96 protein-coding genes and 2 pseudogenes (2 of these 98 running past the window's edge) are annotated in these 115,343 nt (G+C 60.8%); 57 read left to right on the top strand and 41 right to left on the bottom strand.

Features of this window, described 5'->3' with window-relative positions; all coding sequences use genetic code 11:
* Window positions 1-375, bottom strand: the beginning of a protein-coding gene (locus tag KQ659_RS15730) for a tellurite resistance TerB C-terminal domain-containing protein (protein WP_216688236.1). 1,131 nt of this gene lie to the left of the window's left edge; 375 of the gene's 1,506 nt are visible here — the first part of the coding sequence; its start codon is at window positions 373-375; its stop codon lies off the left edge, out of view.
* Window positions 376-619: 244 nt separating this feature from the next.
* Here KQ659_RS15730 and KQ659_RS15725 point away from each other — a divergent pair, with 244 nt between their 5' ends.
* The 9 genes and pseudogenes from KQ659_RS15725 to KQ659_RS15685 all read left to right on the top strand — a co-directional run bounded on the left by KQ659_RS15725 (window position 620) and on the right by KQ659_RS15685 (window position 6,870).
* Window positions 620-1,312 (top strand): thiamine pyrophosphate-binding protein, encoded by a 693-nt coding sequence (locus tag KQ659_RS15725; RefSeq protein ID WP_216688237.1) that lies wholly within the window; start codon window positions 620-622, stop codon window positions 1,310-1,312.
* A 95-nt stretch (window positions 1,313-1,407) separates the two neighbouring features.
* On the top strand, window positions 1,408-2,241 hold the full coding sequence (locus tag KQ659_RS15720; protein WP_168671879.1) for a transglutaminase-like domain-containing protein: 834 nt from the start codon (window positions 1,408-1,410) through the stop codon (window positions 2,239-2,241).
* A gap of 225 nt (window positions 2,242-2,466) precedes the next feature.
* Entirely contained in the window at window positions 2,467-3,402 is a 936-nt protein-coding gene (locus tag KQ659_RS15715) for an aldo/keto reductase (protein WP_216688238.1), read from the top strand.
* Window positions 3,327-3,506 (top strand): hypothetical protein, encoded by a 180-nt coding sequence (locus KQ659_RS15710; protein ID WP_226930006.1) that lies wholly within the window; start codon window positions 3,327-3,329, stop codon window positions 3,504-3,506. Before KQ659_RS15715 ends, KQ659_RS15710 begins: the two co-directional genes overlap by 76 nt.
* Before the next feature lie 99 nt (window positions 3,507-3,605).
* Window positions 3,606-4,603, top strand: a pseudogene (locus tag KQ659_RS15705) (aldo/keto reductase).
* A gap of 201 nt (window positions 4,604-4,804) precedes the next feature.
* Window positions 4,805-5,197: an alpha/beta hydrolase gene (locus tag KQ659_RS15700; protein ID WP_216688240.1), complete on the top strand. Its 393-nt coding sequence runs from the start codon at window positions 4,805-4,807 to the stop codon at window positions 5,195-5,197.
* A 41-nt stretch (window positions 5,198-5,238) separates the two neighbouring features.
* Window positions 5,239-5,963: pseudogene (locus KQ659_RS22145) on the top strand (IS5 family transposase); the annotation flags it as partial.
* Window positions 5,964-6,046: 83 nt separating this feature from the next.
* A complete protein-coding gene (locus KQ659_RS15690; RefSeq protein WP_216688241.1) occupies window positions 6,047-6,541 on the top strand; it encodes an alpha/beta hydrolase family protein in 495 nt (164 codons plus the stop codon).
* A gap of 59 nt (window positions 6,542-6,600) precedes the next feature.
* Window positions 6,601-6,870 carry a hypothetical protein gene (locus KQ659_RS15685; RefSeq protein ID WP_216688242.1) on the top strand — a complete coding sequence of 90 codons (270 nt, stop codon included), beginning with the start codon at window positions 6,601-6,603 and terminating at the stop codon, window positions 6,868-6,870.
* Window positions 6,871-6,933: 63 nt separating this feature from the next.
* Here the strand turns inward: KQ659_RS15685 and KQ659_RS15680 are convergent, their stop codons facing one another.
* Window positions 6,934-7,515, bottom strand: a complete 582-nt coding sequence (locus KQ659_RS15680) for a redoxin domain-containing protein (protein ID WP_216680198.1) — start codon at window positions 7,513-7,515, stop codon at window positions 6,934-6,936.
* 43 nt (window positions 7,516-7,558) lie between these two features.
* The gene (locus tag KQ659_RS15675) at window positions 7,559-8,239 is read right to left on the bottom strand and encodes a 4'-phosphopantetheinyl transferase superfamily protein (protein WP_216686142.1); all 681 of its coding nucleotides are present in this window, start codon (window positions 8,237-8,239) and stop codon (window positions 7,559-7,561) included.
* 189 nt (window positions 8,240-8,428) lie between these two features.
* On the opposite strand from KQ659_RS15675, the gene KQ659_RS15670 reads away from it, so the two are divergent.
* The 8 genes from KQ659_RS15670 to KQ659_RS15635 all read left to right on the top strand — a co-directional run bounded on the left by KQ659_RS15670 (window position 8,429) and on the right by KQ659_RS15635 (window position 17,013).
* Window positions 8,429-9,364 carry a WD40 repeat domain-containing protein gene (locus KQ659_RS15670; RefSeq protein ID WP_216680200.1) on the top strand — a complete coding sequence of 312 codons (936 nt, stop codon included), beginning with the start codon at window positions 8,429-8,431 and terminating at the stop codon, window positions 9,362-9,364.
* A gap of 98 nt (window positions 9,365-9,462) precedes the next feature.
* Entirely contained in the window at window positions 9,463-10,548 is a 1,086-nt protein-coding gene (locus KQ659_RS15665; protein WP_216680201.1) for a DivIVA domain-containing protein, read from the top strand.
* Window positions 10,549-10,763: 215 nt separating this feature from the next.
* Window positions 10,764-11,132 carry a dihydroneopterin aldolase gene (folB, locus tag KQ659_RS15660; RefSeq protein ID WP_216680202.1) on the top strand — a complete coding sequence of 123 codons (369 nt, stop codon included), beginning with the start codon at window positions 10,764-10,766 and terminating at the stop codon, window positions 11,130-11,132.
* A 237-nt stretch (window positions 11,133-11,369) separates the two neighbouring features.
* Window positions 11,370-11,795: a BlaI/MecI/CopY family transcriptional regulator gene (locus KQ659_RS15655; RefSeq protein WP_216688243.1), complete on the top strand. Its 426-nt coding sequence runs from the start codon at window positions 11,370-11,372 to the stop codon at window positions 11,793-11,795.
* Window positions 11,782-12,075 carry a hypothetical protein gene (locus KQ659_RS15650; protein ID WP_216688244.1) on the top strand — a complete coding sequence of 98 codons (294 nt, stop codon included), beginning with the start codon at window positions 11,782-11,784 and terminating at the stop codon, window positions 12,073-12,075. The genes KQ659_RS15655 and KQ659_RS15650 overlap by 14 nt, the downstream gene beginning before the upstream one ends.
* 47 nt (window positions 12,076-12,122) lie before the next feature.
* Window positions 12,123-13,451, top strand: coding sequence for a M56 family metallopeptidase (locus tag KQ659_RS15645; RefSeq protein ID WP_332875085.1), 1,329 nt, complete (start codon window positions 12,123-12,125; stop codon window positions 13,449-13,451).
* Window positions 13,452-13,763: 312 nt separating this feature from the next.
* Window positions 13,764-14,246 carry a hypothetical protein gene (locus tag KQ659_RS15640; RefSeq protein ID WP_216688246.1) on the top strand — a complete coding sequence of 161 codons (483 nt, stop codon included), beginning with the start codon at window positions 13,764-13,766 and terminating at the stop codon, window positions 14,244-14,246.
* Between the two features lie 211 nt (window positions 14,247-14,457).
* Window positions 14,458-17,013, top strand: a complete 2,556-nt coding sequence (locus tag KQ659_RS15635; protein WP_216686147.1) for a DUF5916 domain-containing protein — start codon at window positions 14,458-14,460, stop codon at window positions 17,011-17,013.
* Between the two features lie 332 nt (window positions 17,014-17,345).
* Here KQ659_RS15635 and KQ659_RS15630 read toward each other — a convergent pair whose 3' ends face one another.
* The 3 genes from KQ659_RS15630 to meaB form a co-directional block, all read right to left on the bottom strand.
* A complete protein-coding gene (locus KQ659_RS15630; protein WP_216680208.1) occupies window positions 17,346-17,663 on the bottom strand; it encodes a hypothetical protein in 318 nt (105 codons plus the stop codon).
* 113 nt (window positions 17,664-17,776) lie between these two features.
* Complete coding sequence (locus tag KQ659_RS15625) at window positions 17,777-18,001, bottom strand: hypothetical protein (RefSeq protein ID WP_216680209.1); 225 nt, start codon at window positions 17,999-18,001, stop codon at window positions 17,777-17,779.
* A gap of 207 nt (window positions 18,002-18,208) precedes the next feature.
* Window positions 18,209-19,189, bottom strand: a complete 981-nt coding sequence (meaB, locus tag KQ659_RS15620) for a methylmalonyl Co-A mutase-associated GTPase MeaB (RefSeq protein ID WP_216680210.1) — start codon at window positions 19,187-19,189, stop codon at window positions 18,209-18,211.
* A 103-nt stretch (window positions 19,190-19,292) separates the two neighbouring features.
* On the opposite strand from meaB, the gene KQ659_RS15615 reads away from it, so the two are divergent.
* Window positions 19,293-20,726, top strand: coding sequence for a DUF5723 family protein (locus KQ659_RS15615; protein WP_216680211.1), 1,434 nt, complete (start codon window positions 19,293-19,295; stop codon window positions 20,724-20,726).
* A 159-nt stretch (window positions 20,727-20,885) separates the two neighbouring features.
* On the opposite strand, the gene KQ659_RS15610 is transcribed toward KQ659_RS15615, so the two are convergent.
* The 3 genes from KQ659_RS15610 to KQ659_RS15600 form a co-directional block, all read right to left on the bottom strand.
* Window positions 20,886-21,986: a WD40 repeat domain-containing protein gene (locus tag KQ659_RS15610; RefSeq protein ID WP_216688247.1), complete on the bottom strand. Its 1,101-nt coding sequence runs from the start codon at window positions 21,984-21,986 to the stop codon at window positions 20,886-20,888.
* 121 nt (window positions 21,987-22,107) lie between these two features.
* Window positions 22,108-23,457: a glycosyltransferase family 87 protein gene (locus tag KQ659_RS15605; RefSeq protein WP_216688248.1), complete on the bottom strand. Its 1,350-nt coding sequence runs from the start codon at window positions 23,455-23,457 to the stop codon at window positions 22,108-22,110.
* A 28-nt stretch (window positions 23,458-23,485) separates the two neighbouring features.
* Window positions 23,486-24,247 carry a L,D-transpeptidase family protein gene (locus tag KQ659_RS15600; protein ID WP_216688249.1) on the bottom strand — a complete coding sequence of 254 codons (762 nt, stop codon included), beginning with the start codon at window positions 24,245-24,247 and terminating at the stop codon, window positions 23,486-23,488.
* Between the two features lie 226 nt (window positions 24,248-24,473).
* Here KQ659_RS15600 and KQ659_RS15595 point away from each other — a divergent pair, with 226 nt between their 5' ends.
* Window positions 24,474-26,945 (top strand): bifunctional YncE family protein/alkaline phosphatase family protein, encoded by a 2,472-nt coding sequence (locus KQ659_RS15595; protein ID WP_216686154.1) that lies wholly within the window; start codon window positions 24,474-24,476, stop codon window positions 26,943-26,945.
* A gap of 196 nt (window positions 26,946-27,141) precedes the next feature.
* Window positions 27,142-27,807: a DUF2461 domain-containing protein gene (locus KQ659_RS15590; protein WP_216688250.1), complete on the top strand. Its 666-nt coding sequence runs from the start codon at window positions 27,142-27,144 to the stop codon at window positions 27,805-27,807.
* Window positions 27,808-28,110: 303 nt separating this feature from the next.
* Here KQ659_RS15590 and KQ659_RS15585 read toward each other — a convergent pair whose 3' ends face one another.
* The 7 genes from KQ659_RS15585 to KQ659_RS15555 form a co-directional block, all read right to left on the bottom strand.
* Window positions 28,111-29,400 carry a T9SS type A sorting domain-containing protein gene (locus tag KQ659_RS15585; protein WP_216688251.1) on the bottom strand — a complete coding sequence of 430 codons (1,290 nt, stop codon included), beginning with the start codon at window positions 29,398-29,400 and terminating at the stop codon, window positions 28,111-28,113.
* A gap of 369 nt (window positions 29,401-29,769) precedes the next feature.
* On the bottom strand, window positions 29,770-30,273 hold the full coding sequence (locus tag KQ659_RS15580; protein ID WP_216680218.1) for a DUF6702 family protein: 504 nt from the start codon (window positions 30,271-30,273) through the stop codon (window positions 29,770-29,772).
* Between the two features lie 190 nt (window positions 30,274-30,463).
* Window positions 30,464-31,021, bottom strand: coding sequence for an IS630 family transposase (locus KQ659_RS15575; protein ID WP_262905480.1), 558 nt, complete (start codon window positions 31,019-31,021; stop codon window positions 30,464-30,466).
* A 2-nt stretch (window positions 31,022-31,023) separates the two neighbouring features.
* Window positions 31,024-31,413, bottom strand: coding sequence for a COG3415 family protein (locus tag KQ659_RS15570; RefSeq protein WP_216688105.1), 390 nt, complete (start codon window positions 31,411-31,413; stop codon window positions 31,024-31,026).
* A 44-nt stretch (window positions 31,414-31,457) separates the two neighbouring features.
* The gene (rseP, locus tag KQ659_RS15565) at window positions 31,458-32,804 is read right to left on the bottom strand and encodes an RIP metalloprotease RseP (RefSeq protein ID WP_216680219.1); all 1,347 of its coding nucleotides are present in this window, start codon (window positions 32,802-32,804) and stop codon (window positions 31,458-31,460) included.
* Between the two features lie 153 nt (window positions 32,805-32,957).
* On the bottom strand, window positions 32,958-34,124 hold the full coding sequence (locus KQ659_RS15560) for a 1-deoxy-D-xylulose-5-phosphate reductoisomerase (protein ID WP_216680220.1): 1,167 nt from the start codon (window positions 34,122-34,124) through the stop codon (window positions 32,958-32,960).
* Between the two features lie 53 nt (window positions 34,125-34,177).
* Window positions 34,178-34,843 carry a GAF domain-containing protein gene (locus KQ659_RS15555; protein WP_216688252.1) on the bottom strand — a complete coding sequence of 222 codons (666 nt, stop codon included), beginning with the start codon at window positions 34,841-34,843 and terminating at the stop codon, window positions 34,178-34,180.
* Window positions 34,844-34,984: 141 nt separating this feature from the next.
* Here KQ659_RS15555 and KQ659_RS15550 point away from each other — a divergent pair, with 141 nt between their 5' ends.
* Together KQ659_RS15550 and KQ659_RS15545 are read left to right on the top strand one after the other, a co-directional pair.
* Window positions 34,985-36,145 carry an NAD(P)/FAD-dependent oxidoreductase gene (locus tag KQ659_RS15550; RefSeq protein WP_216680222.1) on the top strand — a complete coding sequence of 387 codons (1,161 nt, stop codon included), beginning with the start codon at window positions 34,985-34,987 and terminating at the stop codon, window positions 36,143-36,145.
* A gap of 277 nt (window positions 36,146-36,422) precedes the next feature.
* Window positions 36,423-37,967 carry a SulP family inorganic anion transporter gene (locus tag KQ659_RS15545; RefSeq protein WP_216680223.1) on the top strand — a complete coding sequence of 515 codons (1,545 nt, stop codon included), beginning with the start codon at window positions 36,423-36,425 and terminating at the stop codon, window positions 37,965-37,967.
* A gap of 242 nt (window positions 37,968-38,209) precedes the next feature.
* Here the strand turns inward: KQ659_RS15545 and KQ659_RS15540 are convergent, their stop codons facing one another.
* From KQ659_RS15540 to gltB, 3 genes are all read right to left on the bottom strand, one after another.
* Window positions 38,210-39,679: a glutamate synthase subunit beta gene (locus KQ659_RS15540; protein WP_216688253.1), complete on the bottom strand. Its 1,470-nt coding sequence runs from the start codon at window positions 39,677-39,679 to the stop codon at window positions 38,210-38,212.
* Window positions 39,680-39,931: 252 nt separating this feature from the next.
* Window positions 39,932-40,108 carry a GIY-YIG nuclease family protein gene (locus KQ659_RS21905; protein ID WP_226915770.1) on the bottom strand — a complete coding sequence of 59 codons (177 nt, stop codon included), beginning with the start codon at window positions 40,106-40,108 and terminating at the stop codon, window positions 39,932-39,934.
* A gap of 79 nt (window positions 40,109-40,187) precedes the next feature.
* On the bottom strand, window positions 40,188-44,711 hold the full coding sequence (gltB, locus tag KQ659_RS15530) for a glutamate synthase large subunit (protein WP_216688254.1): 4,524 nt from the start codon (window positions 44,709-44,711) through the stop codon (window positions 40,188-40,190).
* A 429-nt stretch (window positions 44,712-45,140) separates the two neighbouring features.
* Here gltB and KQ659_RS15525 point away from each other — a divergent pair, with 429 nt between their 5' ends.
* The 6 genes from KQ659_RS15525 (at window position 45,141) to ureG (ending at window position 50,331) form a co-directional block, all read left to right on the top strand.
* Window positions 45,141-45,743 (top strand): HupE/UreJ family protein, encoded by a 603-nt coding sequence (locus tag KQ659_RS15525; RefSeq protein ID WP_216688255.1) that lies wholly within the window; start codon window positions 45,141-45,143, stop codon window positions 45,741-45,743.
* A gap of 100 nt (window positions 45,744-45,843) precedes the next feature.
* Window positions 45,844-46,584, top strand: a complete 741-nt coding sequence (locus tag KQ659_RS15520; RefSeq protein ID WP_216688256.1) for an urease subunit beta — start codon at window positions 45,844-45,846, stop codon at window positions 46,582-46,584.
* A 15-nt stretch (window positions 46,585-46,599) separates the two neighbouring features.
* On the top strand, window positions 46,600-47,004 hold the full coding sequence (locus KQ659_RS15515) for a hypothetical protein (RefSeq protein ID WP_216688257.1): 405 nt from the start codon (window positions 46,600-46,602) through the stop codon (window positions 47,002-47,004).
* 41 nt (window positions 47,005-47,045) lie between these two features.
* Window positions 47,046-48,764, top strand: a complete 1,719-nt coding sequence (gene ureC / locus KQ659_RS15510; RefSeq protein WP_216688258.1) for an urease subunit alpha — start codon at window positions 47,046-47,048, stop codon at window positions 48,762-48,764.
* 68 nt (window positions 48,765-48,832) lie between these two features.
* Window positions 48,833-49,504 carry an urease accessory protein UreF gene (locus tag KQ659_RS15505; protein WP_216686165.1) on the top strand — a complete coding sequence of 224 codons (672 nt, stop codon included), beginning with the start codon at window positions 48,833-48,835 and terminating at the stop codon, window positions 49,502-49,504.
* 74 nt (window positions 49,505-49,578) lie between these two features.
* On the top strand, window positions 49,579-50,331 hold the full coding sequence (gene ureG, locus KQ659_RS15500) for an urease accessory protein UreG (RefSeq protein ID WP_216688259.1): 753 nt from the start codon (window positions 49,579-49,581) through the stop codon (window positions 50,329-50,331).
* A gap of 58 nt (window positions 50,332-50,389) precedes the next feature.
* Here ureG and KQ659_RS15495 read toward each other — a convergent pair whose 3' ends face one another.
* Together KQ659_RS15495 and KQ659_RS15490 are read right to left on the bottom strand one after the other, a co-directional pair.
* Complete coding sequence (locus KQ659_RS15495; RefSeq protein WP_216686169.1) at window positions 50,390-51,133, bottom strand: LytR/AlgR family response regulator transcription factor; 744 nt, start codon at window positions 51,131-51,133, stop codon at window positions 50,390-50,392.
* 171 nt (window positions 51,134-51,304) lie between these two features.
* Window positions 51,305-52,330 carry a sensor histidine kinase gene (locus KQ659_RS15490; RefSeq protein WP_216688260.1) on the bottom strand — a complete coding sequence of 342 codons (1,026 nt, stop codon included), beginning with the start codon at window positions 52,328-52,330 and terminating at the stop codon, window positions 51,305-51,307.
* Between the two features lie 212 nt (window positions 52,331-52,542).
* Here KQ659_RS15490 and KQ659_RS15485 point away from each other — a divergent pair, with 212 nt between their 5' ends.
* On the top strand, window positions 52,543-54,960 hold the full coding sequence (locus tag KQ659_RS15485) for a TonB-dependent receptor domain-containing protein (RefSeq protein WP_216688261.1): 2,418 nt from the start codon (window positions 52,543-52,545) through the stop codon (window positions 54,958-54,960).
* Between the two features lie 28 nt (window positions 54,961-54,988).
* On the opposite strand, the gene KQ659_RS15480 is transcribed toward KQ659_RS15485, so the two are convergent.
* Window positions 54,989-55,894: an urease accessory protein UreD gene (locus tag KQ659_RS15480; protein ID WP_216688262.1), complete on the bottom strand. Its 906-nt coding sequence runs from the start codon at window positions 55,892-55,894 to the stop codon at window positions 54,989-54,991.
* A 127-nt stretch (window positions 55,895-56,021) separates the two neighbouring features.
* Here KQ659_RS15480 and KQ659_RS15475 point away from each other — a divergent pair, with 127 nt between their 5' ends.
* The 3 genes from KQ659_RS15475 (at window position 56,022) to KQ659_RS15465 (ending at window position 58,993) form a co-directional block, all read left to right on the top strand.
* On the top strand, window positions 56,022-56,771 hold the full coding sequence (locus KQ659_RS15475) for a J domain-containing protein (protein WP_216688263.1): 750 nt from the start codon (window positions 56,022-56,024) through the stop codon (window positions 56,769-56,771).
* Window positions 56,772-56,897: 126 nt separating this feature from the next.
* A complete protein-coding gene (locus KQ659_RS15470; protein WP_216688264.1) occupies window positions 56,898-57,401 on the top strand; it encodes an ankyrin repeat domain-containing protein in 504 nt (167 codons plus the stop codon).
* Between the two features lie 947 nt (window positions 57,402-58,348).
* The gene (locus tag KQ659_RS15465; RefSeq protein WP_216688265.1) at window positions 58,349-58,993 is read left to right on the top strand and encodes a TonB family protein; all 645 of its coding nucleotides are present in this window, start codon (window positions 58,349-58,351) and stop codon (window positions 58,991-58,993) included.
* A gap of 9 nt (window positions 58,994-59,002) precedes the next feature.
* Here the strand turns inward: KQ659_RS15465 and KQ659_RS15460 are convergent, their stop codons facing one another.
* The 4 genes from KQ659_RS15460 to KQ659_RS15445 all read right to left on the bottom strand — a co-directional run bounded on the left by KQ659_RS15460 (window position 59,003) and on the right by KQ659_RS15445 (window position 65,433).
* On the bottom strand, window positions 59,003-59,296 hold the full coding sequence (locus tag KQ659_RS15460) for a DUF1304 domain-containing protein (RefSeq protein ID WP_216688266.1): 294 nt from the start codon (window positions 59,294-59,296) through the stop codon (window positions 59,003-59,005).
* Window positions 59,297-59,443: 147 nt separating this feature from the next.
* Window positions 59,444-61,033: a T9SS type A sorting domain-containing protein gene (locus KQ659_RS15455; RefSeq protein WP_216688267.1), complete on the bottom strand. Its 1,590-nt coding sequence runs from the start codon at window positions 61,031-61,033 to the stop codon at window positions 59,444-59,446.
* 281 nt (window positions 61,034-61,314) lie between these two features.
* Window positions 61,315-63,525 (bottom strand): methylmalonyl-CoA mutase, encoded by a 2,211-nt coding sequence (scpA, locus tag KQ659_RS15450; RefSeq protein WP_216680240.1) that lies wholly within the window; start codon window positions 63,523-63,525, stop codon window positions 61,315-61,317.
* A gap of 123 nt (window positions 63,526-63,648) precedes the next feature.
* On the bottom strand, window positions 63,649-65,433 hold the full coding sequence (locus KQ659_RS15445; protein ID WP_216688268.1) for a methylmalonyl-CoA mutase family protein: 1,785 nt from the start codon (window positions 65,431-65,433) through the stop codon (window positions 63,649-63,651).
* Window positions 65,434-65,546: 113 nt separating this feature from the next.
* On the opposite strand from KQ659_RS15445, the gene KQ659_RS15440 reads away from it, so the two are divergent.
* The 5 genes from KQ659_RS15440 (at window position 65,547) to dnaA (ending at window position 70,656) form a co-directional block, all read left to right on the top strand.
* Entirely contained in the window at window positions 65,547-66,839 is a 1,293-nt protein-coding gene (locus tag KQ659_RS15440) for an outer membrane beta-barrel protein (RefSeq protein WP_216688269.1), read from the top strand.
* A 35-nt stretch (window positions 66,840-66,874) separates the two neighbouring features.
* Window positions 66,875-67,633: a 5'-nucleotidase C-terminal domain-containing protein gene (locus tag KQ659_RS15435; RefSeq protein ID WP_216688270.1), complete on the top strand. Its 759-nt coding sequence runs from the start codon at window positions 66,875-66,877 to the stop codon at window positions 67,631-67,633.
* Between the two features lie 2 nt (window positions 67,634-67,635).
* Window positions 67,636-67,968 carry a barstar family protein gene (locus KQ659_RS15430; protein ID WP_216688271.1) on the top strand — a complete coding sequence of 111 codons (333 nt, stop codon included), beginning with the start codon at window positions 67,636-67,638 and terminating at the stop codon, window positions 67,966-67,968.
* 34 nt (window positions 67,969-68,002) lie between these two features.
* Window positions 68,003-68,941 carry a bifunctional metallophosphatase/5'-nucleotidase gene (locus tag KQ659_RS15425; RefSeq protein WP_216686177.1) on the top strand — a complete coding sequence of 313 codons (939 nt, stop codon included), beginning with the start codon at window positions 68,003-68,005 and terminating at the stop codon, window positions 68,939-68,941.
* Window positions 68,942-69,093: 152 nt separating this feature from the next.
* Window positions 69,094-70,656, top strand: coding sequence for a chromosomal replication initiator protein DnaA (gene dnaA, locus KQ659_RS15420; protein ID WP_216688272.1), 1,563 nt, complete (start codon window positions 69,094-69,096; stop codon window positions 70,654-70,656).
* An 83-nt stretch (window positions 70,657-70,739) separates the two neighbouring features.
* On the opposite strand, the gene KQ659_RS15415 is transcribed toward dnaA, so the two are convergent.
* Together KQ659_RS15415 and KQ659_RS15410 are read right to left on the bottom strand one after the other, a co-directional pair.
* Complete coding sequence (locus KQ659_RS15415; RefSeq protein ID WP_168671823.1) at window positions 70,740-71,234, bottom strand: hypothetical protein; 495 nt, start codon at window positions 71,232-71,234, stop codon at window positions 70,740-70,742.
* Window positions 71,235-71,446: 212 nt separating this feature from the next.
* A complete protein-coding gene (locus KQ659_RS15410; RefSeq protein ID WP_216680246.1) occupies window positions 71,447-71,881 on the bottom strand; it encodes an OsmC family peroxiredoxin in 435 nt (144 codons plus the stop codon).
* Window positions 71,882-72,059: 178 nt separating this feature from the next.
* Here KQ659_RS15410 and KQ659_RS15405 point away from each other — a divergent pair, with 178 nt between their 5' ends.
* The 3 genes from KQ659_RS15405 to KQ659_RS15395 all read left to right on the top strand — a co-directional run bounded on the left by KQ659_RS15405 (window position 72,060) and on the right by KQ659_RS15395 (window position 75,311).
* On the top strand, window positions 72,060-73,556 hold the full coding sequence (locus KQ659_RS15405) for a GH3 family domain-containing protein (RefSeq protein ID WP_216680247.1): 1,497 nt from the start codon (window positions 72,060-72,062) through the stop codon (window positions 73,554-73,556).
* 18 nt (window positions 73,557-73,574) lie between these two features.
* Window positions 73,575-73,784: a hypothetical protein gene (locus KQ659_RS15400; RefSeq protein ID WP_216680248.1), complete on the top strand. Its 210-nt coding sequence runs from the start codon at window positions 73,575-73,577 to the stop codon at window positions 73,782-73,784.
* 414 nt (window positions 73,785-74,198) lie between these two features.
* On the top strand, window positions 74,199-75,311 hold the full coding sequence (locus KQ659_RS15395) for an IS4 family transposase (protein ID WP_216688119.1): 1,113 nt from the start codon (window positions 74,199-74,201) through the stop codon (window positions 75,309-75,311).
* Window positions 75,312-75,360: 49 nt separating this feature from the next.
* Here KQ659_RS15395 and KQ659_RS15390 read toward each other — a convergent pair whose 3' ends face one another.
* Window positions 75,361-76,191 carry an IS5 family transposase gene (locus tag KQ659_RS15390; protein WP_216678791.1) on the bottom strand — a complete coding sequence of 277 codons (831 nt, stop codon included), beginning with the start codon at window positions 76,189-76,191 and terminating at the stop codon, window positions 75,361-75,363.
* Between the two features lie 337 nt (window positions 76,192-76,528).
* Between KQ659_RS15390 and KQ659_RS15385 the strand changes: the two genes are divergently transcribed.
* Entirely contained in the window at window positions 76,529-76,969 is a 441-nt protein-coding gene (locus KQ659_RS15385) for a 3-oxoacyl-ACP synthase (protein ID WP_216680249.1), read from the top strand.
* Window positions 76,970-76,980: 11 nt separating this feature from the next.
* Here KQ659_RS15385 and KQ659_RS15380 read toward each other — a convergent pair whose 3' ends face one another.
* Window positions 76,981-79,125, bottom strand: a complete 2,145-nt coding sequence (locus KQ659_RS15380; RefSeq protein WP_226915771.1) for an OmpA family protein — start codon at window positions 79,123-79,125, stop codon at window positions 76,981-76,983.
* A 317-nt stretch (window positions 79,126-79,442) separates the two neighbouring features.
* Here KQ659_RS15380 and lon point away from each other — a divergent pair, with 317 nt between their 5' ends.
* From lon to hslU, 3 genes are all read left to right on the top strand, one after another.
* Complete coding sequence (lon, locus tag KQ659_RS15375; RefSeq protein ID WP_216690639.1) at window positions 79,443-81,863, top strand: endopeptidase La; 2,421 nt, start codon at window positions 79,443-79,445, stop codon at window positions 81,861-81,863.
* A gap of 138 nt (window positions 81,864-82,001) precedes the next feature.
* Window positions 82,002-83,063, top strand: coding sequence for a type IX secretion system protein PorQ (gene porQ, locus KQ659_RS15370; RefSeq protein ID WP_216688273.1), 1,062 nt, complete (start codon window positions 82,002-82,004; stop codon window positions 83,061-83,063).
* 242 nt (window positions 83,064-83,305) lie between these two features.
* A complete protein-coding gene (gene hslU / locus KQ659_RS15365; protein ID WP_216680251.1) occupies window positions 83,306-84,712 on the top strand; it encodes an ATP-dependent protease ATPase subunit HslU in 1,407 nt (468 codons plus the stop codon).
* 73 nt (window positions 84,713-84,785) lie between these two features.
* Here hslU and KQ659_RS15360 read toward each other — a convergent pair whose 3' ends face one another.
* From KQ659_RS15360 to KQ659_RS15335, 6 genes are all read right to left on the bottom strand, one after another.
* Entirely contained in the window at window positions 84,786-85,358 is a 573-nt protein-coding gene (locus KQ659_RS15360) for a hypothetical protein (protein ID WP_216688274.1), read from the bottom strand.
* A 35-nt stretch (window positions 85,359-85,393) separates the two neighbouring features.
* The gene (locus KQ659_RS15355) at window positions 85,394-86,971 is read right to left on the bottom strand and encodes a SusD/RagB family nutrient-binding outer membrane lipoprotein (protein WP_216688275.1); all 1,578 of its coding nucleotides are present in this window, start codon (window positions 86,969-86,971) and stop codon (window positions 85,394-85,396) included.
* A 19-nt stretch (window positions 86,972-86,990) separates the two neighbouring features.
* Window positions 86,991-90,137, bottom strand: coding sequence for a SusC/RagA family TonB-linked outer membrane protein (locus KQ659_RS15350; RefSeq protein WP_332875084.1), 3,147 nt, complete (start codon window positions 90,135-90,137; stop codon window positions 86,991-86,993).
* 1,083 nt (window positions 90,138-91,220) lie between these two features.
* Entirely contained in the window at window positions 91,221-91,835 is a 615-nt protein-coding gene (locus tag KQ659_RS15345) for a hypothetical protein (RefSeq protein WP_216688276.1), read from the bottom strand.
* 47 nt (window positions 91,836-91,882) lie between these two features.
* Window positions 91,883-93,526 carry a SusD/RagB family nutrient-binding outer membrane lipoprotein gene (locus KQ659_RS15340; protein ID WP_216688277.1) on the bottom strand — a complete coding sequence of 548 codons (1,644 nt, stop codon included), beginning with the start codon at window positions 93,524-93,526 and terminating at the stop codon, window positions 91,883-91,885.
* A 25-nt stretch (window positions 93,527-93,551) separates the two neighbouring features.
* Window positions 93,552-96,782: a SusC/RagA family TonB-linked outer membrane protein gene (locus KQ659_RS15335; protein ID WP_216688278.1), complete on the bottom strand. Its 3,231-nt coding sequence runs from the start codon at window positions 96,780-96,782 to the stop codon at window positions 93,552-93,554.
* A 741-nt stretch (window positions 96,783-97,523) separates the two neighbouring features.
* Between KQ659_RS15335 and KQ659_RS15330 the strand changes: the two genes are divergently transcribed.
* Both KQ659_RS15330 and KQ659_RS15325 read left to right on the top strand, forming a co-directional pair.
* The gene (locus tag KQ659_RS15330) at window positions 97,524-100,499 is read left to right on the top strand and encodes a SusC/RagA family TonB-linked outer membrane protein (protein ID WP_216688279.1); all 2,976 of its coding nucleotides are present in this window, start codon (window positions 97,524-97,526) and stop codon (window positions 100,497-100,499) included.
* Window positions 100,500-100,529: 30 nt separating this feature from the next.
* Complete coding sequence (locus tag KQ659_RS15325; protein ID WP_216688280.1) at window positions 100,530-101,984, top strand: RagB/SusD family nutrient uptake outer membrane protein; 1,455 nt, start codon at window positions 100,530-100,532, stop codon at window positions 101,982-101,984.
* Window positions 101,985-102,087: 103 nt separating this feature from the next.
* Here the strand turns inward: KQ659_RS15325 and prfB are convergent.
* Window positions 102,088-103,165, bottom strand: a protein-coding gene (prfB, locus tag KQ659_RS15320; RefSeq protein ID WP_216688281.1) for a peptide chain release factor 2 whose coding sequence is annotated in 2 segments (ribosomal slippage) — window positions 102,088-103,104 and window positions 103,106-103,165 — 1,077 coding nt in all. Because the reading frame shifts where the segments join, the coding sequence is not laid out codon by codon here.
* A 231-nt stretch (window positions 103,166-103,396) separates the two neighbouring features.
* Between prfB and KQ659_RS15315 the strand changes: the two genes are divergently transcribed.
* The 3 genes from KQ659_RS15315 to KQ659_RS15305 are packed head-to-tail and all read left to right on the top strand — an operon-like array spanning window position 103,397 to window position 105,859.
* A complete protein-coding gene (locus KQ659_RS15315) occupies window positions 103,397-103,771 on the top strand; it encodes a CZB domain-containing protein (RefSeq protein WP_216680261.1) in 375 nt (124 codons plus the stop codon).
* A gap of 29 nt (window positions 103,772-103,800) precedes the next feature.
* Window positions 103,801-105,360: a sensor histidine kinase gene (locus tag KQ659_RS15310; protein ID WP_216688282.1), complete on the top strand. Its 1,560-nt coding sequence runs from the start codon at window positions 103,801-103,803 to the stop codon at window positions 105,358-105,360.
* A 55-nt stretch (window positions 105,361-105,415) separates the two neighbouring features.
* A complete protein-coding gene (locus tag KQ659_RS15305; RefSeq protein ID WP_216680263.1) occupies window positions 105,416-105,859 on the top strand; it encodes a response regulator in 444 nt (147 codons plus the stop codon).
* 92 nt (window positions 105,860-105,951) lie between these two features.
* On the opposite strand, the gene KQ659_RS15300 is transcribed toward KQ659_RS15305, so the two are convergent.
* Together KQ659_RS15300 and KQ659_RS15295 are read right to left on the bottom strand one after the other, a co-directional pair.
* Window positions 105,952-106,527, bottom strand: a complete 576-nt coding sequence (locus KQ659_RS15300) for a ribonuclease HII (RefSeq protein WP_216688283.1) — start codon at window positions 106,525-106,527, stop codon at window positions 105,952-105,954.
* A gap of 150 nt (window positions 106,528-106,677) precedes the next feature.
* Window positions 106,678-106,941: a hypothetical protein gene (locus tag KQ659_RS15295; RefSeq protein ID WP_216680264.1), complete on the bottom strand. Its 264-nt coding sequence runs from the start codon at window positions 106,939-106,941 to the stop codon at window positions 106,678-106,680.
* Between the two features lie 439 nt (window positions 106,942-107,380).
* Here KQ659_RS15295 and KQ659_RS15290 point away from each other — a divergent pair, with 439 nt between their 5' ends.
* The 4 genes from KQ659_RS15290 to KQ659_RS15275 all read left to right on the top strand — a co-directional run bounded on the left by KQ659_RS15290 (window position 107,381) and on the right by KQ659_RS15275 (window position 111,692).
* Complete coding sequence (locus KQ659_RS15290) at window positions 107,381-107,959, top strand: NUDIX domain-containing protein (protein ID WP_216688284.1); 579 nt, start codon at window positions 107,381-107,383, stop codon at window positions 107,957-107,959.
* A 112-nt stretch (window positions 107,960-108,071) separates the two neighbouring features.
* Window positions 108,072-108,881, top strand: a complete 810-nt coding sequence (locus KQ659_RS15285) for a lysophospholipid acyltransferase family protein (protein ID WP_216680266.1) — start codon at window positions 108,072-108,074, stop codon at window positions 108,879-108,881.
* A gap of 27 nt (window positions 108,882-108,908) precedes the next feature.
* Entirely contained in the window at window positions 108,909-109,196 is a 288-nt protein-coding gene (gene gatC, locus KQ659_RS15280; RefSeq protein ID WP_168671800.1) for an Asp-tRNA(Asn)/Glu-tRNA(Gln) amidotransferase subunit GatC, read from the top strand.
* A 3-nt stretch (window positions 109,197-109,199) separates the two neighbouring features.
* On the top strand, window positions 109,200-111,692 hold the full coding sequence (locus tag KQ659_RS15275; protein ID WP_226930004.1) for a hypothetical protein: 2,493 nt from the start codon (window positions 109,200-109,202) through the stop codon (window positions 111,690-111,692).
* Here the strand turns inward: KQ659_RS15275 and KQ659_RS15270 are convergent.
* Window positions 111,661-111,876: a hypothetical protein gene (locus KQ659_RS15270; protein ID WP_226930002.1), complete on the bottom strand. Its 216-nt coding sequence runs from the start codon at window positions 111,874-111,876 to the stop codon at window positions 111,661-111,663. The two genes, KQ659_RS15275 and KQ659_RS15270, sit on opposite strands and share 32 nt — an antisense overlap.
* Window positions 111,804-112,772, bottom strand: coding sequence for a transposase (locus KQ659_RS15265; RefSeq protein WP_226929999.1), 969 nt, complete (start codon window positions 112,770-112,772; stop codon window positions 111,804-111,806). Before KQ659_RS15265 ends, KQ659_RS15270 begins: the two co-directional genes overlap by 73 nt.
* Window positions 112,773-112,951: 179 nt before the next feature.
* Between KQ659_RS15265 and KQ659_RS15260 the strand changes: the two genes are divergently transcribed.
* From KQ659_RS15260 to KQ659_RS15245, 4 genes are all read left to right on the top strand, one after another.
* Entirely contained in the window at window positions 112,952-113,305 is a 354-nt protein-coding gene (locus KQ659_RS15260; protein WP_226929996.1) for a tetratricopeptide repeat protein, read from the top strand.
* A gap of 12 nt (window positions 113,306-113,317) precedes the next feature.
* The gene (locus KQ659_RS15255) at window positions 113,318-114,037 is read left to right on the top strand and encodes an ABC transporter ATP-binding protein (protein ID WP_216680268.1); all 720 of its coding nucleotides are present in this window, start codon (window positions 113,318-113,320) and stop codon (window positions 114,035-114,037) included.
* Between the two features lie 144 nt (window positions 114,038-114,181).
* Window positions 114,182-114,730 (top strand): cob(I)yrinic acid a,c-diamide adenosyltransferase, encoded by a 549-nt coding sequence (locus KQ659_RS15250; protein ID WP_216680269.1) that lies wholly within the window; start codon window positions 114,182-114,184, stop codon window positions 114,728-114,730.
* Window positions 114,731-114,891: 161 nt separating this feature from the next.
* Window positions 114,892-115,343, top strand: partial view of a branched-chain amino acid aminotransferase gene (locus KQ659_RS15245; protein ID WP_216680270.1) — the start only. The gene runs 613 nt beyond the window's last position; only the first 452 of its 1,065 coding nucleotides appear in the window; the start codon lies at window positions 114,892-114,894; its stop codon lies off the right edge, out of view.

Raw genomic sequence — 115,343 nt, 5'->3', positions numbered from 1 at the left:
CACCGTTTGGGCCAGGGTGCTGCCCTTGGCTTTGAGCTGCTGCTCCAGCAGCGGCAGCACGGCCAGGTAGAGCCGCACCGTGGCTGCGCGGCCCGCCTCAATGTCCAGAAACGTGTTGGCCGGCAGCGGAAAGCGGTTGAGCCAGCTGATTTGCTTGGGCGTGAGGGCCAGCTTGTCTTTATAAAGCTTGCCCAGGCTGGGCGGCTCGTAATCGTAAAATTGATGAACGGTGGAGGTTCTGGGTGGGGTTGGGGCGGCCGTCCAGATGTCGGCAATCTCCTTGCGCATGGCTTCTTTCAGGTGCAGAAACAGGCCCGTTACGTCAATAATGGAGTCGTCGTCATTGTTGTTGGAAGCGGGGCGTTTAGAAGACATGGGCAGGGCAAAGCATTGAGCGACAAAGGAATAGGAACAGGTTGCAGCGAAATCGGATTGAGCTGGAAGGCTTGCCCGATGAAGAAGCCCGTCGCTGCTGCGGAAAATGCACTCAATACCCCACATGTTGCGACAGGCGAACCGCTGGATGAAGCACAGGCGCTAAATTACCAATAGAATGCCCCGCCAATACTGCCAACCCATCTTTCTTCTGCATAGCCCCCAGACCCAACCGCCGAAAGCTATGTCCAAAAAATCCGTAGCTGAAATCATCGTCGATACCCTCGTAGCCGCCGGCGTCAAGCGCGTTTTTGGCGTGGTGGGCGATTCCCTCAACGGCATCAGCGACAACATTCGGGGCCGTGCCGACATCGAATTCATCGCCGTGCGGCACGAGGAAGGCGGGGCCTTCGCGGCCGGCGCGGAGGCCCACCTCACCGGCGACCTCGCCGTGTGTGCCGGCTCCTGCGGGCCGGGCAACACCCACCTCATCAACGGCCTGTTCGACTGCCACCGCAGCCGCGTGTCGGTGCTGGCCCTCGCCGCCCAGATTCCGAGCGTGGAAATCGGGACCGGCTACTTTCAGGAAACCCATCCCGAGCGGCTGTTCCGCGAATGCAGCCACTTCTGCGAGTTGATTTCGGTGCCCGAGCAGGCCGTGCACACCATTGAAAGTGCCGTGGCGGCGGCGCTGGGGCTGCGCGGCGTGGCCGTGGTCGTCTTTCCCGGCGACGTGGCTTACCTCGAAGCCGAAGCCCCCGAAGTACGGCTGCCCACCCTGGGCCGCCGCAGCTTGTTGCGTCCTTCGGAAGCCGATATTCAGCAAGCGGCTGCATTGTTGAACGCGGGTAGCAAGGTGACCATGATGGCCGGTATTGGCTGCGCCGAAGCCCACGCCGAGCTGCTGGAAATGGCCAAAACAAACTTGTTCCGTTAGGGACGGGGCCTGCCCCTGCCCATCGTTGAAACCCAAAAGGCCCTGTTACGTGTTAAATTCGCCCCCCCAACCCTAGCGGTGGCCGTTTCGCATCCATGACCAACAAAGAAATCAAAGCCCTTATCTCGCTGCTCGACGACCCGGAAATCGCGCCGCAAATCCAGGACAAAATTCAGAACCTGGGCGAGAGCATCATTCCCTTTCTGGAGGAGTCGTGGGAAGAAACTCTGGACAGCCAGCAGCAGCAGCGACTGGAGGATTTGATTCACCACCTGCAGTTTGAGGGCCTGCAGCAGCGCCTCAAAGTGTGGCGCGAAGCCGGTGCCACCGACCTGCTCGAAGGCATGTGGCTGCTGAATACCTATCAATACCCTGATGCCGACTACCAGGCCCTGAATCGCGCCATCGAGCAGCTCCGCTTCGAAACCTGGACTGCCCTGCGCCCCGAAATGCACCCCGCCGACCAAGTGCAAACCCTGAATTTCGTGATGTTCCGGCAGCATAAGTTCGCGGCCAACACCCAGCATTTCCACTCGCCGGCCAACTCCATGCTCCAGCGTGTGATTGAAACCAAGCGCGGCAACCCGCTCACGCTCTGCGTGATTTACCTGCTGGTGGCCCAGCGGCTGGATTTGCCGGTTTTTGGGGTGAACCTGCCCAACCTGTTCGTGCTCACCTTTCGGCCCGAGCTGCCGGGGGCCGAGCCGTTCTACATCAACTGCTACAACCGGGGCCTGGTGCTTTCGCGCACCGATATCGAGCACTACGTGGCCCAGCTTAACATCACGCCCAACCCCATTTTTTTCGAGCCCTGCTCGCACCTCGACATTGTGCGCCGCGCCATGCGCAACCTGCAAATGAGCTTCGAACGCTTGCAGGAGCCGGTGAAAGCGGCTGAGGTGGCGTTGCTGCTGAGCATTCTGGAGTAGCAGGAGATTTTCGTAGGGTGCGGGGCTTGCCCCCGCCCGTCGTTGAACGGCCTCCACATGAACCATTCAACGACGGGCGGGGGCAAGCCCCGAACCCTACTTCGTTTTGTGTTGTAGAAACGGCGGTTTGTATAGCCCAGACCGCTCGGGCCAAGGTGACCTTAGCGGGATGCTGGCTGTTCCAGTAGCTGAAGCAGCTCCGCTTCGGCAGTAGGTCTATTCCTGATGAAAATCACCGATTTTCGCACCCTGCGCCGCTCCGGCCTGGTGGTAAGCCCGCTGGCGCTGGGCACCATGACGTTTGGCACCCCGCGCTGGGGCTCGGGTGACGACGTGTCCGAAGCCGTTTTCAATGCTTACGTGGATGCCGGCAGCAACTTCGTGGACACTGCCGATGTGTATTCGGGCGGGCAGAGCGAGGAAATGCTGGGCCTCTACATTGCTGGCCGCCACCTGCGCGACCAAGTGGTGCTGGCCACCAAGTTCAGCTTCGGCGGGCAGGCCGGCAACCCCAACTTGGGCGGCAACGGCCGCAAAAACATTCACCGCGCCCTGGAGGGCTCGCTGCGCCGCCTCAAAACCGACTACGCCGACCTCTACTGGCTGCACGCCTACGACGGCGTGACGCCCGTGGAGGAAACGCTGCAAACCCTCGGCGACCTGGTGCGGGCCGGCCGCATCCGCTACTTCGCCTTCAGCAACGTGCCGGCCTGGTATGCCACCAAAGCCGCTACGCTGGCCCCCGCCCACGGCGTGCCCGACCCCATTGCCCTGCAAATGGAATACTCCCTGGTGGCGCGCTCCATCGAGCGGGAGCACGTGCCCGCCGCCCTGAATTTGGGGCTGGGCATCACGCCTTGGAACCCGCTGGCGGCCGGTTTTCTGGCCAGGAAGTACGAGCGGGAAGGTGCCGGGGCCAGCGGCGAAGGCCGCCTCACCGGTCCCAATTCCTTCGGCAACATGAAATTCACCGACCACAACTGGCAGGTGCTGGAAGCCCTGCGGCCGGTGGCGGCCGACTTGGGCCGGCCGCTGGCGCAGGTGGCGCTGGCGTGGCGGCCCAGCCGGGCATCACCTCGCTCATTGTGGGGGCCAGCAAGGTGGCGCAGCTGCACGACAGCCTGGTGGCGCTCGATATTCAGCTCAGCCCCGCGCAGCTGAAGACCTTGGACGATGCCAGCATTCTCGACCCGTTTCAGGACCGGATTTGGCCCATGCTGAAGCGCGTCGTATTTGGCGGCGGCAGCGTGCAGGGCTGGCAGTAGCCGCGTTTTGTGTTGCAGAAGCGGGGTTTTGTGTAGGTCCGTCGGCGTAGGCGGGCCGGATCTTTGAGGTATCAAAACCTCATCAAAATCAACCCCCTAATGACAACTGAAATCAAACGCGTAGCCCTCGGCAGCCAGGGCCTGGAAGTGCCCGTGGAAGGCCTGGGCTGCATGGGCATGACGGCCGCTGGCAACGGCATGAGCATGTATGGCGAGGCCGACGAAGCCGAGAGCCTGGCCACCCTGCACCGCGCCCTGGAGCTGGGCATCAACCTGCTCGACACCGCCGACCTCTACGGCCCCATGCTGAACGAGCGGCTGGTGGCCAAAGTGCTGCCCGGCCGCCGGGCCGACGTTATTCTGGCCACCAAATTCGGCTTCGAGGTGAGCGACGATGAGCAGTTCACCGGCAAGCTCAACGGCCGACCCGACTACGCCCGCAAGTCCATCGAACGCTCGCTGCGCAACCTGGGCACCGACTACATCGACCTCTACTACCTGCATCGCCTCGACCCCAATACGCCTATTGAGGACAGCGTGGGCATGATGAGCCGCTTCGTGGAAGAAGGCAAAGTGCGCTTCCTGGGCCTGAGCGAGGTGTCGCCCGACATCCTGCGTCGGGCCCACGCCGTGCACCCCATCACGGCCCTGCAAACCGAGTATTCGCTCTTCGATAGGGGCGTGGAGGAAAGCGGCAGCCTGCACGCCGCCCGCACCCTGGGCATCGGTTTCGTGGGCTATTCGCCGATGGGTCGGGGCTTTTGTCGGGCGACATCAAAACCCCCGACGACTTTGAGCCCAACGACTCGCGCCGCTGGTTCCCGCGTTACCAGGGCGAAAACTTCTACAAAAACCTGGCCCTGGTGGAAAAGCTGGAAGCCCTGGCCCAAACCAAGGGCGTAACCACCGCGCAGCTGGCCTTGGCCTGGGTGCTGGCGCAGAGCGTGGTGGCCATCCCCGGCACCAAGCGCCGCAAGTATCTGGAGTTGAACGTGGCCGCCGCCGGTATAGCGCTGAGTCCGTCGGAATTAGCTGAACTGGAGGCTATGATGCCGGTGGGTAGTCCGGTGGGCGCGGCGTATCCGGCGGGCTTTTAGGCGAAGCGAAAAGGGGAATTGCCAAACATTAAGAACGTCATGCTGAGTGGAGCCGAAGCATCTCTACCGCGCAACGCAATCCAATCTGCCCAACCAAGTGGGTGAGATGCTTCGACAAGCTCAGTATGATATGCGTGGGCTGCTTGGGTTTCTGCAACCACGCTAGCCCCTAAGTTTACCCTTTCGCCAACCCCTTCAACCATGCCCAATTTCGTAGGCTGCCGTACCCTGGAAATCACGGATGAGGCGCTGGGCCTCACCTTCCCGCTGCTGGTGCTGTACCCCAGCAGTACCCCCGGCCGGCCCGAAGCCATTGGGCCCTATACCCTCGATGTGGCCTTGGATGCGCCCATCAACCCCGGCCCGTTGCCGGTGGTGCTGGTTTCGCACGGCACTGGCGGTTCGCCGCTCACGCACCGGCTGCTGGCGCACTACCTGGCCCGCCACGGCTTTGTGGTGGGCCTGCCGCGCCACCACGCCAACCATTGCGACGACAACGCCTGGCATAACACGGCCGATAACCTCGTGGCCCGGCCGCGCCACCTCAGCCTAGAGCGTGAGGACAATTACCTTTGCTTTGGCAATCGTTTATAACGAAGAAATTATTTATGAGAAGACATGAGATTAGCGATGCTCAATGGCTGGCGGTGAGTCCCCTTTTGTCGGGTAAAGCCACGGATTGCGGGGTAACGGGCAAAGACAACCGCTTGTTTTTCAACGCGGTCGTGTGGATAATGCGCACCGGTTGCCCGTGGGCCGACCTGCCCGAACGCTTCGGCAAATTCAACACCGTGTGCAAGCGCTTCCGGCGCATGGCGACCAAAGGGGTTTGGGAGCGGGCCTTCCAGGCCCTGCAAGCCCCCGAACTGGACTGGGTCATGCTCGATTCGACCGTCGTGCGGGCGCACCAGCATTCAGCGGGCCAAAAAAAAGTAACGCCGCCACCGAGTGCCTCGGACGCAGCCGCGGGGGCATCGGCACCAAAATTCACGCCTGCGTGGAGTCGCTGGGCAACGCCGTGCGGCTGATTGCGACCGAAGGCCAGGCGGGCGACAGCCCGCAGGCGCTGCCCTTGCTGGCGGACCTGCAGCCGGGCAAAGTGCTGGCCGACACGGCTTACGACAGCGACGCAACCCGCGCCTATTGCACCGAAAGGGGCATCGAAGCCGTCATTCCCAGCCATCCCAACCGGGTAGAACCCTTGGCAATGGACGAAGAAACCTACCGCGACCGCAACAAAGTCGAGCGCTTTTTTGGCCGCCTCAAGCAATACCGCCGCCTGGCCACCCGCTACGAAAAAACCGCCGTTTCCTTCCTCGCCTTTTGGTATATTGGTGCTACGCTAGATTGGCTTAGATAAATAAATAAATCTTTTATTGTCCTCACGCTCTAGCCATTGATGGGCTGCTGGCGGAATTCGGGGCGGCGCTGCGGCCCGATTGGGTGGCGCTGATTGGGCACTCGCTGGGCGGCTACACGGCGCTGGCGCTGGCTGGCGGCCTGCCGGGCTCGCTCCCCCACGAACACGCCGACGGCACGCCGCAGCCTATTCCCGTAGTGCCCGATGCGCGAGTGCGGGCGCTGGTATTGCTGGCCCCGGCCACCGTGTGGTACCGGGCGGCGGCAGCCCTGCGCAACATACGGGTGCCCATCCTGCTGCTGACGGGCGAAAAAGACGAGTGGACCCCCGATTTCCACGCCCAAATCGTGCTCAATGGTGTGGCCGACCGCCGGCGGGTGCAGCACCGCAACGTCGAAAACGCGGGCCATTATTCCTTTCTCAGTCCATTTCCGGCGGCCCGAACGGGCCCGGCCTTTCCGCCCTCACAGGACCCACCGGGGTTCGACCGGGCGCAGTTTCAAGGGGAGCTGCAGGCGGAGATTCTGAAATTTCTCGCGCAGCACCTGGCGCGGGCCGCTGCGGAGTACCGGCAGTAATAGCGTCGTGGTTTATCATCCTTCGCAAGCTTTGGATGACAAAAGTTAAAAACAAACGCATGAAACCGCCGCCTCCCGAAATCCGCGTGCTGCATACCGTGACGGACTACGCCCGCTTCTGCGGGCTGCCCGCGCTGGCCCACCCGCTGCTCACTGTCATCGACCTGGAGCAAAACCGTGGCAACGTGCTGCCCGACAAGCTGATGCCCGTGGTGCAGCACTTCTACAGCGTGTGGCTGAAGAAGAACCTCCGGGGTAAGGTGCACTACGGCCGCCTTCCGGTTTTCGGCGCAGTAGCCTTCCGTTTGAGCTATGAGGCTTGTGTGTGAATAAACAGGAACGTCATGCCGATCTGCCTCGGCGGCGCTCGGCATGACGTTCTGCTGAACCGATTACCGCTTAATCAGGCAGCCGGCGGCGCGCTTGTCGGCTACGCCACTGGGGCGGCCGGCCAGTACGTTGTCGAGCACCTGCTTCAGGTAATGCTGCTGCACGCTGCCGGCCACCTGCGGGTTGTCGTCGATGGCACCGCGGTAGCGGATGGCGAAGCCCTTGCCGGCGGGCTCCAGCACTACGGCCTCGGCGGTTTTGGTTACGCCCAGCAGGCCGGCCACCTGCTGGCTGGCATCGGTGAGGGTGGGCAGCTCGACCTCGCCGGGGGCGGCGGTACCGGGCGCATCGAGGTTGATGGGCACGTTGATGAACAGGAACTGCACGCCCCGGCCCCGGTAGGCGCTGCTGAGCAAGGCCAGCCGCTCCTGATAGAGGCGCGAAAATGCGCAGGCCGGGTTCAGAAACACCACCACCACGGCCTTGTCCTTGGCGTAGCTTTTCAGGGCGACGTCGGCATTGGCGGCAGTTTTCAGGGTGAAATCGGTGACGGTGCCGCCGGCCTGGGCGCGGGCCACGCCCACGGCGAGCGAAATGGCCAGCAGGGTTACGGCGGTGAGAATAGAGATTCGGCGAAAAGACATGGCGGTAAGGTAAGGCAAAACGGCGCGGGCTACTGCTTGGCGGCTACCCGGCCGGTTCGTGGCAGTACGTGAGCACGTAGCCGGGTGCGGGTTGGGTATAGCAAATGCGGTGCCGGGTCTGGGCCCCGTCCAGCACTAACGTAGCGGGGATTTCGCCGGATTTAGCCGCGCTAAATTCGTGAAGCAGCAGCTGTTGGCGGAAAATGATGCCGCGCCGGGCCGCCAGCTTATACAGGGCTTCTTTGGCGCTCCAGAGCAGGGTGTAATGGGCATCCGCTGCGGCCATAGGGGTGGCGCGGGCGTGGGCCCACTCGTTTTCGGCCAGAAATTTTCCGGCCAGCCGCTGGGCCTTGTCGCGAATGAACTCAATATCGACCCCGGCCCGGCCATCCTGGGCCAGCAGGGCCGCCGCCCACTCGCCGGAGTGCGACAGCGAAACCACCGTATCGGCGGGCGCGCCGGCCAGCCAGGGTCGGCCGGTGGCATCGTTGCGCACCACGGTTTCGGGCGCTACGGGCGTGGGCAATTCGTTGAATAGCGCGTGGGCCAGCCGGCGGCCGGCCAGCCACTGCGCCTGGCGTTTGGGGTCGGCGGTGGCGGGCAGCAGCGGCTGGTAGGTGGCAGCGTTGGGCAGCCCGGCCCAGAGCTCGGCAGGCGTTTCGGTGAGGTGCCAGAGGCCCAGCACGGCAGTAGGGGAGAGGCGCTGGAGGGAGTGCAGGGGCATTGTGGGGGCGGGAAGTGGGGAGCGGGAGCAACTGTCATCCTGAGCTTGCGAATGACCTTATTACGTCAGAACATTTCGCAGCAAATCAATCGGCGCAAACGTGATAAGGTCCTTCGCTGCGCTCAGGATGATAGTTAGGATGACAAAGTGGCCCTACTTCCAAACAAAGCTACCTTTGCGCCACCCGTTATGCCCGAAATCTTCCGCCCGCCCGTTACCCGAATAGCCACCCTTGCCGGCCACCGCGATGCCGTGTACGCTCTCACGGGTGGCTCCGGCAGCCACGTTTACTCCGGTAGCGCCGATGGCATGGTGGTGGGCTGGGATGCCGCCGAGCCCGCCCGCGATGGCGAGCTGCTGGCCCGCGTGCAGAACTCGGTGTACGCCCTGCGCCACCTGCCAGCGCTGGGCTTGCTGGTGCTGGGACACAACTTCCAGGGCATTCAGGCCATCGATTTAGCGAAGAAAGAGTTGGTTCACGCCACGGCCTTGCCGCCGGTGGCCATCTTCGAAATAGTGTTTTCCGAGAGCCGGCAGCGCCTGTACGCGGGGCTGGGCGACGGCACGCTGGCCGTGCTGCGCCTGCCCGATTTCCGCCTCGAAAAGCTGCTGCGCCTCGCCGATAAAAGCCTGCGCACGCTGGTGCTGCACGAGGGCCGGGGCGAGCTGGTCGTGGGCAGCTCCGACCACCTCATCCGTGTGCTCGACCTCGACTCGCTTGAAACCAAATACACCCTCGGCGAAAGCACCAACTCGGTGTTTTCGGTGGCCTTTTCGCCCGATGGCGCGCACCTGCTCACGGCCGGCCGCGATGCCCAGATTCGGCGCTGGGACGTGGCCGCCGGCTACGCCCTGCTGGACACCGTGCCGGCCCATATGTACACCATCAACCACTTGGCTTTTAGCTCCGATGGCCGTTACCTGGCCTCGTGCAGCCTCGATAAGAGCATCAAGCTCTGGGACGCGGCCACCCTCACGCTGCTGCGCGTGCTCGACCGCGCCCGCGCCGCCGGGCACGGCACCTCGGTGAACCGCTTGGTTTGGCCGGGCACCGAAAACCGGCTAGTTTCGTGTAGCGACGACCGCAGCCTGGCCGTTTGGCAATTGGAAGCTGTTAGCCAATAGCTGTCAGATTCCTCGAAATAATAGGCTCATTCTACGATTGCCGCGCACCTGCCACCACAGCTAATAGCTAGCAGCTAAAAGCTAACAGCTAAAGAAAGATGAAACTCACCGCCCTCGATATCCGTCAGAAAACGTTTGAAAAATCCTTCCGGGGGATTGACCGCGACGAGGTGCAGGCATTCCTGACCACCGTGTCGCAGCAATGGGAACGCATGGGCGACGAAAACCGCGAGCTGCGCCTCAAGCTGGAGCACGCCCAGCACGACGTGCAGAAGATGCGCGAAGTGGAAAGCAGCCTCTACCGCACCCTCAAAACAGCCGAGGACACCGGCAACAACATCACCGAGCAGGCCCAGCGCGATGCCGACCTGCGCATCCGCGAAGCCCAGTTTCAGGCCGAAGGCATCCTCAGCGAAGCCCGCCAGCGTGCCCGCGAAGTGGTGGACGGCGCCTACCAGCAGGCCGAAAAAACGGTGTCTGACATGCAGCGCGAAGTAGGCGGCCTGGGCCAGGAGTGCCAGCGGCTTGAGCAGCAGCTTGATGGCCTCGTGCGCGACCTGCACCACCTCGCCTCCGATGCACTCGACAAGGTGGAGAAAGCCCGCAACCGGCCCAAGGGCGGCGCGGCGGCCATCCTTTCGCGCGCGGTCCGCGTACAGGTAGAGCGGCCCAAGGAAGCCGCCGCCGAACCCACGCCCGAAACCCCTGCCGCCATGCAAGTCACTTCTTCATCCGCCGTTTCGCCCGCTGCCGCCGTGGCGGCGGCCACACCCGCATCGTTTGCCCCCGGCAACTTTGGCCGCGCCGAGGAAACCCTGGAGCGCGCCGCCCAAACCACCGGCTACAACCCCAAGCCCGGCCAGCAGCCCAACCCCGGCGCGCCCGCCGAAGCCCCGCGCCCCGACATCGAGCGCCCCAGCGCGCCCGCCGAAAACCCCGGCATCGCGCCTGCTCCGCACGTCGACCCGCCCGCGCCCGCGCAGGTGCCCGAGCCCAACCCGCCCTACGTGCAGCCCACCGCGCCCGACATTCAGCCCGTAACGCCCAACTACCCCGAAATCAACCAGCCTTCGCCCGTAACGCACCCCGGCCAGCCTGGCATGGTAGCTATTGCCGCCCCGGCTCAGGCCGCTGCGCCAGTGGAAGTAGCCGTAGCGGAGAAGTCGTTCTTCGATGAAATCTAGACCGCAGATTTAACGGATTTGACGGATTATTAGGATTCAGCTGCCTCATAAAACCTTATAAAAGAAGAAAGCCTGCCTTCGTGGTGGGCTTTCTTCTTTTATAAGGTTTTATGAGGCAACCTTTGTAGCGTCGCTTTCGCAGCGTAGCCGGGGCTTCGGTCGCTTGCCGCTCCGCGAATTGTGCTCACTATTTCCCCACCTCACCATTTTACCTCATGGGCCAGATTGCACTCGAAGGCATGGAGTTTTTTGCTTTCCACGGCTACTATGATGAAGAGCAGAAAATCGGCAATAAGTACGGCGTCGACCTCTACATCAAAACCGATTTGCTGGCCGCCGGCGAGTCCGATAAGCTGCAGCAGACGGTGAACTACGAAATTCTCTACCGCCTCGTGGCCGAGGAAATGCGCGCCCCCGCCCGCCTGCTGGAGCACGTAGCCCACCGCGTGCTCGACCGCATCACGGCCGAGCTGCCGCACGTGCGCAAGGTGAAAGTCAGCGTGAGCAAGTTCAATCCGCCGCTGGGCGGCATCTGCCACCGCGCCCGCGTCACGCTCACGAAGCGCCGGGAGAAGCAGCAGTAGCCATCTAAGCGTGTATAGGGGCGCAGGCAGCCCTTTGCTTCTTCCGCTGAACTGCCGTAAAAGCAGAAATATTCACCTTCTTGAATAAAATTTATTGCCCTTGAAATCAAGGGTTTATATTGGATTGCAGATTAAGTACGAAGTATTTCGTAGTCAAATCTTGTAACTACGAATGTATTCGTATAATCTTTGTGTCATACTACGAAATAATTCGTAGTAACCTCGTATCTGTTCGACATGAGCAAGGCACTGCCCCCCAAACCTACGGATTCTGAGCTGGAAATCCTGCACGTGCTCTGGCAGTACGGGCCCGCCACGGTGCGGGCCATCAACGACCACCTGAGCCTGCGCCGTCAGGTAGAGGTGGGCTACACCACCACGCTCAAGATTTTGCAGCTGATGCTGGAGAAAGCGCTGGTGCGGCGCGACGATGCCGACCGCAGCCACGTGTATCGGGCCGCCGTGCGCGAGCAGGAAACGCAGGGGCTGCTGCTCGATAAGTTCGTGGACGCCACCTTCGGCGGCTCGGCCCTGAAGCTGGTGATGCAGGCCCTGGGCAGCCGCCAGACCTCGGCCGACGAGCTGGCCCAGATTCGCCGCTTGCTGAATGACATTGAAATCCAGAATTCCACTCCTAATTCCGACGACGATGACCACGTTTGAGCAATTCGTTTCGCCCGCGCTGACGCGGGCTTTGGGCTGGACCTTGCTGCACTCGCTGTGGCAGGGTGCGCTGGTGGCGGCCGTGTTGGCCGGGGCGCTGCTGCTGCTGCGCCGGCAGCGGGCCGAGGTGCGCTACGCGGCTTCGGCCGGGGCGCTGGGGCTGGTGGTGGCGCTGGCCGGCATCACGTTCGGGCTGTATATGAATTCGAGCCCTGACAAAAGCCCAATGCAGGGTTGGGAGGCAACCACAAGCCAGGCGGACCCCCTCAAATCCGGCTGAAACGCCCGCAGCGGGTGCAGTGTCTGACGCCAAAGCGGGGGTAATGGCTGCTGCCGGGATTAGCGCCGCGCCCGGTACCGGCCGCAACTGCGGCTTCGCTGGCCCCGCCTTCCGCGATTCAGGCCGTCACGCAGTCCCTCAGCCATGCGTTGAACAACCAGTTGCCGCTGCTGGTGCTGGCCTGGCTACTGGGCCTGCTGGCCATGAGCCTGCGCATGCTGGGCGGCCTGCTGTATGTGCAGCGGCTGCGGCGCTACCGGGTGCGCCCGCTATCGGTGGCGTGGCAGGAGCGGCTGGCCGCGCTGGCCGCCCGCAGCGGCGTGAAGCGGCCGGTGGCGCTGCTGGAGTCGGCGCTGGTGCGGGTGCCGCTGGTGGTGGGCCACTTGCGGCCCGTGATTCTGCTGCCGCTGGGCACGGTGGCGGGCTTATCGCCGGCTTGTCTGGAGGCTATTCTGGCCCACGAGCTGGCCCATGTGCTGCGCCGCGATTACCTCGTGAACCTGCTGCAAACCGTGGCCGAGGTGCTATTTTTCTACCATCCGGCGGTGTGGTTCGTAGCCAATTGCGTGCGTACCGAGCGCGAAAACTGCTGCGACGATACCGCCACGACCCTCGTGGGCGGCGACCCGCTCCGGCTGGCCCGCGCCCTCACCGCCCTCACCGCCCTGGCCGAGTGGACGCAGAGCGCCGCCGTGGCCCCCACGCCGCGCCTGGCCCTGGCTGCCTTCAACCAGCCCGGGGCCCTGCTGCTGCGGGTGCGCCGCCTGGTGCGCCCGGCGCTGGCCACTGGTCTTACTCCGAATAGCCAACCGCCCCAAGCATTAACCGCCACCCCGATGGCCGCCGATACCGCCCGGGGCACCCGCCCCGCCAACCCCGGCACCGTGGTAATCACCCGTGATAAAAAAGGCCGGCTGACCAGCCTGGTGGTGAACGGCCAGCCCGTGGCCGTGCCCACCGACAAGCCCTCGAAAGCCGAGCGCCGCGCCGGCCAGCAGGTAACGGTAGTGCCCGTGCCCGAGGCTGGCCCGGCCCGCCGCTTCGAATACAGCACCCGCGAGCTGGACCAGGCCGGCCGCCAGGCTGACCGGGAAGGCCGCCGGCTGGACGACCATGCCCGCGAGATGGACCGCGCCGGGCGCGAGCTCGACAAAGCCGGCCGCAAGCTGGATAAAATGGGCCGCGAAATGGATAAAGCAGCTCAGAAACTGGACCGTAAAAGCGGTACGTACACCTACGATAGCAAACGCCGTACGGATAACATCAACAGCAACGTGCACATCGATATTGATGACGCGGCCCTGAGCCAGCTCGTAACCAATGCCCTGAAGCTGGGCAATGTGGGCCTCAATATTGGTCTGCAGGCCGCCAGCTAGGGCATCGACGAAGCCCGCCGGGCCCTCGAAACCACCCTGCGCGACCCCGGCCTCAGCGATGAGGCCCGCCGCGCCACCCGCGACGCCCTCACGGAGCTGCGCCAGGAGGAGCGTAATTCCCAGCGCCAAGGCCCCGACCGTGCCCAGGAAGCCCGCGACCGCCGCCAGGAGCTCCAGAACCGCATCCGTGAGTCGCAGCAGGAGCTGCGCGACCTGGAGCAGGACCGCGCCGACCGTGACCAGGACCAGGCCGACCGCAACCGCGACCGCGCCGACCGCGACCGCGACCGCAACGAGGCCCTGCTGGACCAGATGCAGAAGGACGGCCTCCTGAAAGACCCCAACCACTACCAAATCAAGCTCACTGCCCGCAGCCTGATGATTGATGGCAAGGAGCAGCCGCCGAAGGTGTTTCAGAAATACCTGAAGCTGTATGAAAGCAATACCGGCCGCCCACTGACCGGCAATAATGCGATGGTGATAACCCGCAGCAGCGACAGCAGCACCATCATCAACGGCGCTGGCCCCACGCCGCCCCGCACCCCGCGCATGGCCCCTATGCCGCCCCTGCCTGCGCTGCCGGCCCCGCCCCGCCTCGACACGGACGAACTGCGGAGCGAGCTGCGCAAGGACGGCATTATCGGGGCCGACGAGAAAAACCTGCAGTTCCAGCTCAACAGCTCCGGCCTGACGGTGAACGGTAAAAAGCAGCCCGGTGAGCTGGCGGCTAAGTACCGCAAGCTCACCGGCCACAACGATGGCAAGAGCTTTAACATGATGATTTCGACCCAGTAATAGGGGCGGGAGGAAAGCGAAAAAGCCGGTTTTTCTCGCGGGAAACCGGCTTTTTTATGCCCATCATTTTTTAATAATCTGGGAAATGACAGCCCACAAGCAACTATTTAGCCCTGATACCCATCTCTTGGCCCTTCCGAAGGTTATTCTGTTTCGGACAATTACTATGCGTTGTTATCTACTGTTTTGTTGGTTTAGCTTATTTATTGGAGTGGCCCAGGCCCAGAAGGGGCCAGCCGCCACGCCGGCTACCGATGCCGCCCGGCCGGCCCCCAAACGCCAGCTTCAGGCCACGCGCATCAGCACCCCGCCCAAGCTGGACGGCCTGCTCGACGAGGCCGTGTGGCAGTCGGCCCCCATCGCCACCAAATTTTACGAGTTGGAGCCCACGCCCGGCCCCATCGAAAAACACCCTACCGAAGTGCGCGTGCTCTACGACGATGCCGCGATTTACGTGGGGGCCATCATGCACGATGTGTCGCAGGATTCCATTCTGCGGGAGCTGAGCAACCGGGATAATATTGGCACTTCGGATTGGTTCGGGGTGCTGCTCGATACCTATGACGACCACCTCAACGGCTATCAATTCATCGTTACTTCGGGTGGCGTGCAGCTCGACGCCCGCCTCTCGCCCACCAACGGCGAGGATGGTAACTGGAACGCCGTATGGGAATCGCGCACCGCCCTGCACGGCACCGACTGGGTAGCCGAAATCCGCATTCCCTATTCGGCCATTCGCTTCAGCAAGGCCCTTGAGCAGGTGTGGGGGCTGAACTTCGTTCGGCAGCGGCGCAGCTCGCGGCAGAAATTTTTCTGGAACGAGGTGAAGCCGCAGGTGGATGGCTTCGTGAACCAGTGGGGCGAGCTCACCGGCCTGCGCGACCTCAAGCCCCCGCTGCGCCTCTCGCTCACGCCCTACGTGAGCACCTACCTGAACCACTACCCCTACAACGAGCAGGGCAAGCAGAACACCACCACTACCTTCAACGGCGGGGCCGACGTGAAGTGGGGCATCAACGAAAGCTTCACCCTGGATGCCACCCTGGTGCCCGATTTCGGGCAGGTGCAGAGCGACAACCAGGTGCTCAACCTCTCGCCCTTCGAGGTGCAGTACAACGAAAACCGGGGCTTTTTCACCGAAGGGACCGAGCTGTTCAACAAGGGCGGGCTGTTTTATTCGCGGCGGGTGGGGGCACAGCCGCTGGGCTTTGGCACCGTGGATGGGCAACTGCACGCCGGCACCCGGATGGCCGACGGCAAGCGCCACGCCGGCGAGTTCATCGTGCAGAACCCTGGCATCACGCGCCTGCTCAATGCCACCAAAGTATCGGGCCGCACCAGCAGGGGCCTGGGCGTGGGCATTTTCAATGCCGTGAGCAACGACATGTACGCCACCGTGCAGGACAGCACCACCGGCGCGCGGCGCGACGTGCTCACTCAGCCGTTGAGCAACTACAACATCGTGGTGCTCGACCAGAGCCTCAAAAACAACTCCTACGTGAGCCTGGTGAACACCAACGTGACCCGTGCCGGCAGCACCTACGACGCCAACGTGACGGGCGGCCTTTTCAAATTCGCCAACAAGGCCAACTCCTACGCCCTCAACGGCCGCGTGATATACTCCAACCGCCGGGGCAAAGCCTTTGGCTCCCAGGATGAAATATCGGACCAGGACGGCTACAAGTACTACCTGAACTACGGCAAAGTGTCGGGCAAATTCACCTGGAGCGTCGACCACGGCATCGAGTCGCACTCCTACAACCCCAACGACCTGGGCCTGCTCTTCGCCAACAACAACATCTCGCAGTCGGCCAGCGCCAGCTACAACATCTACACGCCGTTCTGGAAAGTCAACAAGCTGAGCACCTATGCCTCCGTGGCCTACTCGCTGCTGGAGCGCCCCATGCTCTACCAGGACGCGGGCCTGTACCTGGGCGGCAACACCACCTTCACCAAAAGCTTCCTCACCACTGGCATCAACCTCGACGCCGCGCCCCTCACCCGCGACTACTTTGACCCGCGCCGCGCGCCGCTGGGCAAATACTACGTGCGCAAGCCCGCCAACGTGGGCATCAACGGCTTTTTCTCTTCCGATTACCGCAAGAAATTCGCCTGGGACGTCAAATACGGGGCGCGCGTATTCACCGCCGACGGCGACCGCACCGGCCGCTACACCTACGCCCTCACCCTCGGCCCTCGCTACCGGGCCAGCAACCAACTCAGCTTCGTGTATTCCATCGGCTACGAGCGGCGGCTGAACCAGATTGGCTACGCCGGCGGCCTCAACGCTTCCGACTCGACCGATGCGCCCATGTTTCGCCGCTTCGGCGGCAAGGAGGGCGACGTGCTGCTCGGCCGCCGCAACGTCACCACCTTCACCAACACCGCCACGGCCACCTACACGTTTACCAACCGCATGTCGTTCAACATCCGGCTGCGGCACTACGTGAGCAATGTGCACTACCGCGACTTCTCCCGCCTGCACCCCGACGGCCTCGAAACCCCCGAACCCACTTACAACCGCAACCGCGACAACACCTTCAACGCCTTCAACATCGACGCCGTCTATTCCTGGTGGTTCGCGCCCGGCTCGCAGGTCAGCATCGTCTGGAAAAACGCCGGCGCGTCCTTCTTCGAAGCCAACGCCGCCACCCCGCTCTACTTCGACAACCTAAGCAATACCATCAACACCCCGCACAATAACTCGGTGTCGGTGAAGGTGCTGTATTATCTCGATTATCTGGCCCTGCGCCCCCGGCGCGGGTAGGAACGAGCTGGAGGAACGAGCTGGTGCGCGTCTCTGACGCGCTGCCGACTGGGTTCGAGCCTCTGGCTCAGGCATTGCCCAACGCCACCAGACGCTAGCACGACCCGAGCCACAGGCTCGAACCCAGTCGGCAGCGCGTCGCAGACGCGTGCCAGCAGTGGGCGTTTACGAAACTCATCCCTTTCGTGCATTTCGTAAACGTTGATTCGTAGACGAATTTCTTAAACTCACCCCGCGCTGTAAGGGCCATCTGACCATCAGGTGCCGGGCTAGTTCCTACCGTTCATTGAAAGGAGCGATTTGCGGAGATTTGCAGCAGCCTGAGGAAGCCGCTAGTAATGCACTGCTTGGGTAGGGGCGCCCGTATACTGATTAATAATGAAATACAAGCAAATACTCATGACCACACCCACCGCGAGTAACACAATTTTTCGTTTGAACAGGGGCTTGTCGTATACCCAATAGTGGCGCAGGATTAAAAATCCGCCGACGGCAAGGGCGCTAAAAGCCATTGCGCGGCCCCCCACTCGAACCAGGGCGCGAGTTGGAGGAAGAAGCGGAAAAAGAAAATTGAGAAACACCCCGAGCACGAGCAGGGCAGTAGCTACTGGTGGCAATTTCGGCGGGTCGGTCGTGCGCTGGTAGTTCATATAGCTTAGATTGCTGCTTGCTAATGTAAGAGGCAGATTTTCTATTTGCACCAAAAAGGGAGCGCACACGGGGCGCTAGGGCCGAGTAGGTCTACCCCCCCCCCCTTTTTTTTTCAAGACGGGGTAACGCTCATTACGTTCACTTTAACGGTCGATTGGGTGGCCGCATCTCCCACCATCACGAATCCCCCACCTACGGCTGTCATAAACTTGCCGGTTTCCAGGCGGGCAGGCGAACTCCCCAGTTTCGACCATAGCACCTGCGCCGCCACTGGCCCGGAGCCCAGCAGCCACCCGATAAGTGAAAAAACGGCAACCCAACGGTAAGTCTTTTTCATCGGTAGCTAAAAAAGGTTTTTGAAAATTGTTGGAAATCCCCACTGGTGAGCATTGCAGACGCGCACCAGCTGATAAACCCATTGGGTATTAGTGGAAAAGCGAATGTAGACGGCCGCGCCAACAATTCCGTCCGTCAGCCCGCGCTGCGCTGCATTCCACGTCAGCCCAAACCTCGCCCCGCCGCACCCCCACGCGCCCGCCCCGTCCTACAGCCCCAGCAGTTCCTCGGCCGCCGCAAACGGCGTGAGCTGTCCGGCCGCCACGGCCGCCTGCACCGCGGGCAGCCGCTCACGCACCGCCGCATCGGCATAAAACCGACTCTCCAGCGCCTGGGCGATGCTTTGGTGCAGCCATTGCAACTGCTGCTGCTGCCGGCGGCGCTCGAAATAGCCGCTGGTGCGGGTGGCGGCTGCGTAGGTTTCGATGACCTCCCACACGGCCCCGATGCCCGTGCCGTCCACTGCCGAGGTGAGCAGTACCGGCACCACCTGCCCCGAAGGCGCGGCCGGAAACAGGTGCAGCGCGCTTTGGTAGTCGAGGCGGGCGCGGCGGGCGGCTTGCTCGTTGCCGTGGTCGGATTTGGTGATGCACAGGGCATCGGCCATTTCCATGATGCCGCGTTTCACGCCCTGTAATTCGTCGCCGGCCCCGGCCAGCATCAGGAGCAGGAAAAAATCGACCATGCCGTGCACCGTGGTTTCGGACTGGCCCACGCCCACGGTTTCCACGATAATCACGTCGTGGCCCGCTGCTTCGCATAATAATAAGGCCTCGCGGGTGGCCCGCGCCACCCCGCCCAGGCTGCTGCCGGCCGGCGAGGGCCGGATAAACGCCGCCGGCTGGGCCGAGAGCCAGGGCATCCGCGTCTTGTCGCCCAGAATGCTGCCGCCGCCGCGTTGGCTGCTGGGGTCCACGGCCAGCACGGCCAGCTTCAGGCCCTTGGTTTCGACCAAATACCGGCCCAGTGCCTCAATAAAGGTGCTTTTGCCCACGCCCGGCACGCCCGTAATGCCCACTCGCAGGCTGCGCCCGGTGTGCGGCAATACCGCCTGCAACACCTCCTGCGCCAAGGCGTGGTCGGTGGGCAGGGTGCTTTCGACGAGGGTGATGGCACGGCCCAGCACCGTGCGGGAGCCGGCCCGGATGCCGGTGGCATACTCAGCGGCGGAGAGGCGTTTGGGAGGCATTTTGTGCGGTAAGCTTCCGCTTGCCGATTAACTTTGGGGCCGGCGTTGGCCCGTTTTCCAACAATTAAACGGCAAGCTAAAGCTTACCGCACATTCTCGCCCTATGAAACCATCTCTCCGCTTCTTATCGCTGGCCGCTGGGCTGGCCCTGCCCGCCACGGCTTTCGCCCAAAACGAGCTCAGCAACTTCTCGGCCACGGGCCGGGGCGGCGTCATCAACACCTTCGCCAGCGACTACCAGGCCATCGGCATCAACCCCGCCAACCTGGGCCGCAGCATCAATTTCCGGGTGGCCTTCACCATTGGCGAAGTGGGGGCGGGCATCGGCTCGCAGTCGCTGAGTAAAACCACCTTCAAGCACATCATCTACGATGCCAGCCAGAGCATCGGGCCCGCCGAAAAAGCTACGCTGGTTAATCAGCTCTCCGGCGACAACGTGCTGAACTTCAATCTCGATACCAACCTCTTCGGCCTGGCCGTAACGCTGCCCAACGGCCTGGGTGGCCTGGCGTTCAGCAGCCGGCAGCGCGTTGGCGGCCACCTGGCCCTCAACCGCAACGCCGCCGATATCATCATCAATGGCCAGAATGCCGCTGTGGTGAAGCAGTATTACCCCACGCCCAACACCAGCGGTGCGCCCACGCCCACGGCCGCCAACGCGCCGCTCATTTCCACGGTGCTCGACGGAACCAGCATTCAGGCGGCCATTACCAACGAGTTCAACGTGGCCTACGGCATTCAGGTGTACCACAATAACGGCCTGAAGCTGGCGCTGGGGGCGGGCTACCGCTACATCCAGGGCATCGGCATTGCCGATATCCGGGTGAGCGGCGGCAACCTGACGGCCTACACGGCGTTCTCGCCGGTGTTTGATATCAATTACGGCGCGCTGGCCAGCAATCCCAACTTCAACTACGAATCGGGCTCGGGCCTGAAGCCGGTGGGCCACGGCAATGGATTCGACGCGGGCTTGTCGGCCGAAATCGGCAAAATATTCCGCTTCGGCGCTTCGGTTACGGATATGGGCTCGATGACCTGGACCGCCAACGTGCTCGAAGCCTCCGACCAGAAGCTCCAGCAAACAGCCTCCACCGGCGTGCAGACCTACAACGTGTTCAAGGAAATTAGCGCGCAGTTCGATACCGACAAGCAGAACCTCTTCACCTACACCACCGCCAAGGAGCGCACGGCTGCCCTGCCCGCCAAGCTGCGCCTGGGCGGCGGCGTGCGCCTCAACAAGTTCTTCGAAGCCGGCCTCGACGTAACCGCGCCCCTCAACAAGGTGGCCGGTAACCTCACCACCACCTTCGTAGGCCTGGGCCTCGACTACAAACCCCTGAGCTGGCTGAAGCTGAGCAGCGGCGTAACCAGCGGCGCGGGCTACGGCAAGAGCCTGCCGCTGGGCCTCACGCTGGTTTCGCCGGTGTGGGAAGCCGGCATCAGCACCCGCGACGTGTTGGGCCTGCTCAGCGAAGACTCGCCGTATAGCTCGGTGGCCTTTGGGGTATTGCGCTTTAAAATTGGCAGCTCGAATTAGGGGGGGTAGAAGACTGGAGTCAAGTCTGTCATGCAGAGCGCAGCGAAGCATCTTTACCGTGTAACTAATCCAATCGAATGGAATTACTATTGCGGTAAAGATGCTTCGCTGCGTTCTGCATGACGGGCTTAATTCTGCTGTGACTCACACCCTCTTACCCTAATTCGGTACTACCACAAACGCGGGCAGGCCCAGCTTGCTGCGCCGGCCGCCCAGCTTCAATCCCTCGTCCACGTACTTGCAATCCTTGCCGGCCACGTTGGGCTGCTCGATAACGCCGAGGTTGGGGTTGTCCTCGCGGGCCACGTAGATGCGGCCATCCGGCCCGAGCTGGAGCGCCCCGATTTTGCGATTGGCCGACTTGCCCACCAGCACCGGCGGAGCGGGCTTTTTGGCTAAGTCGAACTGCCAAATCTGGGTTTCGCCGCCGCCCACGCCGTTGCAGGTGCCATACACAAACTTGCCATCGGGTGAAAACTCCACCCCGTAAGCTTCCGCGTAAGGCCCGAAGCCGCGCGGGTTGCTCACCTTGCCGGTGCTGCGGTCAAAATCATACACCTCGAATTTGTTGGTTTCTTTCCACAGCGCGGCGGCGAGGTGCTTGCCATCGGGCGAAAACTTGAGCGCGCCAATGGCATTGCGGCCGGGGCCGGCGTTCATGCTGCCCACGTTGCTCATCAGCGGCTTGGCCGATACGCCGTCGGCCGTGACGAGGTAGCTCACGAAGGCGTTGGAGTTCCAGCGGTGAGCTACTATCCAGGTATCGCGGCCGTTGGCGTGGCGCACGGCGGCCAGCTTTTCGGCCACCGGCTGGATGAGCAGCAGGTTCACGCGGGGTAGGTCGCCGAAGCCATCGGCGCGGGTCATGTCCACGATGGAGTAGCGCAGTCCGTTGGGCGTGCCCTGCGGGGCTACCGTGAAGATATAGAAGATGTTGCCCGAGCCGGGGTCGGGCACGATGAGGGCCGACTGGGTGCTGCTGCCGCTGCCCATCAGCTGGCGGCCGTTGGGCATGGGCTGGTGCTTGCGGTTCCATACGGTTTCGCCGTTGGTGTAGAAGAGCAGCTCGCCCTTGGCCGTAGTAGCCACGGCGCAGCCCTCGTAGGTGCTCATCTTGCCGTCGTTCAGGGGCTTGGGCGTGTTGCCCTCGGCAAAGGTGAGGCCAGCCTGCTGGCCGAAATACCAGATGTCGGTAGGGCGTTGGGCGCGGGCCGCCATGGTGAGCAGCAGCGGGAGCAGGGCAAGAAAAAAGTGTTTCATGGGCAATGGAGGCGTATGGTAATGCGGCGTAAACGAAAAAACCGTGCCGGATGGTGTAACCTCACCCCCGGCCCCTCTCCCGGGGAGAGGGGAGCCACGGCGGCACAGACGCCTGCAATCGTCAGGCTCCCCTCTCCGCGGGAGAGGGGCCTGGGGTGAAGTGAGGGGGCCGCGCCAGCAGCAGCCCCAGCACCCCCAGCAACCCCAGCGGCGGCAGAAAATACAGAACATGCAGCCCCACCGGGTTGCCCAGCGCCAGTGCAATTCCATTGAGCGGCAGTAGCAGCGGCAGCATAAATACCAGCAGCCACCACTGCACCCGGCGCGGCAGGTGCCGGCTGAACAGCAACAGCGGCAGCAGCAGAATGGCGTCGTAGTACAGGTGGTAAGTGGTGAGCAGCGTGAGCGTGCTCAGTACCAGAAACAGGTGCCAGTCGGCCAGCAACAGCTGCCGCCGGAGCCACAGCAGCCGCAGGCCGGCCGCCAGCCACAGCGCGCCGTGCAGCAGCAGGTGCCAGGGGCTGCTGCCGGGGCGCAGCCATTCCAGCACGTTGGCCAGCTCAAGGCGTAGCGTCAGGCCCTGGGTGAGGGGGTAGTCGGGGTCGGCGGGGTCGAAGGACTGGGTGCGCACCTGCGCTAGCAGGTGCTGGTAGGTGGGCAATAATTCCGCTGGAAAAGCGGCCCAGTAGAACGCCACCGCACTCAGCAGCCCCACTACGGCGGCGGCCACGACCAGCGTCAGCCACTGCTTTTTCCAGAGAAACCACGCGGCAAAGGGCAGGAGTAAGGTGACTTTGAACGCGGCTAGGCCCAGCAATATACCCGCTGCTATTGGCTGCCAGAGCGGCTTTTTTTGCGCAATTGCTGAATTTGTTGCGGCTTCAACATCAGCAGTAGCTTCTGGTTTCGCTGAAGTTGTATTGCCATCAGAAATACGTTTTACCCTGCTGCCCATCGCCAGCGCGCCCACGCCCAGCGCCAGCGCCGCGAACGTGGGCTGGCCGGTGAGCAGGGCCGGTACGGTGCCTTTCAGCGCCACGGCGGCCAACAAAAACTGCCACCACGGCACCGCATCCGAATTTTTAGTGTGCAGCGCCTTGGGCCACAGCCTGGCCAGCAGCACCAGGCTCAGCAGGGCCAGCCCGTACCACAGCTGCCACGCCAGCGCGTAAGGCAGCCGGCCGATGGTGCCGCCGAACAGCCCCGCCGCCCACGGTGGGTACAGAAACGGGAGGTTGGGCAGTCCCGGCTGGGTGCGGCTAACGATATTCTCTTGCTGAACAATGCGCTGCCAGCCGGCTTTCAGCGCCGCATCATCGTAGGGGTTTTCGCCCTGGCGCAGCACTTGCTGGCCCACGTAGCAGGTGCGGAAATCCATGGGCCGGTCCGCATCGGGGCGGGGTTCGCGCAGCACACGGCTGACGTTGAACAGGGCAATAAGGGCCAGGAAAAGCAGGAGGAAACGCGGCACGGCGGCAAGGTAGCAGCTAAAGCCCGCGCTACTTCACGGCCAGCTCCAGCAGTTCCGCCGGCTCATGCTGCTTTTCAAAGTAAGCGTAGCCCGGTATCAGCCCCCGCCAGAAGGCTAGGTGCGGGCTGGTAGCGTGTTTGTCCAGCTCAACTTCGGTGATTGGAAACGGGAAAATGTGCACTTGAATCACCGCCTGCCCCGCCGTCCGGGCAGTGATGGCCAGTAGGTACACTTCCTCGATGCCGGCATCGGTAATGGGCATGCAGCCGATGCTGGCCGCGCCGCCGTGGATGAAAATGTCGCCCCCGGGGTTGGGCTCGCCCAGCGCCAAATCGGCGGCGTTGGGGTAGTTGAGGCCCAGGGAGAGGTGGAAATTGCTGTTGGGGTTGAAGCGGTCGATTTCGTAGAAGCCCTCCGGCACCTGGTAGTCGCCGGCCTGGCGCTTGGGGCCGAGGGTGCCCGAGGTGGCCGCCAGCGGGTAGGCGTGGAGCAGTTCGAACGACCCGCCGCCTCGGTTGCGCGCCCACACTTCCAGCTCCACGCGGGTTTTCACGATGCGGAACATGATTTCCAGCCGGCGCGGGTCGAGGTAGTGGCTGCGCAGCCGGCTGGTCACGGCCGGGTCAGCCGTGGCTTCGGCCGCCCGCACCCGGGGAAACAGCCGCTGCTGCCGCCAGAAATCGGCCGGATTTGTGCCGGGCTGTCCCTCGGTGGGTGGGGTGCAGGACTGGGCCAGCAGCTGAAAAATGGGCAATAGCAGAAGCACGCAACACGAGAGTCGACGCAGCATAGAAACAAACCAGAATGAATAGGAATGCGGCTACAACGGCATTCAGGAGTTTCTATTTTATGCCGAAGACTATTTGTGCCGAAGCTTAGTCCATTCGGGTTGAGAAGTTCTATCGGGTGCCGCCGGTGCCAATGGCCGTCGTAATGCTGCCGTAACCGCTACTGCTGGTCCCACCCGTTACCTTTGTGGCTCGGGCACTGGCCAAAATGCCCGTCCCGGTCGAGCCATGTCCTCTCTCAAAAAATACCGCCCTTTCGCTTCTTTATTGCCGCTTCTGGCGCTGCTTGGCTGCTCCGGCAACCCCAGCACCCAGGCCGCGCCCGAAGCGCCCGGCGTGCTGCCCGGCCCCATCGCCGGCACCATCCAAACGCTACTTTCCAACGGTTGGAAACTCAGCCCCGCCGGCACCACCACACCCCTCGGCGACCTCCCCCTGAGCCTGCAAACCAGCCCCGACGGCCGCCTGGCCGCCGTGACCAATGCCGGCTGGGGCGAAAACTCGGTGCAGCTCCTCGATGCCGCCACCGGCCAGGTGCTCGATACCCGCGTGGTGCCGGCCGCCTGGGCCGGCCTGGCTTTCGCGCCCGATGGCCGCACGCTCTACGCTTCCGGCGGGCAGTACAATCGCATTCACTGCTTCCGGATTGAAGGCCGGAAGCTGCTGCCCGACAGTGCTTTTGTGCTGGGTGCAAAGTGGCCCAAGCAGAAAATCGGTGTGGCCGGCCTCGCCGTCGATGGCCGCCGCAACGTGCTCTACGCCGTGACGCGGGAGGACAACTCGCTCTACACTTTTGACCTGAAAACGCGCCGCATCCTGCGCACCCTCCGGCTGCCCGCCGAGGCTTACGGCACCCTGCTCAGCCCCGATGGCGCCCGGCTTTACATCACGCTCTGGGGCGGCCACGCGGTGGCAGTTTATGATGTGGAAAAGCAGCAGCTGCTGGCTTCGATTCCCGTCGAAAGCCACCCCAACGACCTGGTGCTGACCCGCGATGGCCGCCGCCTGTTCGTGGCCAATGCCAACAGCAACTCGGTTTCGGTCATTGATACCCGCCTCGGCCAGGTCACCGAAACGCTGAATACGGCCCTGTTTCCCGCCTCGCCCGCCGGCAGCACCCCCGATGGACTGGCTCTGAACGCCGATGACAGCCAGCTGTTTATCGCCAACGCCGACAACAATTGCCTGGCCGTGTTCGACGTGCGCGAGGCCCGCGCCAGTCGGCCGCTCGGCTTCATCCCCACCGGCTGGTACCCCACGGCGGTGGCCGTGGCCGGCAATCAACTGCTGATTGCCAACGGCAAAGGCAGCACTTCCAAACCCAACCCCAACGGCCCCAACCCGGTGCGCGACGACGGCGAAAAAGGCAAAGGCTACATCGGCGGGCTACTGCTGGGCTCGCTCTCGCGCCTGCCCGTGCCCGACGAAAAAGCCCTGGCCGCGTTCTCGGCCCAGGTGTATGCCAACACGCCCTTCACCAAAGCCCGCGAGGCTGCGCCCGAAGTGCCCGCCGGCAGCCCCGTGCCCCGCCGCGTGGGCGAGGCCTCGCCCATCAAACACGTCTTCTACATTATCAAGGAAAACCGCACCTATGACCAAGTACTGGGCGATTTGCCGGCTGGTAACGGCGATGCCAGCCTCTGCCTCTTCCCCGACAAGGTGACGCCCAACCACCACGCCCTCACCCGGGAGTTTGTGCTGCTCGATAATTTCTATGTGGATGCCGAAGTGAGCGCCGACGGCCACAACTGGAGCACAGCCGCCTACGCCACCGATTTCGTGGAAAAAAGCTGGCCCGGCAACTACAGCGGCCGGGGCGGCGAGTATGATTTCGAGGGCAAGCGCGGCGAAGTAGCCGAGCCCAAGGACGGTTTCCTGTGGGACTACTGCCGCCGCGCCGGCCGCAGCTACCGCAGCTATGGCGAGTTCGTGTACAAGGGCAAAGCCAGCGTGCCGGCCATCGAAGGCCACTTTTGCGAACCCTACGCCGGCTTCGACCTGCACGTGCGGGACGTGGACCGGGAGCGCATCTGGGAGCAGGATTTCGACCGCCTCGTGGCCGCCAACCAGCTGCCCGACCTCAGCATCATCCGCCTGCCCAACGACCACACCTACGGCGCCCGCAAAGGCGAGCTCAGCCCGCTGAGCTACGCCGCCGACAACGACCTGGCCCTAGGCCGCCTGATTGAGCACCTCTCGCAAAGCGCCGTCTGGAAAGAATCGGTGGTGATGGTGGTGGAAGACGACGCCCAGAACGGCCCCGACCACGTCGATGCGCACCGCTCCACGGCCTACCTCGTGGGGCCGTACGTCCGCCGCCACGCCGTGGTGCACACCGCCTACACCACGTCTGGCATGCTGCGCACGCTGGAACTCATTCTCGGCCTGCCGCCCATGAGCCAGTACGATGCCGCCGCCCCGCCGCTCTGGGCCTGCTTCACCGCGAAGCCCGATTTCAAGCCCTACATCCTGCGCCCCGCTACCACCCCGCAGGACGTGCGCAACACCGCCTTCAACGCCCCCGCCCGGCGCTCCCTCAAGTTCGATATGAGCCGCGAAGACGCCGCGCCCGACCTGGCTTTCAACGAGAATATCTGGCAGGCCATTCGGGGCGAGCACAGCCACATGCCTGCCCCGCGCCGCAGCGCCGCCGTGCGCGAAGCCAAAACGAAACACGAGGCGAAAGAGGAAGAGGATTGACTGAACAAAAAATCCCCTCCTTATCAAGGAGGGGATATTTTTGCGTAGCGAAAATTGGGGTGGTTGTTGGCGTTGGATAATCCCGAACGAAAGCCTGACGATGCTGTTCAACGCCAACAACCACCCCCGTTTCAGCTAAAGCTGAAACATCCCCTCCTTGGTAAGGAGGGGAGTTGACCGCCAACGTTCCGCTCCTATGCAGCTCAAACCCCTCTTCACCTTCCTCTCCGCCCTCACCAAACACAACGACCGGCCCTGGTTTCAGGAGCGCAAGCCCACCTACGACCAGCTCCGCAAGCAGTTTGAGGAAGACGCCGAATTCTGGTTTCAGGAGCTGGCCCGGCTCGACCCGGGAATAGCCGGGCCGGCCGGCCGCAAAAGCATCTTCCGCATCTACCGCGACGTGCGTTTCAGCAACAACAAGGACCCGTACAAAACGCACTTTTCGGCTTACTTCACTGCCAGTGGCAAGGATATTGAAACGCCGGGCTATTACGTGCAGATTGGCCCCAATGGCAACACGCTCATCGGCGGCGGCTTCTACCAGCCCGATAAAACCCAGCTGGCCGCCATCCGCCAGGAAATCGACTACAGCGCTGAGGAGCTAAAAGCCATTCTGAACGCGCCCGATTTCCGGCGCTACTTCGGCACCATGAGCGGCGACAGGCTCAAAAAATCTCCCGCCGCCTACTCTGTCGACCATCCCGAAATCGAGCTGCTCAAGCACAAAAGCTTCACCGCCACGCATCAGATGGCCGATGAGGCCGTGCTGAGCCACGCCGATTTCCGCGCCCACGTAGCGGAGGTTTTTGCGGCGATGGTGCCATTCTGCCAGTTTTTGCGCGGGGCGATAGCGAAGTAGCGTGAGCTTGTAGGCGTCCTCTCAGAAAGTGGAAATACAGCGTGCTAAGACACGGAGAGTGGCTGCTGAGATAGTGATTTTACTTGCTGGATACGACCGTTTGTAACATGTGAAAGGGCCTTTTCGGCTCATTTAAATCACCGTTTAAGTGAACGCCTAGCACACGTACCGACAGCGGGCCTTCCGGCCGGAAAGGAGGCCGCCCATTTCACCTAAATTTTAGTGTGCGGGCCAAAAGCAGTAAAAGAAAACTTGCTGTGTTCGGGCGCAAGTTCCTGTAGGCCAAGAGCAAGGTGGGCTTATCTATTCGATGACCACGCGCTTGCTGACATTGCCTTCGTTGGTTTGCAGTTGCAGCATGTACACGCCCGGCGCGACCCCGGCCAAGAGTAAGGTGCGTATTTCGCCAACAGCGGGCAACGTTTCCCGCCGCACCGTCTGGCTGAGCGCGTTCATTAGCACAACCGGTATGGCAGTGCCGCGCATGCGGGCTGGCAGAGTCACCGAAACCGAGTTGCTGGCGGGGGTTGGGAATACCTGTACTTGCTGCCAGAGGACGACTGAATTGGTGGCTGTGATAGGGGCCACATTGAAGATTTGCAAAGTGTTGCTGACTCGATTTGCCACGTAGGCCGCGGGGCCGCTTACTATCACGGTTCCGGGACCGGCTCCCGTGGCCACGGCGCCGAGCAGAACCGGGGCGCTGGGATTGGCCACGTTAAAGACTTGCAAGGTGTTGTCGGTAGAATTTACTACATAGGCCGTGGAGCCGCTCACGGCCACGTCGACGGGAAAGTTACCCGTGGCCGCGGTGCCCAGCAAGGCCGGGGCGCTGGGACTGGCCACATTGAAGATTTGCAAGGTGTTGGCGACGTAGTTTACCACGTAGGCCGTACTGCCGCTCACGGCCACGCTATAAGGGAAGATGCCCGTAGCCGCGGTGCCGAGCAGGACCGGGGCGCTGGGATTGGCCACGTTAAAGACTTGCAGGCTGCCGCTACCGCTATTCACTACGTAGGCCATGGGTCCACTCACGACTACGTCGAGGGGAAAGTTGCCCGTGGCCACGGCGCCGAGCAGGACCGGGGCGCTGGGATTGGCCACATTGAAGACTTGCAAGGTGCCGCTACCACCACTGGTACTGCCGTACACTACGTAGGCCGTGGAGCCGCTCACGGCCACGGCTCTGGGAAAGCTGCCCGTGGCCGCGGTACCCAGCAAGGCCGGGGCGCTGGGACTGGCCACATTGAAGATTTGCAAGGTGTTGGCGACGTAGTTTACCACGTAGGCCGTACTGCCGCTCACGGCCACGTCGAAGGGACCGGTTCCCGTGGCCACGGCGCCGAGCAGGACCGGGGCGCTGGGATTGGTCACGTTAAAGACTTGCAGGCTGCCGCTACCACTACCGCTGCTAGTACTTCCGCTCACTACATAGGCTACGGGGCCGCTTACGGCCACGCTATAAGGGCTGGTACCTGTGGGCACGGTGCTAGCTGCGCCCGTGGGCACAATCTGGGCTCGGGCTGTCTGGCGGCCAGTGGTAATCAGAGCCAGCAGCAACAGCCCGCACCAGAAAAAGGAAATGGATTTCATGCGAAAAGTAATTGGAACAACCGTAAATGGTAGAGAATCGGCGCGAGTTGCAGGTTGGTTGGTCTCGTAGGGGGCGGGGCTTGAAATCCACAGTCGGGGCCGCTAACAAGTAAATGTATGTATACATCACCCGGCAAAGTGCAACCCCACGCGGGGGAGCGAACTCAGTGTGATTTCAAGAGTGCGCTTGTAACGCTCCTTTCAATGAACGGTAGGAACTAGCCCGGCGCCTGATAGTCAGATGGCCCTTACAGCGCGGGGTGAGTTTAAGAAATCCGTCTACGAATCAACGTTTACGAAATGCACGAAAAGGATGAGTTTCGTAAACGCCCAAAGGTGCGGGGACGCGGACTAAAAGGCCACGCTACGCTACCACGCCAGGGTCTCCTCCTCGTGGCCGGCGCGGAACAGCGCACTTTGCTTCTTGCCGTTGGCCTCGATGTTCACGATGTTCATCTGGTCGGCAAAGGTGTCGAGCAGCACGGCCTGGCGCAGCTTCACGGCCGTGACCGGGCCGGGCAGCGGCACTTTGCAATAGAACCAGCAGCCGTCGTTTTCGGCCTGCATGCCCAGCACTTGCAGCAGCAGCGGCTTGCCCGTCACCACGCTCACCTGCAGGGTGCGCTGGAAGTAGGCCGTGGCCAGCACCAGCGGGCGCGGCCCGGCATCGGTGAGGTTCACGCGCGTGGGCTGGCCCTGCGAAAGCGCCTTCTCGAAGTCATCGACGAAGACTTTAACCGAAATTTCCAGCTGCTTTTTGGCCGCGTTGTAGCGCAGCTCCGTGATGGTGGAGTGGTAGGCGTGGAACGCCGGCGCGGCCCCGGCCAGCGGAAACAGCAGCAGTAAGGCGGCAACAAAGGGGAGCAGGCGCATGGGAAAGCGTTGGTTTGGGGCGAATGCAAACGAAAAAAGAACGTCATGCTGAGCGGAGCCGAAGCATCTCGCGTGCCATAGTAATTCAATCGTTGGACGAGGGGATTACTACCACACGCGAGATGCTTCGGCTCCGCTCAGCATGACGTTCTTCTGTGGTGGTTCGGTTCCGCTTACAGCGGTTTCCAAATCACTGTACATGATATCCGCAATGGTCAAACCAGTTCTTGGCATCCTGTTCGGTTATCCAGTCGGCGGCGGTCCGGATGGCTTCCTCCAGCAAGTCGCGGGTGCGGGCTTTCGCGGTGCGCAACCAGGTCTTGAGTTTGCTAAAAGCGAGTTCAATGGGATTGAAATCCGGCGAATAGGGCGGCAGGTAGCGCAGCCGAGCCCCGTACTTTTTCACGATTTCGTCCAAGCCTTCCACCTTGTGTACCGACAGATTATCGAGCACTACTACGTCGCCCGGCCGCAGGTTGGGGCCGAGCACCTGGTCGAGGTAGGCGGCAAACACGTCGCCATTAACGGCCCCGTTAACGCTCAACAAGGCTCCGAGCCCGTCCGGGGTCAGGGCGGCGATGAGCGTCACGTTCGGGCCGCCGTGCAACGGCACGGCCTGGTCCAGGCGCTGGCCGGCCGGGGCCCGGCCGTAACGGCGGCAGTAGGTGAGGTTGGTGCTCGTCTCGTCCACGAACACGAAACGGCGCACATCTTCTTCCTGAATGGCTTCCAAAAATAAGCGGCGCATGGCTACGACGCGTTCGGTGTCACGCTCGGCGGCGTGGACGCTTTTTTTTTGCGCCCCCATCCCAGGCGCTCCACCGCCCGCCACGTACTCGTGCGGCTCAGGGCCGGACCGTCGGCGGCGAGCAGGGCCGTGGCCAGTTCGGCCAGGGTCGCGTCGGGCTGCGCCACCAGACAGGCCCGCAATAGGTCCTGGCCAGCCGGGTCCAGGCGCGGCAGTGGGCCGCCGTTCGCGGGCAGGGCCGCCAGCGAACCGCTCGTGCGCTGCCGGCGCAAAAGCTTGTCCACGAAGGAGATGGAGACGCTAAATTGCGCCGCCACCTGATAAATCCGGGCCTGCGGTGCGGCACATGCCGCCGCTACCCGTTCCCGCAAATCAATCGAATATGCTTTCATAACGCAAGGTGCATCAGATTCTGTACACTAAATTGGAAACCGCTCTAGTGAAACAGCTTCATCACCTGCTTAAACACAATCACATACGCCATCAGGGCCAGAATCATCACCGTGCCCACGCGCTGGGCACCTTCCAGAAACTTGTCCGACGGCTTGCGGCGCAGAATCATCTCGTAGAGCAGGAACACGACGTGGCCGCCATCGAGGGCCGGAATGGGCAGCAGGTTCATGAAAGCCAGCACCATGCTCAGGCCGCCGGCCAGGCCCCAGAAGTGCTGCCAGTCCCAGATGCCGCCGAACTGCTGCGCAATCTCCACCGGTCCGCCCAGGCTTTCCGAGGCCGAAGCCTCGCCCTTGAAAATCTTGCCGAAGGCGCGGGCCTGCAAGCCAATTACCCCGAAGGCCTTGCTCACGCCCTGCGGAATGGACTCGGCCAGCGTGTACTGGCGGGTGCCGAGCTGCAGGGTCGATTTGCGCTCGAAACCGATGCGGCCCGAGCTAGTGACCGGAATGTTGAGCGTGAGGGGCTGGCCGCCGCGCTCCACCAGCACGGGCACGGTTTTGTCCTTATTGGCCAGCAGGGTGGCTTGCAGCTCGTCGAAAAACTGCACCGGCTGGCCGGCCACATTCGTAATCACGTCGCCCACCTGCAGGCCGGCTTTGGCGGCGTTGCCGCCGGGCGTCACGCGGTCCACGGCGAAAGTTTCGCGGGGGCGCACCAGCAGGCTGTCGGCACTTTGCTTGCCGAATTTATCGAGGAAGTTTTTTGGGATTTTGATGTCGGCCAGCTGGCCGTTGCGCTCCACGGTGTAGTAGGAGTTGTCGCCCATAATCACCTCGGGCTTGTACACATCGTCGAACTCATCAAACGGCCGGCCGTTGATTTTTACGATTTTATCGCCGGTGCGGAAGCCGATTTCGCGGCCCAGGCCGTTGGGCAGGATGCCGTAGCGGGCCTCCGAAGCCGGCAGGAACGTGTCGCCGTAGTGCGCCGTCATGGCCGTGAAGATGATGATACCCAGAATCACGTTCATGATGATGCCGCCGAGCATCACCAGCAGGCGCTGCCAGGCGGGCTTGCCCCGGAACTCGTCGGGCTGCGGCGGGCCAGCCAGGGCCGAGGCGTCCTGCGTCTCGTCAATCATGCCGTGAATCTGCACGTAGCCGCCCAGCGGGAACCAGCCAATGCCGTACTCCGTCTCGCCAATCTTCTTTTTGACCAGCGCGAAGTTGGCCACGTTGGGCATCGGAAACAGGAAGTCGAAGAAGATGTAGAACTTATCGACCCGGATTTTAAAGAGCTTGGCGAAGGCGAAATGGCCGAATTCGTGCAAGCCAACGAGGATAGAAAGGGCCAGCACAAGCTGGCCAATCATGGTGAGGATAGCCAAGGGAAACGAACTAGATAAGGAGAAGTTGAGAAAGAATTAAGTACGTCATGCAGAGCGCAGCGAAGCATCTTGCCCGCCACAACTAATCAAAGCGTTTCAACGAAGCGGGCAAGATGCTTCGCTTCGCTCTGCATGACGTTCTGGCCGGTGACGTTAGACCAGGGTTTCGGCCAGCCGCCGCGTTTCCGCGTCAGTCGCCACCAGGTCAGCTAATATTGGCTCTGCAAGGTACGATACCCGCGCCAGGCACTCGGCCACGAGGTCTGACATCTGGCGGAAGCCGACCTGCTCCCGCAAAAATGCGGCCACGGCCACTTCGTTGGCCGCGTTGAGGATGCAGGGCGCGTTGCCGCCGCGCCGCATGGCCCCGAAAGCCAGCTCTAAGTTGGGAAACGCGGCCCGGTCGGGCGCTTCGAAGGTGAGCGTGGGATAGTCGAGGAAGGAGAAGCGCGGGAATGTGTTTGCCAACCGCTGCGGGTAGCCCAGCGCGTACTGGATGGGCAGCTTCATATCGGGTAGGCCCAGCTGGGCTTTCAGCGAGCCATCCTCGAACTGCACCAGCGAGTGCACGATGCTTTGGGGGTGCACCACCACGTCAATCTGCTCATTGCTAAGGCCAAACAGCCACTTGGCTTCAATGACTTCGAGGCCCTTGTTCATGAGCGAGGCCGAGTCGATGGTGATTTTGGCCCCCATGTCCCAGTTGGGGTGTTTCAGGGCCTGGGCCTTGGTCACGGCCTCCATCTGCTGGGCGGTGCGGCCCCGGAAGGGCCCGCCCGAGGCTGTGAGGATGATTTTCTCGATGGGATTGGCTTCCTCGCCCACCAGGCACTGGAAAATGGCCGAATGCTCGGAATCGACGGGCAACAGGCGCACGTTGTGCTGCTTGATGAGACTGGTAATCAGTTCGCCGGCCACTACCAGCGTTTCCTTGTTGGCGAGGGCAATATCCTTGCCCGCCCGGATGGCGGCCACCGTGGGCAGCAGCCCGGCGTAGCCCATGAGGGCGGTGAGCACGATGTCGATTTCGGGGCGCGTTACCACTTCGGCCAGGGCGGCGGTGCCGGCCAGGACTTCGGTTTCGGGCTGGTCGGCCAGGGCCTCTTTCAGGTTGTGATACAGGCTTTCATCACCGATAACCACAGCGGCGGGCCGAAACTCGCGGGCCTGCCGGGCCAGCAGCTCCCATTGTCGTTGCGCGCTCAGCACCGCCACCCGGAACCGGCCCGGCTGCTGCCGCACCACTTCCAGCGCCTGCGTGCCAATAGAACCCGTTGCGCCGAGCAGGGCCAGCGTTTTTACCTTTATTTCTTCAACCATAATGATGCAAACACGGAAACGGGGCAAAAGTACACCGTCCCCGCGCTCAAGGGCTACACCCGCTTGAGCGCGGCGGTCACAAACTGGTCAACCACATCGGCGATGCCCTGCACTTCGGCCACCACGGGCTCGGTGAGCTGGGCGGGGCCGCCGGGGGGCGTGGTGCGCTCGGCCAGGGCGCTAAGGCGGCCCAACTGCCCGCCAATGGCGCGGTACACGGGGTCCCAGAGCACGGCGGTGCGGTCGGCGTGCGCGTCCAGGGTGCGGCGCAACTCCAGCAGGCGCATCACCAGGATGGCCAGGGTGGCCCGCTCGATAGGTGCAAACTGCTGGGGCGGGCCATTGTACACGCACAGTGAGCCGAGGTTGTAGCCGTCGGGCGTGCGCAGTTTGTGGCCGGCATAAAAGCTCAGGCCCAGCTGCTGAAGCAGGGAAATGTCGACGCCCGGCGCACTCTTTTGGTTGAGGTCTTCGAACACGGCCGTGTCGTGTTGCAGAATGGTGGCCGAGTACAGGCTTTGCTCGCGGGGGATGCGCTCGATGGGCACGGGCAGGTTGTAGGGCGCTTTCACCAGCACCTGGTCTTTCGCCACGATGGAGAGCATGGCGTTGGGAACGCCGAAGAGCTGGGCCGTGGCGGCTACCACGTCGTCGAAAATTGGTTCGCGGTGCGCGTCCAGCAGCTGGTAGCGGCAGGGCCTGGAGGTGGGCCGCGTCATCGGCCGGGAGCAGGATGTTCGGTAGAAGCAGTCAAGGCCAGGAAATGAAGTGTAGCTGAATGTACGCAAAGCCGCCGAAAATGTGGCCGGGCCACCCGCGCTTCGGCCCACTGCCCGGGCGCGGCTACTACCTTTGGGCTCGTGCCTGTTTCTTCCCTCTTTGATTACGACGTGGCCATCGTTGGTGCCGGGCCGGCCGGCGCGGCCTGCGCGCTGGCCCTGCGCCACCGCGGCCTGCGCGTGGCCCTGTTGGACAAGGCCCGGTTCCCGCGCGATAAAGTGTGCGGCGATGCCATCCCCGGCCAGGCCTTCAAAGCCCTGCGCCAGCTCGACCCGGCGTTTGTGGAGGCGCTTTGGCAGCTGCAGCCGCGCGACGACGTGCGCGACTCCCGCCTCGTGGCTCCCAGCGGCACCAGCCTCACGCTGCAATGGACGCTGCCCAGCTTCAACAGCCCCCGCGAAACGTTCGACGCGGCGCTGCTGGCGCTGGTGCGCCAGCATTCAGCCACCGAAATTCTCGAAAACACCGGCCTCAAAACCCTGCAAATCGAGCCCGACCATGCCCGCTTGACGACCACCGAGGGCCGCGAAATTACCGCGCAGCTAGTCATCGGCTGCGATGGGGCTAACTCGGCCGTGGGCCGCAAGCTGCTGCCCGCGCCGCTCGACCGCGCCCACCACTGCGCCGGCGTGCGGGCCTACTACGAAAACGTGGCCGGGGCCAGCAGCGGCACCACCGAGTTTTTCCTCAGCAGCGACTACCTGGCTGGCTACGTGTGGTTGTTTCCTGTGGGCGGGGGGCGCTACAACGTGGGCCTGGGCATGCTGGCCGAAATCGTTTCGCAGCACAAAGTCGACCTCAAGGAAACGCTCACGCGGGTGCTGGCCACGCACCCCGAGCTGGCCGGGCGCTTCGCCCAGGCGCGGGCGCTGGGGCCTATCGTGGGCTTTGGCCTGCCGCTGGGTGGCGGGCGGGTGCGCAACATCAGCGGCCGCCGGTTTATGCTGTGCGGCGATGCGGCTTCGCTCATCGACCCCTTGCAGGGCCACGGCATCGACACGGCCATTCAGAGCGGAATATTGGCCGGAACGCAGGCAGCGGCCTGCTTTACGAAGCAGGATTTCAGCGCCGAATTCATGCGGGAATACGATGCGCGGGTGGCCCACCAAATCGGGCGGAAGCTGGCCAAAAGCTACCGCCTCATGCGCTTCCTCAGCAACAAGGCGTGGCTGGTGAACGCGGCCGTGCGCCTGGCCCGCGTGCCTGGGCTGAAGCCCTGGGTGCAGCGGGCAATAGGGTAGGGGGGCGAAGCGAGCCGCTACTGTCCGGCCCGTTCATTGCTTGGCAAACCGCTGCAACACGCTGCCAGCCTGCGGTTCCGGGGCCGGTTTTGCGCCGCAAATTTTGCGGCAGTGCCACCCGCTGCGTCCGGCGGCCTTACCTTTGCAGGCAGATATGCCCTCCTTTATCCCCGCTATTTTCAAGCTCACCCCACCCTGAGGACTGGCCCGAAACCCTGGTGCCGCCGCTTCCCGCCGGAAGCGTGCGGCTTTTCTTTTGCCTCTTCCCTGGTTGTTTATGACTTCTGTTTCTTCCTATTTATCACAGTACCGACGCAACGCTAAAAACGAAATCCTAGCCGGCCTCACCACCGCGCTGGCGCTGGTGCCCGAGGTAGTAGCCTTCGCGCTGCTGGCCCACATCAGCCCGTTGGTGGGCATTGGCTCAGCGTTTATTATTTGCTTGATTACGAGTGTTTTTGGTGGCCGTCCGGGTATGATTTCCGGCGCGGCGGGCTCGGTGGCCGTCGTTATTGTGAGTCTGGTGGCGCAGCACGGCGTCGAATACCTGTTTGTGGCCGTGGCGCTGATGGGCCTGATTCAGATTGCCATCGGGCTGCTGCGGCTGGGCAAGTTTATCCGGCTGGTGCCGCAGCCGGTGGTATATGGCTTCGTTAATGGCTTGGCCGTTATCATTTTTATGGCCCAGCTGGAGCAGTTTAAGGTGCGCGACGCGGCCGGGGCCGAGTACTGGCTCATGGGTACGCCGCTGCTGCTGATGGCCGGGCTGGTGGCCCTCACCATGGCCATCGTGTACTTCCTGCCCCGGCTCACCAAGGCGGTGCCGGCTTCGCTGGTGGCCATTGTGACGGTGTCGGCGCTGGTGATTTTTGGCGGACTGCAAACCAAGGCCGTAGGCGACATTGCCTCCATCGCGGGCGGGCTGCCCACGCTGCACCTGCCGCAGGTGCCGCTGAGTTGGGCCACGCTGGCCCTTGTGCTGCCTTATTCCATCATTATGGCGCTGGTGGGCCTCACCGAAAGCCTGCTCACCCTCACGGTGGTGGATGAAATGACCGACTCGCGCGGCCGGGGCAACCAGGACTGCGTGGCCCAGGGCCTGGCCAACGTGGCATCGGGCCTGACGGGCGGCATGGGTGGCTGCGCTATGATTGGGCAGACCATGGTGAACCTGGAGTCCGGCGGGCGTGGGCGGCTGTCGGGCGTGGTGTCGGCCGTGGCGCTGGCGTTGTTCGTGGTGGTGGGTGCCCCCGTAATTGAGCGCCTACCGCTGGCCGCGCTGGTGGGCGTGATGTTTATGGTCGTCATCGGTACGTTTGAATGGGCCAGCCTGCGCATTCTGCGCCGCATGCCCCGCACCGACGTGCTGGTAATGCTGCTCGTGACGGCCGTAACCGCCATTTCGCAGAACCTGGCGCTGGCCGTGCTGCTGGGCGTGGTGGTGTCGGCGCTGGCCTTTGCCTGGGAGAATGCCAAGCGCATCCGGGCCCGCCACCACATAGACGCGGCCGGGGTGAAGCACTACGAAATCTACGGGCCACTCTTCTTCGGCTCAGTGCAGGCCTTCGGCGAGAAGTTCGACGTGGCCACCGACCCGGCCCAAGTCATTGTGGATTTCCGCGAAAGCCGGGTGGCCGATATGTCGGCCCTCGACGCCCTGCACAAGCTGACCGAGCGCTACCACCGCGCCGGCAAAACCCTGCACCTGCGCCACCTCAGCCCCGACTGTCGCCAGCTGCTGGGCAAGGCCGGCGCGCTTATTGACGTGAATATTGAGGATGACCCGCTGTATTTGGTGGCGGGGGCGAATCGGGCGTATTGAGTAGGCAAAGAACTGGCGCGAGTTTAGCGCAGCGTAACTCGTGCCGGACATCCGGGCGAGGCTGCGCCTCGAAACCGAACAATGCCGTAGGAATAGTTTAGCGGCGCGGTGCGGGACTGCCGCTGGCGCGGCATTGGAGGCGCAGCCTCCAAGTTATGGTCGGTCACGAGTTGCGTTGCGCTAAACTCGCGCCAGTTCAAGGTATAACCGGTTGTGATAGAGTAGTTTAGGTGCCAAATTTCTCAAGCAAACATCCCCACCGCATTCTTGCTCGGCAGGGCCGTCTTGCCGGTCAGGAATATGTCAACTTCCCGCGCGGCCTCGCGGCCTTCCGAGATGGCCCAGACGACCAATGACTGGCCCCGGCGCATGTCGCCGGCCACGAACACGTTGGGGCGGGAGGTGCGGTAGGCTTGTTCGTCGGCGCGCACGTTGCCGCGCTCGTCGAGGGCCAGGCCCAGCTCGGTGAGCAGGCCGGTTACGCGGGGGCCGGTGAAGCCCAGGGCCAGCAGCACGCGCTGGCAGGGGATTTCGCGGTCCGAATCGGGCACTTCCTCGAAGCGGATACGGCGGCCCAGCACATCGGTTTCCCAGGTCACGTCGCTCACGCGCAGGGCGCGGAGCTGGCCGGCCTCGTCGGCCAGGAAGGCTTTGGTGTTGATGCCCCAGTAGCGCTGGCAGCCTTCCTCGTGCGAGGTGCTGCTGCGGAAAATGTGGGGCTCCTGCGGCCAGGGCGTGTGTGCGGGGCGCTCAGCGCCGGGCTGGTGCATGAGGGCAAATTGCGTGACCGAGCGCGCCCGCTGGCGGTTGGCGGTGCCCACGCAGTCGGAGCCCGTATCACCGCTGCCGATGACCACCACGTCCTGGCCCTCCACCCAGATTTCGTCGTCCTCGATGCCCAGCTCGCTCACCCGGCGGTTGTGCTGCGTGAGGTAGTCCATGGCGAAGTAAATGCCCGGCAGCTCGCGGCTGGGAATGGTCAGGTCGCGCGGCACGCTGGCGCCGCCGGCCAGCACCACGGCATCGAAGGTGGCGGTGAGTTCAGCCCCCGAGATGTCGTGGCCGATTTCGACGCCGCAGCGGAAGCTGATGCCATCGTCTTCGAGCAGCTTGATGCGGCGGTCGATGACCCACTTATCGAGCTTGAAATCGGGGATGCCGTAGCGGAGCAGGCCGCCGGGCCGGTCGTCGCGCTCGAACACGGTGACGGTGTGGCCGGCCCGCGCCAGCTGCGCCGCTGCCGCCAGCCCCGCCGGGCCGGAGCCCACCACGGCCACCGTCTTACCCGATTTCAGGACCGGCGCCGTGGGCTGCACGTAGCCCTTGGCGAAGGCAATTTCGATGATGTGCTTTTCGATTTCCTCAATGGCCACCGGGCTGCTGTGGATGCTGAGCACGCAGGCCGCCTCGCATGGCGCGGGGCAGATGCGGCCGGTGAACTCCGGGAAGTTGTTGGTGGCGGAGAGAATCTGGTAGGCGTTTTCCCACTTTTCCTCGCGCACGGCATCGTTGAATTCGGGAATGATGTTGCCCAGCGGGCAGCCCGAGTGGCAGAATGGGATGCCGCAGTCCATGCAGCGGCCCGCCTGCTGGGTGAGTTGGTCTTCGGCGTAGGTGCCCACGAACTCGCGGTTGTGGGCCACGCGCTCCTGCGGCGCGGCTTTGGAAGGGAGCTCGCGGGAGAATTCTTTGAAACCGGTGGGGTTGGCCATGGGTCGTTGGGATTATTTAGAACGTCATGCAGAGCGCAGCGAAGCATCTCGCGTGCTGATACTAGATTAGTAATCAGACGTCAGCAGGTCGCTGCGCTCCGTTCTGCATGACGTTCTGATTTCTTAGATTTCATTATTTGGACCGGTCCAGGTTTCTAGGTCGATGGCTTCCCAATTGGGGTTGAAGCCAGCAATGAGTTTTTCCTTTTTGGCGCGGCTCCAGCCTTTCAGCTCTTTCTCGTGGGTAATGGCTTACTTGGGGTCAGGGCAGAGCTCGAAGTAGACGAATAAATTGGCTTGGTAGCGGCCGGTGAATTTGTTACCGCTGCCTAACGTGTCGCCGTGTTCGGCTAGGCGGCGGTTTAGGTCATTCGTGACACCAGTGTAGAGAACGGTTCGATTGGGATTGGTGAGCATGTACACGTACATGGTGGGTAGGATTTGAAGGTGTTTTTAGAACGTCATGCAGAGCGTAGCGAAGCATGACGTTCTGCATGACGTTCAAATATCACCCCACCGTCGCATACCGAGCCTTCGCCAGCACCTTCTTATACTCGCTCGGGAACACCTTCACAAACTTGCCGGCTTCCTCCGCCCAGCTGCCCAGCAGGAAGGCTGCCACTTGGCTGCCAGTCAGCTCCACGTGCTGCCGGAGCAGCTCCTGAATCTGGTCCTCGTCCTCAGTGTCGAGGGGGTCTAGTTCCACCATTTCGGGGTTGCAGTTTTCGGGAAAGGTGCCGTTGGGGTCGTAAATCCAGGCGATGCCGCCGCTCATGCCGGCGGCGAAGTTGCGGCCCGTCTGGCCCAGGATGAGGGCGCGTCCTCCCGTCATGTATTCGCAGCCGTGGTCGCCTACGCCTTCCACCACGGCGGTGGCACCGGAGTTGCGGACGGCGAACCGCTCGCCAGCCTGCCCGCGCACGAACAGCGCGCCGGAGGTGGCCCCGTACAGCGCCACGTTGCCGATGAGGATGTTGTTTTCGGGCACGAACGTGGCGGCGGCATCCGGGAAAATGGCCAGCCGGGCCCCGCTGAGGCCCTTGCCTACGTAGTCGTTGGCCTCGCCTTCGAGCGAAAACGATAGGCCCGCTACGCTGAACGCGCCGAAACTCTGCCCCGCCGAGCCGTGGAAGCGGTAGTTAATCGTGTTGTCGGGCAGGCCGGCGGCGTGGTAGCGCTTGGCAATCTCATTCGAGAGCAGCGTGCCGATGGTGCGGTCGGTGTTGTGCACCTCGAACTCGCCGTAGACCGGCGTCTGGTGGTCCAGGGCCGGCTGGGCGTGCGCCAGCAGCTGCCAGTCGAGGACGTTATCGAGGCCGTGGTCCTGCGCTTCGCTCTGATACAGGGTACCGCCAGAGATGTTGGCAGCAGGATGCAGCATGCCGCTCAGGTCGAGATGGCGGGCTTTCCAGTGGGTGATGCCCTCGCGTACCTTCAGGAATTCGGGGCGACCCACCATCTCATTTATCGTGCGGAAACCCAGCTCGGCCATGATTTCGCGCAGCTCCTCGGCCAGGAAGCGGAACAGGTTTACGATGTGCTCGGGCTGGCCGGTGAAGAGCTTGCGCAGCTCGGGGTCCTGGGTGGCCACGCCCACGGGGCAGGTGTTGAGGTGGCATTTGCGCATCATCACGCAGCCGCCGGCTACCAGCGCGGCGGTGGCTACGCCCCATTCTTCGGCCCCCAAAAGCGCCGCTACGGCCAGGTCGCGGCCAGTTTTCAGCTGGCCGTCGGCTTGCAGCACCACGCGGCTGCGCAGCTGGTTCTGCACCAGGGTCTGGTGGGCTTCGGCCAGGCCCAGCTCCCAGGGCAGGCCGGCGTGCTTGATGGAACTGATGGGTGAGGCGCCCGTGCCGCCGTCGTAGCCGGCAATCAGAATCACGTCGGCGTGGGCCTTAGCCACTCCGGCCGCGATGGTGCCCACGCCCGCCTTGCTCACCAGCTTCACGTTGATGCGGGCGGCGCGGTTGGCGTTTTTTAGGTCGAAGATGAGCTGGGCGAGGTCTTCGATGGAGTAGATGTCGTGGTGGGGCGGGGGCGAAATCAGGCCGACGCCGGGCGTAGCGTGGCGCACCTTGGCAATCCACTCGTCCACCTTGTGGCCGGGGAGCTGGCCGCCCTCGCCGGGCTTGGCACCCTGGGCCATCTTGATTTGCAGCTCGTCGGCATTGGTCAGGTAATGCGCCGTCACGCCGAAGCGCGCCGAGGCCACCTGCTTGATGGCCGAGCGCATGGAGTCGCCGTTGGGCAGCACCTCGTAGCGCATCGGGTCCTCGCCGCCCTCGCCGGTGTTGCTCTTGCCGCCGATGCGATTCATGGCAATGGCCAGGGTGCTGTGCGCCTCGTGCGAAATCGAGCCAAACGACATGGCCCCGGTGGCAAAGCGCTTCAGGATGCCCTCAGCCGGCTCCACCTCGTCAATCGAAATCGGGTCGCGGTGGTGGGCAAAATCCAGCAGCCCGCGCAGCGTGAACATCTGCCGCGTCTGCTCATTGATGAGCTTAGCGTAGCGCTGGTAGGTGGCGTAGTTGTTCGTCCGCGTGGCGAGTTGGAGCAGATGCACCGTTTCGGGGTTGAACATGTGCGCCTCACCGCGCCGCCGCCAGTGGTAGAGGCCGCCGTCAGACAGCAGAATCTGCTCCTCGGGCGTGGTGGTTTTGAAGCCCTGGAAGTGCTTATAGAGTGTTTCGCGGGCAATTTCATCAAGTCCCAGCCCGCCGATGCGGGTGACCGCGCCGCAGAAATAAGCATCCACCACGGCCTGGTTGATGCCCAGAATCTCAAATACCTGCGCGCCGTGGTAGCTCTGCAAAGTCGAAATGCCCATTTTCGAGAAAATCTTCAGCAGGCCGTCGCACACGGCTTTGATGTAGTTGTAGGTCAGCTGCGACTGGTCCAGCGAGGTAGCCAGATGGCCGGCTTCGCGCATGGTGCGCACGGTGGCCAGCGCCAGGTAGGGGTTGATGGCCGTGGCCCCGAACGACAGCAAACAGGCGAAATGGTGCACTTCCCACACGTCGCCGGCTTCCACCACCAAGCCCACCGAACCCCGGAAACCGAGCTTAATCAGGTGATGATGCACGGCCGACACGGCCAGCAGCGACGGAATGGGCGCGTGCTCCGAATCCAAAGCGCGGTCCGACAAAATCAACACCTCGAAGCCGTCATTTACCGCATCTTCGGCGTAGCGGCAGAGGCGGGCGAGGCCGCGCTCTAGGGAGCCGGGGAGGCCGTCGGCCTTGAAATACGTTTGCAAGGTCTTGGCATTGAACATGCCGGTGTCGATGCTGCGGAGCTTTTCCAGCTCGTGGTTGCTCAGAATGGGCTGGCGCAGGGCCACGCAGTGGCAGTGGTGCTTGTCCTCGTCGAGGATGTTGCCGTTGTTGCCCAGGAACGTGGCCAGACTCATTACCAGCCGCTCCCGGATGGGGTCGATGGGCGGGTTGGTGACCTGCGCGAAAAACTGCTTGAAGTAGCTGCTCAGGTGCTGCGGCTGGTCTGAAAGCACAGCTAGCGGCACGTCCACACCCATCGAGCCGATAGGTTCCTTGGCGTCCAGCGCCATCGGCGTTATCAGCGCGTCGATGTCCTCGCGGGTGTAGCCGAACACCTGGTGGTACTTGAAAACCGCGTCGGCGGCCAAATTGGTGAACATCTGGCGCGGCTCGGGCAACTCTTCGAGGCGAATTTGGTACTCGTTCAGCCACGCGCCGTAGGGTTGGCGGCCGGCGGCCTGGGCCTTCAACTCCTCGTCGGTGATGATGCGACCGGCCACGGTATCCACCAGCAGCATTTTGCCGGGCTGCAGGCGGCCCTTCTGCACCACGGTGGCGGGGTCGATGTGGAGTACGCCGGCTTCGGAGGCCACCAGTACGCGGCCATCGGTAGTTTCGAGGTAGCGCAGGGGGCGGAGACCGTTGCGGTCGAGCATAGCCCCAATCTGGTGGCCATCGGTGAAGATGAGGGCGGCCGGGCCGTCCCAGGGCTCCATAAACGTGGCGTGGAACTCGTAGAAGGCCTTTTTCAGCGGGTCCATCTGGGTGTTGCCGTCCCAGGCTTCGGGCACCAGCATCATCATCACGTGCGGCAGCGGGCGGCCCGAGTGCAGTAGGATTTCCACCACGTTATCGAGGCAGGCCGAGTCCGACTGCCCGGCATCGACCACCGGCAGCAGCATGTCCATTTCCGCCGCCGAGAAGTAGGGCGACACGTAGTTGCGCAAGCCCGCGTAAAACCAGTTCAGATTCCCCCGCAGGGTGTTGATTTCGCCATTATGCGCCAGGAAACGGAAGGGCTGGGCCAGCTTCCAGCTCGGAAACGTGTTGGTCGAAAACCGCGAATGCACCAGCCCGAAGGCCGATACCACCCGCTCGTCGCTGAGGTCGGGGAAGTAGCCGCGCACCTGGTAGGTGGTCAGCTGGCCCTTGTACACGATGGTTTTGCAGGAGAGCGAGGCGAAGTAAAACACGTCCATCGCGGCCGGCACGGTTTCGCGTACCGTCTTGAAAATCAGGCGGCGCAGCACGTAGAGCTTGCGCTCGAAGTCCTCGGCGGTGACGATGCCAGCCGGGCGGCCGAAAAACACCTGCTCCATCACCGGCTCGGCGGCCAGCGCCGTGGGACCGATGCCGGCCGGGTTCACCGGCAGGGGCCGGTAGCCCAGCAGTGGGAAGCCCAGCCGCGCCGCCGCGCCATTTATCACGTCGTGGCAGGCGGCGCGCAGGGCTTCGTCCTTCGGCAAAAAGGCGGTGCCCACGCCGTAGCTGCCCGGCTCGGGCAGACGGATGCTGAGAGCGGTGCATTCTTCGAGCAGGAACCAGTGCGGAATCTGAATGAGCAGGCCGGCTCCATCGCCGGAGTCGGTATCGCAGCCGCAGGCCCCGCGGTGCTCCATGTTTTCGAGCATGGTCAGCGCATCGACGACGGTCTGGTGGGTTTTGCGGCCATTGAGGTGGGTGATGAAACCGGTCCCGCAGGCATCGTGCTCAAATTCGGGGCGGTAGAGGCCCTGGGCGGTGTCGGTGGGTTGCATCGGAATTCTAATAATTCATGAAAAAGGGTGCCGCCGCTCGGCGGGAACATCCGCACGGGCAGACATAAAATCAGCTGCTTGCACACACTTGTTCACAAGTAACGGCCCGCAGCCGGGAGGTAAATTGGCGTTATCCGCGGCTTTACTATTTCCAGTGCGTAGTATTAACTAATAAATAGCTATTGGATAATGGATTGGGCGCAGCGATTGTACAAAGTCAAAACCAGTCGTTAGCGTACCCTGCGGCTAGTGAATGAACGTTCCCCAGCCGTCTGCCAAGCGGTGCGTAATGGTAAGTTACGGGAGCTTTTCTCAGATTCAGCAGCTATTCCGAAAAGTTTAGATTACTTTTTCAAAAAAATACGGTTGCCATAAAATTTGCGGGCCCCAAACGTTTCCAGTCGCTCTTTCTCTTTCACATCTCCTAAAATGCAAGGCCTGTTGCCCATTTTGTTTGCTTCAGTGGCCGGAATGGGGCATGCGTTCGAACCTGACCACCTGCTGGCCGTGGCGAATTTGATTTCGCGCCGCGATACCTTGGCCGCGGCCCTGCGCGACGGCATCTACTGGGGCCTGGGCCACACCACCACGCTGGTACTGGTGGGAGCCGTTATCTTGTTGGGCCGCGTCACGTTCCTTACTTCGCCGTGGTTTGAAGTCGCGGTCGGGGTGTTGCTTGTGGGCATGGGCGTCAGCCGCCTGCTGGAGCAGCGCCGGCCGCCCGCCAAAGTGCGGCCGGGCGCTGCGCCTTCGCGGGCGGCCTTTGCCGTGGGCCTGCTGCACGGTCTGGCTGGCAGCGGCGCGCTGGTATTGCTTGTGATGAGCGAAATTCGCAGCGTCTGGGTGAGCGTGGGCTACTTCGCGGTATTCGGCGTGGGCTCTATTCTGGGCATGTTTATCGTGGCCGGGTTGTGCAGCGTCCCGTTTACCAAACGTATGCGGATTAGCCGGGTGCTGAAAACCTCGGCCATTACGCTTTCTTCCTTGGTGTGCATCGTGTACGGCTGGCACATGATTTATGAGAACTTGTAGGGTGCGGGGCTTGCCCCCGCCCGTCGTTGCACGACATTCGCTGAAACCATAACCCAAAGCGGCGCGAACGCCGGGCGGGGGCAAGCCCCGCACCCTACTCATGCACCTCTCCCCCAAAGACCTCGACAAGCTCGTTCTCCACCAGGCCGGTTTCGTGGCGCAGAAGCGCTACGCCCGCGGTCTGCTCCTGAACTACCCCGAAGCCCTGGCCCTCATCGCCACGCAGCTGCTGGAGTTCATCCGCGACGGCGAGCGGGTGGCCGTGCTCATGGACAAGGGCAAGCAGCTGCTGGGCCTGGCCGACGTGCTGCCCGGCGTGGCCGACATGATTCACGAAGTCCAAATCGAAGGCACCTTCCCCGACGGCACCAAGCTCGTGACCGTGCACCACCCCATCTGCCGCGAAACCGGCGATGCTGCCCTGGCCCTCTACGGCTCCGGCCTCAGCAAAGTCTCGGCCCCCGGCGCCGCGCCCGCCAACGCCAGCCACCCCCAGCCCGGCGAATACCAACTGCACCCAGCCGGACTCATCCTCAACGAAAGCCGCGCCACGGTGGACGTGGACGTCGTGAACATGGGCGACCGGCCCGTGCAGGTCGGCTCGCACTATCCCTTCTTCGAAACCAACGCCGCGCTGCACTTCGACCGCGCGGCAGCCTACGGTTTCCGCCTCAACATCCCGGCCGGCACGGCGGTGCGTTTCGAGCCCGGCGAGCGCAAGCGCGTGCGCCTGGTGGCCCTGGCCGGCGAGCGCATCGTGTACGGCGGCAATGGGCTCATTGATGGAAAGCTGGATGATGCGGGCAAGAAGCAGCAGGCGCTGGAGAAACTTGACAAATAACTATACCCTTCAACTATGCATTTTTATCAAATGAAAAATACATCATGGATAATAGGGGCATTGTTCCTTGCCGCGTGTCAAGAAGTGGGGCCTTGTGAAAAAGCAAAGGAGTTTTTTCTTGGGAAAGAAACGAATTTAGTTATTCAAGATAAAGGCATTGTAGGGAATGTGTTAGATATAAAGGGTTATGAGCCAGAAACAAAAAGAAACATTCGCTACCAAGATACACATGGGCTCTATGTATTTATAAGGGACTCTACTGAATTAGGAGACACACTTCTAAAGCATAAAAATGAAACATGGTTTCTTCTTAAAAAGAAGAAATACAATATCAAATTTGGGATGAGCTGTAATGGTAATGAATACTTACAAACCATGCCTGAAAGGCTTGAAAAGAATGTGTTGCCGAAGAACGACTGAATAAAAAACGGTTTAAACCGTGCCCATAAACATTCAATTATATGTCCCTCCCCATCTCACGTCGCGCGTATGCCGACATGTACGGCCCCACCACCGGCGACCGGGTGCGCCTCGGCGATACCGGCCTGCTGATTGAAGTCGAGCGCGACTACTGCGTGTACGGCGAGGAATGCAAGTTCGGTGGCGGCAAGGTGCTGCGCGATGGCATGGGCCAGGCCGCCGGAATCGGCCCGGCCGACGCGCTGGATTTGGTCATCACCAACGCGCTGGTGGTCGATTACACCGGCATTTTCAAGGCCGACATCGGCATCAAGGGTGGGCGCATCGTGGGCATCGGCAAGGCCGGCAACCCGCACATCATGCCCGGCGTCACGCCCTGCATGGTGGTGGGCGTCACCACCGAAGTCATTGCCGGCGAAGGCCAGCTGCTCACCGCCGGCGGCATCGACTGCCACATCCACTTCATCAGCCCCCAACAGATACCGGAGGCGCTGGCTTCTGGGGTGACCACCATGATTGGGGGCGGAACCGGGCCGGCGGCGGGCACCAACGCCACCACCTGCACGCCCGGCGCGTTCTACCTCGAAACCATGCTGAAGGCCACCGAGGCCTACCCGCTCAACTTCGGGTTTCTGGCCAAGGGCAACTCCTCCCGGCCGGAGGGGCTGCGCGAGCAGGCCGAGGCCGGGGCGCTGGGCTTCAAGCTGCACGAGGACTGGGGCACCACCCCGGCGGCCATCGACATGTGCCTCAGCATTGCCGAGGAGTACGACGTGCAGGTCTGCATCCACACCGATACGCTGAACGAGAGCGGCTTCGTGGAAACCAGCACGGCGGCGTTTAAGGGCCGCACCATCCATTCCTACCACACCGAAGGGGCGGGGGGCGGCCACGCGCCCGACATCATCAAAATCTGCGGCGAGCCGAACGTCATTCCCTCGTCCACGAACCCCACGCGGCCCTTCACGGTGAACACCATCGACGAGCACCTCGACATGCTCATGGTCTGCCACCACCTCGACCGCAACATTCCCGAGGACGTAGCCTTCGCCGAAAGCCGCATCCGGGGCGAAACCATCGCCGCCGAGGACATCCTGCACGATATGGGCGCGCTCAGCATCATCAGCTCCGACTCGCAGGCCATGGGCCGGGTGGGCGAGGTCATCACCCGCACCTGGCAAACGGCCCACAAAATGAAGCAGCAGCGTGGCCCCCTGCCCGAAGACGCCGCCACCGGCCAGGCCGACAACTTCCGCGTGCGCCGCTACGTGGCCAAGTACACCATCAACCCGGCCCGCGCCCACGGCATTTCGCACGAAGTCGGCTCCGTCGAAATCGGCAAGCTGGCCGATTTGGTGCTCTGGAAACCCGCCTTTTTCGGCGCCCGGCCGGAGATGATTCTCAAGGGTGGCATCATCGCGCAGTCGCAGATGGGCGACGCCAACGCCTCCATTCCCACGCCGCAACCTTCCTTTTCGCGGCCCATGTTCGGCGCGCTGGGCGGGGCCATTGGGAAGAGCTCGATGGTGTTCGTATCGGGAGCTTCGGTTGAAAGAGTGCGGGCCGATTATGGGTTGACGAAGCAAGTAGTGGCGGTGAAGAACTGCCGGAATATCGGCAAGAAGGACATGGCCCTGAACGACTACCTGCCCAACATTTCGGTAGACCCGGAGACGTACCGGGTAATGGTGGACGGGCTGCACCTGACCTGCGAGCCGGCGGAGGTGCTGCCGCTGGCGCAGCTGTATAATCTGTTTTAATGTAGCGCGGACTTTTAGTCCGCGAGTCAGCCAATCCACCCGCGGACTAAAAGTCCGCGCTACATCCCATGCACTTCGCCCGCCTCCTGCACCTCGTCGATTCGGCCCTGCCCACCGGCTCGTTCGCCTATTCCTACGGCCTGGAAAGCAGCCACACCTTCGGCCTGCTCCGCTCCTCGGGCGACTTGCGCCAGTACCTGTATGCCTACCTGCAGCAGGCCGGCAGCGTCGAGCTGCCGTTCATGCATTCCGCCTTCCAGCTTACCGAAAAAAGCCCCAAATTTCTAACCCTCGCCGAAGAATACAACGCGCAACTCCTAGTGCCTGGCCTCTACAAAGCCAGCGCCGTGCAGGGCCGCAACTGGCTGAAACTGCTGGCCACCTTCTACCCGGAAGCCGAATTGGAATGCATTACCAACTGGTTTGCCACGCAGGAAACTCCGCCGCATTTCACGCTGGTTTTCACGCTGGCCTTGCAGCGGGCAGGTTTCGCGCTAGACGAGCTACAGGCCATGTACCTGCACATGCTGCTGCGCGACCAGCTCAGCGCCGCCATTCGCCTCGGGTTGCTGGGGCCGCTGGAGGGGCACCAGCTGCAACACGATTTCTACGCAGTGTTCGAGCATATTCTGGCGGCGCAGGCAGGGAAAGGATATGGAGAAGCCGTGCGCTCGGCGTTTATGCTCGATGTGGCGCAGGTGCTGCACGAGGATATTTATTCCAAGCTTTTCCAGAACTAATGTAGCGCGGACTTTTAGTCCGTGAGTCCAAATCAATCCACACATCCGCGGACTAAAAGTCCGCGCTACTACTCATGGCTTTTGTCGAAAAACTCGCCCTGCTTCTCCACGGCCACCAGCACGAAGCCTACGAATCGCCCGGCGACTTCAACGAGCGCGAAACGCGCCGCTTGCCGTCCTACCGCAATTTTCGCAAGCGGGCCTTCACCGTGGGCATCGGCGGGCCGGTGGGCACGGGCAAAACGGCCCTGCTGAAATCCCTGTGCGAGCGCCTGCGCCACGAATTCGAGCTGGGCGTGGTCACCAACGACATTTTCACCCGCGAAGACGCTGAATTCCTCATCCGGAATAGCGCCCTGAGCGCAGACCGGATTGTGGGCGTGGAAACCGGCGGCTGCCCGCACGCGGCCATCCGCGAGGATATTTCGCTGAACATGGACGCCCTCGAAGGACTGATGCAGCGCTTCGAATTCAAGCTGGATTTTTTATTCGTGGAGAGCGGCGGCGACAACCTGGCCGCCCACTTCAGCCGCGAGCTGGTGGACTATTCCATCTACGTTATCGACGTGTCGGGCGGGGATAAAATCCCGCGCAAGGGCGGGCCGGGTATCACGCAGTCGGACCTGCTCATTATCAATAAAATTGACCTTAAAGACTTGATTAAAGCCGACCTCGGCGTGATGGAACGGGACTCGAAGAAGATGCGCGGTGACGGCCCGTTCCTGTTTGCGCGGGCCGTGGATGGGTTTGGGTTGGAGGAGATTATCGGCCACATCAAAGCCGCTAAGGCGCGGGCGCTGGCCGCCGTGCGCGAGGATAGGCGGTAGTAGCGCGGACTTTTAGTCCGTGAGTTAATCCCGTTCACTCGCGGACTAAAAGTCCGCGCTACTGCTCCCGAATCTGCCGGTAGAGCATTTCTCGATACGTTTCGCCCACCGGAATCTCCTTGTCCTGAATATAAATCGTGTTGCCATCGACCATGCGAATCTTGTCGAGCGACACGATAAAGGACTTGTGCACCCGTAGAAACGGCGGCTGCGGCAGCGTCTCGGCCAGCTCCTTCAGGGTTTGATACGTCACCACGCGCTGCGTGGGCAGGTGGATGGACACGTAGTTGCTTAGCCCCTCGATGTAGAGAATGTCGGCGTAGTTGACGCGCAGAAACTTGTTCTTGCTCTCGCCTTTCACAAACATATGGCCGGTGGGCGGCGGGGCCAGCACGGCCGAAACCGGCGCTGCCAGCTGGGCGGGCGCGGCGGGCTCCGGCGCGGGGCCGGGCAGCAGCGCCAGGGCCTTTTGCGCCGCTTTGAAAAACCGCTCGAAGGAAATGGGCTTGAGCAGGTAGTCCACCACGTCGTTTTCGTAGCCTTCGAGCGCGTATTCGGGGTAGGCGGTGGTGAGGACGACTTTGCAGCGGTTGCCGGCCAGCTTAAGGAACTGCAGGCCAGTGAGCTTGGGCATCTGGATGTCGAGAAACACCAAATCGACCTGGCCCTGCTGCACCAGCGTCAGGGCTTCGATGGGGTTGGTGGTGGTGCCCACCAGCGTGAGGAAGGGCAGCTGGCCGATGTAATCGGCGAGAATGAGCAGGGCAGGGGCTTCGTCATCGACGGCGAGGCAGCGAATCATGGGCGGGGGGAGTTTAGGAAGGGTAAAGAACGGCAGGCAGCAATCCATCTGTCATCCTGAGCGCAGCGAAGGACCTTATCACGGTCGAACGATGGATACTAATCCAACTATTTACCGCAAACTGTTCATCGGTAATAAGGTCTTTCGCTGCGCTCAGGATGACAAACGGCTTCACCCCACCAGCCGCAACGAAGTCACAAACTGCTCTTCCGCCGCCCCAACGTGCAGCGTGTGCCGCTCCGGATATAGCAGCGCCAGCCGCCGGCGCAGGTTGGGTAGGCCGATGCCGGTGGTAGCATCCTTGTTATCGTCGCTGCGCTGGTTTTCGACTTCGAACTGCAGCTGCTCGCCTTCGATATTCAGGCGAATGTGGACGGGGTGAGCGGGGTCGTCGAGGACGCCGTGCTTGATGGCGTTTTCGACGAAGGGGATGAGGACGAGCGGGGCCACGCGGCGGCCGGCGGGCTCGCCGGTCACGGCGAAATCGACGTGGAAGCTGTCGGGGAAGCGCAGGCGGTAGAGGGCTAAATAATTGTGCAGGTACTCGATTTCCTTTTCCAGGTCGACTTGGCCGTCAGGGCTTTCGTGCAGCATGTAGCGCATCAGCTCCGAGAGTTTCAGGATGGCGTTGGCCACGGGTTTGGCCACCGGGTAGGCCATGCTGAAGAGCATGTTGAGGGTGTTGTAGAGGAAGTGCGGGTTGATTTGGGTCTTGAGGAAAGCGACTTCGGCGGCGCGCTTTTCGGTGCGCAGCTGGCGGTTTTCGCGCTCGCGGTGCACGGCCGCGCTGCCGGCCCATAGGGCGGCGCTCACGACAATCATGGGGCTGCCAAAAAACATATTATCGAAGATGTAGTACCACACCTTCGTGTCGGGCGAGTAATTGTGGAAGCCCAGTACGGCGGGATAAATCACCTCCTCAATGAGCGCCCGCGCCCCGATGTAGAGCGCCAGCACACCCAGCAGCGCCGCCACTAGCTGCGGGGCGCGGCCCGAGCGTAGCAACCGTGGATATACCACCAGGTAGCACAGGTAGAACTCCGCGAAGCGAATAAACAGGACCGAGGCCGTGAGCCAAAACCCGATGCGCAGTCCCGCCTGATGATGCAGGAATAAGCCCAGGAATTCGTAGCCGCCATACAGCAGCCAGCCCAGAACGTGCCAGCGAAGAGCGGATTTGGTCAGGAGGGAAGCCATATGTAGGGGGATAATAATTGAGTGACCAAAACTACCGCTCCCGGCCGCGCCCCGCACCTTTTTTATGCCAACCCCCGGTTTTGGGATGCCAACCGGGGAAAGGCACGAAAAGGGCGCTGGCACCGGGTTTTGGCGGGTTGGCATACTATTTTTTGTCCTGAAAATGGGCGCGCTCACCTTTGACTCGTCATTCAGCCAACCCCTTTTTCGTGATGAAAACGCTACTCCGCCTCCGCCTTTTTCTGCTGCTGCTCGTGCTGCCGGGGCTCGCCCAGCGCGCCGCTGCTCAGTCGGCCACCGCCACCGGTTCCATCCTCGATGCCGCCGGCCAGCCGCTGGCTTTCGCCACCGCCGTGCTGCTGCAATTGCCCGATTCCACCATTGCCAATTCCCAAACGACTACCGAACAGGGCGGCTATGCTTTCACCAGCATCAAGCCCGGCCGCTACTGCGTGAAGGCCCTGCTGATGAGCTATGCCAGCGCCCGTAGCGCCGCTTTCGTGGTGGGCAAAGAAGCCGTGACCGTACCCGCCCTGCGCCTGGCCCCCGCCGCCACCGCCCTGCAGGAAGTGACCGTAACCGGCACCACGCCCATACTGGAGCTGCACGCCGACCGTACCGTGCTGAACGTGGAGCGCCTGAACACGGCCGGCGAAACCGCCCTCGAAATCCTGAAAAAAGCTCCCGGCGTGACGCTGGACAAGGACGACAACATCGTGTATCGGGGCAGTACCGGCGTAAACGTGCTCATCGATGGCAAGCTGACTTACATGAGTGGCGCGGCCCTGAGCAATTACCTGAAGTCGCTGCCCGCCTCGGCCATCAGCCAGATTGAGCTGCTGCCCAACCCGCCCGCTTCGCTGGACGCCGCCGGCACGGCCGGCGTGCTCAACATCAAGCTGCGCCGCAGCCAGCGCCCGGGCCTGAGCGGCACCTACAGCCTGGGCCTGGGCCAGGGCCGCTACGAGAAAAGCTGGGCCGGCACCAACCTGAGCTACAACGTGGGCAAGGTGCGCCTCTTCGCCCGCCTCGACGGCGGCCGCTACAACTCCTTCAACCGCCTTACCATGATTCGCACCATCCGCGACAGCCTCTTCAACCAGGAAAACGTGTGGCGGCCGCTCATGTACGCTGGCACCTACGCCACCGGTGCCGACGTGGCCCTGACCGCCCGCCAGAGCATCGGTCTGCAGCTGCGCGGCGGCTTAACCACCACCGACGCCGTGCGCACCAGCAACTCGGTGACCACCGACGCGGCCGGCAACCCCGGCGGCCGCCGCCAAATGACCAACCCCGAAACCAGCAATAATAATAACCTGGCTCTGAACGGCTACTATCGCTTCGCCCTCGACAGCACCGGCCGCGAGCTGAGCGCCGACCTCGACTACGTGCGCTACACCAGCGCCAGCAACCAAAGCTTCCGCAACCTGGTGTTTGCGGCCGGCAGCGAAGAGGGCCGCCCGGCCGAGCAGCTGCGCAGCGCGGCCTCGTCCGAAACTACCATCCGGGCCGCCAAAATCGACTACGTGCACCCCTTCGCCGGCACCAAGTGGCGGGCCGAAACCGGCGCGAAAACCAGCTGGGTGACGTCGCGCAGCGCCATTCAGTTCGATAAGCTGGCCGGCAGCGAATGGCTGCTTGATGCGCTGCGCACCAATCAGTTCCAGTACGACGAGCACATTTCGGCCGGCTACCTGAGCGTGAACACCAGCTATGGCCGGCTGGAACTGAAAGCGGGCCTGCGCGGCGAGCTAACCCAGACCAGCGGCCACTCGGCCACTACCGGCGAACAGGTTGACCGCCGCTACTTCCAGCTGTTCCCCAGCGCCTTCGCCCGCTACAAAATAACGGAGCAGGACCAGGTGAGCGCCTCCGTCAGCCGCCGCATCACCCGCCCCAACTACCAAAGCCTGAATCCTTTCCTCAACTACTCCGACTTCTATACCGCGCAGCAGGGCAACCCGTTTCTGGCGCCCTCGCTCTCGCAGTCGTTCGTGTTCAACTACTTGCACAAAGACTTCCAAATCCTGAGCCTGAGCTACCTGCACGAAACCAACTCGGTGAACCCTGTAGTGACCCAGAACGACGTGACCAAGGTATCGACCAGCACTCCGCAGAACCTGGCCCAGGCCAGCACCCTCACCCTGAGCTCGGGCGGCCACACCGATATCACGAAGTGGTGGGGCGTGGATAACCAGCTGAGCGGCAGCTATACGCAAGTGGCTACCCAGGTCGAAAACCAGGCGGTGCGCCTGGCCAGCTACAGCTGGGAAGCCAGCTCCAACCACACCTTCGTGCTGCCCCGCCAATACAAGCTGCTGGTGGGCGGCGAATACAGCTCGCCCGCCGTCATGGGCCTCTACCACACCAAAGCCAGCGGCGCGGTGAACCTGGGCCTGAAAAAGCAGCTCTGGGCCGAGCGCGCCAGCCTCAGCCTTAAAGTAGCTGACGTGTTCAATACCAGCCGCTTCCGCAGCACCCTGCAATATAACAACGTGAACCAGACCTGGAACAACCAGTGGGAAAGCCGCCGCCTGACCCTGGCCTTCACCTGCAAAATCGGCAGCGGCAAAACCCAGGCCCGCCACGCCGCCGCCAGCACCGAAGAAGAAGGCCGCGTAGGGAATTAGGGAGCAGCCCAGACTTACAGCGTCCGCGCTACATTTTCCTGCCCAACGGGTTCCATCCCAGCAAATCCTCGCTAGCCAGGGCCGCCAGCAGCGCATCGCAGAGCGGCTGCAAGGCCATGCGGCTGTGCGCGGCGGCCCGTAGCAGACACACATTCTCACGCGCCCGCGTCACCGACACCACCACCTCCTGGCTGCTCAGCCGGAAGTGCGGCCCCGTGCCGCCCGGCATCTTCTGCCGCGCCAGCACTTCGGCTAAAACCTGAAAGCGCGCATCCTCCGGATTACCCACTAAAAAAACCGAGAAGAAGCTCTGATACCCGGCGAAGTTGGCCGGCGAGGCGGCTATGTTTTCCTCGGGTTGAAAGCCGAACCTATCCAGTAGCGCCAGCCGGCCGCCCACCCGCACCCGCAGCTCCGACTGAAAGGACGTGAAGGCAAACCGCTCGCCCTGGTCCATGCGGCCGGAGTGGAACCAGTCGACCAGCAACAGGAGCGCCGTGGGGGCCAGGTGCCACTCCTGCGTCTGGCGGTAGCGGCTGGCGGCCTGCGGCACCACCGGGTCGGGGAATACCACGGCCAGGGCGTCGTCGCCCAATTCGCCCACGGTGTGCTGCTCGGCCACGGCCCCATCAATGGAGCGGAAAACCCGGGTGCTGGCCTGGGTGCTCAGCACCAGTTGCGCCCCGGCCAGCACCGCCACCCGCAGCCGGATAGCGTCGCCCGCCACCAGGCCGCCGCCGTAGCTGCTCAGCACTACATGGCAAAAGCTGCCGGGTGATGCGGGTTGCAGCAGCTTCAGCGGCTGCATGTTTTTGCAGGCAATGAGCCGCGTTTTGCCGCGCACCACGGCCGCCTCCAGCATGCTCCAGGGCGGGGTGGTGGGGGTGGGGGGCAGCGGTAGCAGGGCCGGAGAAATTTCGGGAACAGGCATCATGGGCCGCTAATTACGGGCCTGGCGCTGGTAAGCGGCCGGGGCCAGGGCTCCGGGCAATAGCGCCGGCCCCGGCCGCGTTTGAAAATAGCTGCGCGTCTGTATTTTCGGGCATTGCCGCGCTTCGTCTATGCAGAATTATTACCACGTTTTGGGGGTTGGGGCCACGGCCACGGCCCGGGAAATTGAGCAGGGCTACCTGCGCCAGCGCACCCGGCTCCGGCAGCTGGCCGCCGACCCCGCCATGCGCGTCCGCCTCACCGAGGTAGAGGCCGGCTACGGCATTCTGGGCCACCCGCGCCGCCGCGTGGCCTACGATGTGCTGCTGGCCCAGGAGCCCGATATGCTCGCGCTGCCGCCCCACTACGCGGCCGCCGAGGCGCGCTGGTACCACCACGCCCGCCTGGCCCGCAGCCTGAATGTGGCGCTGTTGGCCTGCTGCCTGCTGCTGGGCCTCGACTGGGCGCTGCCGCTGCGCCAATACCCCCACGAAACCGTGCAGAGCCGCTTCCCGGTATCGGTGCCGGCCGCACTTTCCGCCCCCGAGATGGCCTACCGCGTGCACACGGTGCACACCAGCTTCCGGTTGCCCAGCGCCATTGGCCACCGGGTGCGCATGGGCCAGGCCATCGCGGTGTGGCAAACGCCCCTACTAGGCATCGTGCAGCGCATCCGCGCACCCGGGTCGCCCGACGGCCCGGCTCCCTTCCGGCCCTACGGCGGCACCATCTACGGCACCTTTTTCCTGCTGCCGCTGCTGCTGGCCGCCGTGGCCGCCGTGGGCACCTGGCCCGGCCACTCGCCCGAAACCTACGTGAATACCGCCGCCGTCGGGGCCCTGCTCACCATTCTGACGCTCGTTATGCTGCTCTGTTTCTGAGGCCGAAAGCCAGTCGTCAAACCAGTCCTGCATATCAAATACCGAAGTAATCCGTAAGCACGAGCCGGGGGCTGCCCAACACCGCGCCCCGTTCTGTGTTCCATTCCTCACTAATTTCCTTCGTTCATGGATATTACCACTGCCCGTTCCCAGGAACTCCTGTTTGATGCCGCCCGCTGCGGCGATGTGCCCGCCCTGCGCGACCTTCTGGCCACTGGCCTCACCATCGACTCGGCCAACCCCAAGGGCTTCACCCCACTCATTCTGGCGGCCTACGACAACCATCCCGACGCTACCACTTTTCTCCTCGATGCCGGGGCCAATCCCAACGCCCAGGACACCAGCGGCAATACCGCCCTGATGGGCGTCAGCTTCAAAGGCTACCCCGGCGTTGCCCAGCGGCTCATTGCCGCCGGGGCCGACCTCAACCTCCAGAACGGCAACGGCGGCACGGCCCTCATGTTTGCCACCATGTTTGGCCGCAACGAGCTGGTGCAGCTGCTGCTCGATGCCGGCGCCGACCGGACCATTGCCGATGCCCGAGGCCTCACCGCGCTGCACTTAGCTGGCCAGCAGGGCAACGAGCAAGCCTTGGCGCTGCTGGGCGGCGAAGAGCAGGCGGCGGAATAGTCTCCCACCGAGTTTCTGGTAATTAGCGCGCTTCCAGCCGCAAACAAAGGCCCCGCATACATGCTCACCCGCGTGTTGGCGGGGCCTTCGTTTGCGCAACACCCTGCGCAATTTGTCAATCTAAAGTGCCTTTTAAGATAATACTTGGAATAGAAGCTGTTTAGAAAGTCCCCAAACGGTGATGCAGCGCGCAGCGCAGCATCACCGTTTGAGTACCTTTCGTGACTTTCTAAACAACTCCATAATGTAATTTTAATCATGACTTGATTTCAGTTGATATTATAAATATTTATTGAAAGACAATACTGCCCCGACAAAGTAGGGTCATTGCACCAAATGCGTAGTTAGCGTTTTCAGGTTGAGCTTAAAAAAACATGTGTCGATTTCTGAATCGGAAGGCCTTTTCCAGCGCCAGGATTCGGTGAAATGATTTACTGGCTGCTCAAATAGTTGCAACAGCCTCCTCACAACTCGCCTTGTTCAAAGCGTGTTATTGGTCAATGCGTTGTGAATATTAGCTCAACTATAGTAACGCTAACTGTGCAATTGGTGCAATGGCCCTGCCGACAAAGCTATGGGTTTGATTTGCGCATCATTTATGTTTAATTTGCATAAATGTAACGGCTGTTAGCAAACGGCTGGCCTTTGCCAGTACATTTCCACATTATAAAATAAGTAAGACGAGCAAACATTTGCTTTCTGTGAATTATTAAATATTTGCCCGGAAAAAATTAATAATTCAGGTTTATACTTGTTCCGCCTGCACAGTGGCTTTCCCTGCTGAAAACGATTGTGGCTTATCAAACCACTGGGTTTTACGCGTAACTACTTTGTGAATAACTAATTTCCTCTACCAAAATCCTGCCCATATGCTGCTCTCTATACTGTTTGTTGCTGCGCAATTGCTGGTTGCTGGCCCATCGGCTGCTTTGAAAACTACCCCAGGCTTGCCTACTGTTTTGGCGGCTTCCGCCGTGGCGGGCCGCGTTACTAACGAGGTCGGAATGCCGCTGCCGGGTGTGTTTGTGGCGGTGCAGGGCACTCCCCAGGCCACGAGTACCAATGCCGCCGGCGATTTTCTGCTCACGCTCACCAGCGTAAAATCCGTCCTGCTGTTCAAATGCCAGGGCTACCGCGACCAGACCATGGCCGTAGCCGCCGGCAACTCGCTGACCGTGAAAATGCAGTCGCTCACCAAAGCCGTGGCGCCGCCCACCGGCCCGGTGCCCGTAGCCGTCGAAGTAGAAGCCGAGGCTGCCAGCCCGGCCACGGTGCTTAAGTTTTCGGAAGTGCTGCCGGCTTACCCGGGCGGCGAGTCGGCCTACTATGCGTTTGTGCGCCAAACGGCCCATTTCCCCGAAGAAGCCCTCAAGCAAGGTCTGTCGGGCACGGTGTACGTGAGCTTTGTGGTGGACCAGCAGGGCCGCATCGTCGATGCGGAAGTGGCTAAAGGCTGCGGCCACGGCTTCGACGAAGAAGCCCTGCGCACAATCCGCCTCATGCCGTGGTGGACGCCCGGCCTGGTGGGCGGCAAGCCCGTGCGCGTGGCCCGTACCATGTCGGTGCCATTTGCCTTCCGCTCGCGCGACTAGGTAGCGCAATCAGGCCAGCAACATGGCGGCCAGAGCCAGCAGCGCGGGCACGGTTTGTACCAGCAGGATGCGCCCGTCGGCCGTGAGCGCGCTATATATGCCCGCCACGGCCACGCAGCTCAAGAAGAATGCGCCCACGTTGCGGTGCCAGATTGGGTCCGCTATCAGCAGTGCCCAGATGAGGGCAGCCGCCAGAAACCCGTTGTAAAGACCCTGGTTGGCGGCCAGCACTTTGGTGGGTGCAAACAGTTCGGGCCGCAGGGACCGGAAGGTTTTGGGACCCCGGGTGGTCCAGGCAAACATCTCCAGCTACAGAATGTAGCCGTGAATGAGGGCCACCAGGCCGATGAGCAGTTAGCTGAGCAGGTGCATGACAGCGCGATAAAAAAGGTGACGCCCTGGCCCGCTGCAACAGCCGGCCAGGGCGCATAAGGTAAGGCCCGCGCTGCGCTAGTGCTGCACCGTGACCATTTGCGAGGTGATTTTGCCCTGGGCCACTACCCGCAGCACGTACAGGCCATCGGGCAGGGCCGAGGTGTCGAACTGGATATCGGCCGCGGCTGGCTGAATGGCACGGTTGGCTACCGGGGTGTCCAGGTGGTCATACAGCGTGGCCTGGCCGGCTGGGGTCTGGTTATCGAGCCGCAGGGTAAGCTGGTTTTGGGCGGGGTTGGGGAAGAGGGCGGGGGTACGGAAATCGTCATCGCACCCGCCTTGGCCTCGGAGGCGCCTGCCGTAGCGGGCCAGGTACCCTTGCGTTGTGGTACTGCTCCGGGCCAGCGCCCCAAAGTGGCAGCTGCCCGTGAAGGAGCCGGCCGTGTACACGTTGTTATCGTCATCGATGGCAATGCTGCCGCCGCCGCTGGTGCCGGGGCCGCCCACCAGCTCCTGCTGCTGCACGCGGCCATTGGCATTGAGGCGGGCCAGATAAGCCTGCGTGCCGGCGCTGCCCGTCACGAATACCTTCCGCGACTGCTGGTCGACGACAACGCCCTTCACCGAGGTGTTGATGGCCGTGGCCCAGTCCACGTCGCCGGTGGCATCGTAGCGGGCCACGTAGCCGGTGGGGACGGTGCTGGTGAGGGTGACGCCGTTGCCGAAATCGGCCGTGCCCAAAAAGTCGCCGCCGATGCAGGCGTCGCCCTGCTTATCGATGGCAATGGCGCCGCCCCGGTTGTTGCTGGGCACATACTTGCCCCATTGCACCTGCCCGGTGCCCGAGTCGAACAGCGCCAGGTAGTCGGAGTTGGGGCCAACGGGCAGCGACACGTTATCGAGCCGCCAGCCGCCGGCCGTGTAGCCGCTGAGGTAGCAGTGCCCGGCATTGTCCACGGCCACGCCCCGCGCAAAGCTCGAGCCCGAAGCCCCTTTCAGGCTGACCGGGGCTTTGGCCCACCGTATCTGCCCGTTGCGGTCGTAGCTCGCCAAAAAACCATCGCGGCGCCGTCCGCCAAGCACAATGGTATCGGCGGTTACGTATCCGCCCGTGACGTCGCCGCTGATGTAGCTGTTGCCGGCCCGGTCCACGGCCACACCCATGCCGTGGCTGGCCCCGTAGGCCCCTCCCTGGTTGCCGTGGGCTTGCTTCACCCAGCGCACGCGGCCATTGGCCCCGCACTTCACCAGCATTACGGAGTAGCCGAAATTCTCGGCGATGGCGCCCACCGTCTGGCCACCGGGATACGTGATGGTGCCGTGTAGCCGGCCGCTGACGTAGGTGTTCCCGTCCTCGTCAACGGCAATGTCGGTGGTATTGCTGCCTTCTTCGGCCCCCTCCAGCTTGGTCACGCGTAGCACCTGGCCCTGGGGATTGAGCTTGGCAATGTAGAGGCACCGGCCGGGCAGGCTGCTGCTGATGGTGGTGCCGCCCAGCTGTGCGGAGCCGCCCATGAAGCTACCCGTGACGTAGGCATTGCCGTCGGCATCGGCGGCCACGGCGGCCACGCCGGCGGTGGCGGGCAGGGCATAGGTCCAGGTATTGGGCTGGGCGCGCAGGGCAAAGCCGGCCAGCAGCAAACAGAGGATAAGCAGGTGTTTCATAGCAGTGAGCAATTAAAAGGTGGGAGAGTCAGGAAGGAGGACCGGGGCGGGCGGCCGGGCGCGACGCAAAGCCCTCGGCCCGGCCGGCGGCGCAGCATCGGCAAGTCGAAATGAGTAGTTTAAATATATACATTTAAATATTAATATTTATATTAAATGTGGGTAAGTTTTAATAACCGCCACCGTGTGCCGGGGGCGGCGGGGTACACAAAAAAGGCCCGCTTAATCCAGCGGGCCTTTCAACTAAACTGGATTGACGCTAGCCAACCACGCTGGGGTAACTACTCCCCCAGCTTCCCCAGAATCTCCAGCGCCGCCGTGGCGATGACCGTGCCCGGCCCGTACACGCCGGCCACGCCGGCATCGAACAGGAACTGGTAGTCCTGGGCGGGAATTACGCCGCCGGCTATCACCAGAATGTCTTCGCGGCCGAGCTCCTTGAGTTCCGTCAGAAGCTGCGGGAGCAGGGTTTTGTGGCCGGCCGCGAGGCTGCTCACGCCCACCACGTGCACGTCGTTGTCGGCGGCCTGGCGGGCTACTTCGGCGGGGGTTTGGAAGAGGGGGGCAATGTCGACATCGAAGCCCACGTCGGCGAAGCTGGTGGCGATGATTTTTGCGCCCCGGTCGTGGCCGTCCTGGCCCATTTTGGCTACCAGCATGCGGGGGCGGCGGCCTTCGTGGGTAGCAAATGCTTCGGCGGCGGCGCGGGCCTGCTCGAAGGCCACGTTGTGGCTCATCTCCTGCGAGTACACGCCGGCCACGGTGCGCGTGGTGGCCTGGTGGCGGCCAAACTGCGCTTCGAGGGCATCGGAGATTTCGCCGAGGGTGGCGCGGGCGCGAGCGGCGGTGATGGCTAAAGCCAACAAGTTAGAAGTGAAGAGTGAAGAGTTAAGAGTTGATTCGGCAGAGGCTCCCGCTTCAACTCTTAACTCTTCACTCTTCACTCCTAACTCATCAAGGCGAACTCCGGCCGCCTCCGTAATAGCGGCTAGGGCTACTTTTACGGCCACGGGGTCGCGGTCAGCGCGCACTTGTTTCAGGCGGGCAATCTGGCTTTCGCGCACCGCATCGTTGTCGATGTCAAGTACTTCGACCTCGGTTTTCTCGGTGGTCTGGTACTTGTTCACGCCCACGATAGTTTCCTTGCCCGAGTCAATGCGGGCCTGCTTGCGGGCCGCCGCTTCCTCGATGCGCAGCTTGGGCAGGCCGGTTTCGATGGCTTTGGCCATGCCGCCCAACTCTTCTACTTCCTGAATGAGGGCCCAGGCCTTGTCAGCCAGCTCGTGGGTCAAGGCTTCAACGTAATAGCTGCCGCCCCAGGGGTCTACCACCTTGGTTACGTCGGTTTCGAGTTGGAGGTAGAGCTGCGTGTTGCGGGCAATGCGGGCCGAGAAATCGGTGGGCAGGGCAATGGCCTCGTCGAGGGCGTTGGTGTGCAGGCTCTGGGTGCCGCCGAGCACGGCCGCGAGGGCCTCAATGGCGGTGCGGGCCACGTTGTTGTACGGGTCCTGCTCGGTGAGGGAGTAGCCCGACGTCTGGCAGTGGGTGCGCAGGGCCAAGCTTTTGGGGTTGATGGGATTAAAGGGTTTGATGAGCTTGGCCCAGAGCATGCGGCCGGCACGCAGCTTGGCAATCTCCATGAAGTGGTTCATCCCGATGGCCCAGAAGAAGCTCAGGCGCGGAGCGAATTCGTCAATCTCCATGCCCGCCGCGAGGCCGGCGCGCACGTATTCCAGACCGTCGGCCAGGGTATAGGCCAGCTCCAGGTCGGCGGTAGCCCCGGCCTCCTGCATGTGGTAGCCCGAAATGGAAATGCTGTTAAACTTGGGCATCCGGGCCGCCGTGTAGCTGAAGATATCGGCGATGATGCGCATGCTCGGCGCGGGCGGGTAGATGTAGGTGTTGCGCACCATAAACTCCTTCAGAATATCGTTCTGAATGGTGCCGGCCAGCTTCTCCGGACTCACGCCCTGCTCCTCGGCCGCCACAATGTAGAAGGCCAGCACGGGCAGCACGGCCCCGTTCATGGTCATCGACACCGACATCTGGTCGAGCGGAATCTGGTCGAAGAGAATTTTCATATCCTCCACCGAATCGATGGCCACCCCGGCTTTGCCCACGTCGCCCTGCACGCGGGGGTGGTCAGAATCGTAGCCCCGGTGGGTGGCTAGGTCGAAGGCCACGCTCAGCCCTTTCTGCCCGCCGGCCAGGTTGCGGCGGTAAAAGGCGTTCGATTCCTCGGCCGTGGAGAAGCCCGCGTACTGCCGGATGGTCCACGGATTCTGGGTGTACATGCTGGCGTAGGGGCCGCGCAGGAAAGGGGCCTCCCCCGCCCCAAAACCCAAGTGGTCGAGGTGGGCTACATCCTCCGGGCCGTATACGGGCTTGATGGTAATGCCTTCGGGCGTGAGCGTGGCGGCCGTTTCGGGCGCAGCGGCGGCGGCGGGCGCAGGGGCGGCGTTGTAGGGAATCGAAGAGAAGTCGGGCTTCATTATGGGGAATTCTGAATTATAAATTATAAATTATAAATGAGTAAAGTCACTACGAACAGTATGATTAACCGCCCGCCAAGCCACTCATTTATAATTTATAATTCAAAATTTATAATTGATAAACTACCGCCCTTGCAATCGGGCCAGTACTTCCTCGGTCGTATAGCCCTGCACCTTCATTTCCTGGAAGCCGAACACCCGCACCGCGTCGTGCATGGTGGCCAGGTCGGAGCTGAGCAGGGCCGGCGGGATGAACTGCTGCTTCTCAGTCGGAATCTGATAGATGAAGCGGGCAAACTTCTGGAACTGCTCGGGCGTGGCGTACATCAGCGTTGCTTCCTCGGCCGAGGAGTAGAGCAGCGACAGCGTGCCGGCCGGGTGGCTGGCGGCCAGCTCGGGCCGCTCGTGCTTCTGCAGCGTTTGCAGAAACGACTCCAGAATAACCTGGTTGGTATCGCCGCCCAGCAGCACCACGGCGGCGCGCTTGCTCTTGCGGTTGCGGCGCTCAAAGTGGAGGGCCGTGGCCAGGCGCAGTACCTCGGTGGGGTAGGCGGCCCGCGTCACATCAAAATCAGCGGAGCGCAGCAGCTTCTTGGGGTGGAAGCTGAACTGCTCGCCCTTGTTCTGGAAGCGGTTGGTGCCCACAATCACCTGCTGGCCGCTGGCAATGCGGCGGAAGGTTTCGGTGGTCACGGCCTTGATTTCTTCTAGCACCTGGGCCCGCACCGCCGGCAGCCCGCCCGCCGCCTCCATGCGTTGAAACAGCGCCCAGGCCTCCTGGGCCAGCTGGTCGGTGAGGGTTTCGAGGTAGTAGGAGCCAGCGGCGGGGTCCTGTACCCGGCCCAGGCCGGCTTCTTCGCGCAGTAGCACCGAGAGGTTGCGCGCCAACCGGCTCGAAAACTCGTTGGCATCGGCAAACAGGCAGTCGAACGGAGCCACGCTCAGCGAATCGGCCCCGCCCAATACGGCGCTCATGGCCTCGGTGGTGTGGCGCAGCAGGTTGGTGTGGGCATCGAGGGTCGTCTGCGTCCAGGTGGCCGTGGTGGCGTGGATGCGCAGGTGGGCATGCAGCCCGGCGGGCAGGCCAAAACCGTGCAGCAGCGTGGCCCACAGCCGGCGCAAGGCGCGCAGCTTGGCAATTTCGAGGAAGTAGCCGGGCATCACGGCGATGTGCAGGTGCAGGGCGGCGGCCACTTCGGCGGCCGTGGTTTCGGCATCGGGCAGCTCGGCCAGCAGGGCGGCGGCGGTGTTCAGGCTGAAGGCAATCTGTTGGGTGGCAGTAGCCCCGCGATTGCCGAAAAAGGCCCCATTCACAGCTACCGCGCGGAAATCGGGCATGCCCGTGGTCAGGCGCACGCAGCGGCGCAGGGCGGCGCGGTAGTCGGCCCCCTCGGCCCCCTCGGGCACGGGGCCGGGGGTAAAGCGCATGAAGCCGCGCAGGGCTGTGCCGGGCGCGGCTTCCACCAGCTGGGTCAGGAGCTCGTCGGGGGCGGCCACCACGGTGTAGCCCACGAAGGTGCGGGCCAGCGGCAGCTGCTCGGCCAGGTAGTGCACGGCCAGCGCCGGAATGTCGTGGATAATGAAATGGATGCCGTCGGCCCCGTTAGTAAGGGCAGCGGCGGCCTGGTCAATCTGGGTACGCCCGTCGGTGCCGATGGGCACTGTCAGTTCCGGTACGTTCAGCCAGGGTTGCAAGGGGCGGGGCAGGGGCGCGGGTGGGCCACCCAGCGCGGCGAGGGCTTCGCGGTGGTAGAACGGCTCCAGGGCAAAGCCGTCGGGCAGGGGCCAGCGCAGCGTGGCCGGGTCCCGGCCTTTGAGCTCACGGACCAGGCGGGCCTGCCACTCGGCAGTAGTCACGGCTGGGAATTCGGCAAAGGAAACGGGCGCGGCCGTGAGGATGTCGGACATATCTTTCTACTGCTAGAAATTGGCTATTCAGCCGAATGAGGAGCGAAAGATACCGCCTCAAGCGCAGAATAAGGGCGGTGATTATCATTACTCCTGCTTGTGAGCCCCTACATTTGCAGGCTATTCTGATTCCACAGTTTGTGCTGAAAATTCTTTACCAATCGTTTGTCGCCTTGCTCGCGGTACTGGCACTGCCTTTTGCCGTGCATGCGCAGGCCAATTTTCGCCCCGGTTATATCGTTGCGCTGAAGGGCGATACACTACGCGGCAGCGTGGACTACGGGAGCGGCAACCGCAGCGCCCACGAGTGTCGGTTTCGGGCTGATAATGCGGCGGCCATTGAGAAGCTTCTGCCCAACCAACTACAGGGGTATGGTTTTCCGCACGACCGTTTTTACCAATCCCGGCGAGTGCCGGCTCAGAACCCGGCAGCCGATACCACTTCCGAAAGACTGTTTTTAGAAGTATTGGTGCAAGGTCCGGCCAGCTTATATTATCTGAGCGATATCAACAGCGGCAACCACTACTACTTTCGCTCCGGCAATAGTCCCGTGCAGCCGCTGGTGCAGCTATCTGAAACTGTGACGATAAACGGTAGCAAGTACACGCGCAAAAACCCCTTGTTTCGGATTGCTCTTGCCGAAGCATTCCAGGCTTGTCCGGCGGTGCATAGCAAAGTGAGCGAGTTGCCGTTCGCCTCCAGTAGTCTCATTCGAATTTTTCAGCAGTACAATGCGTGTGTAGGTGGCAGCCAGATAGTGTCAGCAGTGGCAAACGCTAAGCAGCGGAGCTATTTTTTGCTGGAGGCTGTGGCCGGGGCGCAGGCCAGCAGCCTGCGTTTCGACGGAGAAATTCCGATGAAAAATACCCCCATCAGTGGGGGAATACGGCCGGTGGTTGGTTTGGCATTGCAACAGTACCTGCCGGTGTGGGCCAATCGATTCGGCGTTCGAATAGAGCTCTTGTACCAGACTCAGCAGTATAGCAATGAGTTTTTTGCACCCTCCGCTTATGCCTATGCGGCTTATCAGGAAGTCCGGATAAAGTTCGACCAGCTGCGGGTGCCTGTACTGTTTCGTTACATGCCGCTCAATGGTCGCTTTCAGCCATTTATAGAGGCCGGTGTCAGTGTTGCCTTTGCACTCAATAGTTCCAATGAATACCGCTACCGGGCACAGCCTACCTCAACCTATTCGCCCTGGCGACCAATACTCGAAAGCCCCCGGGGTAGCGAGGAGAGTGTTTTGGCGGGGCTGGGCGCCTCGGCGCTATTGCCAAACAAGCGTCACTTAACCGCCGAATTTCGTGCCGAGCGAACCAATGGCTTCAGCGAAGCCGTTGCCATTACCACCATCATCAACCGGGCTTACCTGTTGCTGAGCTACGACCTGATAAAGTCACGTTAGCCGAGTTAACGGCCTTTTTTATTCCGAATAGCATCATGCGTTTCTTCCGCTTTTTCATCCCGTTACTTATAGCCGTTGCCCTGGCCCCCGCCTGCCAGCGTGCTGCCTATGCACCCACGGCCCACTTCGTGCCCGCCACGAGCCAGGTGGTGGGCAAAACCCAGGCCGAGGACCCCGCCATTGCCGCCCTCATTGCGCCCTACCATGACAAGGTGACCGCCCAAATGACCGAGGTGCTCGGTACCGCCCCGGTCGCGCTCACAAAAGCAGCCGGCGAAAACCCGTTGTCCAACTTCGTGGCCGACCTGCAGCGCGAGCGTGCCAGTGCCGAGCTTAAACAGCCCATCGCGCTAGGCGTGATGACCAACGGCGGCCTGCGCGCCGGCTTCGCGGCTGGCCCCGTCACGCTGGGTTCGGTGTTTGAGTTGATGCCGTTTGAGAATGAGCTGGTGGTCCTCGACGCTCCCGGGCCGGTGGTGCAGCAGCTGTTTGACTACGCCGCCCACATCAAAATGGCCATATCCGGCGCTACCTACTCGGTCACCTTCGATGGCATGCCCAAGGATATCCGCATCGGCGACCAGCCCTTCGATGTGAACGATTCGCGCACCTATCCCATTGCCATCTCCGACTACCTGGCCACTGGCGGCGACAATCTCTCGTTCTTTAAAATCCTCACGCCGCGCCACACCAACGTGCTGCTCCGCACCGCCATCGCCGACCACGTCCGTGCTCTCACCAAAGCCGGCAAGCCGGTCACGGCCCGGGTCGAAGGCCGCGTGAAAGCCAATTAAGAATGACTATTGTTATCGATACCCGCCAAATTATTGACTCTGCTAGCTTCCATAAGGTTTTTGCTGCTGCTTTCGGATTTTTCGAAGGTTACGGCAATAATATAGATGCTTGGATAGACTGCATGAGCGGGCTTGATGACGAAGCGGAAGTCAGCCTATCTAAAGTGACCTGCGAGATAGGTGATACAGTCGTATTGCATTTAGAGCATGCTGCTGATTTTGCTGCTAGGGAAGCGCATTTGTTTCAGGAGTTGCTGGATTGCTCCGCCTTTGTAAACTGGCGGAGGATTGAAAAAGGAGACCGAGCCATTTTGGCTCTTTCCTACCATAAATAGTTTGTTGTAATTGACTTTTTGCGTCATCAAGATTATGCAACGTCGCGATTTTCTCCGCAATTCCTTCCTCGGCACCGCCGGCCTCACCGTGCTGGGCGGCCTGGCCAACTCGGCTGCCGCAGCCACTAACGCCAAGGCTCCGCTCAAGCTCACCATTCTGCATACCAACGACATGCACTCGCGCATCGAGCCCTTTCCCGACAATGGCGGGCAGTGGGCCGGGCTGGGTGGCATGGCCCGGCGCGCCGCGCTTATCAAGGAGGTGCGGGCCCAGGAGCCCAACGTGCTGCTGCTCGACTCGGGCGATATCTTCCAGGGCACGCCGTACTTCAACTTCTTCGGCGGCGAGCTGGAGTACAAGCTGATGAGCCAGATGGGATACGACGCCAGCACCCTCGGCAACCACGACTTCGACAACGGCATTGAGGGCCTGCAGCGCCAGCTGCCCAACGCCACCTTCCCCTTCCTCATCGCCAACTACGACTTTTCGAAAACGCCGCTGGCCGGCCGCTTTGCTCCCTACAAGGTGTTCGAGAAACAGGGCATCCGCATCGGCGTGTTTGGCATCGGCATCGAGCTGAGCGGGCTGGTAGCCGATAAAAACTTCGGTCAGACCATCTACCTCGACCCCGTGGCCAAGGCCAGGGAAATGGCCGCCCAGCTACGCGGCCCCGAGCGCTGCGACCTCGTTATCTGCCTCTCGCACCTGGGCTACAAGTACGAAAACGATAAGCTCGACGACCGCAAGCTGGCCGCCCAGGTTTCCGGAATCGACCTCATACTGGGCGGGCACACCCACACGTTTATGGCCGCGCCCGAGCCCATCGCCAGTCCCGACGGCCACGCCACCCTCATCAACCAGGTGGGCTGGTCGGGCATCAATCTGGGCCGGCTGGATTATGAATTCTCAATAAAAAATAAGCGCGCCGGGCTGGCAAGTGCCGCCGTGGTGCCGGTTCGGGCCGCCTGCTAAAAGCACGACATACACAAGGTCATTTCGGCTTTTTTAAGTGCGAAGTTTTCCACAATTTTGTTCCCCTCTAAAAAATAACGCCCGGTTCGGGCGGCTGATTTCGGCTCCTTTTTTGCTCCCGGTTTTTCGCCGGTTTCCTTTCAATCGTTCAAATGCTCAAGGATTTTCGCACGGTTTGGGCTGGCTGCTTACGCAGCATCTCGGCGGAAATCGGGGAGCAGAGCTTTAGGACCTGGTTCCAGCCCATTGTGCCGGTCGAGCTGAAGGGCAACGTGCTCACCATTCAGGTGCCGAGCGCCTATTTCTACGACTGGCTGGAAGAGCATTACGTGGATGAGCTGCGCCGCGCCCTCTACCAGCAGCTGGGCTCCGAAGGCCGCCTCGAATACAGCGTGGTGGTAGACCAGGGCAACGAGCAGACGCCGCCCCGCGCCCTGCACCTGCCGCCCACCCGCAAGCAGGCCGCCCCCGACCCGCGCGACGCGCCCCAGCCCATGCCGGGCACAACTGCCGTGGGCAACCCGCTGGCCGGCAGCGCCCGCGCCGCCTCGGCCCGCTACGTGAACTCGGGTGCGGTGCGTACTACGCCGCGCGGCAACAACTTCGCCAACGGCGGCGGGGCCGACACCATGTCCCCGCCCCGCAATCCCTTCGACCAGGCTAAACCCGTGGATGGTAACCTGGTACCGTCGCAGCTCAACGGCTCGTACACCTTCGACAACTACATCGAGGGCGACTGTAACCGGCTGGCCCGCTCGGCCGGCCTCGCTGTTGCCAACAAGCCCGGCACCACCAGCTTCAACCCGCTGATGGTGTACGGCGGCGTGGGCCTGGGCAAAACCCATCTCGTGCAGGCCATCGGCAACCACATCAAGGCTACGGCGCCCGAGCGGTTCGTGCTCTACGTATCGGCCGAGAAGTTTACCAACCAGTTCATCGACAGCGTGCAGCGCGCGCAGGTGCAGGACTTCGCGAACTTCTATCTGCAGGTCGATGCCCTGATTCTGGATGACGTGCAGTTTCTGGCCAACAAGGGCAAGACCCAGGAGATGTTCTTCCACATCTTCAACCACTTGCACCAGTCTGGCAAGCAGATTGTGATGACCTCCGACCGGCCCCCCAAGGACCTGCTGGGCCTGGAAGACCGCCTGCTGAACCGCTTTAAGTGGGGCCTGACGGCCGATGTGCAGAGCCCTGACTTTGAGACGCGAGTAGCTATTATCCGCAACAAGATGGAGCAGGATGGAATTGATATTCCGCCGGACCATGTGGTTGATTATCTGGCCAATTCGGTGCACACCAACGTGCGCGAGCTGGAAGGCGTCATTGCCTCGCTGGTGGCCCAGAGCAGCTTATCGCGCCGCGACATCGACCTGGAAATGGTGAAGCAGGCCCTGCGCCACATCATCGAGGAAGTGGAGGCCGAGGTGAACCTCGACTTCATTCAAAAGACCGTGGCCGCGTATTTCGGCATCTCGGTCGATTTGCTGAAGGACAAAACCCGCAAGAAGGAAGTGGTGACGGCCCGGCAGGTGGCCATGTATTTTGCCAAACACCACACCTCACACACGCTGAAAACCATTGGTTTTCACTTCGGCGGCCGCGACCATACCACCGTGATGCACTCGGTGCAAACCGTGTCGGATTTGGTGGATTCGGACAAGAAATTCCGCGACCAGGTGGACGAGCTGCGCAAGAAATTCGCCAAGAAGTAAGACTCGCGGCTTTGATAGCGCAAAAAAGGGGCTCCAGACACGCGCAGCGTCTGGAGCCCCTTTCAGTTTCTGAGGAATAGAGTCTAGGCTGCCGCCGTCGGGCTTACTTCCTGCAATGGCAGGTTATACTTGGCGGCAAATGCCCGTACCTGCTCGCGGAAGCTCATCTTGCGCATTTTGCCTTTCACTTCGCGCAGGTTGAGGGCGTAGATTTCGCCGTCTTTCTGGCGCACGCGCAGCACCATGGGCTTCAGCTCCAGGGCGGCGATATTTTCGGCGGCGAAAACCTGCTTGGGTCGGAACAGGCCGTTTTTGTGCACAATGTAGCCGGGCGTGAACTCGAGGTAGCTCTGGGTGCCGAAGATGGGGGCATTGTTTACCAGCACGTAGCCGAGGTACACGAACGTGAAAACCAGGAACACCCAATGCAGAAAGTGGTAATCCTGCGCGCCGGTATCGCTCAATATGCCAAACAGCACGTAGGCCAGCCAGAACAGGCCAATGGCGAGCTGGCCCCAGAACGGGACGCGGGAAGTATTGGCGGGGCGGAGGCGAATGCGGGTGGTACCAGTGGGCATAAGGACAAATTTAAGGGTCAGGAGCGAGTTGTTGTTTATCAGGGCTGAAAAGAACGTGTAGCCTGCAAAAATAAGAACGTCATGCTGAGCGGAGCCGAAGCATCTCGCGTGGGGTGGTAAATCTTTTCTTGCGATTGGATTACTGCCCCGAGCGAGATGCTTCGGCTCCGCTCAGCATGACGTGCTTTTCTTCGTCGTTCAGCTGGCGAAACCTAGCCCGAAAACTTCGCTTCCAGCGTCATTTTCGGCACGGCGCTCAGGGCTTTCGATACCGGGCAGTTTTCCTTGGCATCTTCGGCGTGCTTCTGGAAATCGTCGGCCGTGATGTTGCCGCCCGTGACGTGGCCTTCGGTGCTCACGTGGATGTGCTCGATGACGGGATGGCCGTTGTTGGGGTTCATCGTCACGGTGCTGGTGGTGGTGATGTTCTGCACCGTGTGGCCGTGCTTGGTGAGCACGCTGGTCAGGTACATGGTGTAGCAGCCGGCGTGGGCCGCGCCGATGAGCTCTTCGGGGTTGGTGCCCTGTTTGCCTTCGAAGCGGCTGCCAACGGAGTAGGGCGCATTCAGCGCGCCGCTGTCGGTAGTGAGAGTGCCGCTGCCTTTGATGTCGCCGTTCCAGACGGCTTTGCCTGCATGGTCTGCCATGATGTGGTAAATGAGTAAGTGAGTAAATGAGTGAGGTAAGCTTTAGCTTGCCGTCCGAAAAAACAGCGCGGCCGTCAATTGCTAACGGCCGCAAGGTAGCGAGGTTGTCTTCCGGAAAACCGCGCATCTGGCCCAACGTACCTTCGCAGCCCTTCCAACGGCCTTTTACTTAGCATTTATGGGATTGAAAGCCATCCTGAGCCAGCCCCTGGCCCGCTACATTGCCCGGCGCTACCAACGCTGGCAGCACCGCCCCGAAACTACCCAGCGCGAGCTGTTGGCGAAGCTGACGGCCACGGCGGCTGGTACTGCCTTCGGCCGTGCTCACGACCTGGGCGGCATCCGCACGCCCGCCGACCTGGCCCGTCAGGTGCCCGTGCGCGACTATGAAGCCCTAAAGCCCTGGTTCGACCGCACCCAGGCCGGCGAGGCCGACGTGCTCTGGCCCGGCCATCCGCTGTACCTGGCCAAAACCAGCGGCACCACCAGCGGCACCAAGTACATCCCGATTACGAAAGACAGCATCCCGAACCACATTGACGGCGCGCGCGATGCCCTGCTCTACTACATCTACCGCACCGGCCGCAGCCGGTTTCTCGATGGCAAGCTAATATTCCTGTCGGGCTCGCCAGCGCTGGAAATGCATCACGGCATCCGCACGGGCCGGCTTTCGGGCATTGCCAACCACCATGTGCCCGCCTACCTGCGCCGCAACCAGCTGCCCAGCTACGAAACGAACATCATCGAGGACTGGGAAACCAAGCTGGAGCGCATCGTGGACGAAACGCTGGGCGAGAAAATGACCCTGATTTCCGGCATTCCGCCCTGGGTACAGATGTACTTCGACCGCCTCACCGCCCGCACCGGTCGGCCCATCAAGGACATTTTTCCCGATTTCAACCTCTTCGTGTACGGCGGCGTCAACTTCGAGCCCTACCGGGCCAAGCTCTTCGAAAGCATCGGCCGGCCGGTGGACAGCATCGAGCTGTTTCCGGCATCCGAAGGCTTCTTAGCCTTCCAGGACGAGCCCGGCAACCCCGGCCTGCTGCTGCTGCTGAACAGCGGCATCTTCTATGAATTTGTGCCCGCCGAGCGGTTCTTCGAGCCCGATGCGCCCCGCCTTACCATCGCCGACGTGGAACTGGACCGCAATTACGCCGTGGTGCTCACCTCCAACGCCGGCCTGTGGGGCTATTCTATCGGCGACACGGTGCGCTTCGTGAGCCTGCGCCCGCACCGCGTGGTGGTCACGGGCCGCATCAAGCACTTCCTCTCGGCCTTCGGCGAGCACGTGATAGGGGAGGAGGTGGAGCAGGCCCTGCGCGAAGTCATGGCCCAAACCCCCGAGGTCGAAGTCACCGAATTCACCGTGGCCCCGCTCGTGAGCGACGACCCCGCTATGCCCTCGCGCCACGAGTGGCTGGTGGAATTTGCTTGCCCCCCGCGTGATGCGGTAGTTTTTGCCGCTGCCCTGGACACGGCCTTGCGCTGCCGCAACACCTACTACGACGACCTGCGCCGGGGCAACATCCTCGTGCCGCTGCAGCTCACGCCCCTGCCGGCCGGTGCCTTCCAGCGCTACATGAAAAGCCTGGGCCGGCTGGGCGGGCAGAACAAGGTGCCGCGGCTGGGGAACGATAGGAAGGTGGCGGAGGGACTCCTCGCAGCGGGGTAGAAATCCGTAACTTGTAGTATGCTTCGCCTCGATAAAACCGTTTCCCGGAAAGTGCCGCTTCACTACAATGAGGAAGCGGAAAGCCGAGCACGCTGGCAGGCAATGTCTTTCACTGAAAAGCGGGAAGTAGTCTTGGTTTTGCAGCAGCGGCGTGATACGCTTCATGCGTTGAGTGAGCAAGGGCGTGAGCAGGACCAGCATAAGGCAACCGGTGAACCAACGAATTGAATGCGCCTCGCCTTCGACAACACCCTCATCCGCTGCGGCCACGACTTCCCACTGGCAAAACCCTAACGATGCATTTCTGACCTACTGCAAGGTCTGCTATGCCTCGGCCCGTAACTTGAATATCGGGAAGCTGGCTAAGGCTGCGGCCAATGATAGGAAAGAAGTACTAAATATAGTTTCGTGAAATCTTTGTGTAATATTTAGGCCAGTTCGTAGAATAAGTACCTTATAGATTGAATATTAGTGCATTGCATCATGAAGCATGTTATTGGATTTATTCTCATATTAGTCGGAAGTTTAATGGGAATAAATCCGTTTTACAGTGTCATTACTCTACCCTACTATTTTTCAGGTACAAAAACGGGGCAGCCCGACCTTTGGGGTTACGACACCACCAAAAACCCGTTCTGCCCCGTGAAGCAACACTTCGCCGCTAAAATTACGACGCTTTTGCAGCAGGCCCCGTTTGTGGGCCACTTGTCCCGCCAAAAGTTTGTGGGCCAGTTTATTCTTGGCCTGATAAAGAGCCGCAACGTGCAATTCGGCGAGGTGGCCCAGCACCTCAATGACGCGGCCAAGCCCGCCTCGAACGAAACGCGCATTCAGGACTTTTTCCGCGAAGTAGACCTCAATTACGTACTGGTGGCCAGGATTTTACTGAGTTTGTTGCCTGCGCAGGGCAAGCTGCGCTTATGCCTCGACCGCACGGAGTGGGACTTCGGCCAGTGCCAAGTGAACATCCTGCTCGTCACCGTCGGCACGGGCGAGGTCCACGTGCCCCTTTATTGGCACCTGCTCGACAACCGCAGCGGCAACTCCAACGCCGCCGACCGCATCGCGGTGCTCGAAAAGTGCCTGGCCTTGCTGGGCAAAGACCGCATCGGCCTGGTCGTGGGCGACCGGGAATTTGTCGGCCATGCGTGGTTCAAGTGGCTCAAAGACAATGGGCTTAATTTTGTCATGCGCCTGCCCAAGCACCACTGCCTGACCCACGCCGACGGCCGGCGGCAGGCCGTGGCCGACCTGGGCCTGGTGCCGGGGCAGGTGCGCCGCTTCGCCCACGTGCAGGTCGACGGAGTCTGGGGGCAGGTCTGGGTCAAGGCCGTGGCGGCGGACGCGTTTGTCTTCCTGTTTGCCACGGCCGGTCTGAACCACCTCGAGCAACTCTATGCCAAGCGCTGGACGATTGAGCAATGCTTTCAAAATCTGAAAGGGCGGGGCTTTAACCTGGAAGCCACCCACTTGCGCTGTTTCCAAAAGCTGCGCAAGCTCGTGGCCCTGGTCAGCCTGGCCTACGCGTTTTGTCTGGGCGTGGGCGCGGCCGCCCACGGCGGCCGCCAGCCCATTGCCCGCAAAAACCACGGCTACCGGGCCGCCAGCCTGAGCCGCCACGGCCTCAATCTGCTCCGCCAACTCGCCCGCCCGCTGACCCTGCCCGAGGACCCATTGGCCCGCTTGGTTGAAACGCTACTGAACTGGATTACGAGGCAACTTGCTAAAAATCAATTACTAAAAATAGTAGGGTAGAGTACAGTGTCATCATACTTCCAATCATAATACTTGGCCTAGAAGCTGTTTAGAAAGTCGGCTTTTGATTAATTTTTCGCAAAAAGATGACGACGAAGGCGAGCCAGTGCCAGGCCAGCCAATTGCCGACGCTGGTTTCGTAGCGCACGAGCAAGGTTTTAAAGCCGTCGAGCCAGGCGTTGGCGTGTTCGACCACGACGCGGCGGCGGTAGAGTTCGGGATCGAAAAAGGTGTCGTCGTCGGTCTGCCAGTCGGCGGCGCGGCGGTTGCGGGGAATGTTGGCCTCGATGTCGCGCCGGGCGCATTCCTGACGAAAGCCTTGGGTGTCAAAGGCTTTGTCGGCGTTCAGAAACAGCCCGGCGACGGGAATATTAGCCGCTTCGAGCGAGGCGCAGATTTCCCCGAACAAGGCGTTGAGCTGGTGGGTGTCGTGGTGGTTGCCCGCCTGCGGGCTGGCGCAGGCCAGCGGTTGTCCCCGGTTATCGGCCAAGAAGAGGGCTGTGGTGGTACGGGCTTTCTTGCGGCCCTGATAGCCGACGGCCTCCCCGCCGTTCTTGGCGGGCGTGTGGCTGCCGTCGAGTTGGACGCTGGAACAGTCCAGATGGGCCCCGTTTTCGCGCAACAAGCGGAGCCATACCCCTTGCCAGGACCCGTCCTTGCGCCACGCATTAAAGCGGGCGTACACGCCCTGCCAGGTCAGCGATGCGCCCGTAAAAAACTGTTTAACAGGCAATAATCGCCATTGACAGCCGCTTTTGAGTTTGTAGAGAATGGCTTCCACCAACTCGGCCGGCTCCACGACCGAGGGGCGGCCATGGGCGGAGAAGGTGAGCGCGGGCAGAATCCATTGGCGAATCATATCTTTGGACAGGACTTCCATTAAAATGCGAAAAAAGGAGTGTTACACCTCAAATTTCGCGCTTTTTTGGGAGTCCTTTGACTTTCTAAACAGCTTCCTAAGCTTGCTCTGGGCTTCCAAATTAAACGCGCGTTCAAAAATCTTAATGAGTTTACCTATCCTTTTACCAATAACTATTTTGCTTTGGGTTCTTATGAACCAACAATTATAATTCTGAATTTTCTATGCCGTTGGAGTATGTCTGTGAAGCCCGTGCCCCCTGTACCAAGTACCTGCGCAGCTTCAACATCGAATTGCTGGTTGAAGACTCCGAAGGCGCGCGGATGTAAAGCGCGCGGCACGCACTTTATTTAATTCAATGACCAAACCCGCCCTCCACGCCCTCTGCGACGCCTTCATCGAGCAGCGCATTGCTGCCGCCCGCACCGCCATGCAGGCCGCCCAGGAATCCTCCTCCTCCGAAACCAAGAGCAGCGCCGGCGACAAGTATGAAACCGGCCGCGAAATGGCCAACGCCGAGCGCGACCGCAATGCCGCCCACATGCAGCAGGCCCAGCAATTGCAAGCCGAGCTGGCCCGCATCAGCCCCGACGCGCCGTGCGATACCGTGCGCCCCGGGGCGCTGGTAAGTACCAGTATGGGGACGTTTTACCTCGGCATCAGCGCCGGTAAGCTGGAGGGGATGGATGTTTTTGGCGTGTCGCCCGCCGCGCCGGTGGCGGTGGCACTGAAAGGGCTGCGGGCGGGGCAGGAGGCCCTGTTCAATGGCAAAACCGTGCGGGTGCTGGCAGTGGAGTAGGGCTTGGTGCCCTACTTCCAGTCCCCGCCGCCGTCGGCGGGCTTGTCGTTGGCTTCGGGTCTCACCAGCTTGAACTCGACGCGGCGGTTCACCTTGGCATCTTCCTCGGTCACTTCGTCCTTGAGCGGGTGGCTGGAGCCGTAGCCGAAACTCTCGATGCGGTTGGGGGCAATCTTGCCCTTGCGCTCGATGTAGCGGCGGATTGCCTCGGCGCGGTCCTGTGAGAGCTTCTCGTTCACGTCGGGGTCGCCGCTGGTGTCGGTGTGGCCCGTGATGCTGAGCCGGAACGTGGGGTGGTCGACCAGGAACAGCGCGATGCGGTCCAGCGTGCTGTGCATGCTGGGCAGCACGGCCGCCTTGCCCTGCTCAAACTCCAGGTTCTTGAAAATCAGCGGCAGCTTGTAGTCGATGCTGTTCGTGAGCAGCGTCATCACCGTGTCGCCCTTCAGGGCAAACTGCTTTTCGACCGAGAAAAAGTCGTTGCTCTGAATCAGCATGGCGTAGTGCGAGCCCTCAATCAGCTCAAAGTCAAACGTGCCATCGGGCCGGATAAACTTGCTGGCCACCTCAATGCCGTTGTCGGTATCGATGATGCTCACGATGCCCTTCAGCGGCTTGCTGCTCACCGAGTCCATCAGCGTGCCCTCCACCTTGGTGGTGGCCAGCGGCTGTGCCTCCATCGGCAGCGGGAAGGAGTAGAGGTCGAGGTTGTTGATTTCCTGCGCCTCCGAGCGGGCGTAGTACAGGTTTTTACTCTCCCTATCGATGGTGAAATAATACTCCGACCCCTTGCCGTTCACCAGTGGGCCAATGTTCCTGGGTTCCTGCCAGCGCCCGCCCACGCGGTAGGTTTTGTAAATGTCGAAGTCACCAAAGTTCAGCAATTGCCCCCGCGAGCTGAAGTACAGCACGTGGTAGAGCGGGTGGTAAAACGGGCTCACCTCGCTCTCGCGGGTGTTCACCACCGGCCCCGCGTTCTCGGCCGGGCTCCAGCGCCCGTCGCGCAGCTTGTGGGTATAGTAAATGTCCGACAGCCCAAAGCCACCCAGCCGGTCCGAGGCGAAATACAGCGTATCCTCGCCCTGCGAGAGGGTGGGCTGCGAGTCCCAACCCAGCGAGTTCACCATGGGTCCCAGGCTTTTGGGGGCGCTCCACTTGCTGTCTTTGCCGCGCGTGGCGGTGTATAGGTCGCAGTTGCCGTGGCAGGTGGCGCACTCGCAGCGGGCAAAGTAAATGGTCTTCCCGTCCTTGCTCAGGCAGGCCGAGCCCTCGTTGTTAGGCGAGTTGATGGGCTTGGGCAGCGGCTCGGCATCGCTCCAGCTCACGCCCTCGCGGTGCGAGGTGTACAGGTCCTCGTCTACCACGCCGGTCAGCCCGCGCCGCTTGCGCTTGCTGCTGAAGATTATCAGCGAGTCGTTGCCGGCTAGTGCCGGCCCGTAGTCGGCCGCCTTGCTGTTGATGGCGTCGCCCATGCTCGTATACACGCCCTTGGGCGGGTGAAAGGTGTTAAGGTTCTTGCGGTACTCCACCAGGTCGTAGTACGTTTTCAGGGGGACGTATAGGGCAGTGTTTTTCTGCTCCAGCGAGTCGTAGTAAAGCTGCACGCGCTTGGTATCGGCGCGGCTGTGCTTCAGGGCTAGGCGGTAGTAGGCCTTGGCTTTCACCGACTGGCTGTCGCGCTCCAGCAGCTGGCCCAGCCGCCAGAGCATGTTGGTGTTCTTCTCAAAATTAACCGGCCCGAACCGGGCCACGTAGTCTTCGAGCAGCAGCCGGGTCTGGTGGTACTGGCGGCGCTTTTCCGCTTTGGCAATGGCTTTTAGCGCCTTCCTGTCCTCAAAAAACGGGTATTTGTTGATATTGACGAAGTCGGGCGTGCCATCGGCCCGCAGGTGCAGCTTGCGGCTCACGCGGCTGTTGAGGCCGCGCACGCGGTAGGCGCCGGGCATTATGGCTGGCTTGGGAACTGCGGCGGCCGGGCGGCTGGTAGCGGCCTTTTTGGGCGCGGCCGAAGCCCCGCCGCTGGTGGTGTCGGCAGAAGGGGAGGCGGCGGCGGGAATCCGTTGGGTGGGCCGGCGCTGGGCCAGGGCGGTGGGCGAAGTCAGCAGCCACGCGGCCGCGCTCAGCAGCAACCAGCTTCGACGCAATAAAGCCGACATGGGTAGAGTTTTAAACATATAATATTGCGCAAGTTGCCGACAATTTAACGAATTAGCCATATTCGGCATCTGCTCCGGCCGCAGGTGCGCCGCTTTGGCGGTTTTAGCCCGCTGGCACGGCCCTTGAAGCCCAAACGCGCCGGGAAAGCGTACCTTGTATCTTCCCAACCGAAAGGCCGCAAACTGCCAATCTGGCACCTGCGGCCGCTGCTTCTGCTTTATCTCCGTTCATGCATCTGGCTTCCCTTTATTCTTCCGCTGCGGCCCCGATTCGCACATTTAGCGACGCTAACTCTCAACCCGAAGCCATCGCCATTATGGCCGCCGACCCCGACCACCTCCTGCGCGGCGACGATGCCCCGCCCACGCTGCCCTTGCTGGCAGTGCGCAACACCGTCCTCTTCCCGGGCGTGGTGTTGCCCGTAACGGTATCCCGCAAAAAAAGCGTGAAGCTGGTGCGCAAAGCCTACGCCGCCGACAAGCTCCTCGGCGTGGTGGCTCAGCTCAATCCCGATGCCGACGAGCCCACCACCGACGAGCTGCAATCCGTGGGCACGCTGGCCCGTATTCTGAAGCTGCTGGAGCAGCCCGATGGCCACATTACCATCATCCTGCAGGGCCAGGTGCGCTTCACGGTCGAAGAGCAGCTGAGCTTCACGCCGCTGGTGGCCCGCGTCAGCTATTTTCCCGAAGTATCGCTGAACCCCGAAATTCCCGGCGAGTTTGGCCTGTTGCAGGCCCTGCGCGAGGCCGCGACCAAGGTGCTGGAGCTCACGCCCGAGATTCCGATGGAAGCCCGGGCCATGCTCGATGGCATTCAGTCGCCGGCTTTTCTCACGCACTTCCTGTCCAGCAACGTGCAGCTCGACCTGCCCGCCAAGCAGCGCCTCCTGGAACTGGCCGACCCCGAAGCCCAGGCCCGCCTGCTGCTCGAAGCCCTGCTCAGCCAGGCTGAATTACTCGAAATCAAGCAGGATATCCGCTCCAAAACCCACACCGGAATTGATGCCCAGCAGCGCGAGTATTTCCTGCGCCAGCAGCTCAAAACCCTGCAGGACGAGCTGGGCCAGGACGGCACCGAGGAAGACGTGCACCGCCTCAGGGCCCGCGCCGAAACCAAGAAATGGCCCGAGGCCGTGGCGCTCCATTTCAAGAAGGAGATGGAGAAGCTGGCCCGCACCAACCCCATGGCCCCCGATTATTCGGTGAACATGAACTACGTCGAGTTCCTGCTCGACCTGCCCTGGGGCGAGTACACCAAGGACAAGTTCAACCTCAAGCAAACCAAGAAAATCCTCGACGCCGACCATTTCGGCCTCGAAAAAGTTAAGGAGCGCATCCTGGAGTACATCGCTGTGCTCAAGCTGAAGCAGGATTTAAAAGCGCCGATTCTGTGCCTCTACGGCCCGCCCGGCGTGGGCAAAACCAGCCTGGGTCGCAGCATTGCGGCTGCCATGGGCCGTAAGTACATCCGCATGAGCCTGGGTGGCGTGCGCGACGAAGCCGAAATCCGGGGCCACCGCAAAACGTACGTGGGGGCCATGCCCGGCCGCATCATCGCCCAGATTAAGAAGGCGGGTACCTCCAATCCGGTCATCATTCTCGATGAGATTGACAAGGTGAGCAGCGACTTTCGCGGCGACCCCAGCTCGGCCCTGCTCGAAGTGCTCGACCCGGAGCAGAATGCCACCTTCACCGATAACTACCTGGAAGTAGAATATGACCTGAGCAAGGTTCTGTTCATTGCCACGGCCAACTCGCTCGATACCATTCAGCCCGCCCTGCGCGACCGCATGGAAATCATCGACCTCACCGGCTACACTCAGGAGGAAAAGGTTCAGATTGCGCGCAAACACCTATGGCCGAAGCAATTGAAAGACCATGGCCTGGGCGAAACCGAAGTAAAAATCACCGATGCCGCCCTGCATCGCGTGGCCGACGACTATACCCGGGAATCGGGCGTGCGCGGCCTGGAGCGCAAGCTGGCCGCCGTAACGCGTAACCTGGCCCGCCGCAAGGCCGGTAAGGAGCTGCTGCCGGCGGTGATAGAACCGGCCGACGTGCGCAAAATCCTCGGCTCGGCCATTTTTGACCGCGACCAGTACCAGGACAACGACACGGCCGGCGTGGTAACGGGCCTGGCCTGGACCTCAGTGGGCGGCGATATTCTCTTCGTGGAAAGCCTGCTGAGCCGGGGCCGCGGCAAGCTCACGCTGAGCGGCCAGCTCGGTGATGTGATGAAGGAATCGGCCATTACGGCGCTTTCCTACCTGCGCTCGCGGGCCGATGAAATCGGCATCGACTACCGCTTGTTTGAGCAGTACGACCTGCACATTCACTTCCCCGAAGGCGCGGTGCCCAAGGATGGCCCCAGCGCGGGCATCGCCATTTTCACCAGCATGGCCTCGGCCTTCACCCAGCGCCGGGTGCGCCCGCGTCTGGCCATGACCGGCGAAATCACGCTGCGCGGCAAGGTGCTGCCCGTGGGCGGCATCAAGGAGAAGCTGCTGGCCGCCCGTCGTGCCGGTATGAAGGACATCATCCTCTGCCCCAAAAACCGCAAGGACATCGAGGAAATCCAGGAAGACTACCTCAAAGGCCTTACCATTCACTACGCCGACCGGGTGGACGATGTGCTGCGCGTGGCCCTGCTCGATGAGCTGGTGCCGCACCCGCAAAAGCTGCCCGTGCGCGACGAGCCTGTGCCCGCGCCCGGCCCCAGCGTGGAGGTGCAGTAGGGCTGTGCGGTAAGCCTTAGCTGGCACCGCAGGGCCGTGGGGGCGAATGAATACTACCAACTCCAAGGCTGCGTTCTTTCGGCTACACGGCCCTGCGGTGCCAGCTAAAGCTTACTACACACCTATTATCTTCGAACAATGAAGCACCTCTCCGCCCGCCGGATTATTGGTTTTTGTGTTGTTGGGGCTAGTCTGGCCGTGCGTTCGGTGGCCGCGCAGCAGCTGGGCGGCCGCACCGTGTTTCCGTTTCTGGACCTGCCGCCCAGCGCGCACCTGGCGGCTCTGGGCGGCATGAGCGTCTCAGACCGCAACGACGACCCCACCATGCTCTATGGCAACCCGGCGCTGCTCAATGCTGACATGGATGGCCGTCTGGCCCTGAGCTACGTGGCCTACCTCGCCGATATCAAGCAGAGCACCGCCGCCTACGTGTTCAATACCGAGAAAGCCGGGCGCTTCGGCATGGGCATCACCTACCTCAACTACGGCAGCTTCGAGAGCTACGACCCTGCCGGCAACAGCCTCGGCACGTTCGGCGTGAACGAGTACACCGTGGGCGTGAGTGATTCCTACACCAAGGGCAAATTCACGTTTGGCGCCACCACTAAGCTGGCCGTATCCAGCATTGCGGGCAGCCGCTCGCTGGCCGGTGTGGCCGATGCCGGCGTAGTGTACAAGCACCCCACGGCTGATTTCACGGCGGGCCTGGCTGTGAAAAATGCCGGCTATCAGTTCTCGCCCTATCCTGGCACCGAGCGCGGCCGGCTGCCGCTCGATGTGCAGATTGGGGCCACCGTGAAGCCCGAGCACATGCCGCTGCGCTTCTCGCTCACGGCACATCATCTGCAGCAGTGGGACATTCAGTACCTCGACCCCAATGCCCGCGGCACCCTCGACGCCAGCGGCAACGAGAAGAAGGCCACCAAAAGCTTTGGCGACAACCTGGCTCGGCACCTCACCGTCAGCGCCGCCCTGATACTCGGCAAGGGCTTTCAGCTCCGGGCCGGCTACAACCACTTGCAGCGCCGCGAGCTGCGCCTCGACAATACCAGCGGCAGCGCCGGCCTGGCCTTTGGCGTGATGCTGAAGATTAGCACGTTTCAGATTGATTATACCCATGCCACCCTGCAGGCGGCCGGTTCCAGCGAATATTTCACCATTTCGCGCAACTTTAATTCGCTGTTTAAGAAGAAGGAATAAAGTCCCGCTTGTTTAGAACGTCATGCAGCGCGCAGCGAAGCATCTTGTCCGCCGCAAGTAAACCCATCGATTAGATTACTTATTGCGGGCAAGATGCTTCGCTGCGCTCCGCATGACGTTGGAGTTGTTTAGAAAGTCACAAAAGGTCCCCGAACGGTCATGCTTCGCTGCGCGCTGCATGACCGTTCGGGGACTTTCTAAACAGCTTCGTTCTTTCATTACTCCGTTCCCGTACACTTCCCATGCTCAACCAAGATTTTCTCACCCCGGCCCAAATCGTGGCCGAGCTCGATAAATACATCATCGGCCAGCACGAGGCCAAGCGCCACGTGGCCATTGCCCTGCGCAACCGTTGGCGCCGTCTGCACGCTCCGGCCGATATGCAGGCCGAAATTGTCCCGAACAACATCCTCATGATTGGGGCCACCGGCGTGGGCAAAACCGAAATTGCCCGCCGCCTGGCCAATCTCGCCGATGCGCCCTTTGTGAAAGTGGAAGCCAGTAAGTTCACCGAAGTGGGCTATGTGGGCCGCGATGTGGAAAGCATGGTGCGCGACCTGGCCGAGCAGTCCTTCAACCGCGTGAAGGCCCGCCGCCAGGATGCCGTGAAAGCCCAGGCTGCCGACGCCGTGGAGGAGCTCATTCTCGATGCCCTGATTCCGGCCATCCAGCAGCCCGCTGGTGCTAAAACCGGCCTCGGCTTTGGCGGTGGGGGAGGCGATGACGTGCCCCATTCCGATGCCGAGCTCAACGAGCGTACCCGCGAGCGGTTCCGTCAGAAGATTAAAAATGGCGAGCTCGAAGACCGCAAAATCGAAATTCAGGTGGCGCAGGCCGGTCCCAGCATTGGCGTGATGGGCGCACCTCCCGGCATGGACGAGGGTACACTCTCGGGCCTGCAGGACATGCTAGGCAACATGATGCCCAAAAAGACCCGCAAGCGCAAAGTGACCGTGGCCGAAGCCCGCAAGCTCCTCCTCGACGAAGAAGCCGCCAAGCTCATCGACATGGACGACGTGAAGGACGAAGCCATCCGCCAATGCGAAAATGCCGGCATCATCTTCATCGACGAGATTGACAAAGTAGCCAGCAGCGGCGGCAAAAACGGCGGCGGTGGCCCCGACGTGAGCCGCCAGGGCGTGCAGCGCGACCTGCTGCCCATCGTGGAAGGCTCGGCCGTGAACACCAAGTACGGCATCGTCAACACCGACCATATCCTGTTCATCGCCGCCGGAGCTTTCCACGTCTCCAAGCCCAGCGACCTCATTCCCGAACTGCAGGGCCGCTTCCCCATCCGTGTCGAGCTGCAAAGCCTGACCAAGGACGACTTCTTCCGCATCCTGAAAGACCCCAAAAATGCCCTCACCAAGCAATACGAGGCCCTGCTCAAAGCCGAAGAGGTCGAGCTAACCTTTGAGGATGCTGCGCTGGAGCGCATTGCCGAAATCGCCTTCGAGGTCAATGCCGAGGTTGAGAACATTGGCGCCCGCCGCCTGCACACCGTCATGAGCCGCCTGCTCAACGACATCCTCTACGACGTGCCCGACAAGATTGGGGCCAACGCCCGCATCCTCATCACCGCCGCCCTCGTGAACGAGCGGCTGAATGACATGGTGAAAAACCGGGATTTGAGCCAGTATATTTTGTAATTGCCAATAGGTCTTCAAACAAAGAACCCCGCCCAAATTGGGCGGGGTTCTTTGTTTGAAGACCTATTGGCAATTAAATCGCACGTACTCTCACCAGCGGCGGAATGATGGTGGTGCCATCTTCCAGCGTGATTAAGAAGTAAAAATTGATTTGATTAGGCGCCTGTGGGTTGGTAGATGCAGTGGCTGCAATAGGAGCCAGTGTTGTGCCAACCCGGGTGCGGTAAGCGGTATACTTACTAAGGTCTGATGTGAAAGTAATGGTGTTGCTCCCGTTGCCAGGGGTAACTACTGAGCCAGCAGCGGCACCAGTCAACCCATTCCAGCTATACAGCAGGCTAGCCTTGGCGGCTGAGCCATCTTGCACCTGGGCCAATCCACTGGTCCCCGTCGAAACGCGGGTTATTTCCTTGATTTTGCCTTTGTCGGCAGGTATCGAGAACGTGATGGAGAAAGCGCCGGAAGGTGCCGTAGCCGTCACGACGTAGAAACGCTCGAAGAAGTCGGCATTGGTTACCGTAACCGGAATCGTAGCGTAGGCTTGGTCCAATGGGGCCAGGCTATTGTCATCGTACACTTTCTTGCAGGAGAACGAGCCCAAAGCCAGCACCGCAAGTACGCATACATTTAAAAGTTGCTTTTTCATGAGAAAAGTAATTTTTGCTGTGAGAAATGGGCGGCCTACTTGCCCCACCATACTTTTACGCTGGTACGGATGCCGGCATCCTGGTTCTCCGCGCCTGCGTTGGCAGTTAGCTCGGAGAGAGGGTAGGGGAACCGTTTGGGCAAAGTAGCGTCATCTCCCGATGCGTTCAATGCCGGAGCCAGCGCGGGATAACCAGTGCGGCGGTAATCGTTGTAAGCCTCGATACCGGTGCCAACCCACGAAATCCATTTCTGGGTGATAATCTGTTCTTTGGCAGTTTCCGTGTTCGTGCTGAGGGTAGCTACGCCTGGGTTAGCTAAAAAGTAGGCGTCGACGGCTGAGGAAGTAAGGCCGGCCTTGGTCATCGAAGCCCTGATGGCCGACTGGTAGAGCGACTGAGCAGTGCTGCCAGCGGGTAGCGTAACACCGGGCAGGGTCAGAGCCGATTCGGCCAGAATGAACAAACGCTGTGCGTTGGTCAGCAGACGAGCCGGAGCTTCGCCGGATACCCCGGTGATGTACGTGTTGTAGCGCGACCGATAGCCGAGGGGGCGCGAAGGCACGGGAACGTTGTTGCCGTTGACATAGCCCGTAAAAGTCAGGAGCGCAGGCGTAGGCACGCCACTCACCAGCGGGCCGGGAATGGTGGTCACGGTTCCAGTTGTGTTAACCGTGGCCGTAGGAGTGGGGGTCGGGGTAAAGTAAATAGGCAACCGGGGGTCGTTCAGCGCATTCATCTTGTTGAGAATGGTCTGGCTCATCATCTGGTCGTCAGGACGGGTAACGAAGTTGTACAGGTACAACGGGCTCTGGTTGCCCACGGAGGAGCCAAAAGGCACCTCGAAGTCGTCGGTGTTGGCCGTGAAAGCTTTGGCCGACGCCGTATTGATGATGGAAGTAGCCAGAGCCGGCTCTTTCACGCTGATGGTGTTGGCGAATTTGAGCAGCAGCATGTTGCCCATCTTCTTCCACTGCGCGATGTTATCGGCCGTTTTGCCATAAACCGGGTCATCAGATACGCCTGGTTTAACGGGGCCAGCCTTATCCAGGTCAGCCAGACCGTCTTTCACCAGGTCAATCAGACCTGTGATTCCTAGGCCGCTGTTGCCTTTGTAAATATCCTCCTGCTTGTCGTAACGCGGGTGCAGGTTGGCATTGCCTTGCAGGGCTTGCGAATAAGGGATGTCTCCGTAGAGGTCGGTAACTACCGAGAAGTTATAGGCCTTCATCAGCTTGGCAATGCCGCTGTAGGCAGGGTTGCCCTTGGTAGCGGCCAAATCAATCAGCGTCTGCGAATTGATGAGGGTGCCGCCGTAAAGCTCAAAGTTCCACTGGTTGTCGAAAGAACCACGCAGAATGTACACGTCGTAAGCAGCCGGCTGGTTGCCAATGCCCGCATACTGCTGGGCAAGCAGTGCAGAGGCACGGCCCAGGTCGTTGGTGGCCATGAAGCCCGTGTTAATAATCGTGCTGGTAAGCAGCACCGGCATTGTCACAGCTGTTGGGCTGTTAGGAGTAGTATTAATATCCAGGAACTTGTCCCGATTGCAGCTCATCGTGGAAAGAGCCACGGCGGCTGCCAGCGTAATGCCGATTAGTTTCTTGTTATTCATGAGAAAGACAATCGCTAGATTATAGGGTAAAACGGAGGTTAACACCGTAGTTGCGCGTGTTTGGTGCGCCTTGCACTTCGAGGCCCCGGATGTTGCCTGCGCCCTGGGTGTTCACGTCCGGGTCGAAGTTGGCATTGGGTGCGTAGAAATACAGGTTGCGGCCCGAAACTGACAGGCGAACCTGGCCGAAGGGCGTGTGCGACAGCAGGCCCGTGGGTACGGAGTAGCCCAGGGAAACTTCGCGCAGGCGGTATACCGTAGCGTCGTACACGTTGAGCTGGCTTTGCAGGCCACCCGAAGCACCCCAGTACGTCTGGGCGTCAATCTGAATGTTGTTGGGGCGGTAAGTACCGTCACCGTTGGCAATTACGCCGGGAATGATGCGCGGAGCATCGCGGTTCATACCGGTTTCGTAGAGGTTGCCGCTACCTTTCAATGATGCATTGGTGAACGAAAGGAGTTGTCCGCCATATTTAGCGTCAACCAGGAATGAAAGCTCAACGCCACGGTAGTTGAACGTGTTGGTCAGGCCACCCTGCCACAGCGGGTTAGGGTTGGCAATTACCGAGTTAGGGATGCCCGTGTCAAACGAGCCATTGGTGGGGTTGATGATGTACTTGCCTACGTACTGTGGGTCGTTGGGCTGGCCGGCAGCGTTGAGGGGCTGCACACGCGGCAAAGCGTTGCCGATGATTACACCATAGGGCTGGCCTACTTTGAACGAAGGCACCGAGCCAATGAAAGCAGAACCGTTTACGGAGGAGCTGGTTACGCCTTCCGTGATGGAGATAACCTCGTTCTTGATGCGGGTAAAGTTGGCCGTGATGTCCCAACGGAAATTCGACGTCCGAATCGGGTTCAGGTTCATCAGGCCTTCAAAGCCTTTGTTGTCAAGGCGGCCTACGTTGGCATAGCGGGCGTTAAAGCCGCTCGATGATGCCACGGTTACGGGCAGAATCTGGTTTTCGCTGCGCGTGTAGAAGTACGTCAGCTCGAAGCTCAGGTGGTTCTTGAAGAAGCCCAGGTTCGTGCCAACTTCGTACGACTTCGTGAACTCGGGCGTGAGCGTGTTGCTGCCAATCGTGTTGCTGATGGCGAAACCTGGGTAGGTAGTGCCGTTAGCCGTGAAAGGGAAGTTAATGCTCGAAACGTTGTTGCCCATGCTGGCGCTGCTATACGTGGTAGCGAGTACGAACGGGTCCGCATCGCGGCCTACTTTCGAAACGTTGGCACGAATCTTACCATAGGAGAAGATGTTCGACTGAATCTTAAGCGCGTCCGTGAATACGAAGCTGGCCGTAGCCGAAGGGTAGAAGAAGGTGTTGTTGGCAACCGGCAGCGTCGACGATTGGTCAGCACGGCCCGTCAATTCCAGAAACAGGTAGTTGTTATAGGCCAGCGACAACTGGCTATACACGCCCAGAATCCGGCGCAGCGACGTGCTTTCGCCCGTGCCATTCGAGAATACGCTGCCGTTCTGAGCATTGTAGAAGCCCGGCAGGGTGAGGTTATCTGCCTGCGAAGCAATGTTCTGGAAGCGGCGCTGGTTCACGTTCTGGCCCACCAGCAACGAAGCGTTAAAGCCTTCAAAGAACAGGTTGTCTTTGTGAGCCGTTACGATAAGGTCGCTGTTGAACTCGCTACGGTAAAACACCTGGTCCTGTACCTGCCCCGTAGGCTGGCGAATCGAGCCAATGGCGAACACCTGCTTCCGGCGGTCGGTGTAAGTATCCAAACCTGCGCGGTAGTCAATTTTCAGCCAGGGAGTAGCCTCGTAGCCCAGGTTGGCAACGTTGATAAAGCGCGTCAGCGAGGAGGTCGTGGGGTTCTGCGTAAGGCTGAAATAAGGGTTTTCTACACCAGGGAAGTACTGGTTGGCACCCGTTACCGGGTCGATGTAGGGATTGCCCTGCAGGTTGAGGCTGCGGGGAACCCGGTTGGAGAGCGTAGCGAATGCCGAACCGTTGTTGCCCTGCAATACACCCGTCTGGTCAGTCTGAACAAAGTTGATGGAGCCACCAGCTCGCAACTTATTCAGCAGCTTGGTGTTGCCGCCCAGTGTTACGTTGGTGCGAGTCAGTTCCGAGTTCTGGGTGATGCCTTTCTGGTTGGTATTGTTCACGCTGAGCGTAACGTTCTGCTCGGCGGTGCCACCGGCGATGTTCACCCCATTGGTCCAGATAGTGCCCTGACGGTAGAACTCCTTAATGTTGTTCGGGTAGTTCTGGTAAGGGAGCTGGTTGCCATTAGTCAGCAACAAGCCGTTGGCCAGCGTAGGAGTCGTACCAAAGCGGGGGCCGAATGACAGGCCGCTGGCGGTGTAGATATCTCCCAGGCCGCCAGTCGTCGTTACCACACCGTTGGTGCCTTGGCCGTAGTCGGTCTGCAAACGTGCCAAGCCGTATACGTTTTGGATGTTGAAGCTCGACGTGCCCGTTACTTCCAGCTTTTTGTTGGCGCTACCGCCGCTTTTGGTAGTAATGATGATGGCACCAGCCGCTGCCCGCGAGCCGTAAAGCGCTGCAGCTGCAGGGCCTTTCAGGATGTTGATGCTGGCAATGATTTCCGGGTCGATGTCCAAAGCCCGGTTCGACGTCTGAGCTGCACCCAGCGAGCCCAGGCCTGCGCCTCCCAAGCTGCGGTCCAGGTCGTTGCTAATCGGAATGCCATCAACTACGAACAGCGGTTGGTTGCTGCCCTGCAGCGATGTAATGCCGCGGATGTTGATGTTGGTAGAAGAACCCGGCAGGCCGCTGGAGTTCGTGATGTTTACCCCCGATACTTTGCCCTGCAAGGAGCTAAGCACGTTGGGCTCAGATTTCTGCGAAATCTGGTCAGCCTTGATTTGCTGCGTAGAGTAGCCCAGCGAGCGAGTGTCTTTCTCGATGCCGAGCGCCGTTACCACCACTTCGCTCAGCTCACGGGTGTCCTGTGCCAGTGCAATGTTAATTTGCGAGTCGGCCCCAATAGCCCGCTCTTTTGTGGCCATTCCAACGGATGAGAATACGAGTGTGCCACCCGTTTCGGGTACCACTAAGCTATAAGCACCGCTGGCATTGGTCGATACTCCGGTCGTGGTTCCTTTCAGAAGCACAGTCACTCCGGGCAAGCCTTCGGAGGACTTCTGGTCTGTTACCTTTCCGGAAACGGTACGCGTTTGCGCCATCGCTCCGTGAAGAAGTGTAAACATGAGCATGACACTCATGAGTAAGATTTTTTTCATGGACTAAGTGTTAAGATTGAAAAAAAGTAAAAAATGGGGTAATGCTTTAAGATTATCAAAAATAAGCCATTGTTCCCATACAGTTGCCATAAAGTCAACATTAGGACATAAAATTTTATATCTGGCTTGCAAGCCTAAAGTGTAATGGGACTCCATTTGTGGCGATTGTTCAGAATTCAATAATGTAATTTCGCATGTATAAAAGTAAGTAATTATATATATATTAAATGAAATGTTAATCTGCCCTACTATTTTTCCAGTGCATTGATGGCGAGGGATTTGCCAGCAAAGCTAGCGCAGTAGCGCTTCCACCATTTGGGCCAATGGCTCCTCCGTGCCCGTACCGGGTCGGCTGAAAAGCTCGCCCGAATGGTGGAAACAGTATTGCGCTGGTTTTGCTGGCAAATCCCTCGCCATCAATGCACTGGAAAAATAGTAGGGCAGAGTACTGAAATGTACTTCGATAATAGTCAGGGATTTGCACGGCATTACTGCCTAAAAAAGCGCCCCTGGAATTAGCAAATTCCAGGGGCGCTTTTTACTTTTTAAGCACGCTAGTTAAAGCTATGCCCTTTAGGGCAAGACTTTAGTTGCTACTCACTTTCAAGTGCTTTACAAGCCTCATCAGTCACCTATTAGAGAGTGCTTTTTGAGAAGTTGTTGAGAAAGGTCCCCGAACGGTCATGCTGCGTTGCGTGCTGCATGACCGTTCGGGGACCTTTTGTGACTTTCTAAACAACTCCTGAATCAGCTCAACGTCTAGCCAAGGGAGGACTCAGAATTTCATTCTGGCATCGCCCACTTGAGTGGCAGCCTTTCAGTCGGCTTAATCCGAAACCACCGAATTTCATTCGCAAATCAAACCTATGGACTGTAAGTCCATAGTCGTTTACTGTTTAGCAAGTCGCGAGTAGCGTCGAAGGACGTCTTTTTCAGTTGACCAGGGGCTGGCAGAGGGCTGGTAGATTTTCGCCGGGTTATAGGCAAACTATTGCGCAGCCCCGTTGATGAACTGCTCGGCAGGTTCTACCTGAACACGGCGATTGCTGCCAAAGGCGCGTTAAGCAGCGAACTGGCCAATAGCGTATTGTCAGTCGAAACCGGCGTGAGGACGATGCGCCGACCGTCTTTCAGCACGTACTCGAAGGTGAATACAATGGCGTCGTTCCGCACAATGCGGTTATTTAGCGTGAGAACAGTCGGATTGGCCAGAACGGCGAGGGTGCCCGGTATAGCATTGGTATACAAGTCCTTAAGCGCCTGCTGGCTGGTGAGGCTGATGGTAGCCGGGAAGCTGGTGAGGTCCGCGATTTTCACCCGGGGGCCATACGTAGTACCCCGCCGGAAGCTCTTGTACACTTCAACGGTCTGCAGCTCGGCGTATCCCTGCGACGGGTTCACGACGAACTCAAACCCGGGCCGGGTATAATAGTCGGGCCGGGAAGAGAGGCTGTCAATTCGGATTTGCTCGGACAGCTGGCTCCTTCTGAAAGGAAAAAAGGACTTGGTGGCGTTTACTTCCGGGATAATCAGCGGAACGCTTTCGTTTTTGGGCTCGGGAAGCTTACTGCTCTCGCGGCAAGACGACAGCCCCGCAACTGCCGAGAGCAGCAGCAGGAAACTGGCAAAGTAGTTTTTCATGAATCAATAAAGATGAAGTCAGGGATTAAAGAGAAGGGAACCGCTTCCTACTTGTCCCAGAAAATGGGCGCGGTCACGTCGCGCTGGGAGCGGGGAGAGTTCGGGTTCAACGTCAGGTCGTTGGTGGGGTAGTACAGGCGCAGGGGAAACGGGCCGTTGGCCCGGGTAGCACCGTCGTCTACCAGCAGGCCGCTGTTGGGCGCGCTCTGCGCTACGGCCTCGCGCGATACCCGGATGGTGGGGTGGCCGGTGCGGCGGAAGTCGGTGTACACATCTACGCCGTAACCGAAACTCGCCACATACTTCTCGTACATGATTACCTCCAGCTTGTCCTCGGCCGAGGGCGCGTTATCGAATCGGGCCAGGGCGCTGGTTTTGTAGGTTGTGATGCTGGCGGCCGGAATAACGGGGCTGCCATCAGCCGTAGCAATGGCATTCACTTTGTTGAAGGAGGCCTGCACGGCGGCGTCGAAGGCGGTGCGGGCGGCTACTACGTCGTTGTATACCGTCAGGCGCAGCTCGGCTTCGGTGTATTTGCGGCTGTAGTACGTGAGCAGGCGCTGGGGGGCTTCCGCCTTGCCCGAGGTGGTGCCGGTTTTGCCACCCTTACCGTCGTCGTAGCGGCCGCCTACCGGGTACAGGCCTTGCACAGTCTGAACACTGGCCGTAGTAGCCACGCTGGCGTACTGGCTCGACGTGCCGGGGCGCACCGTCACGAAGCTGGGGTCCAGCGGGCTGATGTAGTCCTGATTAGTCGTCGTGGTGCCGGCGGCCAGCTGGTTGAAGAAGTAATAGGGCTTGCGCGGGTCGTTCAGCGTCAGCATGCCTTCGTAGAAATACCGGCCAATGCGATTTTCCGGGTTGGCGTTGTAGTCGGTTACGTAGCCGGGGTTGCGGTTGTCAGGGTTGGTGGTGTTGAGGTAGCCCAGCTGAAAGTCACCAGTCTCCTCCATGAGCGGGCCAGTCAGCAAAGGGCCAACCTGGCTCTGAACCGTGGTCGCCGTAGTGGTTTTGCGCAGCTGGTTGTAGAGCTTCAGCTTGAGGGTGCGGCCAAAGCGGGCCCACTTATCCAGGTCGCCTTTGTATATGAGGTCAACGGCACTCAAAGTGGGTTTGGTTGGCACGGAGCCGGGCTTGGCCAGGTTGGCCAGGCCCTCATCGATGAGCGAGAACAGGCCCTGAATGGTGGTCGTGCCGTTGTAGATAGCCTCGTCCTTGTCGAAGCGCGGGGCCGGGTTCACTTCGCCCTTCAGGGCTTCCGAATAAGGAATGTCGCCCCACACGTCTACCATCTGGCTGAACACGTAGGCTTTCTGGAGCTGGGCAATGCCCACGTAGTTCCAGCGCTGCTCGGTGGTGCCCTGCGTGATGATGCGCTCATTGTTGATGAGCACGCCGCGGTAGAGGCCCGCCCACTCGCCGCTGAACGCGTCGCCGGTCTGCTGGAAGTTGCCGATGTTGCGGGTGTTGTACAGCTGCTGCATCAGGGCCATGGTGTACTGACTCAGGCCGCCGATGTTGTCGCCTAGGTACTCAGCCATGTTCACCTGCGCCACGGGCAGCAGGGAATTCAAATCCACTGCCGTCGGGGTCAGGGGGTTTACGTTGACGTTATAGAAATCTTTGCAGCCTGGGGCCACGGCCAACGTACCAGCCGAAGCGAGTATCAGGCAAAATTTAAAAAGTTTCATAGGACAAAAAGCCGAAATCAATTAATTAGAAGTTCACCCGCACGTTCACGCCGAAGCGCTTGGTGGTCGGTGCGTTGGTGAACTCGTAGCCCTGCTGGTTGCTGGCACCGTAGGTGCTGGTCTCGGGGTCGAAATTGCTGTTCTTGGGCAAGTTGGGCGAGTACCACCAGATGTTGCGGGCCGAAACGGATATGTTGATGAGGCTGAACGGCGTTTTGCCGAGGAAGCCTTTGGGCAGGTCGTAGCCCATCGAAACCTCCCGAAGGCGCACCGTGGTGGCATCGTAAATGGACTGCTCGTTGTAGCCGTTAGAAGCCGCGCCGCCGCCCACGCCGCCGCTGGAGAAATACAGGTCGTTGACCGTAATGGCCGTCGTGTTGCGGATAACCGTACCGCTGGCGTCAACTGCGGCCTTCTTGGTCACCGGGTCCCACCGAACGCCGTTGAGCACAACCAGGCGGTTGCGGTCCTCGGTATCCTTCGTTACCCCGCGGCCCAGCTCTTCCTGCAGCGTGGTTGCATACAGCGAGCCACCCTTGCGGTAGTCCACCAGCACGTTCAGCGTGATGCCTTTGTAGGTGAACTGGTTGATGAAGCCCATCAGGAAATCGGGGTTGGGGTTGCCGATAACCTTGAGCTTCGGCGACAGAATCAGGCGGCCATCCAGCGGGTTGATGTACAGCTCGCCATTGGCATCGCGCACGGGTGCCGTGCCCAGCAGCACGCCGTAGGGCTGGCCGGGAATGTGCACCGACCGGACACTGCCGGCAAACGTGTTGCCCAGGATGAGCGTGTCGCCGTTGTCCGTGGTGCGGGCAATGATGTTACGGTTGCGGCTAAAGTTGAACGTGCTGCTCCAGCGGAAGCCTGCCACATCCACCGGCACGGCCGTAAAGGCTACTTCGAAACCCTTGTTGGTGATTTCGCCAAAGTTGGTCTGGGCGGCACCATAGCCGGTGGCCGAAGGGTAGGTTATCACCCCAATCAGGTTCGTGGTGCGTTTGTCGTAGTATGTACCGTTGAACGAGATGCGGTTGCGGAACAATGCCAGCTCGGTACCTACTTCTAACTCAGACGTAAATTCCGGGGTCAGCTTGGCATTGTTTACCACGCCACTGATGCCGATGCCGGGCACGCCCTTGAAAGGCAGGGAAGCGCTGGGGTTGGTGACATAGCCCGTGGGGCCGGATGCGTAGGCCGGTGCATCGCGGCCCACGCGGCCGTAAGCGGCGCGCAGCTTAAGCAGGTCGAGCCAGCGGTAATCCAGCTTCAGGGCTTCGTTCAATACCAGCGAGCCAGCGGCACTCGAATAGAAGAAGGAGCGGCCCGTATTGCCGATAACCCCGTTCTTATTAAGAGTCGACGAGAAGTCGTTGCGGCCCGTCACCGTTACGAAGGCGAAGTTCTTGTAGCCAACGGTGGCGTTGCCCAGCAGGCCCATCAGGCGGCGCTCGGCGTAGGCATACCCGTAGGTGCTTTTCTCCGTGGTATTCTCAATGTTGTCGATTCCAAACGTGATGATGCCTGTGCCGAGGTAAGACTTGCCTTCGTACTTGCGGGCGTTGATGTTCTGGCCCACGCTGGCGGTCAGGCTGATGTCTTCGGTCAGGTTCTTGTTGAAGTTCAGCAGGGCAGTCTGCTCAAATTCGGTGTTTTGAATGTTGTCTTCAATTATCTGGCTCACGCCCCGGTTGGCCAGCGAGCCGGGCCGGATGGTGCTCGACCGAATGTCAGTGTAGGAGTTGATACCGCCGGTATACGTCAGCGACAGCCAGTCCTTAAAGGCATACGACAGGCCCACGCTGCCCACCACGCGGTCTACGCGCGATTTATAGATGGCATTCTCCACCGACCACAGGGGGTTGTCGGCTTGGGTGGTCAGCCAGGCAAACACGGGGCCTTTCGTCACCGGGTCCTGGTAGGGGAGGCCCTGTAGGTCGAGGCTACGGGTGAGAAACAAGGTGCGGGCAAATGCCGAGGCACTGCCGGAAGCCGAGTTGTTGGCGCCCACAATAGGACCCTGCTGGTTGGTGTTGGTATAAGCAACGTTGCCGTTCACGGTCAGCTTATTGAACCGGCCCGAGCCGCCCGCGCTGATGTTGTTGCGCACAAACGACGAGTTGGGGATGGTGCCCTGCTGGTCGGCCCGCGAAATAATGGTCGAGAAGGTCGAGTTGTCCGAGGTGGAGCTCAGCGAAACCGAGTTTTCGTATAGGTGACCCGTCTTGAAAAAGTCTTTGACGTTGTTGGGGTAGGCCTGGTACGGAATGCGCGTGCCCGCCGGAATGTTCGGAAAGTCCACGTTGCCGGCCTGGGGGTGTTCGATGGTAGCCGGTGCGCCCTGCGCCGCATTACCAAACTCGGGGCCCCACGAGCCGTTGGCCGCAGAGTTCACGAAGTTGGCACCCGCGCCATACTTGTTCTGGTAGTTTGGCAGCGCCGCTACCTTTTCAATGGCATAGCCCGTGGTATAGCCTATCTGAATGCCCTTGGCCCCACGGCCGCCGCCGCCGGTTTTGGTCGTAATCACGATAACGCCGCCGGCGGCCCGCGAGCCGTACAGTGCCGCCGCCGCCGCTCCCTTCAGCACATTGATGGACGCAACGTTGTTCGGGTCCACGTCCGACGTCCGGCTGGAGTAGGAGGCGCCGTTCACCAGTGGGCTGTCCGATTCCGTCTGGGTGTTGTCGTAAGGCACTCCATCCACAACAAACAGGGGCTGGTTATCGCCAAAAAACGAGGTGTTGCCCCGAATGGTGATGCGCGAAGACGCACCGGGTACTCCGCTCGAGCTTAGGATGTTCACGCCCGGCACCTTGCCGGTGAGGGTGCGCAGCAGGTCGGGCTCCGATTTTTGCACAATCTGCTCGGCTTTCACTTCCGAAACGGCAAAGCCCAGGGCGCGCTTCTCGCGCGAGATGCCCAGGGCCGTTACCATCACTTCGTCCAGCTGCTTGTTGTCAAGCGCCAACGCAACATTTACCGGCCCACTGGCCCCAATGGCCTGGTCGGTGGTAATGTAGCCCAGGTACTTAAATTGCAGCGTAGTGGCCGTAACAGGCACATTCAACTCAAATTTGCCATCGGCATCGGTCGCAGTGCCCGTGGTGGTGCCTTTCACGATAACGCTCACCCCGGGTAGGCCTTCGTTATTGGTTTTGTCGAGCACGCGGCCCGATACCTGCCGCGTTTGCGCCCAGCTCCGCCCGGCCAGGGTTAGCAGCAAGAGCAGGCTTAATAGTAAGGTTCTCTTCATCGAGTTGTAATAGTGGGTGTGTGAAAAAAAGAGGGAAAAAATATGGGGGTGGCAGTTTAAAAAGATGAAAGTACGGCATTTGCCGAAAACGTCCCAACAGTAGCGCTGCGATATTTCGCTTTAACAATCCTTTAGCTGCTGAGGGCTCGCTTCCGCAGCCGTTCGATAAGTGGCGGCTGCTTCATTGCGCTAACTATAAAGGAGTAATGAAAAGTAGTGCTTTAAATTGTATATTTTATATATTAAATAGTTTTCCTGGGGGCATGGGATGGTTACCGCTGCAGCATGGCAACTGGCCCGTCTGGCCAATTGTATCCTCAAAACCTGACTACTGGCCACACCTATCCCGACCATGATGGATTCATGAATTATCGAGGTGCCCAGCCAGAATTACGTGCTTTATGCCCCGATTTACTCATAGGGCTCCGATGAAATTAATCTTCATCCCGGCCCGCTCTTATTAGGGGCCTGTGTCATACTGCCCAGAACAGTATAATTACTTAACCAATAGACTACAAAATACTTGCGGCCGTAATGTGATGTCTGGCGAGCTTGGATTGGCGTGTTAATATTGGTTTAGGTATCTAATAAGTTTAATATTATTATTGACTCTTGACTACCCCAAAATACTGGCGTAACAAAAAACTTGTAATACCTTGCCAGTAGATTAGTCACGTTAAGTTCCTTTTTTTTCCATTCCTGCCACTTTTTTTCTAACTCACTCACCATTTTCACTACTACATGAAACACTTCTTTTTTATGGTCGTCTTATTGATGACCTGCCTGTTGCAGCAGGTAAATGCCCAAGACCGAACCGTCTCGGGTCGTGTGACGGACCGGGCTACCGGCCAAGGCCTACCAGGTGTTACGGTATTGGCCAAAGGCACTACGGCCGGCGCTTCTACCAATGCCGATGGCGCTTATAGCTTGTCGGTGCCCTCTGCGGCAACCCGCCTTACTTTCAGCTACGTGGGCTATGTGGCCCAGGAACTGGCATTGGGTGATGCTTCCACCATCAATGTAACCTTGGCTACTGATACCAAGCAATTGGACGAAGTAGTTGTGACGGGTCTGGGCACGAGCATTGCCCGCTCGAACGCTGCCAACAACGTGGCCAGCATTTCTGCCAGCGAACTGGTTGGGCGCACGCGTCCATCTACTGTAGATGCTGCCATGTATGCTAAGCTTTCGGGTGCGGTTATCACGCAGAACAGCGGTGCTCCCGGCGGAGGTATCTCCGTGCAATTGCGTGGCCCTTCGTCGATTACGGGTTCTTCGGAGCCGCTTTACATCATCGATGGCGTATACGCCAATAACAACTCATACGATTCGGGCCGCGCGTCCGGTGCTTTCAGCGCCGCCGGCGGTGGCCGTCAGGATGGTGCTACCAACCGCCTGGCCGACATCAACCCCGATGATATTGAAAACATCGAAGTGCTGAAAGGCTCGTCGGCTGCTGCCATCTACGGCCAGCGTGCCAACGCCGGTGTTATCATCATCACCACGAAAAAAGGCAAAGCCGGCCAGACCCGCATCAGCGTGCGTCAGGACCTTGGCGTAACCAGCATTCTGCGTAAGTACGGCAAGTCCGACTTCACCAACGAGAAAATTGATTACGTATTCGGTGGCGACGCTGACGAGAAAGCGGCTTTGGCTGCTGCCAATGCTTCGGGAAAAATCTTCGACTACGAGCAGGAGATTTTCGGCAACAAAGGCTTCCTGTCGAACACCAACGTGAACGTTTCCGGTGGTGGTGAGCGGGTTAAGTTTTACATTTCTGGTTCGCGCACCGACGAAGGTGCCATTCAGAAAAACCTGGGCTTCCAGCGTAACACCTTGCGGGCTAACGTATCGACGGATATCACCAAGAACTGGGATATCGCGCTGAATTCGAGCTACGTGAATTCGAGCAACCAGCGTGGTTTCTCGAACAACGCCAACACCGATGCGACCGTTCCTTACCTGATTGCCGTAACGCCGAGCTACGCCGACCTGCACCCTGTAAACGGCGTCTACCCCCGCAACCCGTATGCTGGTGAGAACCCCTTGGCCCTGCGCGACCGTGGCATCAACAACGAAACCACGAACCGTCTGCTCGAGTCGTTCACTTCTAACCTGTACTTCATCCGCAACGAGAAGTCGTCGTTGCGCCTGGCTGCTTCGGCCGGCGTAGACTTCGCCCTGACCGATGCCGAGCTGTACCTGCCGGAGGATATGCAGTCGCAGGCTGGTCTAGCCAACCCGGGTGCTTCGCGCTACAGCAAAACCAAGCAGTTGAACACCAACCTGCAGGGCTTGCTGATTCATACCGTACAGCTGGGTACCGTGGGCCTGACGACTTCGGCCGGCACCTCGCGTTTCACGCAGGACATCAACTCCGACTTCGTACAAGGTGAGGGCCTGCAGCCCAAGCTGCGCAATCCTGCTCGTGCTAACCTTCAGACCCAAAGCCAAGCGTTCCAGTCGAGCGTTGACTTGGGCTACTCGGCCCAGGAAGAAGTTAACTTCGCTGACCGCGTAATTGGTACTGTAGGCATTCGTGCCGACCAAAGCAACCTGAACGCTGACCCCAAGAAGCTGTACTTCTTCCCCCACGCTTCGTTGGCTTTGAACGTTGCCAACTTCGACTTCTGGACCTTTAAAGAGGTTGTTAACCAGGTAAAGCTGCGTGCCGCTTACGGCGAAACAGGTGGTGTTCCCGGTTTCGGCTCGTACTTCAACCAGCTGAACTCGGTAGTGGTTGACAAACGTCTGGGCCTGCGCAACTCGACCGTGCTGGGCTACGACCGCGTAGCTCCCGAGCGGGCTGCTGAACTGGAATTGGGTGCTGACCTGGGTTTCCTGAACAACAAGATTACCCTGTCGGGCACGGTGTACCGCAAGCAAGTGACCAATCTGCTGTTTGCTTACGCGCTGGCTCCTTCTACGGGTATTACCTCGATTGCTGCTTTCCCGGTGGGTGACCTCGTAAACCGCGGTCTGGAAATTGCCCTTGGCGTACAAGCCATTGACCGTCCTAACTTCCGTTACCATTCGCAGACCCAATTCTGGCTGAACCGCTCGGAGGTGACCCGTCTGGTGGTACCCACCACGACGGCCGGCCCCGGCTTCGCTTCGCTCTACGGTCAGAACTTCCTCGCCCTGGGCGAGTCGCCTACCCGGTGGTTTGGTAACCCTGTTGTAGGTGGTGTTCCAACCCCCTTCCAGGAGTCGCAGCCTACTTACCAGGTCACGTTTGCTAACGATTTCACGTTCTTCAAGCACATCGACTTCTCGTTCCTGATTCATGTGAAGCAGGGCGGCTACAACAGCACCCTGACGCAGAACGCCTACGACCAGGGCGGTACTTCGCCCGACTACATGAATCCCGTTACCCTGGGCGACGGCACTACGTCGGTTATCGGTTACGAGCGTTTCAACGGCGAGCTTTCGGGCCAGACCAAGAACTACGTGCAGAATGCCAGCTACATGAAGGTGCGCGAGGTTTCGCTGTACTACTCTTTCGACAAAGAGCAGCTGGGTGCTACCATGGGCCGCTTTGTGCAGCGCATTAAAGTGGGTGTATCGGGCAACAACCTGTTCCTGGTGACGCCTTACAAAGGTGGCTACGACCCCGAGGTGTCCAACTTCGGTAGCCGTCCGGTTGGTGGCAACCAGGACCTGTACGCTTTCCCAAGCGCACGTCGGATGTTCCTGCATTTGAACTTCGACTTTTAAGCCTGAGTTCAGCTACAAATTTTCTTACTTATGCTCCTCCACAACATGAATAAAACTTTTATCCGGGCACTACTGCTTGGTAGTGTCGTAGCCTCCCTCTCTGGGTGCAGCTACGTTGAAATCAATAAGCTGGAAGACCCCAACTTTCCCGCGCTTCCTTCGGTGCTGACCAACGCCACCAAGCAGCAGCTTGACTATCTGGCTACGGGTACTTTCTCAGACATGCGAACCAACGCCGACGGGATTGTCTGGTATCACCAGATTACCGGTGCTATTGGTCGTGAGGTATATGTGCTGGCCGGTTCGGACTCGCGCTATGCTACCAACCTGTTGGGCATCGGCACGGCTGGTTTTGATAACAATAACTTCCTGAGCGGCCGTTATTTCATCACGTATTCGTCGGCTCGTCGCACGGCGCGCATTCTTGCCCAATCAACTGCCAATACTTCATTGGTAACTGACCAGCAAAAGAAGGGTTACTCGGCCCTGGCAAAAACGGCCGAAGCTTATGCCATGATGGTACTGTCGGACCTACAGTATGAGAATGGTCTGCGCGTCGACGTTGCTGACCCAGAGAAGCCGGGCAAGATTCGTTCCTACGACGAAGTTCTTACTGCTATTAAAGCGCTGCTTGATTCCGGCCGCGATGATTTAGCTGGTGCTGGCACGGCACTGCCCTTTCCCCTGCCTTCCGGCTACGTTCCGAGCGATGTTAACAGTCTCAACTTCAGTACCCCGGCAGGTTTTCTTAAATTCAACCGTGCTCTGGCTGCTCGTCTAGCCGTTCGTCGCGCATCACGCCCCAACGGCAGCTATCAGGAAGTGCTTGATGCACTGTCCGGTAGCTTTGTCAAAGATGCTGGTCTCCTGACCGATGGACCTCGCTTCACATACGGTGGTACCTCGCCCGACGTAGTTAATCCGTTGTTCCAGAAACCGAATTTCACTGGTTCGGTGGTAACAGTGGCGCATCCCTCGTTCCGTCGCGACATCCGCGCTACCGATACGCGCATCAACAAAATCGCGGCTCGTACCGCGGCACTGCCTCCTCGTCAGGGTTTCTCCAGCTCCGACGACGTAGTGCTGTACGCCACCAACACGTCGCCAATTCCGATTATCAAAAAGGAAGAGCTGGTGTTGTTGTCGGCCGAAGCGCATGCCATGCCCGGTCCGCAGCAGAACTTGGCCCTGGCCGTGACCGAAGTAAACTCGGTAGCTACCACCTACGCTGCTCTGCGTCCTACGCCCCTGACGGCCACTTCGCCGTCGGCCGACATTCTCGACGAAATTCTGTACCAGCGTCGCTACTCGCTGTTCTTCGAGGGTCAGCGTTGGGTTGATTTGCGTCGCCTGAACCAGCTGAACCGCCTGAACGTACCCGGCACCAGCTTGCCCGAGGTTTCGTCCACGAACTTGCAAACGACCATCGTTCGCCAGCTTCCGATTCCTTTTGCCGAAGTGTCATGGGACATTGCTAATCCGTAAGGGTCTGGCAATTGCACGACACAAAAAAGGGCTGCCCAGTTGGGCAGCCCTTTTTTTGTGTCGCGAAGCGGCACCGCACCTTCACGGTCCGGTCCCGGTAGTTCTAGCTCTGCATCAGAAAGCCCTTGATGTACTCATCCAAATCCCCATCCAGGACATTCTGCACATCGGTGCGCTCGATGCCAGTGCGCAGGTCCTTGATGAGCTTGTAGGGGTGAAGCACATAGTTGCGAATCTGGGAGCCGAAGTCGATACGCTTCTTGGTGGCTTCCACTTTGTCGCGCTCGGCGTGGCGCTTGTCCATCTCAATCTGGTAGAGGCGCGATTTGAGCATGCGCAGGGCGTGCTCTTTGTTCATGAGCTGGCTGCGCTCAATCTGCACGGCAATGATGATGCCGGACGGCGCGTGCGTGAGGCGCACGGCCGTTTCCACCTTGTTCACGTTCTGGCCCCCCGCGCCGCCGGCCCGGAACGTGTCCCAGGAGATGTCGGCGGGGTTGATTTCGATATTGATGGTGTCATCAATCACCGGGTAGGCAAACACGGAGGCAAACGACGTGTGCCGCCGGCCGCTGCTGTCGAACGGCGACATGCGCACGAGGCGGTGCACCCCGATTTCGCTCTTCAGGTAGCCGTAGGCGAAGTCCCCGTCGATTTCGAGCGAGGCGGACTTGATGCCCGCGCCCTCACCAGGCTGGTAGCTGATTTGCTTCACCCCAAAGCCGTGGCTCTCGGCCCACATGATGTACATGCGCATGAGCATTTCGGCCCAGTCCTGGCTTTCGGTGCCCCCGGCCCCGGGGTTGATGTCGATGATGGCCGAAAGCTGGTCTTCCTCGTCCGAAAGCATGCGTTTGAACTCCAGCTGCTCTAGTTTCTTGAGCGTGGCGTTGTAGTCGGTCTGCATTTCGGCTTCGGGCACATCGCCCTCCCGGTGAAAATCGAACAGCACTTCGGTATCGGCAAGGGCCTGCTGCACGCCCTCAAAATCATCGGTCCAGGTTTTAATGGCCTTGATTTCGCGCAGGGTAATTTCAGCGGCTTTGGAGTCGTCCCAGAAGCCGGGGGCCGTGGTTTGGGCCTCGGCGGCGGCTATTTGTTCTTTGCGGGCATCGTAGTCAAAGATACCTCCTCAGGGCCTCGGCGCGGCCCTTCAAGTCCTTTATCTGGTCTTGGGTCATGGTGGGGGAAATGGTGAAAGGTGGCCAGTGGCAATGCCGCCGGCTCACCCGGAATAATAAGTGAATCGCGAAAGTACCGAATTTCAAAGCGGCAACCGGCCTTGGCCTTGTGGCGTACCTTTGGGGCCGGCAGCGTTTCGCAGCTATTTCCCCCCCACTCAACGGGGCAGCTCCCGGTTTCGCAACGGGTGGCTTGCACCATATTACTCGCTTACGGGTATAGCTTTGCTCATGACAACGGACGACCTGAAGCAGGATTTTGATTCCGCGCGCATCAAACATGTGCATTTTAAGAGCAAGCTGCGCTCTTTTCTCTTTGGTAATGGTGGTGCCGAAAGCTCGTTGCGCGACCCCGAGCAGTGTAGCATGGGGCTATGGATAGCCTCCCGCCTGCGCGGAACCGGGGTGTACGCGCACCTGCCCGAAGCCCGACGGTTTGACCAGCAACACGTGCTGATTCACAAGGAAGCCGCCCGCCTGATGGACCTCTACTTGGCCGGCCGCATAGAGGAAGCAGGCGCGGGCTACGCTCCCCTCCAGGTTATTGCCGATGAAATGATGGGCCTGCTCCAAACCATGGAGACCAAGCTTCGTACCAAGGCCTGACCCGAAGCGTTGCGCCCGCGCACCAGTGCATGAAAATTACCCTCACCACGAAGTTGTTTGCCGGATTTGTGCTGTTGCTGGCGCTGTTTGCGGTAATTGTTCTGTTCTCTTACAAGCTGGCGGGCCAGGTGCTGCGCAACTCCCGGCAGGTAGAAGCATCTCAGCACGTTTCGAACGAAGCGGTGAGCATGCTGCGCAGCATTGTCGACATGGAAACCGGGTTTCGGGGCTACATGCTCATTGGCAATGAGATGACGCTGGATATCTATTATACGGGCGAGCGCGACTTGATTGGCCGGTTTTCCCAGTTGCGCACGCTGGTAGATGAAACTCCCGAGCAGGTTGAATTGACTGACCAGACTCAGCGGCTTTTTCAGCAATGGATGGGCTACAGTCATTTGCTGATTGCTGAAAAAAGAGAAGCCCGCCGCCGCAACCCCCTGCAACGTGGCCTCGACGACCTGCCGCACCGCCGCCTGGCCGAAGCCCTTACCGGCAAGCAGCTGATGGATAATATCCGATTCCGGCTGAATAAATTTGAGCTGACGGAAGCTGCTTCCCGCAAAACTATGCGGCAGCGCCTGAACGACAGCATTGTGCGAGCCGAATGGCTGTCGGTAGGGCTGGCAATTATGGCGCTGGTGCTGGGGCTGCTTTGGGCGCTGTACATCGTGCGCACGTTTGCCCGGCGGCTGCGGGGCATGCTGAACCTGGCCCGGCGCATGGCCGGTGGCGACTACGATACCCAGATTGTGGACAATGAGCAGGACGAGGTGAGTGAGCTCACGGCGGCCCTGAACGTGATGGCCCGCACCGTGGGGGCCAACATCAACCAGCTTGAAAGCCGCAACCAGGAGCTGGACCAGTTTGCCTACGTAGTGTCGCACGATTTGAAGGCGCCGCTGCGTGGCATCGAAAGTGCTTCCCGCTGGATTGAGGAGGACATGGGCAAAGACGCGCTGCCTCCTCACATTCGCGAGTTTCTGGGCATGATGCGCCAGCGCGTGCACCGCATGGAAAAGCTTATCAGTGGCATTCTGGATTTGGCGCGGGTGGGCAGGGTAATACAGGCCAACGAAACGGTATTCGTGCGCACCCTGCTGCGCGAAATAATCGACAGCCTGCACCTGCCCACCGGCTTTAAGGTTGAGCTCCCCTTCTTTCTGCCCACGCTCACCACCAATGCCGTGCAGCTTCAGCAGGTCTTCACCAACCTCATCAGCAATGCCGTGAAATACCACGACCATCCCGAAAAGGGCACCGTGCACATTGGCTGCGACGATGCCGGCGAGTTCTACTCGTTTTCGGTGGCCGATGATGGCCCGGGCATTGACCCCGAATACCACGACCGTATTTTTGTTATTTTTCAGACCCTGACGGAGCGCGATACCTTTGAGAGTACCGGGGTGGGGCTGGCCATCGTGAAAAAAATTGTGGAGCGCCAAGGGGGGCGTATCAGCATCAAATCGGCGGAAGGTCAGGGCGCTAAGTTTATTTTTACCTGGCCCAAGTACCCGGCCAAAACCAAAAATATGGCTGCTACGGTGACCACAACGGTTAATTCTACCGTATCAACCTCTAGTTTATAGCAGTTCTGCACTGCCGTTTGCGGGTATTTTCCCGCTTTTGCCAATTGCCTAGCCTATGTCCGCCGACTATCCCACGCCCAGCATCCTGCTTGTGGAAGACGACCAGATGGACGTGATGAACGTGCAGCGCGAGCTGCGCCGCCAAAACATCAACGTGCCCCTAATCCACGCCCGCAATGGCCGTGATGCCCTCCGCATGCTGCGCGGCGAGGGCGATGAGCCCCAGATAGCCAAACCTAGCCTGGTGATGCTCGACATCAACATGCCGCGCATGAATGGCCTGGAATTGCTGGAAGTGCTGCGCGCCGACCCGGAATTCATGGATTTGAACGTCTTCATCATGACGACTTCCGACCTTGAGTCGGACCGCCTGAAAGCGCAGCAGCTGGCCGTGAGCGGCTATATCATCAAGCCCCTCAGCTTCGATACCTTCGGCGAGGGTGGTACCAGCCTGGATGGATTCAGCTTGTTTCTCGACCTGCTGAAGCTCAAGAGCTAGGCCTTTTGTTCACTGCTGTCACGCAGCAGAACGTAGTGCGGGGACTACAAAGTCCGTGCTACATTCCCGGCTACCGCTGTAATGCCGGGCCATTACAGCAGCCGGAACCCCATGCGGTGGTGCGGGCTGGGGCCGTGCGCGCGGATAGCCGCGCGATGGCTAGCCGTAGGATAGGCCGCATTCTCCTGCCAGCCGTACTCCGGGAATTCTTCGGCCAGGGCCGCCATGTGCTCATCCCGAAAAGTTTTGGCCAGGATGGAGGCTGCGGCAATGCTGCGGTACAAGCCATCGCCGCCAATAATGCAGGTGTGCGGGAAGCCGGCCATTGGCTTAAATCGGTTGCCATCAACCAGCAGGTGGCCCGGCGTGACGGCAAGCGCCGCCACGGCCCGGTGCATAGCCAGGTAGCTGGCCTGGGCAATGTTGATGCTGGTAATTTCTTCTACCGATGCCTGGCCTACTGCCCAGGCAATGGCCTCGGCACAGATGATGGGTCGCAGGGCATCGCGCCGCTTGGCACTGAGCTGTTTGGAGTCGTTGAGGAAGCGCGGGTCGAAATCAGGTGGTAGAATAACGGCCGCCGCGAACACCGGGCCCGCCAGGCAGCCCCGGCCGGCTTCGTCGAGGCCCGCTTCGAGGGCATGGCCAGTGTGGGAGGCAAGGAGCATAGAATAATAAATAATAAAAGAGCCAGCAAAAATACGTGTAAGCTGCCCGGTTGCGGTGCAGCAAAAAGCCCTTCCGGTAGCTAATCTGGCTACCGGAAGGGCTTTTCTGTACTATATAAAAGGACTGCCCGTGGGGCAGAAGTAAGCTTATTAGTGGTCGCCGGCGTTGCTGCCAATGACGCCGGGCTCATCTTCGCCACGGGTAAAGCCCTGGCTATCAATAGGAGCAATGGCCTCGTCGATATTCTCCTCCTCGTCGTTGGTGACGTAGACGTTGGTAGTGGGCCCGAGGCCGCCGTTATGCTTGGCTAGCTCGGCTTCGGCCTGGGCGTGGTGCAGGTTAAAAAGTGGGTCGCCAGCCTGGAGCTCGGGTTTGGCGGTATCAGCTTTCTTGTTTTTTGAGGAATCGGCCATAAGTAGTGCGGGAGCGCGCCGGAATGTGAACGGTGAGTTCCTGTTAATTTATACGAAACACGGCCGCCGTGGGTTAAGTGTTGGGCTGGTAAGTATTTGCCCACCGGCAGGCACAAAAAAAGGCCGCCACCCGAGGGTGACGGCCTTAAAGTGGCGGGTCCGGCTTAGAGGTGTCTACCCCACCTGTTCAGCCAGAGCGCCGCCGCACGAGAGGTCCTTCCTTTCCACATTTCCAGCCCGTGCGGGGGTACTTATAGGTCAAAGCTACGAAGCCCGGAGGGGGGGATGCAAGTCGTATTGGATTAATCAGGGCATATAAGCTGCCAACGGTCCATTTTACACGGCGGATGGCAGATAGGTATCTGCGAACGGTGACTCGTGAAGGCCTTGGTGGGCGTAGTTTTGCATTCTCTACTCCATAACCATCCCGCCAATAGCCATGCAATTCGTAGCCCGCCCCGATGTGGACGAAACCCATAATCCTTGGCACACCGTCAGCAGTGAAATCAAGTACCACAACCCATGGATTTCGGTGCGCGAAGACCAAGTGCAGACTCCCGGCGGTGGCCAGGGCATATATGGCGTGGTGACGATGAAGAACAAGGCGCTGGGCATTGTGCCCGTTGATGCGGAGGGCAATACCTGGCTGGTGGGCCAGTACCGCTACCCGCTGAACGAGTACAGCTGGGAAATTCCCATGGGCGGCGGCTTGGTCGAACTGGATGTGCTGGAATCGGCCCAGCGCGAGCTCAAAGAAGAAACCGGTCTCACGGCGGCGCGCTGGACGCGCATTGCCCGCCTGCATACGTCCAACTCGGTGACGGATGAAGAGGGCTTCGTATATCTGGCCGAAGAGCTCACGCAGGGGGAATTAGAGCCGGAGGAAACCGAAGACCTGCGCCTCTGGAAGCTGCCGCTGGCCGAAGCCATTCGGATGGTGATGGATGACCGGATTACGGATGGCATCAGCGTAGCCGGCCTGCTGAAGGCCGAAAAAGTGCTGGCTGGCCGTGCCTAGCAATGGGTTGGAGACGGAAATTTGCCGCTTTGTGGAGGTTGGTGCTGCCTGGCTCACCGCCTGTGCACAATGCACAACGGCCAACTAGCCTAACTTTGCCATTATGCGCCATATGCTTCGTTACCTCGGCCAGCGCCTTTACACTACGTGGGCGGTGGTGTGGTTCATTATTCCCTTCGTGCTGATTTACCCTTTCCAGTGGTATTTCAGTCGGCGGCCCACCGGGGGAGGGGTGGTGCACGCGCTGAATCGCTTCTGGTCGTGGCTATCCATTACGATGTGGGGCATGCCGGTGGAAGTGGTGCGTGAAAGCAAAGGCCCCACCCCGCGGCCCTGCGTATACGTGGCCAATCATGGCTCGTACATCGATATCATGATGCTGTTTAAGTACATCCCGGGCTTTTTGAATATGATGGGCAAGGCCTCGCTGGCACGCGTGCCGGTGTGGGGGCCACTTTTTGGCAACGTATATATTACCGTGGATCGGGCCAGCGCCGTGAGCCGGGGCCGGGCCATGGTGGCGGCCCGCCGCACGCTGGCGGAAGGCAGGAGCATTGCCATATTCGCCGAAGGCCGGATTTCGCCCACACCCGGCAAGGAGCTGCTGCCGTTTCTGGACGGCGCGTTTCAGATGGCCATTGAGGCCGGGGTGCCCATCGTGCCGGTGGGCATGCCGCTCAACCACATGTTTATGCCCGATGTGGAAAAGGACCTGCGCGTGCGCTATCACCGGCTCAAAATCGTTTTCCATCCGCCCATTTCCACAGCCGGCCTCGCCCTGACCGATATACCCGAGCTGAAGGCGCGGGTATATGCCCAGCTGGCCGCCGATTTTCTGCCTGCGGGCGCGGTAAAACCCGGCCCCAGCACCTGGCGCGCGCCGGCGGCCGTTGCGCCATCCGGGCAGCCCACCAACTCTTAACTCCTAACATTTAACCCATAACTCTAAATGAGCACCGACCTTGGCACCCTGCGCGGCTTGGCCCACTTAGCCCGCCTCGAATTCGACGAAACCCGCGAGCAGCAAATGCTCGGTGACCTGAACAACATTCTGGATTTTGTGGCCCAACTCGAAGGCCTCGACACGACGGGCGTGGAGCCGCTGGTGCACCTCTCGCAGGAAATCAACGTGCTGCGCGACGACGAAGCCCGCAATACCGTTAGCCACCAGGATGGCCTGCGCAATGCACCCCGCAAGGACTCGGACTACTTCCGGGTGCCCAAAGTGCTGGAATAGCTGGTGACGCCGCAATCCGTAAGCACTCGCGCTACCACGCGGCCCGGCTGGCTGGTGTGGCTGGCCGCGCTGGCCGTGGGCCTGACCATCTTTTATTATTTCACGGGTGAAAACAGCACCTTGCCCGTGCGGGAGGTGGCGCACCTGCAAGCCCTGCCGCTGACGCTGGACAGCGTGGCGGCCGGGCCGGTGCACCTGCCGGTGCAGGCCAGCAGCTTCATTGTGACGCTGACGCACGACGTGGCGGGGCCCTTCACGCAGCCCGTGGCGGCAGGCGTGTTCCTGGTGCTGCTGGCGGTGCTGTTGGCGGGCTGGGTAGCGGTGGTGAGCACGCTGGCCCGCAGTGCTTTCGTAGCAGGCATGGTGCCGATTATTTTCCTGCTGTTGTCGCTCAACACCGAGTCGCTGGGTCTTTTCAATACCAGCGAGCGGTATTTTCTGTACCTGATGCTGGGAATGGTGGGCGGCGTCGGCTTCATGCTGCACGCTTTTGCCGAGGGCTGGCCGCTGTGGCGGCGGGCGGTGGCAATGGGCGCCGTGGTGTCCGGGCTGAGCGCCTTGCTGCTCGCCCAAAGCCAGCTGCCCATTGCAGATACCGTGTTGCAGCTGGCGGCGTATGCCACGCCGGGCGGCGCGGTGCTGGTGGCGCTGCTGGTACTGTGGGTAGGCATGGAGAATATCCGGGCCCTGCTGTGGTTCAATACCCAGGCGGAGCAGCCGGGGGGACGGTTCGGGCTGCTGCCGTTTGTGGCGGCCAGCCTGCTGTACCTGGGCGTGTTGCTGCTGTATGAATGGAACGACGGCGTGCTGCAATTGCTGCCCGGCCTGAGCCTCGACCCGCTGGTATTGTTGCTGCCGGCCGTGGTGGCTGGCTGGTTGGGCCTGCGCTTGCGGGCCCCCAGCTACGCGGCGTGGGTGCCGTATGCCCGGGGCGCGGCGCAGCTGTACCCAATGGTGGTGCTAGGGGCGGCCGGGGCGCTGGGCTATGCGTTTGCCACGGCCAATACGCCGCTGCTGGTGGCCGCCCGCCGCTTCACGGGGCTGGCGCTGCTGCTGCTGGGCGCGCCTTTTCTGCTGTATGTGCTCATGAATTTTGCGCCGCTTATCCGGCAGCGGCTGCGGGTATACCGGGTGGTGTTTGAGCCGCGCCGGCTGCCGTTCTACTCGGTGTATATTCTGGCGATAGGCGGCCTTATTGCGGTGCAGTCGCGCCAGAACTTCCCGCTGCCCGACCAGGTGATGGCCGGGCAATACAACAACCTCGGCGACCTCACGCGCCAGCAAAGCGAAGCCACGCCCGACGACCTCAGCCTAGCCGGCCTGGCCGAGCGCTACTACGCCGAAAGCGGCGACGTGCTGTACCGCGCCAACCGGCACGCCGAGTTTGGCCGGGCGGCAATTTTTCGTTTCCGGCAGCAGCGCCAGAACGAGATAAACTCGCTGCGCCGCGCCTTACTGCGCGGGCCTGATGAGAAGGTGTCGCTGCGTCTGGCCACGCTTTATAACGACCCGGATGACTTGTTTGAGGGGCTTGATATTCTGCGCGGCGGCCTCAGGGCCTACCCGCGCAGCGCAGCCCTGGCCGGCGATTTGGCCCAGCTCTTTACCCGCACTACGATAACAGATTCCGTTGCCTTCTACCTCGACAAAGCCGAGCAGCTGGCCCCCGGCAGCTACGCCAGCAGCACCAACCAACTGGCCTTTCTGCTCAGCCAGAACCTGCTGGCCGATGCCCGCCAGCGCGCGGCTAAGCTGACGCTAAAAACCACCGAGCCGGCCCTGCGGAGCAACTACACGCTGCTCCAGCTGCGAACCGCCACGCCGCTCCAACCCGCGCCCACCGCCCCGCCCACCGATTTGCAGGTGCTGGACGAAGCCACTTTTGCCCAGCTCTACCACGTAGTGCTGTGGGATGTGGCCCGGCACAAAGACCAGCTCACACCCGCCCTGCTGGCCCAGCTGAACCGCCTAGCTACGCAGCCCGCCAATGCCAGCTACTACGAGCAGCTCCTGTTTCTGCAGGCGCTGGCGCGGCACGCGCTGGGGCAGGAGCAGGTGGCGCGGCAGCTGCTGTTGCCGCTGGCGGCGGGCACTGGAGCTAATTCAGCCTACTTCCAGTACTTGTTAGGTCTGTGGCAGCTACAACAAGAGCAATACGCTGTTGCTGCCGAACAAATTGCGCTGGCTGCTCAAAATGGATTCAGAGGCACTTTTTCGGCTCGCTCATTTGCTCTACTTGCTAGTTATGGGCCGGATTCACTGGGAGTGATTCGAAAAGAGCTGGGTGCCCTAACGGATTCGGTTGATAAGCAAGATGCGCGGCGCATCTTAAGGGAAATAGATAGCAATTGGGGAAACTTTGAAGACCGACTGGGTTGGAAGACTTATATTGATGCAATTGCCAGAGACAGAAAGCCCGAGGATTTAGCGGCATGGCTTAAGAAAATTGTTGGTTATACGTACTCTACCCTACTATTTTTAGTAATTGATTTTTAGCAAGTTGCCTCGTAATCCAGTTCAGTAGCGTTTCAACCAAGCGGGCCAATGGGTCCTCGGGCAGGGTCAGCGGGCGGGCGAGTTGGCGGAGCAGATTGAGGCCGTGGCGGCTCAGGCTGGCGGCCCGGTAGCCGTGGTTTTTGCGGGCAATGGGCTGGCGGCCGCCGTGGGCGGCCGCGCCCACGCCCAGACAAAACGCGTAGGCCAGGCTGACCAGGGCCACGAGCTTGCGCAGCTTTGGAAACAGCGCAAGTGGGTGGCTTCCAGGTTAAAGCCCCGCCCTTTCAGATTTTGAAAGCATTGCTCAATCGTCCAGCGCTTGGCATAGAGTTGCTCGAGGTGGTTCAGACCGGCCGTGGCAAACAGGAAGACAAACGCGTCCGCCGCCACGGCCTTGACCCAGACCTGCCCCCAGACTCCGTCGACCTGCACGTGGGCGAAGCGGCGCACCTGCCCCGGCACCAGGCCCAGGTCGGCTAAGGCCTGCCGCCGGCCGTCGGCGTGGGTCAGGCAGTGGTGCTTGGGCAGGCGCATGACAAAATTAAGCCCATTGTCTTTGAGCCACTTGAACCACGCATGGCCGACAAATTCCCGGTCGCCCACGACCAGGCCGATGCGGTCTTTGCCCAGCAAGGCCAGGCACTTTTCGAGCACCGCGATGCGGTCGGCGGCGTTGGAGTTGCCGCTGCGGTTGTCGAGCAGGTGCCAATAAAGGGGCACGTGGACCTCGCCCGTGCCGACGGTGACGAGCAGGATGTTCACTTGGCACTGGCCGAAGTCCCACTCCGTGCGGTCGAGGCATAAGCGCAGCTTGCCCTGCGCAGGCAACAAACTCAGTAAAATCCTGGCCACCAGTACGTAATTGAGGTCTACTTCGCGGAAAAAGTCCTGAATGCGCGTTTCGTTCGAGGCGGGCTTGGCCGCGTCATTGAGGTGCTGGGCCACCTCGCCGAATTGCACGTTGCGGCTCTTTATCAGGCCAAGAATAAACTGGCCCACAAACTTTTGGCGGGACAAGTGGCCCACAAACGGGGCCTGCTGCAAAAGCGTCGTAATTTTAGCGGCGAAGTGTTGCTTCACGGGGCAGAACGGGTTTTTGGTGGTGTCGTAACCCCAAAGGTCGGGCTGCCCTGTTTTGTACCTGAAAATAGTAGGGTAGAGTAGGTTATACGACAAGTCCTTACTCAAAAGAATCTTTGCCAGTCGGTGTCGAACTCTACGGAAACGCTGTTTTGGCTCGACTGCGCAACCAGCCGGCTGTGGAGAAACAGCTTTACCAGCGCATCGTGCGCGAAGCGCCGTTCAACGCCCCGGCCATCCTGGCGGCGGCCAACTTTTACACGCGACGCCACGATTACACGGCCGCCTACTCGGCCCTGCGCACCGGGCTCGATGAAAACCCGCAGTCGCTGCCGCTGTTGAAGGCCTACGTGCTGGCCGCCGCCGATGCCGGCCTGACCGAGTACGCCGCCGATGCCCTGGCCCAGCTGCGCCGGCTGCTGCCGCCCGATACCTATGCTACTTTAGCAACCGAGTATGCCACCCGTCAGGCAGCCCGTGCGGCTGCTGGTGCGTCCTTCTCCCAAGCGCCTCCTTCCTCACCTCTGCAATAAGCCCCTCTCCCCATGAATCCGAACGTTATTGAAACCACTGACATCGCCAAATCCTATGTGATGGGCGCGGAGGTAATCAACGCGCTGCGTTCGGTTACCATCAAAATCCCGCGCGGTGAATACGTGGCGTTTATGGGGCCGTCGGGCTCGGGCAAGTCAACGCTGATGAACATCATTGGCTGCCTCGATACGCCTACTAAAGGCCAGTACATCCTCAATGGGCAGGATGTGAGCCGGATGAGCGACAACCAGCTGGCCGAAGTGCGTAACAAGGAAATCGGCTTCGTTTTCCAGAGCTTCAACCTGCTGCCCCGCGCCAGCGCCCTCGATAATGTGGCCCTGCCGCTCATCTATGCCGGCCTGAGCAAGCGCGAGCGCACCGAGCGCGCCCTCGAAAGCCTGCGCGCCGTGGGCCTGGCCGACCGGGCCTCGCACCGCCCCAATGAGCTGAGCGGCGGCCAGCGTCAGCGCGTAGCCATTGCCCGCGCTCTCGTGAACAACCCCAGCGTGCTACTGGCCGACGAACCCACCGGTGCCCTCGACTCAAAAACCAGCCACGAAATCATGGACCTGTTTGAGGCGCTGTACGACAAGGGCAATACCATTATTATGGTGACGCACGAAGAGGATATCGCCCGCTACGCCCACCGCATCGTGCGTCTGCGCGACGGGTTGGTGGAAACGGATGAAATCAACCGCGATATTATGAAGCATGCCGTAGTCGGCCACTGAGTTGTGGAACATAACATCATGCAGAGCGCAGCGAAGCATTTTGCCCGCAATAGTAATCGACCTGCAAGGGTGGCTTTTGTTAGTGGTAGCGGGCAAGATGCTGCGCTGCGCTCTGTATGACGGTCAAATAAATTATCAATCAAAATGAAAATCTACACCAAAACCGGCGATAAAGGCCTTACCTCGCTCATTGGCGGCACCCGCGTACCCAAGAGTAGCCTGCGCATTGAGTGCTACGGCACGGTAGATGAGCTGAACTCCCATATCGGGCTGGTGCGCGACCAGGAGGTGAATGCCGGCCGCCGGCCGCTGCTGAAGGAAATTCAGGACCGCCTGTTCACCATCGGCTCGGCCCTGGCCGCCGACCCAGAGAAATCGAAAATGAAGCTGCCCGACCTGCACGCCGCCGACGTGACGCTGCTGGAAGACGAAATGGACCGCCTGAACCTTGATTTGCCCGAGCTGCGCGCCTTTATTCTGCCCGGCGGGCACCCGGCCGTGAGCCACGCGCACGTAGCCCGCTGCGTGTGCCGCCGCGCCGAGCGCCTCGCCATTCACCTGGCCGAGGATGCTTTTGTGGCCGAATTGGTGGTGGTTTACCTGAACCGCCTGTCCGATTTCCTGTTTGTGCTGAGTCGGGCCATGGCCCACGAGCTGGGCGTGGAAGAAGTGACCTGGCAGGCCCGCATGTGAACCCATTCAGGCTCAATGCCTACAGTAAAGTAGTCGTCATGCTTCCGCTACGTACAGCATAACGACCTTTGCCAGCCGTATAATACCCGTTTAATTACCCACACGCTCTCCAATTCCGTACTCGGAAAATCCCACCCACGCGTACCCGTAACCGCTTTCTTATGATAGACACTCTTTCGATTCACACGCAGGTAACCACCGCCCCGCGGCTGGCCTCGCAGGACTTTGGGAACCTCGAATTCGGCAAAGCTTTCGCCGACCACATGTTCGTGGTGGACTACCGCGACGGCGAGTGGCAGGACGCTCAGATTCTGCCGTATGGCGATATCTCGGTGAGCCCCGCCAACTCGACCCTGCACTACGGCCAGGCCATTTTTGAAGGCATGAAGGCCTACCACCAGGCCGACGGCGGTGTGGCCCTGTTCCGCCCCCTCGACAACTGGGCGCGGTTCAATGCCTCGGCCGAGCGCATGTGCATGCCCACCATTCCGGAGGAGTTGTTCATGCAGGGTCTGCGCGAGCTTATCAAGCTTGATGCCGGCTGGGTACCCACGTTTGCGGGCAGCTCGCTCTATATCCGGCCCTTCATGTTTGCCACCGATGGCTTCATCGG

The sequence above is a fragment of the Hymenobacter siberiensis genome, assembly GCF_018967865.2.
GTDB classification, from domain to species: domain Bacteria; phylum Bacteroidota; class Bacteroidia; order Cytophagales; family Hymenobacteraceae; genus Hymenobacter; species Hymenobacter siberiensis.
This window is presented reverse-complemented; position numbering and strand designations above follow the sequence as displayed.

Excerpts from the sequence above, each read along its gene's own strand:
- KQ659_RS15725 (WP_216688237.1), top strand. The coding sequence starts at position 620 with ATGTCCAAAAAATCCGTAGCTGAAATCATCGTCGATACCCTCGTAGCC.
- KQ659_RS15720 (WP_168671879.1), top strand. The coding sequence starts at position 1,408 with ATGACCAACAAAGAAATCAAAGCCCTTATCTCGCTGCTCGACGACCCG.
- KQ659_RS15715 (WP_216688238.1), top strand. The coding sequence starts at position 2,467 with ATGAAAATCACCGATTTTCGCACCCTGCGCCGCTCCGGCCTGGTGGTA.
- KQ659_RS15700 (WP_216688240.1), top strand. The coding sequence starts at position 4,805 with ATGCCCAATTTCGTAGGCTGCCGTACCCTGGAAATCACGGATGAGGCG.
- KQ659_RS15685 (WP_216688242.1), top strand. The coding sequence starts at position 6,601 with ATGAAACCGCCGCCTCCCGAAATCCGCGTGCTGCATACCGTGACGGAC.
- KQ659_RS15680 (WP_216680198.1), bottom strand. The coding sequence starts at position 7,515 with ATGTCTTTTCGCCGAATCTCTATTCTCACCGCCGTAACCCTGCTGGCC.
- KQ659_RS15675 (WP_216686142.1), bottom strand. The coding sequence starts at position 8,239 with ATGCCCCTGCACTCCCTCCAGCGCCTCTCCCCTACTGCCGTGCTGGGC.
- KQ659_RS15670 (WP_216680200.1), top strand. The coding sequence starts at position 8,429 with ATGCCCGAAATCTTCCGCCCGCCCGTTACCCGAATAGCCACCCTTGCC.
- KQ659_RS15665 (WP_216680201.1), top strand. The coding sequence starts at position 9,463 with ATGAAACTCACCGCCCTCGATATCCGTCAGAAAACGTTTGAAAAATCC.
- folB (WP_216680202.1), top strand. The coding sequence starts at position 10,764 with ATGGGCCAGATTGCACTCGAAGGCATGGAGTTTTTTGCTTTCCACGGC.
- KQ659_RS15655 (WP_216688243.1), top strand. The coding sequence starts at position 11,370 with ATGAGCAAGGCACTGCCCCCCAAACCTACGGATTCTGAGCTGGAAATC.
- KQ659_RS15650 (WP_216688244.1), top strand. The coding sequence starts at position 11,782 with ATGACCACGTTTGAGCAATTCGTTTCGCCCGCGCTGACGCGGGCTTTG.
- KQ659_RS15640 (WP_216688246.1), top strand. The coding sequence starts at position 13,764 with ATGCAGAAGGACGGCCTCCTGAAAGACCCCAACCACTACCAAATCAAG.
- KQ659_RS15630 (WP_216680208.1), bottom strand. The coding sequence starts at position 17,663 with ATGAACTACCAGCGCACGACCGACCCGCCGAAATTGCCACCAGTAGCT.
- KQ659_RS15625 (WP_216680209.1), bottom strand. The coding sequence starts at position 18,001 with ATGAAAAAGACTTACCGTTGGGTTGCCGTTTTTTCACTTATCGGGTGG.
- meaB (WP_216680210.1), bottom strand. The coding sequence starts at position 19,189 with ATGCCTCCCAAACGCCTCTCCGCCGCTGAGTATGCCACCGGCATCCGG.
- KQ659_RS15615 (WP_216680211.1), top strand. The coding sequence starts at position 19,293 with ATGAAACCATCTCTCCGCTTCTTATCGCTGGCCGCTGGGCTGGCCCTG.
- KQ659_RS15610 (WP_216688247.1), bottom strand. The coding sequence starts at position 21,986 with ATGAAACACTTTTTTCTTGCCCTGCTCCCGCTGCTGCTCACCATGGCG.
- KQ659_RS15600 (WP_216688249.1), bottom strand. The coding sequence starts at position 24,247 with ATGCTGCGTCGACTCTCGTGTTGCGTGCTTCTGCTATTGCCCATTTTT.
- KQ659_RS15595 (WP_216686154.1), top strand. The coding sequence starts at position 24,474 with ATGTCCTCTCTCAAAAAATACCGCCCTTTCGCTTCTTTATTGCCGCTT.
- KQ659_RS15590 (WP_216688250.1), top strand. The coding sequence starts at position 27,142 with ATGCAGCTCAAACCCCTCTTCACCTTCCTCTCCGCCCTCACCAAACAC.
- KQ659_RS15585 (WP_216688251.1), bottom strand. The coding sequence starts at position 29,400 with ATGAAATCCATTTCCTTTTTCTGGTGCGGGCTGTTGCTGCTGGCTCTG.
- KQ659_RS15580 (WP_216680218.1), bottom strand. The coding sequence starts at position 30,273 with ATGCGCCTGCTCCCCTTTGTTGCCGCCTTACTGCTGCTGTTTCCGCTG.
- KQ659_RS15575 (WP_262905480.1), bottom strand. The coding sequence starts at position 31,021 with ATGCGCCGCTTATTTTTGGAAGCCATTCAGGAAGAAGATGTGCGCCGT.
- KQ659_RS15570 (WP_216688105.1), bottom strand. The coding sequence starts at position 31,413 with ATGAAAGCATATTCGATTGATTTGCGGGAACGGGTAGCGGCGGCATGT.
- KQ659_RS15560 (WP_216680220.1), bottom strand. The coding sequence starts at position 34,124 with ATGGTTGAAGAAATAAAGGTAAAAACGCTGGCCCTGCTCGGCGCAACG.
- KQ659_RS15555 (WP_216688252.1), bottom strand. The coding sequence starts at position 34,843 with ATGACGCGGCCCACCTCCAGGCCCTGCCGCTACCAGCTGCTGGACGCG.
- KQ659_RS15545 (WP_216680223.1), top strand. The coding sequence starts at position 36,423 with ATGACTTCTGTTTCTTCCTATTTATCACAGTACCGACGCAACGCTAAA.
- KQ659_RS15540 (WP_216688253.1), bottom strand. The coding sequence starts at position 39,679 with ATGGCCAACCCCACCGGTTTCAAAGAATTCTCCCGCGAGCTCCCTTCC.
- KQ659_RS21905 (WP_226915770.1), bottom strand. The coding sequence starts at position 40,108 with ATGTACGTGTACATGCTCACCAATCCCAATCGAACCGTTCTCTACACT.
- gltB (WP_216688254.1), bottom strand. The coding sequence starts at position 44,711 with ATGCAACCCACCGACACCGCCCAGGGCCTCTACCGCCCCGAATTTGAG.
- KQ659_RS15525 (WP_216688255.1), top strand. The coding sequence starts at position 45,141 with ATGCAAGGCCTGTTGCCCATTTTGTTTGCTTCAGTGGCCGGAATGGGG.
- KQ659_RS15520 (WP_216688256.1), top strand. The coding sequence starts at position 45,844 with ATGCACCTCTCCCCCAAAGACCTCGACAAGCTCGTTCTCCACCAGGCC.
- KQ659_RS15515 (WP_216688257.1), top strand. The coding sequence starts at position 46,600 with ATGCATTTTTATCAAATGAAAAATACATCATGGATAATAGGGGCATTG.
- ureC (WP_216688258.1), top strand. The coding sequence starts at position 47,046 with ATGTCCCTCCCCATCTCACGTCGCGCGTATGCCGACATGTACGGCCCC.
- KQ659_RS15505 (WP_216686165.1), top strand. The coding sequence starts at position 48,833 with ATGCACTTCGCCCGCCTCCTGCACCTCGTCGATTCGGCCCTGCCCACC.
- ureG (WP_216688259.1), top strand. The coding sequence starts at position 49,579 with ATGGCTTTTGTCGAAAAACTCGCCCTGCTTCTCCACGGCCACCAGCAC.
- KQ659_RS15495 (WP_216686169.1), bottom strand. The coding sequence starts at position 51,133 with ATGATTCGCTGCCTCGCCGTCGATGACGAAGCCCCTGCCCTGCTCATT.
- KQ659_RS15490 (WP_216688260.1), bottom strand. The coding sequence starts at position 52,330 with ATGGCTTCCCTCCTGACCAAATCCGCTCTTCGCTGGCACGTTCTGGGC.
- KQ659_RS15485 (WP_216688261.1), top strand. The coding sequence starts at position 52,543 with ATGAAAACGCTACTCCGCCTCCGCCTTTTTCTGCTGCTGCTCGTGCTG.
- KQ659_RS15480 (WP_216688262.1), bottom strand. The coding sequence starts at position 55,894 with ATGATGCCTGTTCCCGAAATTTCTCCGGCCCTGCTACCGCTGCCCCCC.
- KQ659_RS15475 (WP_216688263.1), top strand. The coding sequence starts at position 56,022 with ATGCAGAATTATTACCACGTTTTGGGGGTTGGGGCCACGGCCACGGCC.
- KQ659_RS15470 (WP_216688264.1), top strand. The coding sequence starts at position 56,898 with ATGGATATTACCACTGCCCGTTCCCAGGAACTCCTGTTTGATGCCGCC.
- KQ659_RS15460 (WP_216688266.1), bottom strand. The coding sequence starts at position 59,296 with ATGTTTGCCTGGACCACCCGGGGTCCCAAAACCTTCCGGTCCCTGCGG.
- KQ659_RS15455 (WP_216688267.1), bottom strand. The coding sequence starts at position 61,033 with ATGAAACACCTGCTTATCCTCTGTTTGCTGCTGGCCGGCTTTGCCCTG.
- scpA (WP_216680240.1), bottom strand. The coding sequence starts at position 63,525 with ATGAAGCCCGACTTCTCTTCGATTCCCTACAACGCCGCCCCTGCGCCC.
- KQ659_RS15445 (WP_216688268.1), bottom strand. The coding sequence starts at position 65,433 with ATGTCCGACATCCTCACGGCCGCGCCCGTTTCCTTTGCCGAATTCCCA.
- KQ659_RS15435 (WP_216688270.1), top strand. The coding sequence starts at position 66,875 with ATGCGTTTCTTCCGCTTTTTCATCCCGTTACTTATAGCCGTTGCCCTG.
- KQ659_RS15430 (WP_216688271.1), top strand. The coding sequence starts at position 67,636 with ATGACTATTGTTATCGATACCCGCCAAATTATTGACTCTGCTAGCTTC.
- KQ659_RS15425 (WP_216686177.1), top strand. The coding sequence starts at position 68,003 with ATGCAACGTCGCGATTTTCTCCGCAATTCCTTCCTCGGCACCGCCGGC.
- dnaA (WP_216688272.1), top strand. The coding sequence starts at position 69,094 with ATGCTCAAGGATTTTCGCACGGTTTGGGCTGGCTGCTTACGCAGCATC.
- KQ659_RS15415 (WP_168671823.1), bottom strand. The coding sequence starts at position 71,234 with ATGCCCACTGGTACCACCCGCATTCGCCTCCGCCCCGCCAATACTTCC.
- KQ659_RS15410 (WP_216680246.1), bottom strand. The coding sequence starts at position 71,881 with ATGGCAGACCATGCAGGCAAAGCCGTCTGGAACGGCGACATCAAAGGC.
- KQ659_RS15405 (WP_216680247.1), top strand. The coding sequence starts at position 72,060 with ATGGGATTGAAAGCCATCCTGAGCCAGCCCCTGGCCCGCTACATTGCC.
- KQ659_RS15400 (WP_216680248.1), top strand. The coding sequence starts at position 73,575 with ATGCTTCGCCTCGATAAAACCGTTTCCCGGAAAGTGCCGCTTCACTAC.
- KQ659_RS15390 (WP_216678791.1), bottom strand. The coding sequence starts at position 76,191 with ATGGAAGTCCTGTCCAAAGATATGATTCGCCAATGGATTCTGCCCGCG.
- KQ659_RS15385 (WP_216680249.1), top strand. The coding sequence starts at position 76,529 with ATGACCAAACCCGCCCTCCACGCCCTCTGCGACGCCTTCATCGAGCAG.
- KQ659_RS15380 (WP_226915771.1), bottom strand. The coding sequence starts at position 79,125 with ATGTCGGCTTTATTGCGTCGAAGCTGGTTGCTGCTGAGCGCGGCCGCG.
- lon (WP_216690639.1), top strand. The coding sequence starts at position 79,443 with ATGGCCGCCGACCCCGACCACCTCCTGCGCGGCGACGATGCCCCGCCC.
- porQ (WP_216688273.1), top strand. The coding sequence starts at position 82,002 with ATGAAGCACCTCTCCGCCCGCCGGATTATTGGTTTTTGTGTTGTTGGG.
- hslU (WP_216680251.1), top strand. The coding sequence starts at position 83,306 with ATGCTCAACCAAGATTTTCTCACCCCGGCCCAAATCGTGGCCGAGCTC.
- KQ659_RS15360 (WP_216688274.1), bottom strand. The coding sequence starts at position 85,358 with ATGAAAAAGCAACTTTTAAATGTATGCGTACTTGCGGTGCTGGCTTTG.
- KQ659_RS15355 (WP_216688275.1), bottom strand. The coding sequence starts at position 86,971 with ATGAATAACAAGAAACTAATCGGCATTACGCTGGCAGCCGCCGTGGCT.
- KQ659_RS15350 (WP_332875084.1), bottom strand. The coding sequence starts at position 90,137 with ATGGCGCAAACGCGTACCGTTTCCGGAAAGGTAACAGACCAGAAGTCC.
- KQ659_RS15345 (WP_216688276.1), bottom strand. The coding sequence starts at position 91,835 with ATGAAAAACTACTTTGCCAGTTTCCTGCTGCTGCTCTCGGCAGTTGCG.
- KQ659_RS15340 (WP_216688277.1), bottom strand. The coding sequence starts at position 93,526 with ATGAAACTTTTTAAATTTTGCCTGATACTCGCTTCGGCTGGTACGTTG.
- KQ659_RS15335 (WP_216688278.1), bottom strand. The coding sequence starts at position 96,782 with ATGAAGAGAACCTTACTATTAAGCCTGCTCTTGCTGCTAACCCTGGCC.
- KQ659_RS15330 (WP_216688279.1), top strand. The coding sequence starts at position 97,524 with ATGAAACACTTCTTTTTTATGGTCGTCTTATTGATGACCTGCCTGTTG.
- KQ659_RS15325 (WP_216688280.1), top strand. The coding sequence starts at position 100,530 with ATGCTCCTCCACAACATGAATAAAACTTTTATCCGGGCACTACTGCTT.
- KQ659_RS15315 (WP_216680261.1), top strand. The coding sequence starts at position 103,397 with ATGACAACGGACGACCTGAAGCAGGATTTTGATTCCGCGCGCATCAAA.
- KQ659_RS15310 (WP_216688282.1), top strand. The coding sequence starts at position 103,801 with ATGAAAATTACCCTCACCACGAAGTTGTTTGCCGGATTTGTGCTGTTG.
- KQ659_RS15305 (WP_216680263.1), top strand. The coding sequence starts at position 105,416 with ATGTCCGCCGACTATCCCACGCCCAGCATCCTGCTTGTGGAAGACGAC.
- KQ659_RS15300 (WP_216688283.1), bottom strand. The coding sequence starts at position 106,527 with ATGCTCCTTGCCTCCCACACTGGCCATGCCCTCGAAGCGGGCCTCGAC.
- KQ659_RS15295 (WP_216680264.1), bottom strand. The coding sequence starts at position 106,941 with ATGGCCGATTCCTCAAAAAACAAGAAAGCTGATACCGCCAAACCCGAG.
- KQ659_RS15290 (WP_216688284.1), top strand. The coding sequence starts at position 107,381 with ATGCAATTCGTAGCCCGCCCCGATGTGGACGAAACCCATAATCCTTGG.
- KQ659_RS15285 (WP_216680266.1), top strand. The coding sequence starts at position 108,072 with ATGCTTCGTTACCTCGGCCAGCGCCTTTACACTACGTGGGCGGTGGTG.
- gatC (WP_168671800.1), top strand. The coding sequence starts at position 108,909 with ATGAGCACCGACCTTGGCACCCTGCGCGGCTTGGCCCACTTAGCCCGC.
- KQ659_RS15255 (WP_216680268.1), top strand. The coding sequence starts at position 113,318 with ATGAATCCGAACGTTATTGAAACCACTGACATCGCCAAATCCTATGTG.
- KQ659_RS15250 (WP_216680269.1), top strand. The coding sequence starts at position 114,182 with ATGAAAATCTACACCAAAACCGGCGATAAAGGCCTTACCTCGCTCATT.